Genomic DNA, 81,767 nt, shown 5'->3' with positions numbered 1-81,767 from the left:
AGCCCACTTCACTGTGAAGCTAGCTCATCAGTCCGGCGTGTTGTGCCGTGCTGGTAGGGGCGCATTATAGGGATGGCAGCCGCGCTGGCAAGGCTTTTCTCATCCAAACAGCGCGACCGCGCACTTTTTAGCCTCAAACCATCAAAAGCGCCGAATTAGCCGACATTACGCCGAATCTTTATCCGATTCATGCTGGCGTGCTTCTATATAGCTAAGCCAGCGCTCGGCGCGTACCTGCCAGGCCGTGCCACCTTCGGCTTTAAGCTCCTGAGCCAGCACCATGGCTTTCGAATATTGCTCTTGATTCAGCAGGGCTTGTACCAGCTGGGCCTTGACCCTGCGTCCCTGCTCGCTCCGGTTTTGCCCGCTAGCCGCCAACTGACTCATGGCGGCCTCGGTTTTGCCTCGCAACAGCAGAAGTTCCGCTGCCCGTAAACCCGCATCGCTCTGGGAGGGCTGTCGGGCCAGGGTCTGCCAGCTCTCGATGGCCTTGGGCCACTCTCTCGCGCCTTCCCAAAGCTGGGCAAGCAGGCGCTGATTTTCCGGGCTCTGCTTGAGCTGTCCTTTTTTCATGGCGTTTTCCAACAAACGGGCGCCGCGATAGGGTAATCCTTGCCAGGCATACAAGCGGATCAGTTGGCTCCGGGTATCCACATCATCCATCAGCTTGCGGTCTATGGCTGTTTGCAGCAACGCCAGGGCCTGCTCGCCCCGTTTGGCGGAAAGATTGAGGGCCACGGCCTGTTGCCACCAGCGTTGCTCGGTCGGTTCACGGCGGATCAGCTCGCTGGCCTGGTCGGCCGCCTGGGAATAACGCTGCAAGGCAGTCAGGGCCGATAGCCGGATCAGGGCCACCGGTTTTTGCCACCCCTTCTTGAGCAGCTGATCGCTCTGGCTAATAGCCTCTGCGTACTGTTTGTTGTGGTAGTAGAGACCCGCCAGGCGCAACCTGAGCTCGTCACTTGGCTGCTTGGCAAGCACGGCCTGGTAGCTGGCAATGGCGCCACGCCAGTTGGATTGCTGAGCTTGAATATCGCCATGCAGGCGCAGCAGTTGGAGCCGTTGTTGCTCCGGCCACTCTTTATAGGTCAGAGCCTGCTCCACATAACGGCTCGCCTGGGCCGTCTGTTGCAAGTTGGCAGCCAGGGAGGCATTGAGCTGAGCCAACCAGGCCTGCTCAGCCTCGGAGCCAGGCTTGAGTTCCCGTGCCCGGCTCTGGGCCTGCTGGAACTGGCCGGACTGATAGAGCTTGAGTACGGGGGCCAGCTGGCGGGAGAAGAGCGGGCTCACCTCCATGGCCCAACTGCCGGCGCTCACCAGGGCCAACAGGCAGATCCAGATCCGCAACATAGTCATGACTCCAACTTGAACTTGAGGGTGATCACCTGGGGCAACTTGTCACTCGCCCCGGGTCTTGGCTGATAACGCCACTTGCTCACCGCCTGGATGGCGGCTCGCTCGAACTGACGCCTGGGTTTGGCCTCGACCACGGTCACATCCTGTACCCGTCCCTGGGCATCGACCGCGAAACTCAGGGTCACGAAACCCTCTATACCAGCCTGTTGCGCCCGGTAGGGGTAGGCAGGCTCGATGCGCTGCAGCGGGGTCAAAATGTCACTACTGCCAACACCGCCCAGCTGACCATGGGGATTCCCCGCTGCCACGGCAGCCGGTGCTGGCGCGGCCAGTACACCGGGGGCGGCAACCTGCACAGGACTCAGATCAGCCACCAGATCCAGGCTGGGTTGTACCGAAGGCAGAGGGGGCGTTACCGGGGTGGGCATGGGGCTCAGGGAGAGGGCGGCCGGGGGTTCGGGCAGGGGCTCGGGTTTAGGCGGGACAGGGCGCTCTCGCTGCGCGACCTCGCTCTGCTCCGTCTGCATCCGGATGACGATAGGATCCTGTTCATCGCGCTGGCTGCGCTCCTTGGGTGGCTCGACCAGGGCGGCCATGAACAGCAATATCCCCAGGCTGAGCAGCAGACCCAGCCCCAGGCTCATCAGCTTGAACTTCATGGGGCAGACACCGCTACCGCTATGCTGGTGATCCCGGCGGCCTTGGCCTCATCCATCACCCTCACCACCTTGCCATGGGGCACACGCTCGTCAGCCTGGATCACCAGGCTGGCCTCGGGCTGTTCGGCCAACATGCGCGCCAGGCTGGCTTGCACCCGCTCTATGTCTACCGGCTTGCGATCCAGGTAGATCTGACCCTGTTCACCGATGGCCAACATGATGCTGGAGGACTTCTGGGCCTTGGCATTGCTCGCTTGGGGACGATTGACCTCGAGCCCGGCTTCACGCACGAAAGAGGTGGTCACTATAAAGAAGATCAACATGATGAAGACGATGTCGAGCATGGGGGTCATGTCTATCTGCACTTCATCACGCACGCGCTTGGATTGGCGTCTCATGGTAATACCTTCTCTTCGCGCAGTCCGTCCCGGGTTTGTGCCAAGGCCCGTTTGGCCTTGCTGTCGAGACGACTGAGTAACAATACGCCGAGCAAGGCAACGACCATGCCCGCCATGGTGGGTATGGTGGCGCGGGAGATGCCGCCGGCCATGCTCTCTGGATTAAAACGGTTGGCTGCCGCCAGGGTGTCGAACACCCCTATCATGCCGGTCACTGTGCCAAGCAGCCCCAACATGGGGCAGAGCACGACCAGGGTGCGGATGATGATCAGATGGCGACCGAGCTCCAGCTCGGCCTGAGCCAGCCAGCGACCACGGATGGCGCGGGCATGCCAGCTGCTTTGTTCCGCTCTGGCCTGCCAGTCGGCTTGCAGACGGCGCTGCAATGCGCCATAGCCCAGATTGAGATACAGCAACCGCTCAATGATCAGGATCCACATCAGCGCCAGCATGGCCAGTATGACCCAGAGCACAGGGCCACCTCGGCCCATGAAGCTCTGCAACTGATGCCAGATGTCGAGCATCATGCCGCGCGCCCTTCCCGTATTTCGCCTTCGGCACGCTCGGCCAATATGCCGGCCACTTGCTGCTCCAACACATTGGAGAGCTCGACGAAACGCGACTGCAGCAAGCTATGGGAGAGGATGAGCGGTATGGCTGCCACCAGCCCCATGACGGTGGTGATCAGCGCCATCGAGATGCCACCGGCCATGATCTTGGGATCGCCGGTACCGAACTGGGTGATGGCCTGGAAGGTGCCAATCATGCCGGTCACCGTGCCGAGCAGACCCAGCATGGGCGCCAGGGCGGCGATCACCTTGACCATGCCCAGCCCCCGCTCGAGGCGCGGCGTCTCCTGCAAGATGGCCTCATCCAGCCTCAGCTCCAGGGTCTCCATGGCGATCTCCGGGTGCTTGTCCGCGACCAGCAGTACCCGGCCGAGGGCGTTGTCCGCATGATAGTCACCGCTAGCCAGCTGACGACGCACCCGGCCCAGCTCGCGAGAGAGGCTCCACAGCCGCACCGCGGCGATGCCCAGGCCGATCAGGGCCAGCAGTATGATGATGGCGCCCACTTTTCCTCCCTGCTGCAGCTGCTGCCAGAAACCAGGGGCCTGGGCCTGCATGGCAAGCAGGACGCCATGGGAGGGATCGAGCGGTACGGCCTCGCCCTCCTGACCCTGGTATGCATGGGCGGCACGATTGAGACTGGCGGGCAGACCGAGCACAGGAGTCAGGCCATCTGCTTCCACCTGGAGCAGACCCTCTTTCCCCAGCAACATGAAGCTGCCGATGCGGGTCACCGGCTGGCGGCTGGCGGCGCCCTGGCCATCCAGCACATTGGCGTCGAAGCGGGTAACCTGGCCCGATCCGGTGATCTCTTGCATCAGTAGACTTGGCAGTTGAGCCAGGGCGGTGCGGTCCGGCACATCCTGCTCCTTGCTCATCTGCTGCAAGGGTTGCAAGCGATCGCCATATTGACCCTGAAGCGCCGAGCCACCGAGCAACCTGGTCGCGTCGTTTGCTCCCTGGCGGGCCACGGCAAAGACCTCGTCCATGTCGCTGGCCGCTTGCTGCCACTGGGATTTCAATTCACCCAGCTTTTTCTCATTGTCGGCAAATTCACTCGCCAGCTGCTTGCTCTGCTGCTGGGCGGCACCCAGCCGGGCACGGGCGCTCGCCAGGGTCTTGCTGACCTCACCAAGATCCTGACTCGCTTGTTGTTCGCGGGCCTGCTCCTGTGCCTGCCAGTCTTCATTGGCCAACGCTGGCTGCATCATGCCCAGTGTCAGAGCGACAAGAAGGGGAAGTTGTCTCATGACTGGGTCTCCTGCAGAGCCACGGAGAGCGGCAGTTGCAACAACTGGGGGACGCCCTTCTCTTTTGCCATGGCGAATGCCTCGCCGAGCGGGCTCAGCCACTGTTCATCCAGCGCCAGCCATGCTTTCTGTTGTGCCGACCAGCGCCAGGCCAGGCTGTGATCCGCCGTCATGGCGAGCAGGGCCACCCGGCCCACGGCCAACACCTCGACCCGGCGCGGCGTGCCATCCAGGGTCAACTCGGCCGAATAGGCATCGAGCCGGTTACCGTATTCGGCCTCGATCTGATAGGCCTGCAACAGTTGACGAAATTTCTCCGCCTCGCTCACGTCGCTGCGCGCCAGGGTCGCTTTCAACCCCTGCACCCGTGATAACCGCTCCTCCTTGCGCAGGGGAATATCATCTTGCACCAGCGACGCCAGGTCGCTCTGCATCTTCAGCATCAGGGGAATAAGGCCCTGACGGGTCTCTTCCACCGCGCCGAGCTGGGTATTGAGGCGAGTCAGCTCCTTGCGCTGATCGGCGACCAGAGACTGCATATAGCTGTTGTAAGCCTCGAGGTCGCGCAGTTGCAATTCGGCATTCTGCAACTCCTGGCGAGCGGCGAGGGCGGCATCGGCCGCTTTCTCCACCCGCAGCTGGGATGCTTGCCCGGCGGCAATACTCGCCTTGAGAGCAGGCTTGACCAGTTCATCGGCAGAAACTGACAAGGAGATCGATAATGGCAACAGGGCCAGACACCATAACTTGTTCATGAAATAGATCTTATCAATGATAACTATTCTCATTATTTCAAATCATGGGACCAGTAGCAATCGACATCAGTCCTTGGCCTAGGGGGAAAAAAACAGGATAATTTTTAGACAAACACGGGATGTACTGGCGTTGGTAGAAGCAACACCACATTTATAACTAAAAAATATCTTTTCGATCAGCAAGATAGGGATCGAAAAAGGAGAGAAAGATGTTTAACGACGCCATATGGGAACACATAGACAGGTTTACCAGGGCCAAGAAAACAAGCGACATCCAGCAGCTTCTGGAACGTTTTAGCCACCAGATGGGCTTCGATTATTTTCGTTTGCTGATTATTTTTCCCATCAGCATGCAAAAATCCCACGTCGCCCTGTTCAATAATTGCCCAACCAGCTGGTTCAATGCCTATACGGAAAAACAGTTCCTGACTCAGGATCCTGTGGTGCATCTTGGCCTCAAACAGACTCAGCCCATCTTCTGGAATCAGCTTGATTGCACCTCTCCCTGGCTACCCAGCGCCAGTCAGGAAGTGATGAACCTGGCCGCCGACTTCGGCGTTCGTAACGGTGTCTCCTTTCCGCTGCACACCCCCCAGGGTGAACACGGCATCCTCTCCTTTATTACCAAGGAAAAATCCGATTCCGAGCTGATGTTCGACAACGTGCCCATGCTCTCCTTCTGTGCCAGCTACATCTTCAACTCGGCCCTGACCCTCATCAAGGCCAGACCGGATCTGATGAAGTATCTGACCGAGCTGTCGGACCGGGAGAAGGAGTGCCTGTTCTGGGCCAGCGAGGGCAAGACCTCCTGGGAGATAGCCACCATACTCGGCATCAGCGAACGGACCGTCAATTTCCACCTCAATCAGGTGACCAACAAGACGGACTCCAAGAACCGCAGTCAGGCCATCGCCAAGGGGATCTCCAGCGGCATCATTGTGCCCTCCCTGACCGATGTGACCATCACCAACCTGCGGCTGTCGTAATCTGTTCAGCAGCAACAAAAAGAGCCGCATTTGCGGCTCTTTTTCATGGGATCATCTTTGGCTTATTCAACCGTAACCGACTTGGCCAGGTTGCGCGGCTGATCCACGTCCGTGCCCTTGATGAGGGCGACATGGTAGGAGAGCAGCTGCAAGGGCACCGTGTAGACGATGGGGGCGATCGCCTCCTCGACATGGCTGAGGTTCATCACCCGCATGGTCTGGTCGCTCTTGAAGCCGGCGGCCGCATCGGCGAACACATAGAGAATGCCGCCACGAGCGCGCACCTCTTCGACGTTGGACTTGAGCTTCTCCAGCAGATCGTTGTTCGGCGCCACCACTATGATGGGCATCTCGGCATCCACCAGCGCCAGCGGGCCATGCTTCAGCTCACCGGCCGCATAGGCTTCGGCATGGATGTAGGAGATCTCTTTGAGCTTGAGCGCCCCTTCCATGGCAATGGGGTATTGGCTGCCGCGACCCAGGAACAGGCTGTGGTGCTTGTCGGCAAACTCTTCGGCCAGGGTTTCGATCTCCTTGGCCAGCGCCAGACTCTCCTTGATGCGCTGCGGCAGGGTCTTCAGCGCCTTGACCAGCTCAGCCTCGGCGGCGGCACTCAGGTTGCCACGGCAATGACCGATGGCGGTCACCAGCATCAGCAGGCCGGCCAACTGGGTGGTGAAAGCCTTGGTGGAGGCGACGCCAATCTCGGTACCGGCCCGGGTCATGAAGGCGAGATCCGATTCCCGCACCAGGGAGGAACCCGGTACGTTGCAGATCGCCAGGGAGCTCATGTAGCCGGACTCCTTGGCCAGACGCAGGGCGGCCAGGGTATCGGCGGTCTCGCCGCTCTGGGACAGGGTCACCAGCAGGCTGTTGGGGCGCACCACCGACTTGCGATAGCGGAATTCGGAGGCGATCTCCACGTCGCACGACACCCCGGCGATCTCTTCGAACCAGTAGCGGGCCACCATGCCGGAGTTGTAGGAGGTACCGCAGGCGATGATCTGGATGTGCTCGACCTGGTCGAAGATGGCGCGGGCGCCATTGCCGAACGACTCGACCACCACATGATCGCTGCCCAGCCGCCCTTCCAGGGTGTTGGTGATGGCCTTGGGCTGCTCGTAGATCTCTTTGAGCATGTAGTGGCGGTACTCGCCCTTGTCACCGGCGTCGTGGGAGAGCTCGGATTCCAGCTCCTCGCGCACCACGGCGTTGCCCTGGGTATCGAAGATGTGCACGTCACGGCGGGTCACCTCGGCCACGTCACCCTCTTCCAGGAAGATGAAACGACGGGTCACCGGCAGCAGCGCCATCTGATCGGAGGCGATGAAGTTCTCGCCGATGCCGCGACCGATCACCAGAGGGGAGCCGGAGCGGGCCACCACCACCCGGCTGTCGTCACGGCTGTCCATCACCACTGTGCCGTAGGCGCCGCGCAGCTGCTTCACCGCGACTTGCATAGCCACCAGCAGGCTGGGGGCGGATTTCAGTTCGTGGTGCACCAGGTGAGCGATCACCTCGGTGTCGGTGTCTGAGCTGAACTCATAGCCCAGCCCCTGCAACTCGGCCCGCAGCTCTTCGTGGTTTTCGATGATGCCATTGTGCACCACGACGATATGCTCGGAGACATGGGGGTGGGCATTGCGCTCGGAGGGCTCGCCGTGGGTCGCCCAGCGAGTGTGGGCGATGCCGGTACCGCCATGGACGGACTGTTCGTCCAGCGCCTTGGCCAGCTCGGCCACCTTGCCCAGACGGCGCACCCGTTGCAACGGGTGCTCGCTGCTGAACACGGCCACACCGGCGGAGTCATAACCGCGATACTCGAGACGGCGCAGGCCTTCCACCAGAATTTCAGCCACATCACGTTGGGCGACTGCCCCGACGATGCCACACATAGACTTCTCCTTAAAATTGAATTGTTAACAATGGGATGAGCTGGCGAGCGTCAGCCTGCGAGGGGGGCGCAGATCAGCGTCACCCCTTTGGATTCGAGTAGTTGCCGGGTCTCGTCGGCCAAGTCTTCGTCCGTCACCAGGGTATGGATTTGCGCCCAGGGCAACTCCAGGTTGGGGATCTTGCGGCCTATTTTTTCTGACTCGACCATGACGATCACCTCCCGCGACACCTCGGCCATCACCCGGGACAGGCCCACCAGCTCGTTGAAGGTGGTGGTGCCCCGCTCGGGATCTATGCCATCGGCGCCGATGAACAGCTGGTCGAAGTCATAGGAGCGCAACACCTGCTCCGCCACCTGGCCCTGAAAGGACTCGGAGTGGGGATCCCAGGTGCCGCCGGTCATCAGCAGGGTGGGTTCGTTCTCCAGCTCGCGCAGGGCACCCGCCACATTGAGGGAGTTGGTCATGACGATGAGGCCACGCTTGTTGCCCAGCATGGGGATCATGGCGCTGGTGGTACTGCCGCTGTCGATGATGATGCGATTGTGATCGCGGATCCGGTCGGCAGCTGCACGGGCGATGGCCAGCTTTCGCTTCGAAACTTGTTCCGGGTTATCCGTCACGACCATCTCGCTCGGTAGCGGCACGGCGCCCCCATAACGACGCAGCAGCAGACCGCCAGTTTCCAGCACCGCCAGATCCTTGCGGATGGTCACTTCCGAGGTGGAGAAGTGCTTGGCCAGGGTATCGACGCTCACTTCGCCCTGCTCTTGCACCAGGGTCACTATGGTGTGGCGGCGCTGTTGAGTGTTTCGTTTTGTCATCTCTAAGTTTCGATTCGAAAGAATGGCGGGATATTAGCAAGCTTTGCGGGAAAAACAAGCGGACAAAATAGGATCCCCATCACTTAGCTGCCAAAATAGACCGGCAGAGAGTGAGAGGATCCCATGCACAAGAGATTGATATGGTTGGTAGAAGACGAAGCCAACATCGCCGACACCCTGATCTATGCCCTGCAGACCGAGGGGTTCGAGGTGATCTGGTTCAACCTGGGCGAGACCATGTTGGCGCGACTGGAACAGACGCAACCTGACTTCCTGATCCTGGATGTGGGTCTGCCCGACATCAATGGCTTCGAGCTGTGCAAGCGGGTGCGGGCGCACAGCGACACCCCGCTGATGTTCCTCACCGCCCGCAGCGAGGAGATAGACCGCTTGATCGGGCTGGAGATTGGCGCCGATGACTATGTGGCCAAGCCGTTCTCGCCCCGGGAGGTCTGTGCCAGGGTACGCACCATCTTGCGCCGCAGCGAGCGGCAGCCCCCCTCACAGGCCAATGGTTTGCTGCTGGATGAGGAGCGGGCCCGCATCTGTTTCCACGGTCAGCCCCTGAGCCTCACCCGCTACGAATACCTGCTGCTCAAGACGCTGATGCAGGCGCCGGGTCGGGTCTACTCCCGCCAGCAGTTGATGGATCGGGTGTGGAGCGGGGCCGAAGAGAGCCTGGATCGCACCGTCGATACCCATATCAAGACCCTGAGGGCCAAGCTGCGGGAGCGGGATCCCGATGCCAATCTGATCCTGACCCACAGGGGGCTGGGTTACAGCCTGGAGCTGGCATGACCGATGTGCATGGGACTGCAACTGCCGCGCAGCCTGGGCTGGCATTAAATATGAGACACGAAATATGACCATTGAACGGCAACAGCCCGATCACCGGGATCTGCCATGAGAACAATAGAACGGCAACTAGCTTGCTGTCAGGGACGGGTATGAGGATTGGACTGCAACTGCTGGCCGGGCTGCTGCTCATCTTCGCCCTGGCCGCCTGGTTTGTACTGGAGATCTTCGTCGAGGAGATCAAGCCCGGGGTGCGCAGCGCCGCCGAAGATACCCTGGTCGACATGGCCCAGATACTGGCCCCCCTGGCCCTGGACGATTTGCAGGATGGCAAGATGGCCAATGGGCGACTGGCCCATGCCTTCACTCGCCTCAACCAGAGCCCCATCAATGCCCTGATCGACGGCCACCTCAAGCAGCAGGCCGAGTATCGCATCTATGTTGTTGATGCTAATGGCAGCGTTATCTACGACTCCTCTGGCCAGGATCTGGGCAAAGACTACTCCCGCTGGAACGACGTCCACCTGACCCTGCGCGGTCAATATGGCGCCCGCAGCACCCGCAGCGACCCGGACGATCCCACCAGCTCGGTGATGCACGTGGCGGCGCCGCTGCGCGAAGGGAATAAGATACTGGGCTCCCTCACCGTCGCCAAACCCAATCACACCCTGCTGCCGATGATAGAGCGTGGTGAGCGCCAGCTATTGCAGGCTGCCGCCCTCATGCTATTCATCGCCCTGCTCATCGGCGCTCTGCTGGTGTGGTGGCTCAACCGTTCCATCCGCAAGCTGGAAAGCTACGCCCAGGCGGTCAGCCAGGGGGAGCCGGCCCAGTTGCCCCATCTATACAGTCTGGAGCTGGACAGGTTGGGGCGTTCCCTCGAGACGATGCGCCGCCAGCTCGATGGCAAGCGTTACATAGAGCAGTACGTTCACAGCCTGACCCATGAACTCAAGAGCCCCCTGGCCGCCATTCGCGGGGCGGGAGAGCTGCTGGCGGAGGCGCCCCCTGCCGAGGTCGCGACTCGATTCATCAACAATATCAATCAGGAGTCGACCCGGATGCAGCAGCTGATCGAGCGCATGTTGCAGCTCGCTCGCCTCGAGTCGGGCCAGGAGCATGAACGTCAGGCGGTGGATCCGATGCAGCTGGGGGAAGGGGCGGTGGCGGCGCGCCAGATAGTGGCCGACAGGCGCGGCATCACCCTCAGCCACCGCCTCAAACCAGCCCAGCCACAACGCTGGGATCGACTGCTGGTGGGGCAGGCGCTGGGCAATCTGATCGACAATGCCCTCGACTTCAGTCCAAGCGGAGGCCTGTTAGTGATAGAGGGCGAACCGGTGCAGGAGGGTTACCGCTTCCGGGTCAAGGATCAGGGGCCTGGCATCCCGGATTTCGCCCTGCCGCGCATCTTCGAGCGCTTCTACTCCCTGCCCAGGCCAAACGGCGCCAAGAGCAGCGGCATAGGGCTCAGCTTCGCCGCCGAGGTGGCCCGCCAACATGGAGGCAGCCTGACGTTGCACAACGGCCAGCAAGGCGGGGTACTGGCCGAACTCTGGCTGCCCAGCCATGGTTAACCCCTGAGCCAAGCCTCGGGCAGGCAACCGGCGAACACACCTATCAGGCTCCCATCCCCCACCTCAGCGGAGGTCGGTTTTTTCTCTCTCCTTCACCCTCACTTCACAGGGGCTCATCTCCCCTTCATCCAGCCCGGGGAGACTGGCTTGCGATAACAAGGAGCCCGTCATGGTCAAACAGATTGTCACCCACAAGATCTTCCTGCTACTGCTGCTCGGCCTGCTGCTGATGCTGCCGGTACAATCCATTCTGGATCTCAATCACGAGCGCCAGAGCTATCAGCGTCAGGCCATCGGCAGCATGATGGCCAGCAGCAGCGGCCCGCAGCGGCTGCTGGGGCCAGTGCTGGTGCAACCCTATAGCCGCGCCGTTACCGTGGAGCAGGATGGCAAGCGCTTCGTGCGTCAGGAGCGGCTCTATCGCTACCTGCTGCCGGAACAGCTGGATATGCGCGCCAACATGGTGGTCACCCCCCGCAAGCTCGGCATCTATCAGGCGCAGATCTACCACTCCACCATCACCCTGTCCGGTCGCCTGCCCGATACCCTGACGGACAAGGCACTGCTGGCCAGCAACCCGGAGCTGAGCTTCGACGCCGCGGATCCCGCCCTGGTCCCGGGCAAACCCTACCTCAGCCTGGTGCTGTCTGACGCCCGTGGCATCAACAGCGTCCCGGTGCTGCAACTGGGAGATCGCCACATCCCCTTCGTCCCCGGTGCCCTGCTGGGAGAGGATCAGGCGGGTATTCACGCGCCGCTCGACGCCTTGCCGGGCGAACAGGGTGAGTTTCATATCGAGCTGAACTTGCAGGGTATGAACAGCCTGGAGCTGGTGCCCCTCGGTCGGGAGAGCAGGCTGCAACTGACCGGCAACTGGCCTCATCCCAACTTCATCGGCGATTTCCTGCCGGGCAGTCGCAAACTGGATGAGGCGGGTTTCAATGCCAACTGGCAGACCAGCTGGTTCGCCACCGACATGGAGACCCGCTTCTTGCGCAGCATGAGTGGCAAGGAGCAAGCACTGCCCGCCTTCAGCGTCAGTCTGGTGCAGTCTGTGGATCAATACCGACTCAACGAGCGAGCGGCCAAGTACGCCCTGCTGTTCATCGGCCTCACCTTCATCAGCTTCTTCATGTTCGAGCTGCTCAAAGGGCTAAGGGTCCACCCCATCCAGTACGCCCTGGTCGGTATGGGGCTGGTCATCTTCTATCTGCTACTGCTGGCGCTGACCGAGCATCTGGGCTTCGCCCTCGCCTACCTGCTGGCGGCGCTGGCCAGCGTGGCGCTCAATGGTTTCTACCTGAGCCATGTGCTGGGGGGCCTGAAGCAAGGGCTCGGCTTCGCGGCCCTGCTGGGGGTTGTCTATGCCACCCTCTATGGCTTGCTGCAAGCAGAGCAGAGCGCGTTACTGCTCGGCGCCCTGCTGCTGTTTGCCATACTGGCGCTGATCATGATGCTGACCCGCAAGCTGGACTGGTACAGGGTCATGGAGAGCACGGAGTCCAGGCCATAAAAAAACCGGCGCCACAAGGCGCCGGTTTCCTTTATTTCATGGGTAGGGATTGATCGGGCATCACTTCTTCTTGACCGGACGCGCCCAATTCTGGATATGGCGCTGGGGCACCCGGGTGATAACCAGTTCGTGCTCGGCCACGTCCTTGGTGATGGTCGAGCCCGCCCCCAGGGTCGCGCCCTTGCCGATGCGCACCGGCGCCACCAGCTGGGTGTCGGAGCCGACGAAGACGTCATCCTCTATGATGGTCTGGAACTTGTTCACCCCATCATAATTACAAGTGATGGTGCCGGCACCTATGTTCACCCTGGCACCCACCTCGGTGTCTCCCAGATAGGTCAGGTGACCACACTTGGAGCCAACCCCGAGCCGGGATTTCTTCATCTCGACGAAGTTGCCCACATGAGCATCCTGTTCCAGCACGGCACCGGGCCGCAGGCGGGCAAAGGGGCCGACCGAGCACTGGTCAGCAACCTGCGCCCCCTCGATGACGGAGTAGGGTTTCACTTCACTGTGATCGCCGATTTCGCAATCTTTCAGCACGCAACCCGCACCGATGCGCACATGGTTGCCGAGTTTGACCTTGCCCTCGATGATGACGTTGACGTCGATCACCACCTCTTCACCCACCTCCAGTTCGCCGCGCAAGTCGAAGCGGGCCGGATCGATCAGGGTCACACCGGCGATCATCAACCGTTCGGCCTGCATCTGCTGGTAGCTGCGCTCCAATGCCGCAAGCTGCACCCGGTTGTTGGCCCCTTCCACCTCCATGGCGCTGTCCGGATGAACGGCGGCGATGGCGCAACCATCCCCGTGGGCCATGGCAATGACGTCGGTGAGATAGAACTCGCCCTGGGCATTCTTGTTGTCCAGACGGGACAACCAGCTACGCAACTGCGCCCCCTTGGCCACCAGCACGCCGGTATTCACTTCGCGGATGGCGAGCTGCTCGGCGTTGGCATCCTTCTGCTCGATGATGCCGACCACCTGGCCGTTCTCACGGACGATACGGCCATAGCCGGTCGGGTTGTCCAGCACCACGGTCAGCAGCGCCATGCCGCCATCGGCCTTGGCGGCCAGCAGTCGTTGCAGGGTCTCGGGCTGGATCAGCGGGGTATCGCCGTACAGCACCAGTACGTCGTCTTCGTCTTGCCAGAACGGGATCGCCTGGGCCACCGCATGGCCGGTGCCCAGCTGCTGGGCCTGCAGCACCCAGTTCAGATCCGGCGCGGCGATCCGCTCCTTGAGCAACTCGGCGCCGTGGCCATAGACCAGGTGCAGTTGTTCGGCACCTATCTGGCGAGCGGTGTCGATGACATGGGAGACCATGGGCTTGTTGGCGACAGGGTGCAGTACTTTTGGCAAGGAGGAGCGCATGCGAGTACCTTTACCCGCAGCCAGGATCACGACGTTGAGAGACATAGCCAGCCTTTGAAACTTGAGGAAATGCTCGGCGGAGTCTATCCAACGGATAAAAAAAAAGCGACCCGAAGGTCGCTTTTTGCATCACCGCTATTAACGGTAATTCTTTTTGACGATATCGATAACCCGCAGTTGGGCCATCGCCTTGGCCAGCTCGGTAGCGGCCTGGGCGTAATCGATGTCACCATGGGAGCTGTTGATCCGCTCCTCGGCACGACGCTTGGCTTCCTGGGCTTTCGCCTCATCCAGATCGTCGGCACGAATTGCGGTATCGGCCAGCACAGTCACGGCTTCGGGTTGTACTTCCAGCATGCCGCCGGAAACGTACATCACCTCTTCGCCACCATTCTGCTTGATCAAGCGGACCAGGCCCGGCTTGATGGCAGTCAGCAGCGGCGCGTGACCGTGGTGGATACCCAGCTCACCTTCGGAGCCTGAAACCTGTACGGTCTGAACACGGCCGGCAAACAGTTTGCCCTCTGCGCTCACCACATCCAGGTGAAAGGATATCTCAGCCATGGGTCCTCCTATCGAGGCTTACAGTTTCTTGGCTTTCTCGACGACTTCGTCGATACCGCCAACCATGTAGAACGCCTGCTCAGGCAGATCGTCATACTCGCCTTTCAGGATGCCCTGGAAACCACGAATGGTCTCTTTCAGCGGCACGTATTTGCCCGGTGAACCGGTAAATACTTCTGCCACGAAGAACGGCTGGGACAAGTAACGCTCGATCTTACGGGCACGGGATACGGTCAGTTTGTCTTCTTCTGACAGTTCATCCATACCCAGGATGGCGATGATGTCCTTCAGCTCTTTGTAGCGCTGCAGTACGGTCTGAACGCCACGAGCGGTGTCGTAGTGCTCCTTGCCAACCACCAGCGGATCCAGCTGACGGGAGGTGGAGTCCAGCGGGTCAACGGCCGGGTAGATACCCAGTGCCGCGATCTGACGGGACAGAACGACGGTCGCATCCAGGTGGGCGAAGGTGGTCGCCGGGGACGGGTCGGTCAAGTCATCCGCAGGGACGTAAACGGCCTGTACGGAGGTGATGGAACCGGTCCGGGTGGAGGTGATACGTTCTTGCAGAACACCCATCTCCTCGGCCAGGGTCGGCTGGTAGCCTACTGCGGAGGGCATACGGCCCAGCAGTGCGGATACTTCGGTACCGGCCAAGGTGTAACGGTAGATGTTATCCACGAAGAACAACACGTCACGACCTTCGTCACGGAACTTCTCGGCCATGGTCAGACCGGTCAGCGCCACGCGCAGACGGTTTCCGGGCGGCTCGTTCATCTGACCGTAAACCAGGGATACTTTGTCCAGTACGTTGGACTCCATCATCTCGTGGTAGAAGTCGTTACCCTCACGGGTACGCTCGCCCACACCGGCAAACACTGAGTAGCCGCTGTGTTCGATCGCGATGTTACGGATCAGCTCCATCATGTTGACGGTCTTGCCAACACCGGCGCCGCCGAACAGACCGACTTTACCACCCTTGGCGAACGGGCAAACCAGGTCGATAACCTTGATGCCGGTCTCCAGCAGATCGTTGCTGTTGGACTGATCTTCGTAGCTGGGAGCTTCGCGGTGGATGGACCAACGCTCTTCTTCGCCGATCGGACCCTTCTCATCGATGGGTTCGCCCAGTACGTTCATGATCCGACCCAGGGTCGAGGTACCAACCGGTACCTGGATTGCCTTGCCGGTATTAACTACTTCCAACCCACGACGCAGACCGTCGGAGGAACCCATGGTGATGCAGCGCACGACACCGCCACCGATCTGCTGCTGAACTTCCAGCACCAGACCCTGGCCTTGACCTTCACTGACGACGCACAGCGCATCGTACACCTTGGGTACGGCATTCTGCGGGAACTCGATGTCCACTACAGCGCCGATGATTTGGACGATGAAACCATTACTCATGTCAAATCCTCTAAATCTTTGATAACCCTTGCCTTACACCGCAGCAGCGCCCGATACGATCTCTGTCAGTTCCTGGGTAATACTGGCCTGACGGGCCTTGTTGTACACCAGTTGCAGATCGTTAATCAGGTTGCCGGCGTTGTCAGTCGCGGCTTGCATGGCAACCATTCGGGCTGCCTGTTCGCTGGCCAAGTTTTCCACCACGCCCTGGTACACCTGGGACTCGACGTAGCGAATCAGCAGGGTGTTCAGCAGCTGTTTGGGATCCGGCTCATAGAGGTAATCCCAATGGTGTTTCTTGGCGAGCTTGCTGTCTTCTGTTACGGGCAAAGGCAGCAATTGATCGACTCGGGGTTGTTGCACCATGGTGTTTACAAACTTGTTGTACACCAGGTACAGACGGTCAATCTCACCATTGTCGTAAGCCTTCAGCATGACCTTGACTGAACCAATCAGGTCACTGATGCTCGGGTTGTCACCCAGTCCGGAGACATGGGCTTGCACCTTGGCACCGTGCCGCTGGAAGAAGCCGGAAGCCTTGTTACCGATCAGTGCCAGGTCAACCTTGGCACCTTTCGCGCTCCAGTCCTTCATCTCATTGAGGGCAGCCTTGAACAGGTTGATGTTCAGACCCCCACACAGGCCACGGTCGGTGGAGACGACGATGTAACCCACTCGCTTGACCTCACGTTCCATGAGGTAGGGGTGCTTGTATTCCAAGTTCCCCTGGGCGATATGGCCGATCACCTTGCGCATGGTTTCAGCGTACGGACGGCTGGCAGACATGCGTTCCTGCGCACGGCGCATCTTGCTTGCTGCCACCATTTCCATAGCGCCGGTGATCTTCTGAGTGTTCTTCACACTCCCGATCTTGGTACGTATCTCTTTTGCGCCGGCCATCTCTTACTCTCCTTCAGGTGGCAGCTTGCGCTGCCACACTCGCTTACCAGGTCTGGGTTGCTTTGAAGTCATCCAGCAACGCAGTCAGCTTGCCAACGATCGCGTCGTTGTAGTCGGCTGTGGCGTTGATGTCTGCCATCAGCTCAGCGTGCTGGGTATTGGCGTAGGAGAGCAGAGCGGCTTCGAAATCGACAACCTTGGCGATTTCGACGTCGGAGAGATAGCCCTTCTCGGCGGCGAACAGCACCAGAGCCTGGGCAGCCACACTCATCGGGGAGTATTGCTGCTGCTTCATCAGCTCGGTTACCTTCTGGCCGTGATCCAGCTGCTTGCGGGTCGCCTCATCCAGATCGGAAGAGAACTGGGCGAAGGCCGCCAGCTCGCGGTACTGGGCCAGAGCGGTACGGATACCACCGGACAATTTCTTGACGATCTTGGTCTGAGCCGCGCCGCCCACTCGGGATACGGAGATACCCGGGTCAACCGCCGGACGAATACCGGAGTTGAACAGCTGAGTGGTCAGGAAGATCTGACCATCGGTGATGGAGATCACGTTGGTCGGAACGAACGCAGACACGTCACCGGCCTGGGTTTCGATGATCGGCAGCGCGGTCAAAGAACCGGTCCGGCCAGTCACGGCACCCTTGGTGAACTTCTCGACGTACTCGACGTTGACGCGGGAAGCGCGCTCGAGCAGACGGGAGTGCAGATAGAAGACGTCGCCTGGGTAAGCTTCGCGTCCTGGCGGACGGCGCAGCAGCAGGGAGATCTGACGGTAGGCCACCGCTTGCTTGGACAGGTCATCATAAATGATGAGCGCGTCTTCACCGCGGTCACGGAAGTACTCACCCATGGAGCAGCCGGCATAAGGCGCCAGGTACTGTAGGGCAGCGGCTTCGGAGGCAGAGGCTACGACCACAATGGTGTTGGCCAGAGCACCGTGCTCTTCCAGCTTGCGCACCACGTTGGCGATGGTGGAGGCCTTCTGACCGATCGCGACGTACACACACTTAATACCAGAGTCTTTCTGGTTGATGATGGTGTCGATGGCGATGGCGGTCTTACCTACCTGGCGGTCACCGATGATCAGCTCACGCTGGCCACGACCGATAGGGATCATGGCATCGATGGCTTTCAGGCCGGTCTGGACAGGCTGGTCAACAGACTTACGCTCGATAACGCCCGGTGCGATAACTTCGATCGGCGAGAAGCCGTCGTTGTCGATGGGACCTTTACCGTCGATAGGCTGACCCAGGGTGTTGACCACCCGGCCCAACAGACCACGACCAACCGGCACTTCCAGAATGCGGCCAGTCCCTTTTACTTTCATCCCTTCGGCCAGATCGGCGTAGGGACCCATGACCACGGCACCAACGGAGTCACGCTCCAGGTTCAATGCCAGAGCGAAGCGGTTACCCGGCAGCTCGATCATTTCACCCTGCATGGCATCGGCCAGACCGTGGATACGAATGATACCGTCGCTCACAGAGACGATGGTGCCTTCGTTGCGCGCTTCGCTCTTAACATCAAACTGCGCGATGCGCTGCTTGATAAGCTCGGCGATTTCAGTGGAATTCAGTTGCATGCTCTAATACCCCAATCAAGATTGCAGCGCGTCGGCCATGCGATCCAGCTTACCGCGGACAGTGCCGTCGATAACCAGATCTCCGGCCTTGATGAGCACTCCGGCCATCAAGGACGCATCCATGCTGCAATTCAGCTTCACTTTGCGTGCGAGACGTTGCTCCAGAGAAGCCTGAATAGCGGCCTTCTGCTGGTCGGTCAGTACATGGGCCGAAATGACCTCAGCCTGAATCTCTTTGTCGAGTTCAGCCTTGAGCAGTACATATTCGGTCACGACCGCCGGCAGCACACCCAAGCGACCATTCTCAGCCATCACCCGCATCAGGTTCTGGCCATGCTCGTCGAGTTGCTCACCGCAGACACTCACAAACAGGTTTGCGAGTTCTTCGGCAGCCACAGAGCCGTTTACCAGGGTGTGGATTGTCTCGTTTTCCACGACTTGCGCCGCGAAACCGAGCATCTCCAGCCACTGGTCAACCGCCTTGTGCTCAACGGCAAACTCGAAAGCAGCCTTGGCGTAGGGGCGAGCGATTGTAGTCAGTTCAGACATAGCCCCGTTCCCGTTACAGTTCTGCTACCAGTTTGTCGACGATGTCGCTGTTGGCAGCCTGGTCGATGTGGCGTGCCAGGATCTTCTCTGCGCCGGCGACGGCAAGAGCAGCAACCTGCTTGCGCAGTTCTTCTTTGGCACGATGACGTTCAGCTTCAAGCTCGGCACGGCCTTGAGCCAGGATTTTTTCCCGCTCTGCCTGGGCACCAACTGCGGCTTCATCGATGATCTGGGCTTTACGTTTGTTAGCCTGTTCGACGATTTCAGCAGCCTGGCGCTTGGCTTCTTTCAGCTGATCGGTGGCATTGGCCTTGGCCAAATCCAGATCTTTCTTGGCGCGTTCTGCGGAAGACAAGCCGTCAGCAATTTCTTTCTGGCGGGCTTCAATGGCAGCGATCAGCGGCGGCCATACGTACTTCATGCAAAATACTACGAAGAAGAAAAAAGCGATTGCTTGGCCGAGGAGGGTGGCGTTGATATTCACAGCCGATTTCCTCTTAAGTTAGTTAATGGGTTCTGCGTGAGTCGTAACGACTTAGGCAACCGCAAACATCACATACAGACCCAGACCAACGGCGATCATCGGGATCGCATCAACCAGACCCATCACGATGAAGAACTGGGTACGCAGCACAGGGATCAGATCCGGCTGACGAGCAGCACCTTCCAAGAATTTACCACCCAGGATACCGATACCGATGGAGGCGCCGATCGCGGCCAGGCCCATCATCAAAGCAGCAGCCATGTACAGCAGGTCCATGTTCAAGTTTTCCATGAGGATCTCCATTTATTTTTTGGTAATTGGTTGTTTGAAAAAGTTTTATTTGAGTTGCTTCATCAATGGTCTTCTTGCGCCATCGACAGATAGACGATGGTGAGAACCATGAAGATAAATGCCTGCAAGGTGATGATCAGGATGTGGAATATTGCCCAAGGCACGGACAGGATCCACTGTGACCACCAGGGTAACAAACCCGCAATCAGGATAAAGATCAGTTCGCCAGCATACATGTTGCCGAACAGTCGCAGACCCAGAGAGACTGGCTTGGAAATCAACGTGACGGTTTCAAGGATGAAGTTAACAGGGATGGCCGCAGGGTGATTGAAAGGCTGAAGCGTCAGCTCCTTCACAAACCCTTTGATACCCTTGACCTTGATGCTGTAGTACAGGATCAAGAAGAACACGCCCAAAGCCATGGACATGGTGATGTTAACGTCAGCAGAGGGAACCACACGCAGATAGGGAACACCCATCAATTGTGCAGCATGAGGGATAAAGTCAACGGGGATCAGATCCATGAAGTTCATCAGGAAGATCCACACAAACACGGTCAGCCCCAAAGGTGCGATGACCTTGTTGCGACCGTGAAAGATGTCCTTGACGTTACCATTCACAAACTCGACCAGCATCTCCACGAAGCACTGAAGTTTACCCGGCACACCGCTGGTGGCCTTGACGGCAACACGACGGAACGACCAGATAAACAGGGTGCCCAACAGAACAGAAAATATCATAGAGTCGATATTCACTGTCCAGAACCCAGACCCTACTTGCAGATGGGTCAGATGGTGGGAGATATATTCCTGAGGAGTCAGGACTTCTCCGGTTGCAGCCATGAGTTTTCCTAATAGTGGTTGTTAAGCGTGAATGAGACTATCCACTGTACAACGAGGGCGAGGATATAAGTGGCGAAGAAGGAGATGGTGTTTATCTCGATCCCTGCACCAAACATCAGGGCGAAGAGTCCTGTTGTAGTAATGAGCTTAATCCCTGCCCCACCATAAAAGTCCCGCAACACCAGCCCCACACTCTCTTTCGTCACCTTGCGGCGCAGAACCCAGAGTGTGAACAAGGCCTGAGGAACCCAATACATCCCCCCTCCGTAGAGGGAGGAATATCCGGCGTGAGCCCCGGCCTGATAAAACCAGACTGAAGCTATCGCCAGGATCAGGACGAGCTGACAAACGAGCATCGCCAAGGCCAGTGTTAAACCTTCCAAGGCTATTTTCTGTTTCACCAACTCACCTCTGAACATTACAGAACTGTAAAAAATCGGGTTCCAGAGACCCCGAATTCACAGCCCTAAAAGCCGGTCAAATTATACCCGTGAAGACGGCTATTGCAACATGGCAAAAACCCTTAATTTTTGCGGCTTTCCGCACAAAATTAAGGTTATGTTCATATCGAAAGGAATGGATGTTTTATTACTACAAAAAGCGTAAAAATCACTGTTCTGATAGGCCAAAATAGCCCAATACCCGGTCCAATTCCGCCAAGTTCTCGTAACTTATTACTAACTTGCCGCTATTCTGTTTGCCTTGTTGAAGTTGTACCTTGTTGCCAATTTTTTCTGCAATCTGGCGTTCAATGTAAGCAAATTGTGGATCGCGAACGGGGTCGGCTTTGGTTTTTACCGGTTCCAGCGATTTTTGCACCAAGCGCTCGGTATCACGCACGGTCAGGCCTTTCTGGGCCACCTGCTTGGCCAGTTCTGACTGGGCCGGGCCACTGAGTGCCAGCAGGGCGCGGGCATGGCCCATGTCGAGGTCGCCATGCTCCACGAAACGCTTCACATCGTCGTTGAGCTGGTTGAGGCGCAGCAAGTTGGTGACTGTGGTGCGTGACTTGCCCACCGCCTCGGCCACCTGCTGGTGGGTGAGTTCGAATTCGGTCAGCAGACGCTGCAGCGCCACGGCCTCCTCGATGGCGTTGAGGTCTTCGCGCTGGATATTCTCAATCAGCGCGATGGCGACCGCAGCCTCGTCGGGCACGTCCTTGACGATGCAGGGCACCACCTCGAGACGGGCCAGCTGGGAGGCGCGCCAGCGCCGCTCACCGGCGATGATTTCGAAGGATTGCTCGCCGAGGGGGCGCACCACGATCGGCTGGATCACCCCCTGGGCACGAATGGAATTGGCCAGGTCTTCCAGTGCGTCCTGCGACATATCCTTGCGCGGCTGGTATTTGCCAGAGCGCAGCCACTCCAGCGGCAGCTTGCGCAGCTCGCCCTGGGGGGCCGGAGCCATGGCCTGTTCGGTGCGCTGATCGCTCATCACCTGCTTCTGGCGCGCAGCCGTGCTGGTACTGAGCAGGGCATCCAGCCCCTTGCCCAGTCCACGTTTTTTCAGGGTCATATGCTCTCTCGATCTGCGGTGGTCGGCTGGAACTCCTGCTCCTGGCGGCGCAGTATTTCGCCAGCCAGAGCCAGATAGGCCTTGGCGCCCACCGATGATTTGTCATAGTGCATGGCCGGGGCACCAAAGCTGGGCGCCTCGGCCAATCTCACGTTACGGGGGATGATGGTGCGATAGACCTTGTCCCCGAAGTGCTGTTTCAGCTGATCGGACACATCATTGGCCAGCCGATTGCGGTGATCGAACATGGTGCGCAGCACCCCTTCAATCTTGAGATCCGGATTGACCACGGCCGCCAGCTTGCTGATGGTATCGACCAGGGCCGTCAGCCCCTCCAGGGCGTAATACTCGCACTGCATGGGCACCAGTACCGAATCGGCGGCGGCCATGGCATTGACGGTCAGCATGTTGAGGGAGGGGGGGCAGTCGATGAAGATGTAATCGTATTTGTCGCGCACGGAGGCGATGGCGTTGCGCAACCGGATCTCCCGGGCGAAGAACTCCATCAGCCGGATCTCCGCCGCCGTCACATCGGCATTGGCGGCGATGAGGTGATAGCCCCCCGAGGTCTCGGTGACGATCACGTCCCGCACCGGGATATCTTCGATCAGCAGCTCATAGGCGGTGCGCTCTACGTCGTATTTGTCGACGCCGCTGCCCATGGTGGCATTACCCTGGGGATCCAGATCGATCACCAGCACCTTGCGGCGAGTGGCTGCCATGGAAGCCGCCAGGTTCACACAGGTGGTGGTTTTTCCGACCCCCCCCTTCTGGTTGGCGATGGCAATGACTTTTCCCACAAGATCCCCTCAATGAAACGGCAGCCCAAGCGGGCCTAGATAGTTTTAAACTCCAGCAGGTGACGCTCGCCTTCCAGCTCAGGCACCACCAGTTGATGGGATGCCACCAGGCGGATATTGGCCGGCAACTGGGCCAGCTCCTGTGCGGGATACTGTCCCTTGAGTGCCAGGAAGCTGCCCTCCTCGGACGGCAGATGATGACACCAGCGCAGCATGTCCTCCAGGGAGGAAAACGCCCGACTCAGCACCGCATCAAAGCCCTGTTCGGGTCTGTACTCTTCCACCCGGCTCAGCACAGGGGTCACATTGGTGAGACCGAGCTCCTGGATCACCTGGCGGATGAAGTTGATCCGCTTGCCGAGGCTGTCGAGCAACACGAACTGCTTGTCCGGATTGATGATGGCCAGCGGTAAGCCTGGCAGGCCCGGGCCGGTACCGACATCGATGAACCGTTCGCCGTGCAAGTGCCGGCTCACCACCAGGCTATCGAGGATGTGCTTGACCAGCATGGCATCGGGATCACGCACCGAGGTGAGATTGTAAGCCTTGTTCCACTTGTGCAGCAACTCAACCAGCTTGATAAGCTGGGTCTTTTGAGTCTCTGTTATAACGATATCGGCCTGCGCGAGCAGGCCGTTCAATCTTTCCAGCATGGGGATCCTCTAGGCAGTTTTACGCAGCAGGCCGTTTTTCTTGAGATGGACCAGCAGGATGGAGATGGCCGCCGGTGTGATGCCGGAGATGCGGGAGGCCTGACCTATGGTCTGCGGCTTGGCATCGCTCAGCTTGGCAATCACCTCGTTGGAGAGGCCGTTCACGTCGCGGTAATTCATCTCCAGCGGCAACAGGGTGTTCTCGTTGCGAAGCTGTTTCTCCACCTCGTCGTGCTGACGCTCGATGTAACCGGCGTACTTGATCTGGATCTCGACTTGATCCGCGGCGGCCGGATCCTCGAGAGCAGGCCCCACCCCCTCGATCGCCATCAGCGCATCGTAGGTCACCTCGGGGCGACGCATCAGCTCTTCCAGACTGTGTTCACGGCTGAGCGGGGTATTTACCAGGGCATTGATACCGGGTACGGCGACATGCTGGGGGTGGATCCAGGTCGAACGCAGCCGTTGACGCTCCTGCTCCACCAATTCCAGCTTGGTATTGAATTTGGCCCAACGGTCGTCATCGACCAGACCCAGTTCACGGCCAGCAGCCGTCAGACGCAGATCCGCATTGTCTTCACGCAGCAGCAGGCGATATTCGGCACGGCTGGTGAACATGCGGTAGGGTTCGCGGGTCCCCAGGGTGGAGAGATCATCCATCATGACCCCCAGGTAGGCCTGATCACGACGGGGATGCCAGGCATCCTTGTCCTGCGCCCGCAGTGCGGCGTTCAGACCGGCCAGCAGCCCTTGGGCACCGGCCTCTTCGTAGCCCGTGGTGCCGTTGATCTGTCCGGCGAAGAACAGATTGGGGATGCACTTGCTCTCCATGTTCGCCTTGAGATCCCGGGGATCGAAGAAGTCATATTCGATGGCGTAGCCGGGTCGAGTGATATGGGCATTCTCGAAGCCCCGGATCGAACGCACAATCTGGATCTGTACATCGAATGGCAGGCTGGTGGAGATGCCGTTCGGATAGAGTTCGTGGGTGGTCAAGCCTTCCGGCTCGACGAAGATCTGGTGCGCCGTCTTGTCGGCGAAGCGGGTGATCTTGTCTTCGATCGATGGGCAGTAACGCGGCCCTATGCCCTCGATCACCCCGGCGTACATGGGGCTGCGATCCAGATTATTGCGGATCACCTCATGAGTGCGCTCGTTGGTATGCGTCATGTAGCAGGAGATCTGGCGCGGATGCTGGCTCGCCTCGCCGATGAAGGAGAACACCGGGGTCGGGGTGTCGCCGGCCTGTTCCTGCATCACGGAGAGATCGACACTGCGAGCATCGATGCGTGGCGGCGTCCCGGTCTTGAGTCTGTCGATGCGCAGCGGCAGTTCACGCAGACGCTGCGCCAGAGCGATCGAGGGAGGATCTCCAGCCCGTCCGCCCTTGTAATTATCCATACCGATGTGGATCAAACCGTTCAGGAAGGTACCCACTGTGAGCACCACCGTCTTGCCACTGAAACGGATCCCGCTCTGAGTCACGACACCGGCGACACGATCCCCGTCCATGATCAGATCATCGCAAGCCTGCTGGAAGATCTTCAGATTCGGCTGGTTCTCCAACATCTCTCGCACGGCCGCTTTGTAGAGCAGACGATCCGCCTGAGCGCGGGTGGCTCGCACGGCTGGGCCCTTGGAGGAGTTGAGCGTGCGAAACTGGATCCCGCCAAGATCGATGGCTCGCGCCATGATCCCACCGAGGGCGTCAATTTCCTTGACCAGGTGTCCCTTACCGATCCCACCGATTGCCGGGTTGCACGACATGTGGCCCAGGGTATCGATGTTGTGAGTCAGCAACAGCGTATTCATGCCCATACGGGCAGATGCTGCTGCGGCCTCGGTTCCTGCATGACCGCCACCGACGACGATCACATCAAATTGTTCATGGTATTGCATTGGGATCACCTTGATCTGCACGCCTGAGATCGTTTGTTTGCCGTCTTCATCCCCGCGTTAAGGGGGCAAACATTCTATCTGTTTCCCGTGATCAGTGAAACGTCTAGTTAGCGCCCTTTCTGGGATCAGGATCCGTTAGTAGATCTTAAGGATCTTTAGATCGATCTCTTATTAGATCTTTTATTAGGATCCAGCGTTTCTGTTGATAAGCACTTTTTGATCATAAAGATCATTATCTTAAAGGCGATCCCAGCCTGTGGAAAAGCTTGGATCCTGGCCCCGTGAACCGGGGGACAACCAGTGCTTTTATACACAGGCCCTCAACCGCCCGGATCTGGTACATAGGATAACTATAGGTTTTACATAGGTTTCAAGCATAGTTATCCACATTACCCCCAGTTGTTGTGGGTAACCTTGTAGAACAAGTCAGTGGGATCGGATTGTGAATAACCTGGTGGATAGTAAATCGAGGCGGGGCAGGGGAGATCCGGCTTTGAAAAGGGATCTCCCGGGTTGATCAGGAGATCGAAGCCATCCAGGGCTGGATCCAGGCTTCGGCGGCATCTTCCGGTATCTCGTACTGGGTCACGTCTATCTCAAGCCGTTCACCGATCCGGCTGGCACCGCATTCGGCCAGCCGTTGATCCAGGGTCTTGCCGCCCGCACAAAAGGTGTCGTAACTGCGGTCACCCAGTGCGATCACACCATAGCGAAATGCGCCAAGATCCGGTTTTTGTTCATAAAGATCTTTAAGGAAGGGCTGGAGATTGTCCGGCACCTCCCCGGCACCATGGGTGGACGTGACCACCAGCAGTATGGCGTCCGGTTCGGCGGTTATGGCGGCGAGCCGGGCGGGATTATGGATCTCGCTCTGATGACCGGCTTGATTGAGCAGATCGGCGACATGGTCGGCGACGTACTCGGCAGCACCTAACATAGAGCCGACGATGAGGTTGAATTTGGCCATGGGGGTATGCCTTTTGAATGCGTTGAGGATCCGGATTCTACCGCCAATGCATGTGGATAAAAATGGATAAGAATCGGGGAAATTCGCGCGATTTATTTTTTGGCGGCATCCGGATCCGGATCATCGAAGGGGGCCCATCATGGCCCCCTCCTTTATATAGAGGAATTCTACCTAGACCCTTATGTGTCCTGTTTATCAATAATCGACAGGATCTCTTTGTTTAATGTCAATGCGGATGCAAATGATTGGCAATTATTGAATCGATTCGAAAACCCTCCTGTAGTAGCATGACGCTGCATTATTGGCCGCTTTGACGGCAGAGCGAGCCCAGACTCGACCCATAAAAACTAAGCCTGACTCATAGAAAACTTGAGACTTAAACATGACACTACTAGCCAATCATTTTACTCCTCAACGATCCATTCTCGGTCGCTTGATCCCCCTGGCCTGCCTGTTTGGGGCGCTGCCAGCCATTGCTGAAGACGCCCTGCCCAAGGCGAGCGAAACCATGGTGGTAACGGGTACCGCCATGAAGGTCGAGGTGCCGATGGCCGAGACCCCTCGCGCCGTTTCCGTGGTGGATCGCGAGGAGCTGGATCAGCACGCCGTGCTGCAACTCGACGAATCCCTGCGTTATCGTTCCGGCGTGCTCTCCGGCCTCTATGGCTCGGATAACAACACCAACTGGTTCAAGGTGCGTGGCTTCGATGCAGCCTCTTATCTGGACGGTAACCGCCTGTTCAGCACCGGCTACTATGTGTGGACCCCGGAGCCTTTCGGCCTGGAAAGTGTGGAGTTATTGAAGGGACCCGCCTCCATTCTGTATGGCGAGGCGCCTCCCGGTGGCGTGGTCAATGCCATGAGCAAGCGTCCTACCGCCACGCCGCAAGGGCTGGTAAATCTGCAACTGGGCGACCGGGATCATCGTCAGGTGGGGGTGGATGTCTCCGACCAGCTGACCGACGACAGCCGCTATCGTTTTGTTGCGCTCTACAACGAGCGTGATGGCGTGCTGGACGGTACCTACAATGAGCGTGCCTATGTGGCGCCAAGCGTGACCCTGGATATCTCCGATAGCACCAGTCTCACCCTGCTGGCCAGCTTCCAGCATGACGAAGGGGTGCCCACCAACGGCTTCTTCCCGGTCTATGGCACCCTCAATACCGAAGAGGGCCAGATAGATCCCAGCACCAACCTGAGCCAGCCGGACTACGATCGCAACCGCAACACCCAGATTTCCGCCGGTTATGAGCTCTCCCACCAGATCAACCAGACCTGGGAGTTCAAGCAGAACGTCCGCTTCAATTACAACGACCTGCTGCTGCGTCAGACCTATATTTTCCCAACCTACGACAGCACCACCGCTTACCGTGGTCTGATCTACCGTGATGGCGATACCAAGAGTATCAACATGGACAACCAGATGGTGGGCTACTGGAGTACGGATCGCACCGAGCAGACCCTGCTGCTGGGGGTCGATCTGCAGCGCCACGTCAATGAAGGGGATGAGGCCGACAACTACGGCATGGGATCCATCGATACCATGCACCCGGATCATGGCAACTTCCCAGGCTTTGATGAGTCAACGGCCACCTATCAGAAGAGCACCAAGGGTCAGAGCGGCCTCTATGCCCAGCATCAGATCCGTTGGGATGATCGCTGGTTGCTGACCGCCGGTGGCCGCTTCGACTATGTGGAGACCCACAACATCAGCGAAGCGACCAGCAAGAACGAGAGACAGTATGATGACAACCTCTCCCTCTCCGGCAGCCTGATGTACCTGGCCGACAATGGTCTCTCCCCTTACTTCACTTATGCCGAGTCATTTGAAGTGCTGCCGGGCATCGATCCCAATACCAAGAACTCCTACAAGCCGCTGGAAGGCAAGTTGTACGAGACCGGTATCAAGTACGCCCCCAGCTTCCTCGATGGCTACATCAATCTGGCGCTGTTCGATCTGGAGCAGACCAACTCGCTGGTCTCCACCGGTTCCGGCCAGCAGACCCAGGCGGGTGAAGTGACCTCCCAGGGCATAGAGCTGGAAGGCAGCGTGCAGGCGACCGCGGCGCTGCGCCTGACCGGGGCTTACACCTATACCGATGCCAAGACCAATGACACCGGGGATGGCGATCGTCGCGCCAGCCTGATCCCGCGTCACCAGGCCTCTTTCTGGGGTAACTACAAGGTGCAGCAAGGCCCTGTTTCCGGGCTGGAAGTGGGTACCGGGGTGCGCTATATCGGCTCCAGCGTCGGCATAGGCGCCGTGGATGCCAACTACAACCCCATCTACGGTTCGGCCGAGGTGCCGGCCCAGACGGTATGGGATGCGATGATCGGGTATGACTTTGCCAAGAACTGGCGTGCCCAGATCAACGTCAACAACCTGCTCGATGACACCTATGTCGCCAGCTGTGACTACTACTGCTACTACGGTGAGCCCCGCAGTGTGGTAGGTAGCGTCAACTACCGCTGGTAATCTGACTCGGGTTGCCCTCAGGGCAACCCGTTTCCCTTTCATACCCGACAGAGAATTTCATGGAGCTGCTCTACCTCGTCTATCGCCACTATCGCTGGCCATTCATCGCCATTACCCTGCTCAGCCTGGGCTCTGCCCTGCTCGGGATCGGGGTCATCGCCTTTATCAATAGCTATCTGATTGAATCAGTTGGCGATCCTGTTTCCGTTATCTTCCAGCTGCTCGGCCTTATCCTGGCGCTCATGATTGTCACGCTCAGTTCGCAGTTGGCACTGACCACCCTCGGTCACCATTTTGTTTATCACCTGCGTGGCAAGTTGCTCAAGCAACTGCTCGATACCGATGTCGCCCAGGTAAAACGCATCGGCCAGGGGCCGCTGCTCGCCTCCCTCTCCAGTGATATTGGCAGTATCACCATCGCCTTCGTGCGCCTGCCCGAGCTTATCCAGGGCACCATTTTGACCCTGGGATCGGCCATTTACCTCGGCTGGCTCTCGCTCGGTATGCTGTTGTGGACCGCGCTCTGGGTCGGCGCCACCATGCTGATCGGCTGGCTGCTGGTCAAACGGGTTTATAGTCATCTGGGGCTGATGCGTGCCGCAGAGGATCGCCTCTATCGCGACTATCAGGCCATGATAGAGGGTAACAAGGAGCTGGCCCTGAACCGGGACCGAGCCCGTCATCTCTATCAGCAGCAATATGAACCCAACGCCCTCGACTATCGCCACCACATCATCAGGGCCGATACCTTCCATCTCAGCGCCATCAACTGGTCGAATATCATGATGCTGGGGGCCATCGGCCTCTCCTTCTTCCTGGCGAACGGGCTGGGCTGGGCCAATACCAATGTGGCGGCCACCTATGCCCTGACCCTGCTATTCCTGCGTACCCCCTTGTTGCAGGCGATCGGCGCCTTGCCCACCTTGCTGGCGGCTCAGGTTGCCTTCAACAAGCTCAGATCCCTGGAACTGGCCGACCATGAACCCGAGTTCGCGGTGCGTGCCGTCTCGCCTCAGGATGGGCAGGCACAGTGGCAGACCCTCAGCCTGAAGCAGGTCGTGTTCCATCATGATGGCCAGGGCGGTCGGGCCGGTTTCAGCGTCGGTCCTATCGACCTTGAGATCCACCGTGGCGAGCAGCTGTTCGTCATCGGCGGCAATGGCTCGGGCAAGTCGACCCTGGCGATGCTGCTGACCGGGCTCTATCGACCGGTCAGCGGTGAGATCTTGCTCGATGGCGAGCCCGTCACCGACAGGGAGGCCTATCTTGGTCTCTTCTCCGCCATCTTCACCGATTATCACCTGTTCGATCGCCTGATGGGGCCTGACGGTGAAGAGCCGGATCCCGAGCGGGTCCAGCAATGGCTGCATCTGTTGCAGATGGAGAGCAAGCTGGTGCTCGATGGGGCTCATGTCACCAATATCCAGCTCTCCCAGGGGCAGCGTAAGCGGGTCGCCCTGTTGCTGGCGGTTGCCGAGCAGCGCGACATCATGCTGTTCGATGAGTGGGCGGCGGATCAGGATCCGGAATTCAGACGCATCTTCTACCGCGAGTTGCTGCCGCGTCTCAACGCCATGGGCAAGACGGTGATCGCCATCAGCCATGACGATCACTACTTCCCGCTGGCCGACCGCCTGCTGGAGATGCGCCAGGGCCAGCTCAGCGAACTGGTCGGTGCCGAGCGCGACAGAGTCAGCCTTGACGTAGTGGGCCGTCTGGCCGAGCCGCAAGAGAGCTAAAGGGGAGGGCACCAGATCCGCTCTGCGTCCGGGTATGCCGGGCTTGTGTCGAGCGGAGCCCATCCCACGAGATGTCAAGGGCGCCTCTGCCATGGGGCGCCATCACCAACGGGACTGCTGATGTTTGAGATGAAATCCGCCGGTTTTGCCATTCAGGGCAAGACGCTGCTGCAACCCACCAGCCTGAGCTTCGAGCAGGGCAAGGTCTATGGCCTCATCGGCCATAATGGCTCCGGCAAATCGACCCTGATCAAGTTGCTGGCTCGCCAGCAGAATTACCATGGCGGCGAGATCTGCTTTGACGGCCGCCCCCTGGCCGACTGGGGCCATCAGGAGTTTGCACGCCAGGTTGCCTATCTGCCCCAGCACCTGCCGAGTACCGATAACTTGCTGGGCCGCGAGCTGGTCGAGTTTGGCCGTTATCCCTGGCGTGGCCTCTTTGGCCGTCATCGCCAGCAGGACAAGGAGAAGGTCGAGCAAGCCATCAATCTGACCCACACCCAGGCCTTTGCCGATCGGCTGGTGGATACCCTCTCAGGCGGAGAGCGGGGACGAGTCTGGCTCGCCATGTTGCTGGCCCAGGAGAGCCGTTTCATCCTGCTGGATGAACCTTTGGCCGCACTGGATGTGGCCCATCAGGTGGAGGTGCTGACCCTGATCCGCACCCTCTGCCAGCAGCTGGATCTGGGGGTCATCATCGTCATCCACGACATCAACATGGCGGCCCGTTTCTGCGATCATCTGGTGGCGCTGCACTCGGGGTCGGTGCTGGTACAAGGGGAGCCGGAATCCATCATGACCAGCGAGACCCTGGAGTCTGTCTACGGCATTCCCATGGCTGTGATGCGTCACCCGGCGCAGAGCCACTCCATCGCCATATTGTGAGGTCGTTGTGAACAGATTCAAATCGCTGGGCATCGCCTTGCTGGGGCTCATCTGCCTGCCGACCTCTCTTGTCTCTTCCGTGCAGGCTGAACCCCGTATCGCGACCGTTGACTGGACCATCGCCGAGACCCTGCTTGCCCTGGGTATTACCCCGGCGGGCATGGGGGATATGGGCTCTTATGGCGCCTGGGTGACGGAGCCCGTGATGCCGTCATCCGTGGTGGATCTCGGTCTGCGGGCCCAACCGAATCGTGAGCTGCTGGCCGAACTCGAACCTGATCTCATCCTCATCTCGCCCCTGGCCGCCCCCTTGGCCCCCACCCTGAGCCAGATAGCGCCGGTCAAATCCATTACCCTCTACTCCCCGGAGGGGGATTATTGGGCTCAGCTCGCTGGCGCGACCCGGGACATTGCCGCCCTGGTCGACAAGTCAGCGGAGGCGGACAGCTTGCTGACCGGGCTGGATGAGGAGCTGGCTGAACTCAAGGCCGGGTTGCCCAAACACCTGCCCCCGCTATTGCTGGTGCAGTTTATCGATGAGCGCCACGTGCGGGTGTTCGGGCAGCACAGCATGTATGACTCCGTGATGGGCAAGCTGGGGCTGCGCAATGCCTGGCAGGCGCCAACCAATTACTGGGGATTCGCCTCGGTCAGCATAGAGAGCTTAGCCACCATGGATGAAGCCCGACTGGTCATCGTCGACCCCTTGCCAAGTGGCGTGGCCGCCAAGCTGGCGGCCCCCGGACTCTGGCAACATCTGCCCCTGGTACAGCGCGCCAAGCCGCTGCATCTTCCTCCCGTGTGGAGTTTCGGTGGCGTGTTGTCGGCTCGCCGTTTCGCCCAGCAATTGAGCCTGGCTCTGACCACCGATGCCGGAGTACCCCATGAATAGCCTGTCACAACGCCCCCTGAACCGGGGCGTACTACCGGGCCCCGCGGCCTTGCTCTGCCTGGTATTGTTGCTGCTGACCAGCGCGGTCGCCGGGTGGGTATTGAGCCACTGGTTACCTTTTTCCCTCTGGCCCCAGGCCATGCTGAACCCGGATTATGGGGATGCCCGTCAGGCGGTGATGCACTTTAGCCTGCTGCCGCGACTCGCCGTCACGCTGCTGGCGGGAGCCGGGCTGGCGCTGGCTGGCGTCCTGATGCAACAAGTGTTGCGCAATCCACTCGCCTCGCCCACCACCCTCGGGGTCGCCTCGGGGGCCCAGCTTGCGCTCCTGCTGGCAACCTTGCTAGCCCCTGGTCTGCTGGTGGCGCGGGAGTGGATCGCCATGGCGGGAGGGGCAGGGGCCATGGCCCTGGTCTTCATGCTCACCTGGCGACGGGATCTCAATCCCCTGGTCATCGTCTTCGCGGGTCTGGTGATCAACCTCTATCTGGGGGCCATCAGTCTGGCGCTGCTGCTGTTTCATCAGGAAGAGCTCAAGGGCATGCTGGTGTGGGGCAGTGGTGCCCTGGCTCAGGATAGCTGGGAGGGGGTGAGCTATCTGCTGCCCCGCCTGCTGCTGGGGCTGGGCCTGGCCGCCGTCTTGCTTCGCCCCCTGGCTGTGCTGGAGCTGGACGATGCCAGTGCTCGCAGCCTGGGGGTCTCCCTCAAGAAGCTGCGTTTTGCCGGATTGGGCGTCGCGGTATTTGTCACCGCCTGTGTGGTGAGCGTGGTCGGCATCATAGGTTTCATCGGTCTGGCTGCCCCCATCATGGTCAGATTGCTAGGGGCTCGCTCCCTCGGCCAACGTCTGTTGTGGGCCCCGCTGTTGGGCGCCCTGTTGCTCAGTCTCACGGATCTGTTGTTGCAGGGGGCGAGTCGCTTCTGGCCACTGATGATACCGACGGGGGCCATGACGGCACTGCTGGGTGCGCCCCTGTTGCTCTGGCTCATCCCCCGGCTCGCTCTGTACAAGCAGCAACCCAAGGTGACTGCCGCCCTGACCATACCGCGCCATCCTCACCCATCCCGGCTGTTGTGGGGGCTGGGGTTGGCGCTGCTGCTGGCCCTGATAGGCTCACTGGCGCTGGGGCAGGGCGTCAATGGCTGGAGCTGGCCATCGCTGGCACGCTGGCAGGCGCAATGGGAGTGGCGATTGCCCCGCACCCTGGCGGCGGCCGCTGCCGGTATCTTGTTGGCGCTGGCGGGAACCTTGCTGCAAAGGGTCAGCCGCAATCCCATGGCGAGTCCCGAGCTGCTGGGGGTGAGTGGTGGCACTGTCATGGGGTTACTGCTGGCGGCCTTCCTGCTACCCGCCTTGCCACTGCCGCTGATGTTGCTGGCGGGGGTTGCCGGGGCTGTGCTGGTACTCGTGCTGTTGCTGGCGTTGAACAGGCGCAGTGGCTTTCAGCCCGAGCGGATCCTGCTATGTGGCATCGCCATCACCGCCATGTTGGAGCCAGTGCAGAGCATCGCCCTGGCCAACGGCGATCCCAGGGTGCAACTGCTGCTGGCCTGGGTCTCGGGGTCTACCTATTACGTGACAAGCCCCATGGCGCTGGGACTCGCCCTGTTGGCAGGCATCATGCTGACAGGAGCCCTGGCCCTGGGACGCTGGCTCGATATTCTGCCTTTGGGGGGGGCGGCAGCCGGATCGCTGGGGGTCAACACCCAGCGCGCTCAGCTGATTATGTTGCTGCTGGTGGCCCTGCTCACCGCCAGTGCCACCCTGGTGATAGGGCCACTCTCATTCGTCGGCTTGCTCGCCCCCCACATGGCCAAGCTGATGGGATTGGTGCGGGCACGTGCTCATCTGCTCGGCGCCAGCCTGTGCGGCGCCCTGTTGATGGTGCTGGCGGACTGGGCGGGTCAGCAACTGCTCTTCCCAATGGAGATCCCTGCCGGGCTGGTCTCTACCTTGTTAGGGGGCGCTTACTTTATGTGGTGTCTGCGCCGGCTCTAAGGTTGCGAATGACAGTTTTTTACCATGAAAAAGCCCAAGGCAGTGCCTTGGGCTTTTTGTTGGCTGGGGCAGGGACTTACTTGCCGATGCAGAAACTGGAGAAGATGCGGCCCAGCAGATCGTCCGAGCTGAACTCGCCGGTGATTTCGGACAGGGACTCTTGTGCCAGGCGCAGCTCCTCGGCCACCAGCTCACCGGCGACATAGACCTCGAGTTGCTCCTTGGCCACCAGCAGCCGCTCGGCGGCGCGCTCCAGGGCATCCAGGTGGCGACGGCGAGCCATGAAGCCCCCTTCGGTGTTGCCCTGGAAGCCCATGCAGGCCTTGAGGTGATCCCGCAGGGCAGGCAGCCCCAGCTCTGTCTTGGCGGAGATGCGGTAGACCGCGTGACCCAGCTCCTGGCTCGGGGCCAAGTCTTCGCCGGTCAGATCGGCCTTGTTGCGCACCACGGTGAGGCCGATGTTTTTTGGCAGGCGATCGACGAAGTCCGGCCAGATCTCCCGCGGGTCTATCGCATTGGTCGTTGTGCCATCCACCATGAACAGCACCCGGTCTGCCTGGGCTATCTCGGCCCAGGCCCGCTCTATGCCGATCTTTTCCACCTGATCCTGGGTGTCGCGCAGGCCAGCGGTGTCGATGATGTGCAGTGGCATGCCATCCAGGTGAATGTGCTCGCGCAGCACGTCGCGGGTGGTGCCGGCTATCTCGGTGACGATGGCTGACTCGCGACCGGCCAGGGCGTTGAGCAGGCTGGACTTGCCCGCGTTGGGACGACCGGCGATCACCACCTTCATCCCTTCGCGCAGCAGGGCACCCTGTTTGGCTTCTGCGCGCACCCCGTCCAGCTCGGTCATGATGGCGTGCAAGTCCCCCGACACCTTGCCGTCGGAGAGGAAGTCTATCTCCTCGTCCGGGAAGTCGATGGCGGCTTCCACATAGATGCGCAGGTGGATCAGGCTCTCGACCAGATGCTGTATCTTGCTGGAGAACTGACCCTGCAGGGAGTGCATGGCGCTGCGGGCGGCCTGCTCGCTGGAGGCTTCAATCAGATCGGCGATGGCCTCGGCCTGGGCCAGATCCAGCTTGTCGTTCATGAAGGCGCGTTCGCTGAACTCGCCGGGGCGGGCGGGGCGCAGCCCTTTGATCTGCAAGATACGGCGCACCAGCATGTCCATGATGACGGGGCCGCCGTGGCCCTGCAGCTCCAGCACATCTTCGCCGGTGAAACTGTTTGGGGCCTTGAACAGCAGGGCAATGCCCTGATCCAGCGGCTGATCCTGCTCATCCTTGAACGGCAGGTATTCGGCATAGCGTACCCGGGGTCGCTTGCCGAGTACTATCTCGGCCACCTGTTCGGCAGCGGGGCCTGAGACCCGCACTATGCCGACGCCGCCACGGCCAGGGGCGGTGGCCTGGGCCACTATGGTATCTGTTGTCATCTTGCTTGGGCTCACTCATCCGGGAACGGGTTCTGTCATTGCGGACATTGTAATAAAAAAGGCGGCCCTAAGGCCGCCTCTTTCGTCATGGCTGTGAAGATCAGGTGCGAGTGTGCAGCCCTTTCTTCTCCAGTTGACGGTAGATGATGGTCTGCTGGGTAATGGAGATGACGTTACTCACCAACCAGTACAGGGTCAGGCCAGCCGGGAACCAGAGGAACATGAAGGTAAAGATGATGGGCATGAACTGCATCACCTTCTGCTGCATGGGGTCCGTGATGGTGGTCGGGCTCATCTTCTGCAGATACCACATGGAGGCGCCCATGAGGATTGGCAGTACGAAGAAGGGGTCCTTGACCGACAGGTCAGTGATCCAGAGGGCAAACGGCGCGTGGCGCAGCTCGACCGATTCCATCAGTGCCCAGTACAGGGAGATGAAGATCGGCATCTGGACCAGGATAGGCAGACAGCCGCCCAGCGGGTTGACCTTCTCCTTCTTGTACAGCTCCATCATGCCCTGGGACATCTTCTGGCGATCGTCACCGAAGCGTTCCTTGAGCGCGGCCAGCTTGGGCTGAAGCATGCGCATCTTGGCCATGGAGGTGTACTGGGCCTTGGTCAGCGGGAACATGATGCCGCGAACCAGCAGGGTCAGCATGATGATGGCCACACCCCAGTTACCCACGAAACCGTGGAACACGGTCAGCAACCAGTGCAGCGGCTGAGCGATGAACCAGAGCCAGCCGTAATCGACGGACAGATCCAGGTGCTCGGCAACCGTGGCCATCTTGTCCTGCAATTTCGGACCGACCCACAGTTTGCTGGTCACTTCGCTCTGCTGGCCGGCAGCCACGTCAACCATGGGCGCCTTGTAGCCGATGATCGCCTGGTCTTTGCCAGGGATGGTGCGGCTATAGAAGCTGTTGGTGTCGCTGGCGTTCGGTGCCCAGGCGGAGACGAAGTAGTGCTGCAGCATGGCGACCCAACCACCCTTGGTGGTCTTGTTCAGGTCGGCATCCTTCATCTCATCGAAGGTGTACTTCTTGTAGCGGCTCTCTTCGCTGGAGAAGGCACCACCGCGGTAGGCACTCGCCACCAGGGCATGACCTTCCTGATCCTTGGGCGTGGTCACGGTCTGCTTGAGCTGACCGTAGAACTGCACCTGTACCGGTTCGGTGGATTTGTTGTCGATCTGGTAATCGACGCCAACGGCATAGTCACCACGCTTGAGCACGAAGCGCTTGGTGAAGACCACACCCTTGCTGTCGGTCCAGGTCATCGGCACCACGATTTGATCCTGACCCTCGGCCAGCTGGAAGCTGGTCTGGGCGGCTTCGTAGGTGGGGCGGCCTTCGGGTCGGCTATCCGGACCATCACGACCGACCAGACCACTCTGGGCGACATAGATGAACTGGGGCTGGCTGGTCAGCAGAGTGAACGGCTCATCCATGCCTTCTTGCAGCTTGTGGGCCAGCAGTTGGGCAGAAACGATATCGCCACCCTGGGTATCCAGGGTCAGTTTGAGCACGTCAGAGGAGACGGTGATCAGCTTGCGGACGGCATTGGCATCGGCTGCTTGCTCGGAAACCTGAGGAATATCACCGGTCTGACCGGCTTCAGGCACGAAATGTTCAGTTTGGGCCACAGGGGCCGGCTTCGGAGCCTTGTCGGACTCCCACTGTTGCCAGAGCAGAAAGCTCACGAACAGCAAACCGATCAGGAGTAGATTGCGTTGTGATTGCATAGTCTTCAGTTTCTTCGCTTTGGTTGCGGAACCGGGTCATAACCACCCTCGGATAAGGGATGGCATTTTAATAGACGTTTGCTGGCTAACCAAACGCCTTTTATGAAACCGTGAAGTCGGAGAGCTTCTATCGCAAATTGGGAACAAGTTGGAGTAAAACGGCAGCGCGGCCCCAGCAGGGGACTAATGATTAGCTGATACAGGCGTATCAGTTTGATAGCTACCCATTGCAACGGCGTGACAGGGTGCGCCATAGCTTTTCCAGTAACTTGAAGAGTTCCTCGTTATCCATCTCTTTCACACCGGCCTTGGCGATCACGACGATGTCGATAGCGGGCAGGTTGGTTTGATTGAGACGAAAGCTTTCCCGTACCACTCGTTTGACACGATTACGCCACACGGCGCGCTTGAGTGCTTTTTTGGGCACAGCGAGACCAAGACGGGGATGTTCGAGAGTATTAGGACAGGCGAGAAGCGTTATTTGCGGGGAAGCGGCCCGGACAGGCTCTGCGAAAACGCGTTTGAAGTGTTCGGGAGTTAACAGACGTAACTCCCGAGCGAAGGTGTGCGGCGTGGGCATTAAGCTGCCAGACGGGCACGACCCTTGGCACGACGAGCGGCCAAAACTTTACGACCGTTGGCAGTAGCCATGCGGGCGCGGAAACCGTGAGAGCGCTTGCGCTTCAGGTTGGACGGCTGAAAAGTACGTTTACTCATGATTAGATTCCGTATTTCTGTACAGTTTTGATTGTCACACTGAGCCGACGCGCCAGCTATAGCGTGTGACGACTAGCAAAAGAGGCCGAATTCTAAACAGAGTTCGGCTTTTAGTCAATCCGCCTAAGCCGGTATCGGTCACCAACTGCAAAATAAGTAGAGGGCCGACACAAGATCCGGAGGATCGCGGGCTCAGGATTATACTGGCATGCCCTGGTTAAACAAGGATCCTTCATTAAAAAAGGCGGCCAGGCCGCCTGTGGTGTGCTACTTCAGCACTTTGCGCAAGAATTCCCGGGTGCGGGGATCCTTGGGATCGACCAGTATCTGATCCGGTGGACCCTGCTCGACGATCCGTCCTCCCTCCATGAAGATCACCCGATCCGCCACGTCCCGGGCAAACTCTATCTCATGGGTGACCACCACCATGGTCTGGTGTCGGCGGGCGAGTTGCTTCATCAGACCCAGCACTTCATCAACCCATTCGGGATCGAGGGCCGAGGTGGGCTCGTCGAACAGTATGACCTTGGAGTGGGCGGCCATGGCGCGGGCGATGCCGACCCGCTGCTGCTGGCCGCCGGACAGCGATGCCGGGTAGGCATCCTGCTTATCGGTGAGGCCTATCTCCTTGAGGATGGCCAGCGCCGTGGCACGAGCCTCCGCCTTGGGCTGTTTCCAGACGGTCACCAACCCCTCGGCGATGTTGTCCAGCGCCGTCTTGTTGGCAAACAGGGCATAGTTCTGGAACACAAAGGAGGCGCGCTTGCGCAGCTCTATCGCCTCTTTCTCGCTCGCCTTGGCCAGATCGAGTTGGATATCGTCGATGGCCAGGGTGCCGGCATCCGGGGTTTCCAGCAGATTGAGGCAGCGCAGCAGGGTCGACTTGCCGGTGCCTGACGGCCCTATGACGACCACGATTTCGCCCTTCTTTATCTCCAGATCAATGTTGTTGAGCACAACATTGCCATCGAATGCCTTGGTGAGGCCGCTCAGTTTGATCATGAGTTGTCTCTCCTTAATAGGCGCGGTTGAGGCGCACTTCCAGCAGGTGCTGGATGCGGGTGAAGAAGATGACCACTACCCAGTAGACCAGGGCCACCGCCATGAAGCTCTCGAAGAACTTGAACGACGAAGCGGCTTCCATCTGCGCTTTGCCCATGATCTCGGCCACGCCCAGGGTGAAGGCGAGGGAGGTACTCTTGATCATGTCGATGAAGTAGTTCATCAGCGAGGGTGTGGCGATGCGGGCAGCCTGGGGCAAGATGATGCGCTGCATGGCCTGCAGCTTGCTCATGCCGATGCTGAGGGCGGCTTCCATCTGGCTCTTGTGGATACCCAGAATGGCGGCACGGATCGACTCGGCCATGTAAGCGGCAAAGTGGAGGGTCAGGCCGACGATGGATGCGGTAAAAGCGTCCATTCCCACGAAGATGGGAAAGAGTTGCGGCAGACCGTAATAGAGCAGGAACAGCTGGACCAGCAGCGGGGTACCTCGGAAGAACGAGATATAGAGCATGGCCAACCAGTGAATGACGGGAACGCGAAACACCCGCACTATCGCCAACATCAGCGACAGGACGAGTGCCAGTACGAATCCCCACAGGGCCATTTCCATGGTCGTGCCCAGGTATTTGAGCAGGATCGGAAACAGCCCCAGCGTGTAATCGAGATCGAATTCCATCATTTATTTATTGGTGATGTCCGCCGCGAACCACTTCTCGGAGATCTGCTTGAGAGCGCCGTCTTTGCGCATGGCAGTCAAGGCTTCATCGACCTTGGCCAGCAGGGCTTGCTGCTTGGGCGTCTTCAGGAAGGGCAGGGCGTTTTCGATGGTCTCGAACGGCTTGCCAGCCTGTTGCAGCGGCAGCTTGGACTCTTTGATCAGCTGAGCGGTGGAGACGCGGTCCATCACGAAGGCATCGATACGGCCCAGGGCGACATCCTGCTCGAAGGCGGAGTCATAGGTGCGGATGTCCATCTTGTGGTCAGGATCGTTCTTGCGCAGCAGCTCTTCGAAGTTGGAGCCCAGGTTGACGGCAACCTTCTTGCCTTCCAGGTCTTTGATACCATTGATGGTGCTGTTGCCCTTGCGAACCACGATCTGGGCACCGTCATAGACATAAGGCTGGGAGAAGTCGTACTTGGCCTTGCGCTCGTCTGTGATGGTGATCTGGTTGGAGATGGTATCGACCCGACCGGTTTCCAGCATGCCAAACAGGCCGGAGAAGCTGGCGGTCACGAATTCAACCTTGTAGCCGGTGCGCTCACCGATCTGGTTCCACATGTCGACCTCAAAGCCCTGCAGTTTGTCCTGCTTGACGAAGGTGAACGGGAAATATTTGCCAGACATGCCGACCTTGATGGTCTCCTGGGCGACGGCTTGACCGGAGAGCATGGCCAACAATATGGCGGCGCCGGACACCAGCTTGATAGATGAAGACATGGGTATACCTCTCTCTGTTGTTCTGTGTTTCTAGTTTTAATGACTGAAAGTGAGTGAATGTTATTGGAATAAGTTCTGAAAAATAAATCATATTTGGTTATATCAAATAACCCTGAATCACCCCGGATCCTGCCTCGTTCATGCTGTGGGTAAGTTTGGGGATGAAATGGGATCCTGAGCCGTCGGATCCTTGAAAGTCAAGGATCTTATTTGCTGGATCCGCGAGCTGGCGGCTAGAGATCCACCGGCTAAAAACGTAGAATAGCCGGTCTTTAGCTAATCAATAAACGGGAGTCCAGAGTGACTGCTTCGCTATGGCAGCAGTGCCTTCACCGGCTGCAAGATGAATTGCCCTCGGCAGAATTCAGCATGTGGATCCGGCCGCTTCAAGCGGAGTTGAGTGACAATACTCTGACCCTGTATGCACCGAATCGCTTCGTCCTGGACTGGGTACGTGACAAGTACCTGCTCCGGGTCAATGGCATCATCACCGAGATCTGTGGTGTTGATGGCCCCACCCTGCGTTTTGATATAGGCAATCGTCCCCACCCCGTCGCCGTTGCGAGAGCCCCGGTGCGCGGCGCCGCGCCTGTGAATAACTTGCAGAAGAGCTGGGAAAGCAAGGACGCCGCCAAGCCGGAACCGAACCACAAGAGCAACACCAACGTAAACTACACCTTCGAGAATTTCGTCGAGGGTAAGTCGAACCAGTTGGCCCGTGCGGCGGCCCGTCAGGTGGCCGATAATCCGGGCGGGGCCTATAACCCCCTGTTCCTCTATGGCGGCACCGGTTTGGGCAAGACCCACCTGTTGCACGCCGTTGGCAATGCCATCAAGGAGCGCAAGAAGGATGCCAAAGTCATCTATATGCACTCCGAGCGCTTCGTCCAGGACATGGTGAAGGCGCTGCAGAATAACGCCATTGAAGAGTTCAAGCGTTATTACCGTAGCGTCGATGCCCTGCTCATCGATGACATCCAGTTCTTCGCCAACAAGGAGCGCTCCCAGGAGGAGTTCTTCCACACCTTCAATGCCTTGCTGGAAGGTAACCAGCAGATCATCCTGACCTCGGATCGCTATCCCAAGGAGATCAACGGGGTCGAAGATCGCCTCAAGTCCCGCTTCGGTTGGGGGCTGACGGTGGCGATCGAGCCGCCGGAGCTGGAGACCCGGGTGGCCATTCTGATGCGCAAGGCGGACGAGAACCAGGTCCATCTGCCGGACGAGGTCGCCTTCTTTATCGCCAAGCGACTGAGATCCAACGTCCGTGAACTGGAAGGCGCCCTTAATCGGGTCATCGCCAACGCCAACTTCACCGGCCGGGCCATCAACATCGACTTCGTGCGTGAGGCATTGCGCGACTTGCTGGCGCTGCAAGAGAAGCTGGTGACCATCGACAACATCCAGAAGACGGTGGCCGAGTACTACAAGATCAAGCTGGCTGACCTGCTCTCCAAGCGGCGTTCCCGCTCGGTGGCCCGCCCTCGTCAGCTCGCCATGGCCCTGGCCAAGGAGCTGACCAACCACAGTTTGCCGGAAATAGGGGATGCCTTCGGTGGCCGTGACCACACCACAGTCCTTCATGCCTGCCGCAAGATAGAGCAGCTGAAGGAGGAGAGTCACGACATCAAGGAAGACTATTCCAACCTGATCCGTACCCTTTCGTCCTGATCACGGAACGGAGTGCACAGATGCAGCGCGAATATTCCAACCTGATCCGAATCTTTTCCTCCTAATCACAACGGAGAGCACAGATGCAGCTCGAAATTAGCCGCGAGGCCCTGTTACGTCCCCTGCAACTGGTGTCCGGCGCCCTGGGTGGCCGACCGACACTGCCCATCCTCGGCAATGTCCTGCTCGAGGTGAGCCATGGCTTGCTGTCGCTGACCGGCACCGATCTCGAAGTCGAGATGATAGGCCAGGTCCATCTAGAAGGCGCAAGCCAGGATGGCCGCACGACAGTGCCGGCTCGCAAGCTGCTCGATATCTGCCGCGGCCTGCCGGAAGGGGCTGAGATACGCTTCAATACCGAAGGCGAGCGACTCATCATTCGTTCCGGTCGCTCCCGCTTCAACCTGTCGACCCTGCCGGCGACCGAATACCCCAATATCGAAGATTGGGAATCCGTGCTCGAATTCGACATCAGTCAGCTGGAGCTGAAGCGACTGATCGAGGCGACCCAGTTCTCCATGGCCAGCCAGGATGTGCGTTACTACCTCAATGGCATGCTGTTCGAGAGCGAGGGCCACGGCCTGCGCACCGTCGCGACCGATGGTCACCGTCTCGCCACCTGCCGCCGGGAGGTCGTGGAAGATTCGCTGCCCGATCATCAGGTTATCCTGCCCCGTAAAGGGGTGCTGGAGCTGGTGCGGCTGCTGGAGGCGGAAGACAAACCGGTACGCTTGCAGATTGGTCGCAGCAACCTGCGCGCCGCCCTCGATGGTTTTATCTTTACCTCCAAGCTGGTGGATGGCCGCTTCCCCGATTGGCGCCGTGTCATCCCCCGTGGCAGCGACAAGGCCCTGATCGCCGGACGAGAAGATCTGCGCCAGGCATTTTCCCGGGCCGCCATTCTCTCCAACGAGAAATTCCGTGGGGTGCGTCTTAATTTGCAGCAGCATTTGCTGCGGATCACCGCCAATAACCCGGAACAGGAAGAAGCCGAGGAGCTGCTTGACGTACAATATGACGCCAGCGAGCTGGAGATCGGCTTCAACGTCTCCTATGTGCTCGACGTGCTGAATACGTTAAAATGTGACCAGATCCGGGTCAGCCTGAGTGACTCCATCAGCAGTGCCATTATTGAGGATTTTGATAGTCAGGACGCTCAATACGTGGTCATGCCGATGCGGATCTAGTCGTGTCCCTGGTCAAGCTCCAGCTCAACGACTTTCGCAATATCCAGCAAGCCAGTCTCAAGCTGTCCCCCGGACTCAATATCCTGGTGGGGTGTAACGGCAGCGGCAAGACCAGCGTGCTGGAGGCTATTCACTACCTTGGTCTGGGCCGCTCCTTTCGCACTCATCTCACTGGGCGAGTTGTCCGTCAGGGCGAGAAGGGATTTGTCTTGTTCGCCCAGTGCGAGCTCGACGGGCGCACCGTTCCTATCGGTCTGGCCAAGGAAAAAAACGGCGACACCCAGCTCAAAATCGCCGGGGCCCAGGCCCAGCGGTTGGCTGACCTGGCCGAGCTGCTGCCGGTGCAGTTGATCCATCCCGATGGCTTCGACCTGCTGACCGGCGGTCCCCAGCCACGTCGTGCCTGGCTCGACTGGGGCGTGTTTCACCAGCAGCCGGGATTCTTCTCCTTGTGGGGGCGAGTACGGCGGCTGCTCAAGCAGCGCAATGCCCTGCTGCGCACTGCGACCCAGTATCGCCAGCTGGCATTCTGGGATCAGGAACTGGCTCGGCTAGGTGATGAATTAGCAGGCTTTCGCGCCAGCTATTGTCAGGCTATTACGCCGCTCATCCAGGAGATGACGGCGGATTTTCTGCCGGAGTTCGATATCAGCCTCGGCTTTTATCGCGGCTGGGAGAAGGATACCCCCCTCGGCGATCTGCTGGCGGCGGGATTCGAGCGGGATCAAAACCTGGGTTATACCGGCGTTGGCCCCCAGAAGGCCGATGTGCGCCTCAAGGCGAATGGAGTACCCGCTCAGGATATTTTGTCCCGGGGTCAGCTGAAGTTGTTGGTCTGTGCCATGCGACTGGCCCAAGGGCTCTATTTGAATCAACATAGCAGCCGTGGCTGTATTTTTTTAATTGACGATTTTGCCTCTGAACTGGATATCGACAAACGCCGTCTGTTGGCCGCAAGGCTGAAGCAGTGTGCGACTCAGGTGTTTATCACCGCCATCGATACCGGCCAGCTCGCAGACATGATGGATGCGAATGACTGCAAGTTGTTCCACGTGGAACAAGGCAAGATCTCCGAAACGCTAGAGAAGGCAGAGAGTAAGCTATGAGTGAAAATACTTACGACTCCTCGAATATCAAGGTGCTTAAGGGGCTGGATGCAGTCCGTAAGCGCCCGGGGATGTATATCGGCGATACGGACGATGGCTCGGGTCTGCACCACATGGTGTTCGAGGTCGTCGATAACTCCATTGACGAAGCTCTGGCTGGCTACTGTTCCGATATCCAGGTCAAGATCCATTCCGATGGCTCCGTCTCCGTGCGTGACAATGGTCGGGGCATCCCGGTCGACATGCACGAAGAAGAGGGTCGATCCGCTGCCGAAGTCATCATGACGGTACTGCACGCCGGCGGTAAGTTCGATGACAACTCCTACAAGGTATCCGGCGGCCTCCATGGCGTGGGTGTCTCCGTAGTGAACGCCCTGTCTGACAAGCTGCTGCTGACCATTCGTCGCAACGGCCATGTCTATGAGCAGACCTACCACCTGGGTGAGCCGCAGGCGCCGCTCAAGCAGATCGGCGACAGCTCGTCCGGCACCGGTACCGAAGTGCGTTTCTGGCCGAGCTCGACCATCTTCAGCGACACCCTGTATCACTACGATATTCTGGCCAAGCGTCTGCGGGAACTCTCCTTCCTCAACTCCGGGGTCTCTATCCGCCTCGAAGATGAGCGTGATGGCCGTGAGGTGCACTTCTGCTACGAGGGGGGCATCAAGGCCTTCGTCGAATACCTGAACCAGAACAAGACGCCGATCCACCAGAAGGTGTTCCACTTCACCACCGAGCAGGACGGTATCGGTGTCGAAGTCGCCATGCAGTGGAACGACGCCTATCAGGAAGGGGTGTACTGCTTCACCAACAACATTCCCCAGCGCGATGGCGGCACCCACCTAGTGGGCTTCCGTACCGCACTGACCCGTACCCTCAACACCTATATGGACAAAGAGGACTACAGCAAGAAGGCCAAGTCGGCCGCCAGTGGCGACGACGTGCGTGAGGGTCTGATTGCGGTCATCTCGGTCAAGGTGCCTGATCCCAAGTTCTCCTCCCAGACCAAGGACAAGCTGGTCTCTTCCGAAGTGAAGACCGCCGTTGAACAGGCGATGGGTGAGAAGCTGAGCGAATTCCTGCTGGAAAACCCGGGCGATGCCAAGATCGTGGTCAACAAGATCATCGATGCGGCCCGTGCCCGTGAGGCCGCCCGCAAGGCCCGTGAACTGACCCGTCGCAAGGGCGCGCTGGACATCGCCGGCCTGCCCGGCAAGCTGGCAGACTGCCAGGAGAAAGACCCGGCCCTCTCCGAACTCTACATAGTGGAAGGGGACTCTGCTGGCGGCTCCGCCAAGCAGGGTCGCAACCGTAAAAACCAGGCCATCTTGCCGCTCAAGGGCAAGATCCTGAACGTGGAGCGGGCCCGTTTCGATCGCATGATCTCCTCCCAAGAGGTGGGCACCCTGATCACGGCCCTGGGCTGTGGCATCGGTCGTGACGAGTACAACCCGGACAAGCTGCGCTATCACAACATCATCATCATGACGGATGCGGACGTCGATGGTGCGCACATCCGCACCCTGCTGCTGACTTTCTTCTATCGCCAGATGCCGGAAATCATCGAGCGTGGCTATGTCTATATCGCCCAGCCGCCGCTCTACAAGGTCAAGAAGGGCAAGCAGGAGCAGTATCTGAAAGACGAGAGCGCCCTGCTGCAGTACCAGACTGCCATGGCGCTGGACGGTGCGACCCTGCACGTCAACGAGTCTGCACCGGCCATCGGTGGCGAGGCGCTGGAGCGACTGGTCAACCAGCACCGTGCCGTGTCTCACCTGATCACGCGCATGTCCCGCCGCGCCCCGGATGCCGTGCTGACCCAGCTGATCTATCAGCCTGAGTTGAACGAAGCCCTGCTGGCCAGCGAGAGCGATCTGCTGGCCTGGTGCCAAGCCATGGAACTCGTGCTCAACGAGAGCAACCATGGCATCCAGTACCAGATCCAGGTGCGCCGTGACGAAGAGCGTCGTCTGTTCGTACCCCACGCCGTGGTACGTCAGCACGGTGTCGATCGCGAATACCCGATCAGCTATGACTTCCTGCAGTCCAATGAGTACCGCCAGCTGGTCTCCCTGGGCAAGGAGATCGCCAACCTCATCGAGGAGGGTGGTTTCATCAAGCGGGGCGAGAAGGTGAAGCCGGTCGACAACTTCGTGGAAGCCGTCGAGTGGCTGATGGGCGAAGGCAAGCGTGGCATCTACATCCAGCGCTATAAAGGGTTGGGTGAGATGAACCCGGAGCAGTTGTGGGAGACCACCATGGATCCGGAAGCGCGTCGCATGTTGCGCGTCACCATAGAAGATGCCGTCGGTGCCGACCAGCTCTTCTCCACCCTGATGGGGGATGCGGTCGAGCCGCGTCGTGAATTCATCGAGACCAACGCCCTGCGCGTCGCCAACCTCGACGTCTAAGCAACGCCCGTTGCATCAACGCAACCCTGAAAAAGCCGGTCCCTGTGACCGGCTTTTTGTTTGCGTGGCGTTTGCCAAAGGGCAGCGAAATGGCTGAACAATGCGGTGAGAAAGTGCCTAGACCCTGTCGAGCAAGGGCGCCGGATCCCGGCCTCGGAAGGTTCGGCGCCACTCACTTGGCGAGACCCCGAAGCGGACACGAAAGTGCTGGCGAAGGGAGGTTGCGGTACTGAAGCCCACCAGCTCGGCGATGCGCTCTACTGCGTGGGTGCTGGCTTCCAGCAGCTCCTGACTGCGTCTGAGGCGCTCGGCAAGCAACCACTCCCCGACGGATAGACCGGTGGCCTGCTGGAAACGACGGGTAAAGGTGCGTCGGCTCATCAGGCAGTGGTCGGCCAGGCTGTCGAGGGTATGGGGCTGCGCCAGATGGGTACGCAAGTGATCGAGCAGCTGGTTGATGCGGGCATCCTGGGTCGATGCTGGTACGGGTCGCTCGATGAACTGGGCCTGACCGCCTTCTCTGTGGGGCGGGATCACCAGCCGCCGTGCCAGCTTGTTGGCAAGGCGGCTGCCATAGTGCTGGCGCACCAGATGCAGGCAGCAGTCCAGACCGGCCGCCGTGCCTGCCGAGGAGATCAGCCGATCATCATCCACGTAGAGTGCATTGCTATCGAGCTGAACACGGGGAAAGCGCTGGACAAAATCCTGTTCAAACTCCCAGTGAGTGGCAGCCCTGTGGCCATCGAGGATCCCTGCATAGGCGAGCACATAGGTGCCAAGGCAGAGTCCGACTATCTGAGCGCCCCTCGCTCGGGCGGCGACCAAGGCTTCAAGCAGCGCGGGCTCTGGACGCTCGGCCGGGTTGCGCCAGAAAGGGATGATGATGATATCGGCATCCGCCACAGCCGCCAGCGGCAGCAGGCTGTCGATGAGGAAGCCTTGGGGAGATCGCAGTTGACCAGATTCACCGGCGCAGAGCCTGAGCTCGAATAACGGCGGGCCCGGCAACATGCTGTCACCGAAGATGAGGCAGGGTACCGAGAAGTGGAAGGGGCTGAAGTGGTTGAAGGCCAGGATGGCGACGACCGGCACTGTGGTGGAAGTAGAGGTGGGCATGAGGCGGATCCCTGGCGGCTCTTTGCGCCATCATAGGCGGATTGACGGAAAAGTCGAAGGGCCATGGCATGCCATGGCCCTCCTGTTTAGAGGTGGATCACTGCACCGTCTGCCGGTATCAGCACCCGGTCCGTCATTGCCTGCTCTGTCAGAAAGTCGCTCAGCTCGGCACGGGATAGCATGGCGTGATTGACCGCCTCCATGTGGCTGGCAATCAGGGTGGCCTGCGGCGCCGCCTGGTAGACAGCATGGAGATCTTCCTTGTTCATGATGATGGAGCCCAGGCCGGGGATCTGGGCATCGCCGCTGTTGAGGATGATGACCTCGGGTTGGTGGCGCTGCAGGCTCATGGCCACATCATGATTCCAGACGGTGTCTCCTGCCAGATAGAGTGATTTCTCCTGGGGATGGTTGAAGATGATGCCACACACCTCACCCAGTCTGTCTCCCAGTGCACCCATGATCTCATCGCTGCCATGCTGGCCCGCCGTCTTGAGCAAGCTGATGCCTGAGAATGTCAGCTCCTCTTCCAGGATGCGCACATCCTCGAAGCCGGCCGCTTGAATGGTTTCGGCATCTTTCTGGTGCTGCACGAACAGAGGCAGTCTCTTGGGGATCAGCCGCTGGGCTGTCTCATCCCAGTGATCGAGGTGATCGTGGGTGACGATGACGGCATCGACATCGAGCAGCTGGGCCATGGGCAGGGGCAGCTCGACCAAGGGGTTGCGCAGATGGCTGTTGGCCGTTCCTTCGAAGGCGGGATAGCTGCCCTTGGGGGCCAACATGGGATCCACGAGGAAGCGTGTACCGGCATAGTCGATGAGCAGGGTGGCATTACGAACCTGAGTAATCTTCATGGCTGACTCCGTGATATGGGTAAATGTGCGACCAGTATGGGGGAGTCTATGGATCGGCAGCAGTGGCCCATGGGTCGATATTCGATACAATCGGGCCAATATTGCTGAACGGGAAAAGTGATATTTCTTTTATGACCGACTCTTGAAAGCCGATTTGATGACCTTATATAGAGGATAAGGCTGAAACGCTCGCTAGAGGTTTCGACCAGGTGCCCGTCCACTGGGAGGGCAAACAGCAAGCTATCGCTCAAAAGAGGATACTTTTATGCGTTCTATCGATTTTTCTCCGCTCTATCGTTCTGCTATCGGTTTCGATCGTCTGGCCAATCTCATTGAGTCGGCGGCCAGCAACGGCAATGCCGGTTATCCCCCCTACAACATCGAACAGTTGGGCGAGAATGACTACCGCATCAGCATGGCGGTGGCGGGCTTTACCCAGGATGAGCTGGAGTTGAGCTTCCAGGAGAACCTCCTGACCGTGAAGGGGAGCAAGCAGGCCGACACCGATCGCAACTATCTCTACCAGGGCATCGCCGAGCGTGGTTTCGAGCGTCGCTTCCAGCTTGCCGACTATGTGCGAGTCAAGGGGGCAGATCTCAAGAACGGCTTGCTCCATATCGAGTTGATGCGTGAAGTGCCTGAGGCGATGAAGCCGCGCAAGATTGCCATCAACGGTTGAGACCCTGTGAATTGTTCGGGTGCCGTCACCGGGCTCGTTGAAAACTGACCTGTTGCTTATTAGAAGGATAGGATTATGCGCAACCTCGATTTATCTCATCTCAATTCCAATGCCGTCGGCTTCGATCGCATGGCTCATGAACTGAAAGCACTGCATGAGCAGAAGAATGCGTATCCCCCTTACAACATCGAGAAGCGGGAGCAAGACAGCTATCGCATCACCATAGCCGTCGCTGGTTTTGAGCAAGACGAACTGGAGCTTGAAACCGAACTGGGCACCCTCAAGGTGAAGGGCCGCAAGGCGGCCATTAAAGAGGATCGCCACTTCCTCCATCAGGGGATTGCCGAACGTGACTTCGAGCTGGCCTTCAAGCTGAGCCAGCATGTCGAGGTGCAGGGGGCCAGACTCGAGCATGGTCTGCTCACCATCGACCTGGCCCGTGAGCTGCCTGAAGCGCTCAAGCCACGCGCCATCCCCATCGGCAAACCTGACGCAATGACATTGCCGAGTTAAGCCAACCAGTCATGAAAAGGCCTGCATATTTGCAGGCCTTTTTTGTGTCTGTCCGTTGCGGGGTCAACCAGCCCTGGCCCGAGTCTCGGCCCCATAGAGTGCATTGATCTCCTCGGCCAGAATGGCGACACCACGGCGCACCAGCTCTTCATTCTGGGCATAGTTGAGGCGGATGCACTCCTGGCTGTGACGCCAGCTCGGATCCTCTATGCCCGGGAAGAAGTAGTGGCCAGGCACGATCAGCAGGTTCTTCTGCTTGAGGCGCTCGTAGAGCTCCTGACAGTGGATCGGCAAGTCTTCGAACCAGAGCCAGAGGAAGAGGGCACCCTCCGGCTTGTGGATATGGAAGCGTGAGTCCGGGATCGCATCGCGCAGCAAGCTGACGGCCAGGTCGGCTCGCTGGCGATAGAAGGGCTTCACCACCTCTTCACTCAACTTGATGATCTCGCCACTCTCGATCAGCGGTATGGTCAACGCCGGTCCCAGGCTGCCCGGCGCCAGATTGATGATGCCGCTCAGGTTGGTGATGGCCTGGATGATGGGTTCATCGGCGATGACGATGCCGCAACGGGTGCCCGGCAGGCCCAGTTTGGAGAGGCTCATGCAGAGGATGGTGTTGAGGTTCCAGAATGGTTTGGCCTGGCTGAAGATAATCCCGGGGAAGGGCACCCCATAGGCATTGTCGAGGATCAGCGGAATGCCCTTGTCGCGGGCGATCTGGTCCAGATGCTCTATCTCTTCATCGGTCAATACATTACCGGTCGGATTGGTGGGGCGTGAGACACAGATAGCACCGATGTCATCCCCTACACGCAGACTCTCGAAGTCGACATGGTACTTGAACTGGCCATCCGGCAGCTTCTCTATGGTTGGCTTGTAGGCAACGAAGTGATCCTCCCCAAGGGCGGAGTCACCGTAGCCGATATATTCGGGGGCCAGGGGGAAGAGGATCTTCTTCTTGCGGCCATCGGCGAAATCACCGGCCAGCAAATTGAACAGATAGAAGAAGGCGGTCTGGCTGCCGTTGGTGAGGGCTATGTTGCGAGCCGAGATATCCCAGCCCAGCTCGGCCTTGAGCAGCTTGGCCAATGCGTGGGTAAACCTGTCTTTGCCCTGGGGGCCATCATAGTTGGCCATGGCCTTGATCAGTTCACCACTGTCGAGCAAGGTCTGTGCCTCCTGCTGGAAGCGCTCCAGCATGGCCGGTATGGGGGCCGGGTTTCCGCCCCCCAGCATGATGGCGTCCGGATTGGTCAGCCCCTGATTGAGATCATCCATGAGTTGGGTGATACCGGCGTGGCGAGTGAACTTCTCGCCGAATACAGAAAATTCCATTCGGTAACGCTTCCAAAAATCGGCTACGGGGATGTAGCACCTTAGCTCAGTTTAAAAGCGGGTGTCGATGAAAAAATCCCTTGTTCCACGTGGAACAAGTTGGCCTATTTCCCTGGTGGTGAGATTCGCCAATATCTGGCTTAAATTTGTACAGTGATTGAGTTCCGCTTGGCTATAAACATGAGGTTTTTAAGTAAAATATATAAATATCAATACGTTGTGATTATGGCATGAGAATTGGAATAGTCAGGCTGTCATAGCGACTCACACCGGAGAAACGAATATGAAGAGCCTGATCACTACCTTGATATTGAGCACCCTGAGCCTGTCTGTCATGGCCGATGATGCCGCCAGACCCGAACTGGATCTGGCGAGTTTGCAGCAAGAGATCCACGAGCAGCAACAGCAGGCCTCCCGGTCCGTGGTGGCCGATGCCATGGCCAATCTGAGACAGCTCCCCCTTGATACCCTGGTGACAGAGATCAGCCCGGCCGTGTCGACCGCTCCCCGCAGCTGAGTTGTTGCATCGGAGTCGGTCCCCTGTGCTGGCGGAAGAGAGCGATGAAGGCGCTGCTGCTGGAGAACTCCCGCGCTGTGGCCACCCGGCTGATGGGCATGGCTTTGGCCAGCAGCGCCAGGGCGCGTAGCAGGCGCCATTGCTGACGCCAGGCCTGATACGTCGGTATCGCTCATGAAGATGCGACCTGTGTTCTTGTCACTGGCACCTGCCCGTTCGGCCAGCCGGTTGAGCCGATCGGGCTGTGGCGTGCAAGAGAAGGAGCGATAGGCGAGCACGCCACGCATCAGCACTGGGGAGTGCCCGCGGGGATCCAGGCTGCCTGACTGGGAGAGAGCAGACAGATTCGGTTATCCAGCTCGATGCTCATCGAACTGGCCTACTCTATGCTGCTCAGCCGGGGCTGGCAGTGGCTGCGATTGTGCAGGACCTCGGGTTTTTGCTTGGGGGTTGTGGTTTGCTTACTTGACTGTGTCGCGGACGACGTTCCACGTGAAACGTCAGCTGCCGATAAAACGGTAGCCGATCCCGGGCTCCGTCTCGATCAGGCTGGGTTGCTGGGGGTTATCCCCCAGCTTCTTGCGCAGGCTGGCGATGACGATTCGCAGGTAGTGGGTATCTTCCTTGTGGCTGGGGCCCCAGATCTCATTGAGTAGCTGGGTCTGCAAGACCAGTTTTCCCGGGTGGCAGACCAGGGTCTGCAACAGGGCAAACTCCTTGCGCGAGAGGGTGATCTCCTCGCCGCGCAGGCTTACCCTGTGATTGCCTATCTCCAGAGTTAGATCGCACTGGGGGAAGTGGCGGCAGTCGCCACTGCTGGCACCTGCCCGCTGCCTGAGCAGTACCCTGATCCGGGCCATCATCTCCCCAATGCCGAAGGGTTTACTCATGTAGTCGTTGGCGCCCGCATCCAGCAGCCTGACTTTCTCCTGCTCCGAATCCCGCGCCGACAGGATCAAGACAGGGTGGGGGTGATGGGCCCGAATGGCTTGCAACACCGTCAGACCATCGCCGTCTGGCAGACCCAGATCCAGAATGACCAGATCAGGATTGAGGTGACGATACTGGGCTAACCCCTCCTGCACACTGGCCGCTTCGCTCACCTGATGGCCCTCGGCGATCAGGCTGATGCGCAAAAAGCGCCGGATCGGGACCTCGTCATCTATGACCAAGATATGGGCCATCTGCTCTCCTGAAGTTCATTTTCACTCCCTGTTGTTGCTGTCCCATCATGGTCTGGCCATCTCCATCTCAGCCTGCCCATCGGGTGTATTGAGGGCCAAAGGCAGAGAGATACGCATGCAGGTGCCGTTGCCATTGGGGCCGGCGAAGGCCCAGATACGACCGCCATGGGCCTCTATCATAGCGCGAGAGATGGCCAGGCCAAGCCCGGTGCCACGACTGCCACTGTCTCCCACGGGTTGGGTGTAGAAGAGATTGAAGATCTTGTCTCTGTCTGCGGCGGCGATGCCGACCCCGATGTCGATGATATCCATGATGAGATCGGGCTCGGCCAGCATGACTCGAAACTCGATAGGCGTGCCAGCCGGGGAGTAGCGGGAGGCGTTATCCAGGATGTTGACCAGCACTTGCTCGAGCAGGGCACCGTGGACATAGAGGAGGGGCGGGGTCTGATCGAAATGGATCAACAAGGCATGCTGGCGCCAGGACGTATCGAGTCGGCGACGGGCACTCTCCACCAGATCGGCCAGACTCACCCAGTCGCGCTTGAGCTGGAAGTCCGGGGAGCCAATGCGGGTCATATCCAGCAGGTTCTGCACATAGCTGTGCAGACGTTGCGCCTCTTCCTGCACCGAATGGAGCAGCTCATCCCTGTCCTGTTGACCAATTCTGTCGCCGTACTCCAGGAGCGTGCTGCCAGCCCCCATGATGGCGGCCAGTGGTGTCTTCAGGTCATGGGAGACGGAGGAGAGCAGGGCGGCTCGCATCCTGTCCGTTTCCGCCTGCAACTGGCTCTGGGCCAGCCGCTCATTCAGTTCGATACGGGCAAGGGCGGCACGGATATCGGTCAGCAGGGCCTGCAACTGGTGTTCGGCAGAGGCAGAGAGGGGTTGGGCCAGACGGATACCAAGGGCCAGTTCGGGGGTGAGGGGGTGATACTGAGCCTCGGCGGCGTTGAGGGTGGCGGTGTAGGCCCCGGCGCTCTGTTGTTGGGAGAGGCTCCAGTCGATGGCTGCCTTGTCGGTCTGGCCAGGCAGGTAGGGGATGGTACCTGCGCGATCCTGATAGAGGTTATCGATGGCGAAGGCGGGTTGGGCCAGGGCCAGGGAGATGGCTTGCGCACCTTGGCGCAACACCTCCTCCGGACCGTTGGCACTGGCCAGCTCCTGGCTGAGGGAGAGCAGGGCGGTGCCGAGCTGCTGTGTCTCACGCAACCCGATCAGTTGCTGACGTTGGCGAGAGGCGAGTCGCCCTGCCGCTATGCCGACGATGAACAGCACGAACAGGGTCAGCAGGTCGCTGTGACTGTGTACCGTCAGGGAGAAATAGGGGGCGGTGAACAGCAGGTTATGGGCGAGAAAGCCCAGTATGGCGGCCAGAATGGCGGGCAGCTGACTGGTGGTGAGCGCCGTGGCCAGCACCCCCAGCACAAACAGCAGTGGCAGGGAGGCGGCGGGTAACCAATGAGACAGACCCCAGGCAATGGCCGAGGTGATGGCCATGATGGCAACCGCCAGCAGGCACTGACCGATCTGTCCCGGGGGGGCTTCACGCAGCACGGGGCCCCCGTGATGGGGGCCCGTATCAACCAGGGTAATCTCCAGTCCCCTGGCACGCTGCAACAGGTGCTGCACCAGGGATCTGCGCCAGGGGGCCTTGTGGGGCTTGCCAAGCAGCAGCTGCGAGGCCTGCTGCTGGGCCGCCGTCTCCATCAGGGTATCGGCTACCGCCGGGCTGGAGAGGGTCAGCACCTTGGCACCCAGTTGGGCGGCCAGGGCCAGGGCCTGCTCCAGTTCGGCCGACCGCTGCCCGCGACTATCCACATGCACCACCAACCAGGGCAGCTGGCGGCGCTGGGCGAGGCGATGGCCGTGTCGCACCAGGGCCGGGCCATGTTGTTCACCGAGACAGACCATCAGCTTGCCGCGCAGGGGCTGGGTACTCTTGCCGGCCGCCTGCCACTGCAACTGCAGATCTCCCTCCACATGACTGGCCGCGGTCTGCATCGCAAGTTCGCGCAGGGCGGTGAGGTTGTTGAGAGAGAAGAAGGAGTGCAGGGCCGCCATGGCCTGCTGGGGCACATAGACCTTGCCCTCGCGCAGGCGATCGAGCAGCTCGCGCGGAGGCAGATCGATCAGCACCAGGCTGTCGGCTTCCAGCAAGACGCTGTCTGGCAGCGTCTCCCTGACCCTGACCCCCGTCAGTTGCCATACCAGATCGTTGAGGCTCTCCAGATGCTGCACATTGAGGGTGGTATAGACGTCGATACCGGCATCGAGCAGCTCCTGCACATCCTGCCAGCGCTTCTCATGGCGGCTCCCCGGGGCGTTGCTGTGTGCCAGTTCATCGACCACGGCGATGGCGGGTTTGCGGGTCAGCAGGCCATCGAGGTCCATCTCATCGAGCCGTTGCTGACGATGCAGATGGGTCTTGCGCGGCAAGATAGCCAGCTGATCGAGCAGGGCCAGGGTCTCCTGGCGGCCATGGGTCTCCACCACACCTATCAGTATGTCCGTCCCTTCCCTGGCCTGTTCCCGTGCCGCCTGCAACATGGCGTAGGTCTTGCCTACGCCAGGGGCCGCGCCCAGAAAGACCTTCAGCCTGCCTTTGCTCTCCTCTGCCAGGCTGGCCAGCAGGGCATCGGCCCTCTGCTCATCACGCATCCTTTTCCTTATCGAGCACCAGATTCAGCTCGAGAATATTGACGATTTGCGGGCCTAGGATACCAGCTTGTGCCCGGGACTTGACCAGATCCGTCAGCTGTTCTGGATCCAGTTGCCTGGCCTGGGCGACGCGGGCCACCTGAGCCAGCACGGCATCGAGGGGCAGCTGCGGGTCCAGCCCTGAACCTGAACGGGTCAGCATGGCGGGGGAGTTATCCTGTCCGGCGGCGGCTTGCTGATGGGCAAACTCGGCGCGCAGCGGGGAGCTCATCCCCAGATTGCTGCCGCCACCCCCCACGCTGGCATAGGCGCTGGCGGAGGGGCGGGAGTGGAAGTACCCCTCCTTGCTGAACGACTGGGCCAGCAGGGCGCTGCCGACAAGCTTGTTCTCCTTGCTGATAATCTGGCTGCCATTGGCCTGCCAGGGAAAGATGATCTGGGACACCAGGGTGACGGTCAGCGGGTAGGCGGCGCCGAGCAACAGGGTCAGGGTGAGCAGTGTTCTGATGGCTATCATGATTTGTCCTTCTTCCTGGCGTTCGGCCGGTGACGGCGAACGCGATGAATCGGGGGCCTGCATCAGTGGCCCCCATGGGGTTTTGCTACACCAGGCCAAAGCCGGTGACGACGAGATCGATGAGCTTGATGCCGACAAAGGGAACCAGCAGCCCGCCGAGGCCATAGACCAGCAGGTTGCGGCGCAGCAGGCTGGCGGCACTGCCACTCAGACTGACGCCACGCAGGGCTAGAGGCACCAGCGCTACAATGATCAGGGCGTTGAAGATGATGGCCGACAAGATGGCGCTCTGGGGGCTGCCAAGCTGCATCAGGTTCAACGCATCAAGCTGCGGGTAGGCGGCAATGAACAGGGCGGGCAGTATGGCGAAATATTTGGCCACATCGTTGGCGATGGAGAAGGTCGTCAGGGCTCCCCGGGTCACCAGCAACTGCTTGCCGACCTGCACCACGTCCAGCAACTTGGTGGGGTTGGAGTCCAGGTCAATCAGGTTGCCCGCCTCCTTGGCGGCCTGGGTGCCCTCGTTCATGGCCAGACCCACATCGGCCTGGGCCAGGGCCGGGGCGTCATTGGCGCCATCGCCGCACATGGCCACCAAGCGTCCACCCGCCTGCTCCTGACGGATATAGGCCAGCTTCTTCTCCGGCGTTGCTTCGGCGATGAAGTCATCCACTCCGGCCTCGGCGGCGATGGCGGCGGCGGTGAGCGGGTTGTCCCCGGTGATCATCACGGTGCGGATGCCAAGATGGCGCAACATCTGGAAGCGCGCCTTGATACCGGGCTTGATGATGTCCTTGAGAGTGACGGCCCCGAGCAGTTTCTCCTGATTGCAGACCAGCAGCGGGGTGCCACCCTGACGCGCAATCTTCTCCACCGCCAGGCGGATTGGCTCGACCAGCTGTTTGGGGGTCATTCCCAGATAGGCGAGGACGGCATCGACGGCCCCTTTGCGATACTGAAGATGACCCCGATCCAGCCCGCTCAACCGGGTCTCGGCACTGAAGGGGATCAGGCGATCATCCGGGTCCAGGCTAGGCCTGGTCTGGCTCTTGGCCGCCAGGGTCAGGATGGATTTCCCCTCTGGGGTGTTATCGCCAAGGGAGGCCAGCATGGCCGCCTGAGCCAGCATGGCGGGTTCTATGCCGGGCGCCGGAATGAACTCGTCCGCCATGCGGTTGCCGAAGGTGATGGTCCCCGTCTTGTCGAGCAAGAGCGTGCGAACGTCCCCGGCCGCTTCGACCGCCCGACCCGATTTGGCAATGACATTGAGCTTTACCAGCCGGTCCATGCCGGCGATACCGATGGCGGAGAGCAGGCCGCCGATGGTGGTCGGGATCAGGGTGATAAAGAGCGCGATCAGATAGAGTCTGGGCACCTGGCTGCCGTTGTAGCCGAGGAACCAGGGCAGGGTTGCGACCACCAACAAGAAGATCAGGGTCAGTCCGACCAGCAGGGCATCGAGGGCCATCTCATTCGGGGTCTTCTGGCGTTTTGCTCCTTCGACCAATGCAATCATTCTGTCGAGGGTGCTCTCGCCTGGATTCTGGGTGACGCGCACCCAGATCCTGTCCGACACAACCTGGGTGTTGCCGGTGACACCACTGCGATCCGTACCGGACTCGCGAATGACGGGGGCAGATTCCCCGGTGATGGCGGCCTCGTTGACCGAGGCGATCCCGGCGATGACCTCACCATCCGCCGGTATGGTCTCGCCACTGCAGACCAGCACCATGTCCCCCTTCACCAATTGACTGGCGGGGATCCAGCTGCCGAGACTGTCCTCCGGGGAGCTGACCCAGCGTGCCTGAAGCTGGCTCATGCCCGCCTTCAGACTGTCGGCCCTGGCTTTGCCTCTCCCCTCGGCCAGCGCCTCGGCAAAGTTGGCAAACCAGAGGGTCAGCCACAACCAGGCCGTGAGCTGCCAGGCCAGGCTGGCAGTTACCCCGGAGAAGGGCTGGCCAAGCAGGGACTCTATGGTAGCCATCAGCGCCGCCAGCCAGAGCGTAAAGAGGATGGGGCTGGCCAGCAGCGCCTTGGGGTGGAAGCGCCGCAGCGCCGTGATGGCGGCCTGGGCCAGCAAGGAGTGACTCTTGCCGCTGGTGGCGTCCCCAGTCAGCGAATTGGCATTGGATAGGCTCATGGTTGAACTCCTAGCAGCAGATGTTCGGCGACGGGTCCCAGTGCCAGCACGGGCAGGAAGGAGAGGCCGCCCATCAGCAGGACAGTGATGATAAGCAAGGTAATAAACAGCGGGCCGCGTACCGGGAAGTCCCCGTCGCCCCGCTCCTGGGTGGGTGCCTTGGCGAGTTGGCCGGCGATGGCGAGTACCGGGATGATGTAGCCAAAGCGACCAAGCAGCATGGCCAGGGCGATGGCTACACATTGCCAGCTGTCGGCGGCGCCGAAACCGGCGAAGGCGGAGCCGTTGTTGCCCGCCGCCGAGGCGTAGGCATAGAGCAGCCGAGACAGGCCGTGGGGGCCATCGTGACCGATGATGGCTTGCGAGCCGGGCATCAGCAGGGTGAGGCCACCGATCACCAATACCCCGACCGGCATGACCAGCATGCTGGCAACGACCCACTTCATCTCAGTGATGCCGAGTCGCTTGCCGAGGTAGCTGGGGGTGCGCCCCACCATGAGTCCGCACAGGAAGACGGTCAGCAACACGAACAGCATCATGCCGTAGATACCGGCACCGACGCCGCCAAACACCACCTCGCCCAGCAACATGTTGATCATGCCGACCATGCCACCCAGGGGGGTGAAGCTGTCATGCATGGCATTGACCGAACCGTTGGAGGCGGCAGTGGTCGCCACTTCCCAGATGCTGGACAGCACAGGGCCGAAGCGGCTCTCCTTGCCCTCCCAGTTACCCGCCTGACTGCTCAGTTGCGCCAGATTGGGATCTGCCTTGAGCTCCTGGCTGATGGCGAGGCTGAGCCCCAGTACCAGCAGCAGGGTCATGGCCACCAGGATGGCGCGGCTGTGGCCCGCATCCTTCACGTAGCGGCCCAGGGTGCAGACCATGGCGGCGGGCAGGGTCAGCAGGGTGACCATCTCCAGCCAGTTGGCGAGGGCGGTCGGGTTCTCGAACGGATGAGCCGAGTTGACCCCGAAGAAGCCGCCCCCGTTGGAACCGAGCTGCTTGATGGCAATCTGCGAGGCGGCAGGACCCAGCGGCATTAGCTGCTCCTGTCCTTCCACACCATGGAATGGCAGGTAGGCAGACAGACTCTGGGGAACCCCTTGCCAGACCAGCAGCAGGGCCATGATCAGCGCCATGGGCAGCAAGACATAGAGGCAGAAGCGCACCAGATCGCGCCAGAAGTTGCCCAGATGATGGGTCTGTTGGCGGGACAAGCCACGGAACAGGGCGATGGCCACAGTGGCCCCGGTACCGGCCGAGACGAAGTTCTGGGTCGTGAGCCCGACCATCTGGCTGAAATAGGAGAGGCTGGCTTCACCGGAATAGGCTTGCCAGTTGGTGTTGGTCATGAAGCTGACCGCGGTATTGAGGGCCAGGGACCAGCTCAACCCTGGCAGCTCTTGTGGGTTGAGGGGCAGCAGTCCCTGGGCCATCAGGATCAGGAACAGCAGACCGGCACCTGCGCCGTTGAAGGCGATCAGACTCAGGCCATAGGACTTCCAGTCCTGCTCCCGGCCATCGGTGCCACAGCAACCCAGGGTGAGGCGCTCGAGGGGGGCCAACCAGCTGACCCGTCCCTCGAAGACCCGGTGAATATAAGCACCCAGCCAGGGGGCGGGGAGCAGTACCAGCAGCACGAAGGCGGCCGGGTAGAGATAGGCTTGCCACATGATGGTTTCCTCACTCATGGCTGCGCGTCAGAGCGCGAGCCAAGTAACAGACGAGGGCGAGGACAAGCAGTAGATACAGCCAGTTCATAGCGACTCCATAGCGAAATTTCCAAGGTCGGATTTGACCCTGAAAGCATATGGAACAAGGGCGTAAAGGCGCCATAAAGTGGCCGGTGGTTGGCGTAAAATTACCGTAAAAAGATAGGGTTAACGTAATTTCATCGCAGCGTGCATCGCTGGTGCGGCAGAAAGAAAAACCCGGCACTTGGCCGGGTTTGAGACTCAGAAGTGGACCTTGTCGAATGGTCACGAACTCTTCGGCATTGGTGGGATGGGAAGGGGAACGCTGTTCCCCGTTACTCAGCCTCAACGCATCGTTACGAACTCTTCGGCGCTGGTCGGATGAATGGCCACGCAGTTGTCGAAGTCCGCCTTGGTGGCGCCCATCTTCATGGCCACGCCGAAGCCTTGCAGGATCTCGTCCATGGCGAAACCTATGCCGTGCAGGCCAACCACCTTCTCCTCTGGCCCGACACAGACCAGCTTCATGCGGGTGGGCTGGCGATGCTGGGTCAGCGCCGAATACATGGCGGTGAACTGGCTGCGATAGACCTTGATCTGATCTTCACCATATTGGGCGATGGCCTCGGGTTCGGTCAGGCCTATGGTGCCGATGGGGGGGTGGCTGAACACCACGGTCGGCACCAGATCGTAGTTGAGGTGCTCGTCTGGCTTGTTGTTGAACAGCCGCTCGGAGAGGCGACGGCCGGCGGCGACGGCTACCGGGGTGAGCTGGATGCGGCCGGTGTTGTCACCCACTGCATAGATGCCGGGGACCTGGGTGTTCTGGAACTTGTCGGTCTGGATATAACCCTTGGCATCCAGGGTGACCCCGGCAACGGCCAGGTTGAGCCGGTCGGTGGCAGGCGCGCGACCTATGGCCCAGATCAGACAGTCGACGGTCAGATGGCGGCCATCTTCCAGTTGCAGGGTCAGGCTGTCATCGGCGTTCTTGATGATGGCTTTGGGCACGGCATGGGTGTGCAGCTTGGGGCCTTCGGCGGCCATGATCTCGACCAGGGTCTCCTGGACCATGGGATCGAAACTGCGCAGCGGGCCCTGCTTGCGCACCACCAGGTGGGTCTCCGAGCCCAGGGCCTGCATGACACCGGCGATCTCGACGGCGATATAACCTGCGCCGACCACGGCGACGCGTTTGGGCTGACTGCTCAAGGCGAAGAAGCCATCGGAATCTATGCCATGTTCGGCACCGGGAATAGTGGGGACTTCCGGATGACCGCCGGTGGCGATCAGTATGTGATCGGCGCTGTACTGCTCGCCATTGACCTCGATCGTCTTGCCATCGATGAAGCGGGCGAAGCCCTTGATGACGGTGATCTTGTTCTTGCCGAGCACATTCTCATAGGAGTGGTGAATGCGGCTGATGTAAGCCTGGCGTGACTCGACCAGTTTGGCCCAGCTGAAGTGGTTGAGTGTGGTATCGAAGCCGTAGTCGGCGCCATATCTGAGCGCATCGGCGATCTGGCCGGCATACCACATGGCTTTCTTGGGCACACAACCGACGTTGACACAGGTACCCCCCAGCTCTTTTGCTTCGATCAGGGCTACTTTTTTGCCATGCATGGCGGCGCGATTGGCCGAGGCGATACCGCCACTGCCGCCGCCGATGGCGATATAGTCAAAATGCTGTGCCATGGGTGTGGCTCTCCACTTGTTTAGGGTGCAATACCCGATGATGGGGACAAAAGCACCGGCTCACAAGAGCCGGCGTCCAGTTATCTGTCGATGGGTGCCATCGAACGCCAGCATCAAACGGGCAGCCAGGTCGGGCTCAGCTGACCTGCATGGGGACGCTGATGTGGAATTGGGCACCGTGGCCGGGGTCGCTGCTGCAGTGAATGCGGCCGCGCAACAGCTGCACCACCAGGTTGTAAATGATGTGACAACCGAGCCCGCTTCCCCCTTGGCCACGCTTGGAGGTGACGAAGGGATCGAAGATGCGCGGCAATATGGCGGCCGGGATGCCACGGCCGTTGTCCGAGTAGTCGATCACCAGCCTCTCATCCCGGCGCTCTACCCTGATGGTGATCTTCTTGGGTCTGTCCCAATCGTCGAAACCGTGATGGATGGAGTTGAGGATCAGGTTGGAGTAGATCTGGGTGAAGCTGCCGGGGAAGGAGTAGAGGCTGAGCTTGGGATCGCACTGTATATCCAGCTCGCACTGGGCCTTCTTGAGCTTGTGACCGAGGGAGACCACCACCTGATGCAGGTTGTCGGAGACATTGAAGCTGTATCGCGCCTCCGAGGATTGATCGACCGCCACCTGTTTGAAGCTGGCAATCAGCTCGGAGGCCCGACGCAGATTGCTCTGCAACAGCTGCATGGACTCATCCAGATTGAGGGTGAATTCGTTGAGATAGCTGCGTGACAGCTGTTTGGCATCAAGGTGCTGTTTGAAGGCGGTCACCTGCTCCTGCAGATAGGAGGAGGCGGTCACACTGATGCCGATTGGCGTGTTGATCTCATGGGCAACCCCGGCCACAAGGGATCCCAGAGAGGCCATTTTTTCCGACTCCACCAGGGTCTGCTGGGCCTGCTTCAGGTCATCATAGGCCTGACCCAGCTGCTCGTTGGCGTCGCTCAGGCTGCGGGTACGCTCCTGCACTTTTCCTTCAAGCTGCTCGTTGAATTCGGTGATCTCCCGCTCGATCAGCTTGAGTCGGGTGATGTCATAACCAAAGCCTATCAAGTACTTGAGCGCTTCTCCCTCATAGAAAGGGGCGAAGGTCCACTGCAAGGTGAGCTCGCAGCCGTCTTGATCGCGCATCAGCAACTCTTCATCCTCAATCTTCTCCTGCGCCGCTATGCGGGCCCGGATGGGGTCGCGCTGGGCCTCATCCACGAACAGCTCCAGCCAGTTGTGACCCTGGATCTCCTGCTGGTGGTAGCCGGTGAGCAGTATGGCTGCCGGGTTGACGCTGGCGATGGTGAGATCGGGATCCAGGCAGCAGATGACCATGTTGGCCGAGTTGATCAGGGTGGCGGAGAAGTCGCGCTCTTGCTGCAACTGCTCGGCGGATTGATGGCGGGCCATGAGTTCGTCCTGCAAGCGGCTGCCCATCTCGTTGAGGGTGGCAACCAGGGTATCGAGCTCATCGGGCTTCTTGCGGGGCAGGGGGCGCCCCTCCAGGGCGAGGGAGATCGCGAGGCGATCCAGATTGAACTGCTCCGTGTACTGGGCGATGCGGTGCAGGTGCCTGATCACCAGATAGTAAATGATGAACAGTATGCAAAACGAGACCACCAGGGTCTTGATGGTCTGGCTGACCAGTATTAGCACGGACTTTTCTATAAGCCGTTGATAAACCTGGTCAAGAGAGGCGGCGACGAAGAGCTTGCCGACCAGCTCACCCTGATAGGTCAGGGGAAACTCGCGGGAGATGTCATAGCTGTCCCGCTCTGCCCCCTGGGTCAGCAGCGGTACTTCCGAGCTGCCCAGCATCTCCTTGACCATGACGAACTGCATGTTAGGCAGGTTCATGATGCCCTCTATCTGCACCTTGACCTGCTCTTCATCCAGGTTCCACAGGCTGGCGGAGATGGGTTGGAGAAAGGAGGCGTGGATCTGGTCAATGCTGCCCTCGATGAGCGCCACATCCTTGCGGTAGTCCCAGACGAGCTGCAGCGCCGTGATGATGAAGGCCAGGACGGTGCTGCAGATGAGGATGTAAGAGAGCAGCCGATAGGAGAGTCCGTTAAAGCCAAAGGCTTTTGCGGTCTGAGGGAAGAGTCCTGACATGGCGTCCTTGCGGTCTGGATAGTGAGGGGCTCAGTCTAACCGCTTCGTTTCCGGCTGTCGTGGGGGTTTGCCACAAGCTGTGCGCGAGCCGAGGGTTTGCAGGCAAAGGCTTGATTATTGCTGTCGGAGCCTACATCTTAGATGGTCCAAGCAAAATAATAAGGCTTCTGGACAGCAGGGGCTTAGAGATGAGGTACGACAGGATGAATAACCCTTTGCTGACAATGGACTCCTTGCCGCTTTTCAGCCGCATTCAGCCTGAGCATGTCCAGCCTGCCGTGGCGCAGGCGATATCTGATAGCAAACAGAAGATCCAGGATGTACTGACCCAGACGGAATCCCACACCTGGGACAGCCTGATCGCCCCTCTGGAGGAGGTCAACGATCGCCTGGCCCGCATCTGGTCACCCGTCAGCCACCTGAACGCCGTCATGAACAGCGAGGCGCTGCGTGCCGCCCACGATGCCTGCCTGCCGCTGTTATCCGAATTCCAGACCTATGTCGGCCAACACGAGGGGCTCTACCAGGCCTATCGCGAGCTGGCCCAGAGCGATGATTTTCCCCGGCTCGGCGCCGCCCAGCGCAAAGAGATAGAGAACACCCTGCGCGATTTTCGTCTGTCCGGCATCGGCCTGCCCGCCGAGCAGCAACTGCGCTACGGCGAGATCCAGGCGCGCCTCTCCGAGCTGGCCTCCCGCTTTAGCAACAATGTGCTGGATGCGACCATGAGCTGGAGCAAGCTGGTGAGCGACGAGGCCGAACTGGCTGGTTTGCCCGCGAGCGTGCTGGCCGCCGCCAAACAGTTGGCTACGGCGCGGCAGCAGCAGGGCTGGCTGTTTACCCTGGATATTCCCTCCTACCTGCCGGTGATGATGTATGCCGACAGCCGGGCGCTGCGTGAAGAGCTGTATGCGGCTTACTGCACCCGCGCCTCGGATCAGGGCCCGAATGCGGGCAAGTGGGACAACAGCGCCATCATGACCGAGCTGCTCTCCTTGCGCCGCGAGCTGGCTCAGTTGCTCGGCTTTGCCAATTACGCCGAGTTGTCCCTGGCCACCAAGATGGCGGACAAACCGGAACAGGTGGTGGGCTTCCTCACCGACTTGGCCGAGAAATCCCTGCCCCAGGGGCGGGTCGAACTCGACGAAATCCGCGCCTTCGCCGCCGAGCATCATGGCCAGAGTGAGCTCTCAGCCTGGGATCTCGCTTATTACGCCGAGAAGCTCAAGCAGCACAAGTTCTCCATCTCGGATGAACAATTGCGCCCCTATTTCCCGGCGGGCAAGGTCGTCCATGGCCTGTTCGAGGTGGTACGCCGGGTCTTTGGCATGAAGGTACGCGAGCGTTACGGCATCGAGACCTGGCATCCGGATGTGCGCTTCTTCGATATTTTCGACAGTGAAGACGAGCTGCGTGGCAGCTTCTATCTGGATCTCTATGCTCGGGAACACAAGCAGGGCGGGGCCTGGATGGATGTCTGCCTGGGTCGTCGTTATCGTCAGGATGGCTCACTGCAAAACCCGGTGGCCTACCTGACCTGCAACTTCAATGGCCCGGTCGACGGCAAGCCGGCACTCTTCACCCACAACGAAGTGGTGACCCTGTTCCACGAGTTTGGCCACGGCATACACCATATGCTGACCCAGATAGATGTGGCCGGGGTGGCGGGCATCAACGGTGTGGCCTGGGATGCGGTCGAGCTGCCCAGCCAGTTCCTCGAAAACTGGTGCTGGGAGTCCGAGGCGCTCTCCTTCATCTCCAGCCACCATGAGACGGGGGACCCTCTGCCCGAGGATCTGCTGGTCAAGATGCTGACGGCCCGCAACTTCCAGGCGGCGATGCAGATGCTGCGCCAGCTGGAATTTGCCCTGTTCGACTTCCGTCTGCACCAGGAGTTTGATCCGGCCAAGCCGGATCAGATCCCGGCGTTGCTGGCCGAGGTGCGCAGCCAGGTCGCCGTGCTGACGCCTCCCGCCTTCAACCGCTTCCAGCACAGCTTCTCCCACATCTTCGCCGGTGGTTACGGGGCTGGCTATTACAGCTACAAGTGGGCCGAGGTGCTGTCGGCGGATGCCTTCTCCCGTTTCGAGGAGGAGGGGATCTTCAACCCCCAGACGGGCCAGGCGTTCCTGACTCATATTCTGGAGAAGGGAGGGTCCAAGGAGCCGATGGAATTGTTCCGTGCCTTCCGGGGGAGAGAGCCTCAAGTGGATGCACTTTTACGCCATAGCGGGATCGCAGCCTGATTTTCGTAATAAAAAGGGACCTTTGGTCCCTTTTTTAACGTAATTTGAATGCCTTGCGATGACCCGATTTGCACTGACCTGCGCTCTTGAGTAGAGTCGCCCTTCATACTTAAAGGAGAGAATGCATCTTGCCATGAGGCGAGCACTCACATCTGTCTACCGGATCATGTCAAACCTGTCTCACACCAGTGGGCTGGGGTATTTTGACAGCTTCGTGACTGAACTCGCGGCGGCGGTACAGGCAGACGTTGTATTGATCGCGGGGCGAGATAGCAGCGGTCTGGGGTTCGAGATCCATGCCGCCTATCCGGCCACCCTGGGCATGAGGGGGGAAGTGTTCCCCATCGCCGCTACGCCCGGAGAGATAGTGCTGCAACAAGGTGAAGCCTGGTTCAGCGATCGCTTGCCCCAGCTGTTTCCCCTCGCCACCATCTTCATGACCCATGATGAGGTGCGCGGCTATGCGGGCATCGCCCTCAAGAATGCCCATGGCGAGACCATAGGCCTCTGCAGCCTCTGGTTCCATCAGGGCCAGGAGTGCATGGACAGGGTGATGAGTGTGCTGCGCCTGCTGGCCCCCCTGGCTGGCCGCGAGCTGGCTCTCGGCCTGCCTCAGACCCCGAGCCCCTCTCTCCTTCCTTCCCCCGCCATGGATGCCATGCTGGCACATGCCCCGGTCGGTATCGGCAAGCTGGATCTGCAGGGGCGGCTCCTGTGGGCGAATCCGGCCATCGCCAACATCTTGGGTTATCGCGAGGAGGAGTTGCTGCACAGAACGGCCGCCGAGCTCCACCACCCGGAGGATTGGCTGCGCAGCCTGGCGAGCTATGGGGAGCTGGTGCGTGGGGAGCGCAGTGCCGTCACCCTGGAGAAGCGCTACCGCCACAAGGAGGGCCATGACCTCTGGGGCCGGGTCACCCTGACCCTGGTACGCAATGATCGCCAGGAGCCGGAACACCTGATGCTGCTGCTGGAGAACATAGATGACGCCCGCCGTCATGCCGAGCAGCTCAAGCTCTCCCACCGGGTCTATGACAATCTCTCCGAAGCCATACTGGTGTGCGATGCCGAGAGTCGCATCATCTCGGTCAACCCGGCCTTCGAGCGGATCACCGGCTATTGCAGTGAGGAGGCTTGTGGTCAGCGCCCCAGCCTGCTCAAGTCAGGGCTCCATGATGAGGCTTTCTATGCCGACATGTACCATACCCTGTCCCGGGTCGGTATCTGGCGTGGCGAGGTGTGGAACAAGCGCAAGAATGGCAAGCTCTACCCCCAGCAGCTGATGATCAGCGCCCTGCGCGAAGGGGGCAAGATCACCCAATATATCGCCATCTCCAGCGATATTTCCCAAACCAAGCTCGCCGAACAGAAGATTGCGACCCAGGCCAACTACGACAACCTCACCGGCCTGCCGAACCGCTGGCTGTTTGGCCGCAGCCTGACCCGCTTCTGTGAGCGGGGCGAGCGCTTCGCGCTCATGGTGCTGGATCTCAACAACTTCAAGGCGGTCAACAACAGCATGGATCACCATGTGGGGGACGCCCTGCTGCGGGAGGTCTCCGATCGACTGGTGAGTCGGGTACGCACCGAGGATCTGGTGGCCCGCATCGGCGGTGACGAGTTCGCCTTCCTGGTGCCAGGCATCGTCAGTCGCCGCCAGGCCGAGGTGTTTGCCAAACAGGTGCAGGGCAGCTTCGCCCGTCCGTTCATGCTGGCCAATCAGCAGCTCTATGTGACGGCAACCATAGGTGTCACCCTCTGCCCGGGCGATGGCAGCGAGAGCGATGAGTTGCTGCGCAATGCCGAGCAGGCGCTGTTTGCTGCCAAACGTAAGGGGCGGCCCCTCGACAGCTACTGCGCCGCCATGCGTGAAGAGGTGCGCCAGCGCCACCAGATGCAGCAGGATCTGGCGGAGGCCATCAAGCAAGAGCAGCTGACCATGGCGTATCAGCCGATCTGGGACAATCGCAGCGGGCGGGTGGCCAAGCTGGAGGCGCTGGTGCGCTGGTATCACCCGCAGTGGGGGCAGGTATCACCGGCTGACTTCATTCCCCTGGCAGAGGAAGCTGGCCTGATCCAGAGCCTGGGAGCCCTGGTATTGTGGCAATCCTGCCGCGATCTGGCTCGCCTGCAGGGCTCGAGTTTCCCCGAGCTGCAGATGTCCATCAATCGCTCCACCCTGGAGTTCCAGACCATAGATCCCCAGGCCTCCGAATGGTTGAGGGTGATTGAGCACTTCCAGCTGAGCCCGAGCGACATCATCATCGAGATCACCGAATCGCTGTTGATGGAGAGCAGCGATCAGCACAGGATCCGCATCGAGGCCCTGCGCCAGGCTGGCTGCAAGCTGGCCATCGACGACTTCGGCACCGGTTATTCGGCACTCACCTATCTGCGCACTTTCCCGGTGGATCTGGTCAAGATAGACCGCAGCTTCGTGCGCCACATCCCCTTCAACGAACAGGACAGCATGCTGCTCGATGGCATCATCAACATAGTGCACAACCTCGGCATGCAGGTGGTGATCGAGGGGGTGGAGACCCGGGAGCAGCTCAACTTCCTCTGCCACAAAGGCTGTGCCTTTACCCAGGGCTATCTGCTCAGCAGGCCGCTGGCCTTCGATGATCTGGTCAATTATCTGGAACTGAATCGGAACGGCATGAGCCTGCCCATCGTGAGCTGAGTTGCCGCTTCTGCTATCATGGCCGCCATGTCCGCTGCCATGAGTGCCCCCATGTATCCTATCCTGGTTTCCTGTGAAGCCCCTGCCCGCGCTGGCGAGCTCCATGACCTGCATCAACGGCTGGCCGGGGTCAGCTTCGCCGCTCCCTTCGCCCTGGTCCTCACCGAGACCAGACTGGAGCTGCGCAAGCTGGATGAAGAGAAGCTGGGGGCCGTCTTTGTCGATTTCGTAGAGGGCGCCGTGGCCCACAGACGCAAGTTTGGTGGCGGCCGGGGTCAATCCATCGCCAAGGCAGTTGGCCTCAAGGCCGGGGCCAATCCGACCGTGGTCGATGCGACCGCTGGCCTGGGACGCGATGCCTTCGTGCTCGCCTCACTCGGCTGCAAGGTGACCATGATAGAGCGCAGCCCTGTGGTGGCGGCCTTGCTGGCAGATGGTCTGGTGCGGGCGGCGCAAGATCCCTATATCGGTGCCTGGGTGAGCGAGCGGATGCAGCTGATCCAGGGGCCCGCTGCCGAGCAGTTGCTGGCCCTGTCCGAGCGACCCGAGGTGGTCTACCTCGATCCCATGTTCCCCCACAAGCAAAAGTCGGCGCTGGTGAAGAAGGAGATGCGGGTATTCCAGTCCCTGGTGGGGGCGGATCTCGATGCGGATGCCCTGTTGCCGGCGGCGCTCAAGATGGCGCAGCGACGGGTGGTGGTGAAACGGCCATCTTATGCGGGCTGGCTCGATGAGAACAAACCCAGCATGGCGATCGAGACCAAGAACAACCGCTTCGATGTCTATGTGATGGCGGCGCTGACCCAGGTCGTCGCCGACTGAGCGGGTCCATCCCGACTACCCCAGTGACAAAGAGAGAGGGCCAGCAATCGCTGGCCCTCTCTTCGTTCGCCGCAGGCTTGTCCCGCATCAGTCGGCCTGGGCCTTGAAATGGATATGGCGCGGCTCTCCCTGCCACGTCAGATCGAGGCTGATCAGCTCAGCCAGGCTGAGCCATTCGCCACTTGCCAGCAACAGAAACTCAACCCCATCCCGAGCCTGAATGGTTTCAATCTTGTCCTGCCAGCAGCGGTTATCCCGGGTGGTGAGGGTCAGTGGCAGTTGCCAGCGTGCGGCAATTTCGAGCCAGTCGTAGAGGTCACAGCTGATGGGCTGATAGTCTGCCATGGCGCTCTCCTTGGGGTTGCCTTCAGGCTTCCAGTTCCAGTAGCTGGGTCGGCCAGCCGAGTTTCTGCTGGCGCTCGACCTCGAGCCGCAGCTCGCTGGCACGCAGGTAGTGTTCGTCCAGCCAGCCCTTGGGCAGACTGAGGGTGAGGGCATCTTCGTCCGCGGTCAGGGTGAACTGGGGCACAGTGCCTTGAGTGCGGCGCATGCAGAGGATCAGCGAGATGCGCAGTATGCGGGCAAGGCGGGTGGCCTGGCGGGCAGTGACGGCACCCTGGCGGTCCAGAGGTTCCTGCTTGAACTCATCCCGCTGGTTGAGCAGCAGGGCGGACAGCAGTTTTTTCTGGGCAGGGGTGAAGCCCGGCATGTCGATGTTGTCGATGATGTAGGCCGCATGCTGAGGGGCCTTCTTGTACTCGATGCACAGGCCTATTTCGTGCAGCAGGGCGGCGTAGCGCAAGATGGGGCGACCGTAGCGTTTGGAGAGACGCCAGGCAGGTTGCAGCTGGTTGAATGCCTCGACCGCCGTATCCCTGACGCGCTCGGCGTGTTCCCTGTCGAGTTGGTAGCGGCTGATCAGGCTGTCTGCGGTGCGATCCCTGGCATCACAGTCATGATTATTGCCGAGCAGACCGTAGATGAGTCCCTCGCGCAGGGCGCCCCCCGCCAGGGTCATGCTCTCGATGCCGAGCACCTCGAAGATGGCGATCAGGATGGCGAGACCCGAGGGGAACACGGTCAGCCGTTCGGCCGCCAGCCCCTCAAGCCGCAACTTGTCGAGGCGACCACAACCGATGGCTTGCTCCATGAGCTCTTGCAGCTTGGGCAGAGTAACCCGCTCGCTCTTGCCTTGGGCCAGCATGATCTCTTGCAGCGCCTGGACGGTGCCCGAGGCGCCGACACAGGTGCGCCAACCCAGGGCGCGGTAATCCTCAGCGACCGGTGTCAGCACGGCCTTGGCGGCGGCGATGGCCTGGTTGAAGCGGGCTTCGCTCAGCTCGCCATCACCGAAATGATTGTTGAGCCAGGTGACACAGCCCATGTGCAGGCTGTTGAGCAGCTTGGCTTCGCTGTGTTCGCCGATCACCAGCTCCGTGCTGGCGCCGCCGATGTCGATCACCAGGCGATTGCCTTCCCCGGCGGAGGTCCAGGAGACCCCTTCGTAGATGGTTTTCGCCTCTTCCTCGCCGGAGATGACCTCGATGTTGTGATTGAGGACACGTTCGGCCTCGCTCAGGAACTCATCGACGTTGGTTGCCAGACGCAGGGTCGCCGTGCCTACCACCCGAATGTTATCGGCGGGAATGTCCTGCAACTGTTCGGCAAACAGGCGCAGGCAGTCCCAACCTCGGGCCATGGCAGCCTGGCTTAAGCGAAATTCCTGATCGAGACCGGCGGCGAGGCGCACCTTGCGCTTGACCTTGGTGACGGTACGCAAAGCGCCAGCGACCTCGCGCACCACCAGCATATGGAAGCTGTTGGAGCCGAGGTCGATGGCAGCATAGAGCGGCGAGTTGTGCAACTTGGCTGCCCTTAGTTCTTGCGAGGCGGGCGACGGCGGTTGTTGCTGTTGCCACCACCCTGGCGATCCCGCGAGTTGCGGTTCACCGGTTGGCGGTTGCGGTGGATCCGTTTCGGTGCGGTTGCATCATCCAGCAGCGCATCGCGGTCGTATTTGCTGACCGGGATGGCATGATGGATGTACTCCTCGATGGCCGGCAGGTTGAAGGCATAGTCTTCACAGGCCAGGCTGATGGAGTGACCGCTCTTGCCGGCGCGGCCGGTACGACCGATGCGGTGCACGTAATCTTCGGCATCGTCGGGCAGGTCGTAGTTGAAGACGTGGGTCACGTCCGGGATGTGCAGACCACGGGCGGCCACGTCGGTGGCGACCAGGATGTCGAGCTTGCCCTGAGTGAAATCTTCCAGGATCTTCATCCGCTTCTTCTGCGGCACGTCGCCTGTCAGCAGGCCGGCGCGATGGCCGTCGTTTTCCAGCCAGGCTTGCACGTCTTCACAGACATGTTTGGTGTTGGCGAAGACGATGGCTTTATCCGGCCACTCCTCTTCCATCAGGGAGAGCAGCAACAGCATCTTGTCTTCGTTGGAGGGGTAGAACAGCTCCTCCTTGATGCGCACGCCCGTCATCTGCTCCGGCTCGACTTGCACATGTTCCGGGTGGTTCATGTGTTCGTAGGCCAGCTCCTGCACCCGCAGGGAGAGGGTCGCGGAGAACAGCATGTTCAGACGCTCGGTGGCCTCTGGCATGCGGCGGAACAGGAAGCGGATGTCCTTGATGAAGCCCAGATCGAACATGCGATCCGCTTCGTCCAGCACCACAACCTGGATGCAGCCCAGATCGATCACCTTGGACTTGAAGTAGTCGATGATACGGCCGGTGGTGCCGATCAGGATGTCGACCCCCTGTTCCAGCACGGCCAGCTGCTTGTCATAACCCTCGCCACCATAGGCGAGGCCGAGCTTGAGCCCGGTCGAGGCGGACATGCTCTCGGCATCGTTGTAGATCTGCACCGCCAGCTCACGGGTCGGTGCCATTATAATGGCGCGAGGCTGGTTGACCAGGCGCGGCTTGGTCAGCGGATGGGTCAACAAATAGTTGAAGGTTGCAGCCAGGAAGGCAAGGGTCTTGCCTGTACCCGTCTGGGCCTGTCCGGCGAGGTCATGACCTTCGACCAGCAAGGGCAGGGACAGTGCCTGGATGGGGGTGCAATAGTGAAATCCCTTTGATTCCAGACCAGCCAGAACTTCGGGTTCGAGGCCCATTTGGGCGAATTTATCGGTCGTTAAGTGTGTTTTGCTCATGGCGGTAGGTTATCAGGTTAGGCTTGCAATAATAAACAGGATCATTTCAAATAGGGCAACTATTGCCTTCGTTGACGTCTCAATTAAGGCCTTATTTACTGACTGGAGTTGGAGATGAGTGACAAGATTGTTCAGCTGAGCGATGCCAGCTTCGAGGCAGATGTAATCAAAGCCGCTGGCCCTGTTCTGGTCGATTTCTGGGCAGAATGGTGTGGTCCTTGCAAAATGATTGCTCCCATTCTGGACGAAATCTCCCAAGAGTATGAAGGTCGTGTGACCGTGGCCAAACTGAACATCGACCACAACGCCGAGACCGCCCCCAAGTACGGCATCCGTGGTATTCCCACCCTGCTGCTGTTTAAAGACGGCGCAGTGGCCGCCACCAAGGTCGGCGCCCTGTCCAAGACCCAACTCAAAGAGTTCCTGGACGGCAACCTGTAATTATCAAGAAGGAGCGCATTGCAATAATGCGCTCCTTGTGTTTTATGACCTAGACGCTCACCCCGATTGGTGCTAATTTAACGCTCGTTTGCTAACCGTTTTGTCTGACGCTTTGCTTAACAACAGTCTGGCGAATCCAATCCTATCGGCATCAATCCAGCAGACTGTCTCGTCCCCATTCAATCCTTGCTTACAGACTTTCACCACTATGAATCTGACTGAATTAAAGAACACTCCTGTGTCTGAGCTGGTCAAGCTCGGCGAAACCATGGGGTTGGAAAATCTGGCTCGGGCCCACAAAAAAGATATTATTTTCGCGATCCTCAAGGCACACGCCAAGGGTGGTGAGGATATCTTTGGTGACGGTGTGCTGGAAATCCTGACCGATGGCTTTGGCTTCCTGCGCAGCGCAGATGGCTCCTATCTGGCTGGCCCGGATGATATCTATGTCTCCCCAAGCCAGATCCGCCGCTTCAACCTGCGCACCGGCGATACCATCTCCGGCAAGATCCGGCCACCGAAAGAGGGCGAACGCTACTTCGCGCTGCTCAAGGTCAACGAGGTCAACTACGACCGTCCGGAAAACGCCCGCAACAAGATCCTGTTTGAAAACCTGACGCCGCTGCACGCCAACGAGCGTCTGCGCATGGAACGTGGTAACGGTTCGACCGAAGACATCACCGCCCGTGTACTGGATCTGGCGTCCCCCATTGGTCGTGGCCAGCGTGGCCTGATCGTGGCGCCCCCCAAGGCCGGTAAGACCATGCTGCTGCAGAACATCGCCCAGAGCATCGCTTACAACCACCCTGACTGCGAACTCATCGTGCTGCTGATCGACGAGCGTCCGGAAGAAGTGACCGAGATGCAGCGCATGGTGAGAGGGGAAGTGATCGCCTCTACCTTCGACGAGCCCGCCTCCCGCCACGTTCAGGTTGCCGAGATGGTGATCGAGAAGGCCAAGCGTCTGGTCGAGCACAAGAAGGATGTGGTGATCCTGCTGGACTCCATTACCCGTCTGGCGCGTGCCTACAACACCGTCATCCCCTCATCCGGCAAGGTACTGACCGGTGGTGTGGATGCCAACGCCCTGCACAGGCCCAAGCGCTTCTTCGGTGCCGCCCGTAACGTTGAGGAAGGCGGCAGCCTGACCATCATCGCGACCGCACTGGTCGACACCGGCTCCAAGATGGATGAAGTCATCTACGAAGAGTTCAAGGGTACCGGCAACATGGAACTGCACCTCTCGCGCAAAATTGCCGAGAAGCGTGTCTATCCTGCCATCGATATCACCCGCTCCGGCACTCGCAAGGAGGAGCTGCTCACCGCTCCCGACGAGCTGCAGAAGATGTGGATCCTGCGCAAAATCATCCACCCCATGGGTGAGATCGACAGCATCGAGTTCCTGATCGACAAATTGGCAGCGACCAAGACCAACGACGAGTTCTTCGACTCCATGCGTCGTCAGCAGAAGTAAGTGCTCGCCGAGTGCTGTGCAAACCGCGACCTTTTGGTCGCGGTTTTTGTTTATCCGCGCCCTGGCTCCTTGTTGCGCAGGGGGCTGGCAGGTTAAACGTGGCCAGCGAGTCCTGAGTTGTCGGCAGATGGCGGATGGATTGGCCAATTTGGCCGCAAGATGCCGCAATCCGCGTGGGATCGCGGTTTTGGGTAAAGGATTTGCCGTACTATGAAGCCTGGATGTCACATGGATAGAGACGTCATGAAAGGATTGGTTTTTTTATTGCTGGCCAGCCTGCTGGCGGGAACGGCCATGGCCACCCCCGTCAGCAAGCCACCCCCGATCAAGAGTGCCCTGGTCGCCGATGAGGGACTGCGCGAGAGCCAGCGTTATCTGCTGGAGCAGCTCCAGGCCGGTCGGTTTGATGCGGTGGATACCTTGCTCGCCTCCCTGAGCCTGGGCCAGCGTGAGTTTCTGCTCTACCAGCTGCTCAGCGACCTGCAGCACATACCCGCCACGGCGCCATTGCAATACTGGGTGCAGACCCAGTCAACCAAGGCACCTCAATGGCTAGTCGAAGGGGAGGTCGATGGCTTCCTGATGCAGCTGCCCGCCTATGACTTTCCCGCCGAGGCCCGTCTGTTGCTCACCCACTGGCAACAGCAGAACTGGCAGGCGCAGTATCGCCAGGCACTGAGCAATGGCAGCTTCGAATGGAAGAGCGTCTACAACAGCCGTAACCCCCTCCTGGCCCAGCAACAGCAGGCCTTGCTCCAGGCGATAGCCCAGTTGCCCGCCGGCTTGCTGTACAAGCAGGCGCAAGCGCTGGGCAAGCTGAACATATTCCTGCCCGATAACCGGCTGCTGAGCCAGCTGCTGCTGCGTACTGGCGAGCCATCCCTGTTTCTCATGCTGTGGCGCCAGCCAGTGGACGATGACAGTCTGGTGGCCCTCAAGGCATTGTCTTCCCTGCAGCAAGGGGACACGGCGAGCGATCTGCTCATCGCCGCGACCAGGAATCCCAAGCTGAAACGGCCAGCCCTGAAGGCGCTGAGTCAGCTCTCGCCTCTGCCCATCAAGGCCCAGGACTTCCTGCTGGCCGAACTCGGCAACAGCCAATATGGTGGTTTGGTCGCCAGCCTGCTGCTCGAGGTCGATGAACCCAGACTGCTGGTACGATTGGCCGATGAATTGACGCGCATGGAGCGGCGGCCGAACATCTCCCTGCTGTTGGCACCCGATACGGGTACAACAGGGACTCCGCCGGGGTTATAATGCCCCACCTCCTGAATCCAGCCGGTACCCGCATGAAATACAAGGACTTGCGTGATTTTATCGCGCAGCTCGAGAAGAAAGGCCAGCTCAAGCGCATCAGCCAGGAGATAGATCCCTACCTGGAGATGACCGAGATCAGTGACCGAACTCTGCGGGCCGGTGGCCCGGCGCTGCTGTTCGAAAATCCCAAGGGGTATGCGATGCCCGTGCTGACCAACCTGTTTGGCACCCCGGATCGCGTCGCCATGGGCATGGGCCAGCAGGACGTGAGCGCCCTGCGTCAGGTCGGCACCTGGCTCTCTTATCTGAAAGAGCCCGAGCCGCCTCGTGGTCTCAAGGAGCTGATGGAGAAGCTGCCCATCTTCAAGCAGGTGCTCAACATGCCGACCAAGCGGGTCTCATCGCCCCCTTGCCAGCAGCTGGTGCTGGCAGGGGATGAGGTGGATCTGGACAAGTTGCCCATCCAGCACTGCTGGCCAGGGGACGTAGCCCCGCTGGTCACCTGGGGGCTCACCATCACCCGTGGCCCTTACAAGCAGCGTCAGAACCTCGGTATCTATCGTCAGCAGAAGATCGCCAGGAACAAGCTGATCATGCGCTGGCTGGATCATCGCGGCGGCGCCATCGATTTTCGCGAATGGCAGGAGGCCCATCCAGGCAAGCGCTTCCCGGTGGTGGTGGCCCTCGGCGCGGATCCCGCCACCATACTGGGCGCCGTGACCCCGGTGCCTGATTCGCTCTCCGAGTATGCCTTCGCTGGCTTGCTGCGGGGCAGCCGCACCGAGGTGGCCAAGGCCCTGAGCTGCGACCTTGAGGTGCCCGCCAGCGCCGAAATCGTGCTGGAAGGCTACCTTGAGCCCGGTGAGATGGCGCCGGAAGGCCCCTATGGTGACCACACCGGTTACTACAACGAGGTGGATGAGTTCCCGGTGTTCACCGTCACCCATATCAGCATGCGTCGGGATGCCATCTACCACAGTACCTATACCGGCCGCCCACCCGATGAGCCGGCGGTGCTCGGCGTGGCCCTCAACGAAGTATTCGTCCCCATACTGCAAAAGCAGTTCCCGGAGATAGTGGATTTCTATCTGCCGCCTGAGGGGTGTTCCTACCGGATGGCGGTGGTGACCATCAAGAAGCGCTACCCGGGCCATGCCAAGCGGGTGATGCTGGGGGTCTGGTCCTTCCTGCGCCAGTTCATGTACACCAAGTTCGTGATCGTCTGCGACGATGACATCGATGCCCGTAACTGGCAGGATGTGATCTGGGCCATCACCACCCGCATGGATCCTGCGCGGGACACCACCCTCATCGAGCATACTCCCATCGACTATCTCGACTTCGCCTCGCCCGTCTCGGGCCTGGGCTCAAAGATGGGGCTGGATGCCACCAACAAGTGGCCGGGGGAGAGCAATCGCGAGTGGGGTCAGCCGATAGTTCAGGATGAAGCCGTCAAGCAGAAGATTGATGCCATCTGGTCTGAACTGAATATTTTCGACGACGCGACCCCAGGGTCATGAGTCTGAATCAATAAAAGGAGCGGGCCGGCCGGCCCGTCGCAAGGAATAGAATGCAACGTATCAAGTGCCGCGTAGCGGAGCTGCGTGAATATGTCGATACCATCTGGCACGTGGCCCTGACGCCACAGCAAGAGGTGAATTTCAAGCCGGGCCAATATCTACTGGTGGTGATGAGCGATTCGGACAAGCGACCCTTCTCCATCGCCAATTCGCCGACCCGGGAGGGGGTGCTGGAATTGCAAATCGGGGCGACTCCTGAAAACGCCTACGCAGGTCAGGTGCTGGCCCGCATGCGCGAGCAGGGCGAAATCGAGGTGGAGCTGGCGGCTGGCAAGGCCTTCTTGCGTGACAGCTCGCCCCGTCCGCTGATCCTGATGGCGGGAGGCACCGGCTTCTCCTATGCCCGCTCCATACTGGAGTCCCTGATTGCCAACGGCAGCAAGCGTCCCGTCTTCCTCTACTGGGGCGTGCGTCAGGCCCATTGGCTCTACGAGCAGGCGGAGATGGAGCGCTGGGCCGCCAGCTACGAACCGCTCACCTTCATCCCCGTGGTGCAGGAGCCCGAGGCTGACTGGGGCGGTCGTATCGGTCTGGTACACAAGGCGATCATGGATGATTTCGTGAGTCTGCATGACTACGACATCTATGTGGCGGGCCGCTTCGAGATGGCGGGCGCGGCGCGGGAAGAGTTCAAACTGCTGGGTGCCGAGCCTGAGCGTATCTTCGGCGATGCCTACGAATTTATCTAAATGAAGCGTTCTTACCGATAAGTTCGCGGATATAACAAACCCCAGCCTGGCTGGGGTTTGTTATTTTCTGGCGCGAGAGACCAGGGCTTATTCGCTCTTGCCGCCCAGCTTCTGCTCGAGTTGCTCCAGCTTGGCTTCCAGGGCGGTCAGCTTCTCACGGGTGCGCAGCAGCACCTTGGTCTGCACATCGAACTCTTCACGGCTGACCAGATCCAGTTTGCCGAGCTGCGCTTGCAGCACCTGGCGGATCTTCTTCTCCACTTCTTCGCCCATGGTACGAATGCCGGGGGGCAGGGCGTTCTGAACCTGCTTGGCAATATCTTCCAGTTTCTTCGGGTCGATCATCACATCTTCTCCTCATCTGATGGCGCCATTCTACCGACTATTTGCCCGCTTTGCCGAACCCTGGGGGATTTTTGCGACACTGTCCGATCCGGCTGGCTGGTCGGGGCAGGGTCAGTCGTGGCCGCTGATAACCTATTGAGTCTGTCTAAAATGCAATTCCTTGACCTTGTACACAAAAAAATCAGATCAGATGACTGACCAGATGGGTGATAATTGTTGCTTGCCTGTTAATATGTTGGTGGTGGCGACAAAGCGTCGACTCGTATGGATAACAACTAAAGAGACATGGATATGAAAAAGAAGCTTGTTTATGTAGCCGTGCTCAGTGCCCTGCTGGCGGGTTGCGGTGGCAGTGACAGTAAGGATGACGACACCTCCAGCTACCTGGACTATCTGCTAACCGGCTCCAATGCGGTGCGGCCGAGCGCCCTGGCTGCGCGGGCCAGCGATGGTACCCTCAAGTTTTCCACCGAGACGGCGGATCGCTCCAACCCGGTGTCAGCCCTGTCGACCCTGGATGGCTGGTCCACCACCCAGGCGATCCAGATTGTGCCTGTCACCGGTTCGGGTACCCAGGTGCCTGCGCCCGCCGCGGCTGAATTCGGTGCCTCGGTCGCTCCCCTCTATCTCTTGGAGCTGGAGTTCGACAGCGCCACCTTGCGCCCGAGCGGCGTCAAGAAGCTGCTCAGCTACGGCAGCGACTACGTGGTCGCCAGCGCGGGGGGCAAGCTCAACCTGGTGCCGCTCAAGCCGCTCAATCCCTCTTCCTATTACATGATTGTCGCCACCGACAGTCTGAAAGACAGCGATGGCAAGGCACTGCAGGCCGGTAGCGATTACAGCAACTTCAAGGGCAGTGCAGGCAGCACGGTTCAGGAGCAGACCATCAATGGCCTGATCACCCTGCAAGAGGCGTTGTTCAAGGGCGCTACCGGGGTGAGCAGCGACCATGTCATCTTCTCCGACTGGTTCGGTACCCAGTCCGGCGCCGATGTGTTGCTGGCGGTGAAAGGGGCCGCGGCCTCCATTCTCAAGAGCCCGACCCTGGATGCGGCCGCCCTGTGGAAACAGGATGCCGAGGGCAATGACAGCCTGCCGCTCACTTACACCATGACGGGCCTCAATGCCGGGGTCGATTTCCTGACCCAGCTGGCGGGTGAGCCCTTCCTGCCGGACGAGCAGAAGTCCCTGCTGGAGAGCGTCATTGGCGCCAACCCTCAGTTGAGCGGTATCGCGGCTGCGACCAAGGTGTACACGGGGGCGGTCAAGCTGCCTTACTTCCTGGCAACACCAACCAGCGCCGGCTCCTGGGACAAGGCGAAGACTCAGTCCTGGCACGGTGCCATCCCCAGCCTCTATGCCATCGCCAATGCGCTCAAGGCCAATGACAGCGAGGTGATCGGTGGTCTGGTGGGGGCGGGCGTGGATCCGGCTTTGCTGGGCGAATTGATTGCCGATCCGACCCGTCAGGCCGAGTTGCTGGCCGAGGCGAGCAAGCTGATCGGCGCGACCATCACCTCGGGTGGCAAGCCGCTGGATGCCGAGCAGAACATAGGCCGCTTCAACCCGCTGCCGGCCCTGACCGAGGTGCAGGACGTGCCGATGCGCATCTTCTCCGCCGCGCCGCTCAGTGCCGTCACCGACGTCATCATCTATCAGCACGGCGTCACCTCGGTGAAGGAGAACGCCTACGCCATCGCCCTGAGCCAGATTGGCGCCGGCCTGCAGGCCAGCAAGAACGTGGCCATAGTGGTCATCGATCATCCACTGCACGGGGAGCGCGGCTACGCCCTGACCGGCAGCCTGGATTCGGTTACCACCGAGAGCAATCCAACCCCCTATCTGAATCTGAGCTACCTGACGGTGGCACGGGACAACCTGAAACAGAGCGTGGCCGACTTGCTCGGGCTGCGTCTGGCGGTGGGGCTGGCCAATGCCAAAGGCCTGGGCACCCAGCTCGGCGGCGCCGGGCTCAAGGTACACTTCCTTGGCCACTCCCTGGGGGCCATCTCGGGAGCCGATCTGCTCTCCGTCTCCAACCAGGACATCGGCAACCCCTTGGCAAATGCCCTGTTCAAGTTCGACACCGGCGGCCTGGGCATGCCCGGTGGCGGCATAGCGCCCCTGCTGCTCAACTCGCCGACCTTCGGCCCGACCATCAAGATGGGCGTGCTGACCGCAGGCAGCCCGGCGCTCAAGGCTGGCTTTACCGCCTATGCGCCTAGCTGCCAGACGGCGGTGCCAAGCTGCTTCGTCAACGAGTTCCTGCCGAGCCTGGACGCCGCCACTCAGGCGAGCGCGGCCAGCACGTTGCAGACTTACAGCTTCGCCGCCCAGTCGGTGCTGGATTCGGCTGATCCCATCAACCTGGTGTCAGGCATCAAGACGGACTTCCCGCTGTTTGCCTCCGAGATCGTGGGGGATGGCGCCAGCAGCCTGCCGGATCAGGTGATCCCGAACAGCATTGCGACTGCGCCGCTGGGTGGCACAGAGCCGCTGCTCAAGCTGCTCGGCTTGCAGCCGCTGACGGCAACCGGCGCGGCCAACCACCATGCGGTGCGTATCCTGGCCGGTGGTCACAGCTCGCTGTTGGCACCAGACGAGCACTTCGATCCGACCGGCAAGGTGACCACCGAGCTGCAGACCCAGTTCGCCAGCTTCTTCATGAGTGGCGGTACCGCGGTCAAGGTCACGGATCCTACGCTGATCAAGCAGTAACTGTGCAGGCTCGAGTGAGCCAGCCAGCAAAACGCCGCCCTCGGGGGCGGCGTTTTTTATGGCGCTCTTTTGATGACGCTATGTTGCTGAAGCCCGACTAGGCCAGCTTGTGATGGCGGTCCAGCCAGCCTTGCAGCAGACCGACCAGCAGACCCACCAGATGGGCGATGTTGGCGGCGGTATGGCTGCCGAGCAGGTCGAGAAAAACCTT

At 59.9% G+C, this 81,767-nt stretch carries 70 protein-coding genes and 1 pseudogene; 25 read left to right on the top strand and 46 right to left on the bottom strand.

Features of this window, described 5'->3' with window-relative positions; all coding sequences use genetic code 11:
- Nucleotides 1–165: 165 nt before the first annotated feature.
- From M2366_RS15675 to M2366_RS15650, 6 genes are read right to left on the bottom strand one after another with little or no spacing between them, the layout of a single operon-like run.
- Complete coding sequence (locus tag M2366_RS15675; protein WP_259270131.1) at nt 166–1,350, bottom strand: tetratricopeptide repeat protein; 1,185 nt, start codon at nt 1,348–1,350, stop codon at nt 166–168.
- A gap of 2 nt (nt 1,351–1,352) precedes the next feature.
- Nucleotides 1,353–2,015, bottom strand: a complete 663-nt coding sequence (locus M2366_RS15670; RefSeq protein ID WP_259270130.1) for an energy transducer TonB — start codon at nt 2,013–2,015, stop codon at nt 1,353–1,355.
- Nucleotides 2,012–2,413 (bottom strand): biopolymer transporter ExbD, encoded by a 402-nt coding sequence (locus M2366_RS15665; RefSeq protein WP_042044032.1) that lies wholly within the window; start codon nt 2,411–2,413, stop codon nt 2,012–2,014. The genes M2366_RS15670 and M2366_RS15665 overlap by 4 nt, the downstream gene beginning before the upstream one ends.
- Nucleotides 2,410–2,940 (bottom strand): MotA/TolQ/ExbB proton channel family protein, encoded by a 531-nt coding sequence (locus M2366_RS15660; protein ID WP_042044031.1) that lies wholly within the window; start codon nt 2,938–2,940, stop codon nt 2,410–2,412. Before M2366_RS15660 ends, M2366_RS15665 begins: the two co-directional genes overlap by 4 nt.
- On the bottom strand, nt 2,937–4,232 hold the full coding sequence (locus M2366_RS15655) for a MotA/TolQ/ExbB proton channel family protein (RefSeq protein WP_259270129.1): 1,296 nt from the start codon (nt 4,230–4,232) through the stop codon (nt 2,937–2,939). The genes M2366_RS15660 and M2366_RS15655 overlap by 4 nt, the downstream gene beginning before the upstream one ends.
- Nucleotides 4,229–4,987: a DUF3450 domain-containing protein gene (locus M2366_RS15650; protein WP_042044046.1), complete on the bottom strand. Its 759-nt coding sequence runs from the start codon at nt 4,985–4,987 to the stop codon at nt 4,229–4,231. The genes M2366_RS15655 and M2366_RS15650 overlap by 4 nt, the downstream gene beginning before the upstream one ends.
- A gap of 209 nt (nt 4,988–5,196) precedes the next feature.
- On the opposite strand from M2366_RS15650, the gene M2366_RS15645 reads away from it, so the two are divergent.
- Nucleotides 5,197–5,973 (top strand): LuxR family transcriptional regulator, encoded by a 777-nt coding sequence (locus M2366_RS15645; protein ID WP_224431630.1) that lies wholly within the window; start codon nt 5,197–5,199, stop codon nt 5,971–5,973.
- A 62-nt stretch (nt 5,974–6,035) separates the two neighbouring features.
- Here M2366_RS15645 and glmS read toward each other — a convergent pair whose 3' ends face one another.
- Both glmS and M2366_RS15635 read right to left on the bottom strand, forming a co-directional pair.
- On the bottom strand, nt 6,036–7,868 hold the full coding sequence (gene glmS / locus M2366_RS15640) for a glutamine--fructose-6-phosphate transaminase (isomerizing) (protein ID WP_042044027.1): 1,833 nt from the start codon (nt 7,866–7,868) through the stop codon (nt 6,036–6,038).
- A gap of 50 nt (nt 7,869–7,918) precedes the next feature.
- A complete protein-coding gene (locus M2366_RS15635; protein ID WP_224431631.1) occupies nt 7,919–8,692 on the bottom strand; it encodes a DeoR/GlpR family DNA-binding transcription regulator in 774 nt (257 codons plus the stop codon).
- Nucleotides 8,693–8,815: 123 nt separating this feature from the next.
- Here M2366_RS15635 and blrA point away from each other — a divergent pair, with 123 nt between their 5' ends.
- The 3 genes from blrA to creD all read left to right on the top strand — a co-directional run bounded on the left by blrA (nt 8,816) and on the right by creD (nt 12,577).
- Complete coding sequence (gene blrA, locus M2366_RS15630) at nt 8,816–9,490, top strand: beta-lactam response regulator transcription factor BlrA (protein WP_259270128.1); 675 nt, start codon at nt 8,816–8,818, stop codon at nt 9,488–9,490.
- Between the two features lie 149 nt (nt 9,491–9,639).
- On the top strand, nt 9,640–11,064 hold the full coding sequence (blrB, locus tag M2366_RS15625) for a beta-lactam sensor histidine kinase BlrB (protein ID WP_259270127.1): 1,425 nt from the start codon (nt 9,640–9,642) through the stop codon (nt 11,062–11,064).
- 169 nt (nt 11,065–11,233) lie between these two features.
- Nucleotides 11,234–12,577, top strand: a complete 1,344-nt coding sequence (gene creD, locus M2366_RS15620) for a cell envelope integrity protein CreD (RefSeq protein ID WP_259270126.1) — start codon at nt 11,234–11,236, stop codon at nt 12,575–12,577.
- Between the two features lie 60 nt (nt 12,578–12,637).
- Here the strand turns inward: creD and glmU are convergent, their stop codons facing one another.
- From glmU to mioC, 15 genes are all read right to left on the bottom strand, one after another.
- On the bottom strand, nt 12,638–13,999 hold the full coding sequence (gene glmU, locus M2366_RS15615) for a bifunctional UDP-N-acetylglucosamine diphosphorylase/glucosamine-1-phosphate N-acetyltransferase GlmU (RefSeq protein ID WP_259270125.1): 1,362 nt from the start codon (nt 13,997–13,999) through the stop codon (nt 12,638–12,640).
- Between the two features lie 93 nt (nt 14,000–14,092).
- Nucleotides 14,093–14,518, bottom strand: a complete 426-nt coding sequence (locus M2366_RS15610; protein ID WP_005893194.1) for a F0F1 ATP synthase subunit epsilon — start codon at nt 14,516–14,518, stop codon at nt 14,093–14,095.
- An 18-nt stretch (nt 14,519–14,536) separates the two neighbouring features.
- On the bottom strand, nt 14,537–15,925 hold the full coding sequence (gene atpD, locus M2366_RS15605; RefSeq protein WP_042044021.1) for a F0F1 ATP synthase subunit beta: 1,389 nt from the start codon (nt 15,923–15,925) through the stop codon (nt 14,537–14,539).
- A gap of 33 nt (nt 15,926–15,958) precedes the next feature.
- On the bottom strand, nt 15,959–16,825 hold the full coding sequence (atpG, locus tag M2366_RS15600) for a F0F1 ATP synthase subunit gamma (RefSeq protein WP_224431636.1): 867 nt from the start codon (nt 16,823–16,825) through the stop codon (nt 15,959–15,961).
- 43 nt (nt 16,826–16,868) lie between these two features.
- Entirely contained in the window at nt 16,869–18,410 is a 1,542-nt protein-coding gene (gene atpA, locus M2366_RS15595) for a F0F1 ATP synthase subunit alpha (RefSeq protein WP_042044019.1), read from the bottom strand.
- Nucleotides 18,411–18,425: 15 nt separating this feature from the next.
- Entirely contained in the window at nt 18,426–18,959 is a 534-nt protein-coding gene (gene atpH / locus M2366_RS15590; protein ID WP_042044018.1) for a F0F1 ATP synthase subunit delta, read from the bottom strand.
- Nucleotides 18,960–18,972: 13 nt separating this feature from the next.
- The gene (gene atpF, locus M2366_RS15585; RefSeq protein ID WP_042044017.1) at nt 18,973–19,443 is read right to left on the bottom strand and encodes a F0F1 ATP synthase subunit B; all 471 of its coding nucleotides are present in this window, start codon (nt 19,441–19,443) and stop codon (nt 18,973–18,975) included.
- A gap of 51 nt (nt 19,444–19,494) precedes the next feature.
- Nucleotides 19,495–19,734: a F0F1 ATP synthase subunit C gene (atpE, locus tag M2366_RS15580; protein WP_005893179.1), complete on the bottom strand. Its 240-nt coding sequence runs from the start codon at nt 19,732–19,734 to the stop codon at nt 19,495–19,497.
- 62 nt (nt 19,735–19,796) lie between these two features.
- Nucleotides 19,797–20,576, bottom strand: coding sequence for a F0F1 ATP synthase subunit A (gene atpB / locus M2366_RS15575; protein ID WP_042044015.1), 780 nt, complete (start codon nt 20,574–20,576; stop codon nt 19,797–19,799).
- Nucleotides 20,577–20,584: 8 nt separating this feature from the next.
- A complete protein-coding gene (locus M2366_RS15570; protein ID WP_042044014.1) occupies nt 20,585–20,995 on the bottom strand; it encodes an ATP synthase subunit I in 411 nt (136 codons plus the stop codon).
- Nucleotides 20,996–21,185: 190 nt separating this feature from the next.
- Complete coding sequence (locus M2366_RS15565; protein WP_042044012.1) at nt 21,186–22,094, bottom strand: ParB/RepB/Spo0J family partition protein; 909 nt, start codon at nt 22,092–22,094, stop codon at nt 21,186–21,188.
- Nucleotides 22,091–22,894 (bottom strand): ParA family protein, encoded by an 804-nt coding sequence (locus tag M2366_RS15560; protein WP_042044011.1) that lies wholly within the window; start codon nt 22,892–22,894, stop codon nt 22,091–22,093. The genes M2366_RS15565 and M2366_RS15560 overlap by 4 nt, the downstream gene beginning before the upstream one ends.
- Before the next feature lie 35 nt (nt 22,895–22,929).
- Nucleotides 22,930–23,547 (bottom strand): 16S rRNA (guanine(527)-N(7))-methyltransferase RsmG, encoded by a 618-nt coding sequence (gene rsmG / locus M2366_RS15555; RefSeq protein WP_259270124.1) that lies wholly within the window; start codon nt 23,545–23,547, stop codon nt 22,930–22,932.
- 9 nt (nt 23,548–23,556) lie between these two features.
- The gene (gene mnmG / locus M2366_RS15550; RefSeq protein ID WP_042044009.1) at nt 23,557–25,446 is read right to left on the bottom strand and encodes a tRNA uridine-5-carboxymethylaminomethyl(34) synthesis enzyme MnmG; all 1,890 of its coding nucleotides are present in this window, start codon (nt 25,444–25,446) and stop codon (nt 23,557–23,559) included.
- Between the two features lie 517 nt (nt 25,447–25,963).
- Nucleotides 25,964–26,413, bottom strand: coding sequence for an FMN-binding protein MioC (gene mioC / locus M2366_RS15545; protein ID WP_259270123.1), 450 nt, complete (start codon nt 26,411–26,413; stop codon nt 25,964–25,966).
- A gap of 382 nt (nt 26,414–26,795) precedes the next feature.
- Between mioC and M2366_RS15540 the strand changes: the two genes are divergently transcribed.
- From M2366_RS15540 to fhuB, 5 genes are all read left to right on the top strand, one after another.
- Complete coding sequence (locus tag M2366_RS15540; RefSeq protein WP_259270122.1) at nt 26,796–28,889, top strand: TonB-dependent siderophore receptor; 2,094 nt, start codon at nt 26,796–26,798, stop codon at nt 28,887–28,889.
- Nucleotides 28,890–28,948: 59 nt separating this feature from the next.
- Entirely contained in the window at nt 28,949–30,628 is a 1,680-nt protein-coding gene (locus M2366_RS15535; RefSeq protein ID WP_259270121.1) for a multidrug ABC transporter permease/ATP-binding protein, read from the top strand.
- Nucleotides 30,629–30,748: 120 nt separating this feature from the next.
- The gene (locus M2366_RS15530; RefSeq protein ID WP_042044003.1) at nt 30,749–31,513 is read left to right on the top strand and encodes an ATP-binding cassette domain-containing protein; all 765 of its coding nucleotides are present in this window, start codon (nt 30,749–30,751) and stop codon (nt 31,511–31,513) included.
- A gap of 37 nt (nt 31,514–31,550) precedes the next feature.
- On the top strand, nt 31,551–32,405 hold the full coding sequence (locus M2366_RS15525) for an iron-siderophore ABC transporter substrate-binding protein (protein ID WP_259270135.1): 855 nt from the start codon (nt 31,551–31,553) through the stop codon (nt 32,403–32,405).
- Nucleotides 32,398–34,404, top strand: coding sequence for a Fe(3+)-hydroxamate ABC transporter permease FhuB (gene fhuB, locus M2366_RS15520; RefSeq protein WP_259270120.1), 2,007 nt, complete (start codon nt 32,398–32,400; stop codon nt 34,402–34,404). Before M2366_RS15525 ends, fhuB begins: the two co-directional genes overlap by 8 nt.
- Before the next feature lie 76 nt (nt 34,405–34,480).
- On the opposite strand, the gene mnmE is transcribed toward fhuB, so the two are convergent.
- From mnmE to M2366_RS15480, 8 genes are all read right to left on the bottom strand, one after another.
- Nucleotides 34,481–35,842: a tRNA uridine-5-carboxymethylaminomethyl(34) synthesis GTPase MnmE gene (gene mnmE / locus M2366_RS15515; RefSeq protein WP_224431642.1), complete on the bottom strand. Its 1,362-nt coding sequence runs from the start codon at nt 35,840–35,842 to the stop codon at nt 34,481–34,483.
- Nucleotides 35,843–35,942: 100 nt separating this feature from the next.
- The gene (gene yidC, locus M2366_RS15510) at nt 35,943–37,586 is read right to left on the bottom strand and encodes a membrane protein insertase YidC (RefSeq protein WP_259237292.1); all 1,644 of its coding nucleotides are present in this window, start codon (nt 37,584–37,586) and stop codon (nt 35,943–35,945) included.
- A 5-nt stretch (nt 37,587–37,591) separates the two neighbouring features.
- Nucleotides 37,592–37,840, bottom strand: coding sequence for a membrane protein insertion efficiency factor YidD (gene yidD / locus M2366_RS15505; protein WP_005893148.1), 249 nt, complete (start codon nt 37,838–37,840; stop codon nt 37,592–37,594).
- Entirely contained in the window at nt 37,807–38,166 is a 360-nt protein-coding gene (rnpA, locus tag M2366_RS15500) for a ribonuclease P protein component (protein WP_005893145.1), read from the bottom strand. The genes yidD and rnpA overlap by 34 nt, the downstream gene beginning before the upstream one ends.
- Nucleotides 38,166–38,303: a 50S ribosomal protein L34 gene (rpmH, locus tag M2366_RS15495; RefSeq protein WP_005893143.1), complete on the bottom strand. Its 138-nt coding sequence runs from the start codon at nt 38,301–38,303 to the stop codon at nt 38,166–38,168. Before rpmH ends, rnpA begins: the two co-directional genes overlap by 1 nt.
- A 267-nt stretch (nt 38,304–38,570) precedes the next feature.
- On the bottom strand, nt 38,571–39,305 hold the full coding sequence (locus tag M2366_RS15490) for an amino acid ABC transporter ATP-binding protein (protein ID WP_042043998.1): 735 nt from the start codon (nt 39,303–39,305) through the stop codon (nt 38,571–38,573).
- A gap of 13 nt (nt 39,306–39,318) precedes the next feature.
- Nucleotides 39,319–39,987 (bottom strand): amino acid ABC transporter permease, encoded by a 669-nt coding sequence (locus M2366_RS15485; protein WP_224431644.1) that lies wholly within the window; start codon nt 39,985–39,987, stop codon nt 39,319–39,321.
- The gene (locus M2366_RS15480; protein ID WP_042043995.1) at nt 39,988–40,746 is read right to left on the bottom strand and encodes an amino acid ABC transporter substrate-binding protein; all 759 of its coding nucleotides are present in this window, start codon (nt 40,744–40,746) and stop codon (nt 39,988–39,990) included.
- A 300-nt stretch (nt 40,747–41,046) separates the two neighbouring features.
- On the opposite strand from M2366_RS15480, the gene dnaA reads away from it, so the two are divergent.
- From dnaA to gyrB, 4 genes are all read left to right on the top strand, one after another.
- On the top strand, nt 41,047–42,417 hold the full coding sequence (gene dnaA / locus M2366_RS15475) for a chromosomal replication initiator protein DnaA (protein ID WP_005893135.1): 1,371 nt from the start codon (nt 41,047–41,049) through the stop codon (nt 42,415–42,417).
- Between the two features lie 83 nt (nt 42,418–42,500).
- The gene (gene dnaN, locus M2366_RS15470; RefSeq protein ID WP_042043994.1) at nt 42,501–43,604 is read left to right on the top strand and encodes a DNA polymerase III subunit beta; all 1,104 of its coding nucleotides are present in this window, start codon (nt 42,501–42,503) and stop codon (nt 43,602–43,604) included.
- A gap of 2 nt (nt 43,605–43,606) precedes the next feature.
- Nucleotides 43,607–44,710 carry a DNA replication/repair protein RecF gene (gene recF, locus M2366_RS15465; protein WP_259237293.1) on the top strand — a complete coding sequence of 368 codons (1,104 nt, stop codon included), beginning with the start codon at nt 43,607–43,609 and terminating at the stop codon, nt 44,708–44,710.
- Nucleotides 44,707–47,121 carry a DNA topoisomerase (ATP-hydrolyzing) subunit B gene (gene gyrB / locus M2366_RS15460; RefSeq protein ID WP_042043991.1) on the top strand — a complete coding sequence of 805 codons (2,415 nt, stop codon included), beginning with the start codon at nt 44,707–44,709 and terminating at the stop codon, nt 47,119–47,121. Before recF ends, gyrB begins: the two co-directional genes overlap by 4 nt.
- A 117-nt stretch (nt 47,122–47,238) precedes the next feature.
- Here the strand turns inward: gyrB and M2366_RS15455 are convergent, their stop codons facing one another.
- Together M2366_RS15455 and M2366_RS15450 are read right to left on the bottom strand one after the other, a co-directional pair.
- Entirely contained in the window at nt 47,239–48,237 is a 999-nt protein-coding gene (locus M2366_RS15455) for a GlxA family transcriptional regulator (RefSeq protein ID WP_259270119.1), read from the bottom strand.
- Between the two features lie 86 nt (nt 48,238–48,323).
- Entirely contained in the window at nt 48,324–49,094 is a 771-nt protein-coding gene (locus M2366_RS15450) for an MBL fold metallo-hydrolase (protein WP_042043986.1), read from the bottom strand.
- A gap of 265 nt (nt 49,095–49,359) precedes the next feature.
- Between M2366_RS15450 and M2366_RS15445 the strand changes: the two genes are divergently transcribed.
- Both M2366_RS15445 and M2366_RS15440 read left to right on the top strand, forming a co-directional pair.
- The gene (locus tag M2366_RS15445; RefSeq protein ID WP_042043983.1) at nt 49,360–49,773 is read left to right on the top strand and encodes an Hsp20 family protein; all 414 of its coding nucleotides are present in this window, start codon (nt 49,360–49,362) and stop codon (nt 49,771–49,773) included.
- A gap of 75 nt (nt 49,774–49,848) precedes the next feature.
- On the top strand, nt 49,849–50,286 hold the full coding sequence (locus M2366_RS15440; RefSeq protein WP_042043982.1) for an Hsp20 family protein: 438 nt from the start codon (nt 49,849–49,851) through the stop codon (nt 50,284–50,286).
- A gap of 63 nt (nt 50,287–50,349) precedes the next feature.
- On the opposite strand, the gene M2366_RS15435 is transcribed toward M2366_RS15440, so the two are convergent.
- Complete coding sequence (locus tag M2366_RS15435) at nt 50,350–51,621, bottom strand: valine--pyruvate transaminase (protein WP_224431648.1); 1,272 nt, start codon at nt 51,619–51,621, stop codon at nt 50,350–50,352.
- Nucleotides 51,622–51,904: 283 nt separating this feature from the next.
- On the opposite strand from M2366_RS15435, the gene M2366_RS15430 reads away from it, so the two are divergent.
- On the top strand, nt 51,905–52,138 hold the full coding sequence (locus M2366_RS15430) for a hypothetical protein (RefSeq protein WP_259237296.1): 234 nt from the start codon (nt 51,905–51,907) through the stop codon (nt 52,136–52,138).
- On the opposite strand, the pseudogene M2366_RS19860 reads toward M2366_RS15430, so the two are convergent.
- The 8 genes and pseudogenes from M2366_RS19860 to M2366_RS15390 form a co-directional block, all read right to left on the bottom strand.
- A pseudogene (locus M2366_RS19860) lies at nt 52,104–52,517 on the bottom strand (helix-turn-helix domain-containing protein); the annotation flags it as partial. The gene M2366_RS15430 and the pseudogene M2366_RS19860 sit on opposite strands and share 35 nt — an antisense overlap.
- 121 nt (nt 52,518–52,638) lie before the next feature.
- The gene (locus M2366_RS15420) at nt 52,639–53,322 is read right to left on the bottom strand and encodes a response regulator (RefSeq protein WP_042043976.1); all 684 of its coding nucleotides are present in this window, start codon (nt 53,320–53,322) and stop codon (nt 52,639–52,641) included.
- Nucleotides 53,323–53,367: 45 nt separating this feature from the next.
- Entirely contained in the window at nt 53,368–55,983 is a 2,616-nt protein-coding gene (locus M2366_RS15415; RefSeq protein ID WP_259270118.1) for a sensor histidine kinase KdpD, read from the bottom strand.
- Complete coding sequence (locus M2366_RS15410) at nt 55,976–56,500, bottom strand: potassium-transporting ATPase subunit C (protein ID WP_259270117.1); 525 nt, start codon at nt 56,498–56,500, stop codon at nt 55,976–55,978. Before M2366_RS15410 ends, M2366_RS15415 begins: the two co-directional genes overlap by 8 nt.
- Nucleotides 56,501–56,585: 85 nt before the next feature.
- Complete coding sequence (gene kdpB / locus M2366_RS15405; protein ID WP_259270116.1) at nt 56,586–58,640, bottom strand: potassium-transporting ATPase subunit KdpB; 2,055 nt, start codon at nt 58,638–58,640, stop codon at nt 56,586–56,588.
- Nucleotides 58,637–60,316, bottom strand: coding sequence for a potassium-transporting ATPase subunit KdpA (gene kdpA, locus M2366_RS15400; RefSeq protein WP_259270115.1), 1,680 nt, complete (start codon nt 60,314–60,316; stop codon nt 58,637–58,639). Before kdpA ends, kdpB begins: the two co-directional genes overlap by 4 nt.
- Nucleotides 60,317–60,682: 366 nt before the next feature.
- Nucleotides 60,683–62,032, bottom strand: a complete 1,350-nt coding sequence (gene gorA / locus M2366_RS15395; RefSeq protein ID WP_259270114.1) for a glutathione-disulfide reductase — start codon at nt 62,030–62,032, stop codon at nt 60,683–60,685.
- Between the two features lie 136 nt (nt 62,033–62,168).
- Nucleotides 62,169–64,136: an ATP-binding protein gene (locus tag M2366_RS15390; RefSeq protein WP_259270113.1), complete on the bottom strand. Its 1,968-nt coding sequence runs from the start codon at nt 64,134–64,136 to the stop codon at nt 62,169–62,171.
- A gap of 203 nt (nt 64,137–64,339) precedes the next feature.
- Here M2366_RS15390 and prlC point away from each other — a divergent pair, with 203 nt between their 5' ends.
- The 3 genes from prlC to M2366_RS15375 all read left to right on the top strand — a co-directional run bounded on the left by prlC (nt 64,340) and on the right by M2366_RS15375 (nt 69,887).
- Nucleotides 64,340–66,382 (top strand): oligopeptidase A, encoded by a 2,043-nt coding sequence (gene prlC, locus M2366_RS15385; RefSeq protein ID WP_259270112.1) that lies wholly within the window; start codon nt 64,340–64,342, stop codon nt 66,380–66,382.
- 133 nt (nt 66,383–66,515) lie between these two features.
- Nucleotides 66,516–69,065, top strand: a complete 2,550-nt coding sequence (locus tag M2366_RS15380; protein ID WP_259270111.1) for a bifunctional diguanylate cyclase/phosphodiesterase — start codon at nt 66,516–66,518, stop codon at nt 69,063–69,065.
- A gap of 51 nt (nt 69,066–69,116) precedes the next feature.
- A complete protein-coding gene (locus M2366_RS15375; RefSeq protein ID WP_157014104.1) occupies nt 69,117–69,887 on the top strand; it encodes a class I SAM-dependent methyltransferase in 771 nt (256 codons plus the stop codon).
- 87 nt (nt 69,888–69,974) lie between these two features.
- Here the strand turns inward: M2366_RS15375 and M2366_RS15370 are convergent, their stop codons facing one another.
- From M2366_RS15370 to rhlB, 3 genes are read right to left on the bottom strand one after another with little or no spacing between them, the layout of a single operon-like run.
- Nucleotides 69,975–70,232, bottom strand: a complete 258-nt coding sequence (locus tag M2366_RS15370; protein ID WP_224431657.1) for a Rho-binding antiterminator — start codon at nt 70,230–70,232, stop codon at nt 69,975–69,977.
- A 22-nt stretch (nt 70,233–70,254) separates the two neighbouring features.
- A complete protein-coding gene (gene gppA, locus M2366_RS15365; protein ID WP_224431658.1) occupies nt 70,255–71,751 on the bottom strand; it encodes a guanosine-5'-triphosphate,3'-diphosphate diphosphatase in 1,497 nt (498 codons plus the stop codon).
- A gap of 11 nt (nt 71,752–71,762) precedes the next feature.
- Nucleotides 71,763–73,052, bottom strand: a complete 1,290-nt coding sequence (rhlB, locus tag M2366_RS15360; protein ID WP_042043964.1) for an ATP-dependent RNA helicase RhlB — start codon at nt 73,050–73,052, stop codon at nt 71,763–71,765.
- 114 nt (nt 73,053–73,166) lie between these two features.
- On the opposite strand from rhlB, the gene trxA reads away from it, so the two are divergent.
- From trxA to fre, 5 genes are all read left to right on the top strand, one after another.
- On the top strand, nt 73,167–73,493 hold the full coding sequence (gene trxA / locus M2366_RS15355) for a thioredoxin TrxA (RefSeq protein WP_042043962.1): 327 nt from the start codon (nt 73,167–73,169) through the stop codon (nt 73,491–73,493).
- 208 nt (nt 73,494–73,701) lie between these two features.
- Nucleotides 73,702–74,967 (top strand): transcription termination factor Rho, encoded by a 1,266-nt coding sequence (gene rho, locus M2366_RS15350; RefSeq protein WP_042043959.1) that lies wholly within the window; start codon nt 73,702–73,704, stop codon nt 74,965–74,967.
- A 243-nt stretch (nt 74,968–75,210) separates the two neighbouring features.
- The gene (locus M2366_RS15345) at nt 75,211–76,224 is read left to right on the top strand and encodes a hypothetical protein (RefSeq protein ID WP_224431659.1); all 1,014 of its coding nucleotides are present in this window, start codon (nt 75,211–75,213) and stop codon (nt 76,222–76,224) included.
- Nucleotides 76,225–76,256: 32 nt separating this feature from the next.
- Nucleotides 76,257–77,744 carry a 4-hydroxy-3-polyprenylbenzoate decarboxylase gene (gene ubiD, locus M2366_RS15340; protein WP_224433065.1) on the top strand — a complete coding sequence of 496 codons (1,488 nt, stop codon included), beginning with the start codon at nt 76,257–76,259 and terminating at the stop codon, nt 77,742–77,744.
- Nucleotides 77,745–77,794: 50 nt separating this feature from the next.
- Nucleotides 77,795–78,493 carry an NAD(P)H-flavin reductase gene (gene fre / locus M2366_RS15335; protein ID WP_259237307.1) on the top strand — a complete coding sequence of 233 codons (699 nt, stop codon included), beginning with the start codon at nt 77,795–77,797 and terminating at the stop codon, nt 78,491–78,493.
- A gap of 87 nt (nt 78,494–78,580) precedes the next feature.
- Here the strand turns inward: fre and M2366_RS15330 are convergent, their stop codons facing one another.
- Nucleotides 78,581–78,838 carry a ubiquinone biosynthesis accessory factor UbiK gene (locus M2366_RS15330; protein ID WP_042043955.1) on the bottom strand — a complete coding sequence of 86 codons (258 nt, stop codon included), beginning with the start codon at nt 78,836–78,838 and terminating at the stop codon, nt 78,581–78,583.
- Nucleotides 78,839–79,129: 291 nt separating this feature from the next.
- Between M2366_RS15330 and M2366_RS15325 the strand changes: the two genes are divergently transcribed.
- Nucleotides 79,130–81,556, top strand: coding sequence for a VolA/Pla-1 family phospholipase (locus M2366_RS15325; protein WP_259270110.1), 2,427 nt, complete (start codon nt 79,130–79,132; stop codon nt 81,554–81,556).
- Nucleotides 81,557–81,767 lie beyond the last annotated feature (211 nt).

This window comes from Aeromonas sp. BIGb0405 (assembly GCF_024807335.1).
Classification (GTDB): Bacteria; Pseudomonadota; Gammaproteobacteria; order Enterobacterales; family Aeromonadaceae; genus Aeromonas; species Aeromonas rivuli.
The sequence above is the reverse complement of the archived record's forward strand: the minus strand, read 5'-3'. Positions and strand labels throughout refer to the sequence as shown.

Excerpts from the sequence above, each read along its gene's own strand:
- M2366_RS15675 (WP_259270131.1), bottom strand. The coding sequence starts at position 1,350 with ATGTTGCGGATCTGGATCTGCCTGTTGGCCCTGGTGAGCGCCGGCAGT.
- M2366_RS15670 (WP_259270130.1), bottom strand. The coding sequence starts at position 2,015 with ATGAAGTTCAAGCTGATGAGCCTGGGGCTGGGTCTGCTGCTCAGCCTG.
- M2366_RS15665 (WP_042044032.1), bottom strand. The coding sequence starts at position 2,413 with ATGAGACGCCAATCCAAGCGCGTGCGTGATGAAGTGCAGATAGACATG.
- M2366_RS15660 (WP_042044031.1), bottom strand. The coding sequence starts at position 2,940 with ATGATGCTCGACATCTGGCATCAGTTGCAGAGCTTCATGGGCCGAGGT.
- M2366_RS15655 (WP_259270129.1), bottom strand. The coding sequence starts at position 4,232 with ATGAGACAACTTCCCCTTCTTGTCGCTCTGACACTGGGCATGATGCAG.
- M2366_RS15650 (WP_042044046.1), bottom strand. The coding sequence starts at position 4,987 with ATGAACAAGTTATGGTGTCTGGCCCTGTTGCCATTATCGATCTCCTTG.
- M2366_RS15645 (WP_224431630.1), top strand. The coding sequence starts at position 5,197 with ATGTTTAACGACGCCATATGGGAACACATAGACAGGTTTACCAGGGCC.
- glmS (WP_042044027.1), bottom strand. The coding sequence starts at position 7,868 with ATGTGTGGCATCGTCGGGGCAGTCGCCCAACGTGATGTGGCTGAAATT.
- M2366_RS15635 (WP_224431631.1), bottom strand. The coding sequence starts at position 8,692 with ATGACAAAACGAAACACTCAACAGCGCCGCCACACCATAGTGACCCTG.
- blrA (WP_259270128.1), top strand. The coding sequence starts at position 8,816 with ATGCACAAGAGATTGATATGGTTGGTAGAAGACGAAGCCAACATCGCC.
- blrB (WP_259270127.1), top strand. The coding sequence starts at position 9,640 with ATGAGGATTGGACTGCAACTGCTGGCCGGGCTGCTGCTCATCTTCGCC.
- creD (WP_259270126.1), top strand. The coding sequence starts at position 11,234 with ATGGTCAAACAGATTGTCACCCACAAGATCTTCCTGCTACTGCTGCTC.
- glmU (WP_259270125.1), bottom strand. The coding sequence starts at position 13,999 with ATGTCTCTCAACGTCGTGATCCTGGCTGCGGGTAAAGGTACTCGCATG.
- M2366_RS15610 (WP_005893194.1), bottom strand. The coding sequence starts at position 14,518 with ATGGCTGAGATATCCTTTCACCTGGATGTGGTGAGCGCAGAGGGCAAA.
- atpD (WP_042044021.1), bottom strand. The coding sequence starts at position 15,925 with ATGAGTAATGGTTTCATCGTCCAAATCATCGGCGCTGTAGTGGACATC.
- atpG (WP_224431636.1), bottom strand. The coding sequence starts at position 16,825 with ATGGCCGGCGCAAAAGAGATACGTACCAAGATCGGGAGTGTGAAGAAC.
- atpA (WP_042044019.1), bottom strand. The coding sequence starts at position 18,410 with ATGCAACTGAATTCCACTGAAATCGCCGAGCTTATCAAGCAGCGCATC.
- atpH (WP_042044018.1), bottom strand. The coding sequence starts at position 18,959 with ATGTCTGAACTGACTACAATCGCTCGCCCCTACGCCAAGGCTGCTTTC.
- atpE (WP_005893179.1), bottom strand. The coding sequence starts at position 19,734 with ATGGAAAACTTGAACATGGACCTGCTGTACATGGCTGCTGCTTTGATG.
- atpB (WP_042044015.1), bottom strand. The coding sequence starts at position 20,576 with ATGGCTGCAACCGGAGAAGTCCTGACTCCTCAGGAATATATCTCCCAC.
- M2366_RS15570 (WP_042044014.1), bottom strand. The coding sequence starts at position 20,995 with ATGTTCAGAGGTGAGTTGGTGAAACAGAAAATAGCCTTGGAAGGTTTA.
- M2366_RS15565 (WP_042044012.1), bottom strand. The coding sequence starts at position 22,094 with ATGACCCTGAAAAAACGTGGACTGGGCAAGGGGCTGGATGCCCTGCTC.
- rsmG (WP_259270124.1), bottom strand. The coding sequence starts at position 23,547 with ATGCTGGAAAGATTGAACGGCCTGCTCGCGCAGGCCGATATCGTTATA.
- mnmG (WP_042044009.1), bottom strand. The coding sequence starts at position 25,446 with ATGCAATACCATGAACAATTTGATGTGATCGTCGTCGGTGGCGGTCAT.
- mioC (WP_259270123.1), bottom strand. The coding sequence starts at position 26,413 with ATGGCCAAATTCAACCTCATCGTCGGCTCTATGTTAGGTGCTGCCGAG.
- M2366_RS15540 (WP_259270122.1), top strand. The coding sequence starts at position 26,796 with ATGACACTACTAGCCAATCATTTTACTCCTCAACGATCCATTCTCGGT.
- M2366_RS15535 (WP_259270121.1), top strand. The coding sequence starts at position 28,949 with ATGGAGCTGCTCTACCTCGTCTATCGCCACTATCGCTGGCCATTCATC.
- M2366_RS15530 (WP_042044003.1), top strand. The coding sequence starts at position 30,749 with ATGTTTGAGATGAAATCCGCCGGTTTTGCCATTCAGGGCAAGACGCTG.
- fhuB (WP_259270120.1), top strand. The coding sequence starts at position 32,398 with ATGAATAGCCTGTCACAACGCCCCCTGAACCGGGGCGTACTACCGGGC.
- mnmE (WP_224431642.1), bottom strand. The coding sequence starts at position 35,842 with ATGACAACAGATACCATAGTGGCCCAGGCCACCGCCCCTGGCCGTGGC.
- yidC (WP_259237292.1), bottom strand. The coding sequence starts at position 37,586 with ATGCAATCACAACGCAATCTACTCCTGATCGGTTTGCTGTTCGTGAGC.
- yidD (WP_005893148.1), bottom strand. The coding sequence starts at position 37,840 with ATGGCGCACCCTGTCACGCCGTTGCAATGGGTAGCTATCAAACTGATA.
- rnpA (WP_005893145.1), bottom strand. The coding sequence starts at position 38,166 with ATGCCCACGCCGCACACCTTCGCTCGGGAGTTACGTCTGTTAACTCCC.
- rpmH (WP_005893143.1), bottom strand. The coding sequence starts at position 38,303 with ATGAGTAAACGTACTTTTCAGCCGTCCAACCTGAAGCGCAAGCGCTCT.
- M2366_RS15490 (WP_042043998.1), bottom strand. The coding sequence starts at position 39,305 with ATGATCAAACTGAGCGGCCTCACCAAGGCATTCGATGGCAATGTTGTG.
- M2366_RS15485 (WP_224431644.1), bottom strand. The coding sequence starts at position 39,987 with ATGATGGAATTCGATCTCGATTACACGCTGGGGCTGTTTCCGATCCTG.
- M2366_RS15480 (WP_042043995.1), bottom strand. The coding sequence starts at position 40,746 with ATGTCTTCATCTATCAAGCTGGTGTCCGGCGCCGCCATATTGTTGGCC.
- dnaN (WP_042043994.1), top strand. The coding sequence starts at position 42,501 with ATGCAGCTCGAAATTAGCCGCGAGGCCCTGTTACGTCCCCTGCAACTG.
- gyrB (WP_042043991.1), top strand. The coding sequence starts at position 44,707 with ATGAGTGAAAATACTTACGACTCCTCGAATATCAAGGTGCTTAAGGGG.
- M2366_RS15455 (WP_259270119.1), bottom strand. The coding sequence starts at position 48,237 with ATGCCCACCTCTACTTCCACCACAGTGCCGGTCGTCGCCATCCTGGCC.
- M2366_RS15450 (WP_042043986.1), bottom strand. The coding sequence starts at position 49,094 with ATGAAGATTACTCAGGTTCGTAATGCCACCCTGCTCATCGACTATGCC.
- M2366_RS15445 (WP_042043983.1), top strand. The coding sequence starts at position 49,360 with ATGCGTTCTATCGATTTTTCTCCGCTCTATCGTTCTGCTATCGGTTTC.
- M2366_RS15440 (WP_042043982.1), top strand. The coding sequence starts at position 49,849 with ATGCGCAACCTCGATTTATCTCATCTCAATTCCAATGCCGTCGGCTTC.
- M2366_RS15435 (WP_224431648.1), bottom strand. The coding sequence starts at position 51,621 with ATGGAATTTTCTGTATTCGGCGAGAAGTTCACTCGCCACGCCGGTATC.
- M2366_RS15430 (WP_259237296.1), top strand. The coding sequence starts at position 51,905 with ATGAAGAGCCTGATCACTACCTTGATATTGAGCACCCTGAGCCTGTCT.
- M2366_RS15420 (WP_042043976.1), bottom strand. The coding sequence starts at position 53,322 with ATGGCCCATATCTTGGTCATAGATGACGAGGTCCCGATCCGGCGCTTT.
- M2366_RS15415 (WP_259270118.1), bottom strand. The coding sequence starts at position 55,983 with ATGCGTGATGAGCAGAGGGCCGATGCCCTGCTGGCCAGCCTGGCAGAG.
- M2366_RS15410 (WP_259270117.1), bottom strand. The coding sequence starts at position 56,500 with ATGATAGCCATCAGAACACTGCTCACCCTGACCCTGTTGCTCGGCGCC.
- kdpB (WP_259270116.1), bottom strand. The coding sequence starts at position 58,640 with ATGAGCCTATCCAATGCCAATTCGCTGACTGGGGACGCCACCAGCGGC.
- kdpA (WP_259270115.1), bottom strand. The coding sequence starts at position 60,316 with ATGTGGCAAGCCTATCTCTACCCGGCCGCCTTCGTGCTGCTGGTACTG.
- gorA (WP_259270114.1), bottom strand. The coding sequence starts at position 62,032 with ATGGCACAGCATTTTGACTATATCGCCATCGGCGGCGGCAGTGGCGGT.
- M2366_RS15390 (WP_259270113.1), bottom strand. The coding sequence starts at position 64,136 with ATGTCAGGACTCTTCCCTCAGACCGCAAAAGCCTTTGGCTTTAACGGA.
- prlC (WP_259270112.1), top strand. The coding sequence starts at position 64,340 with ATGAATAACCCTTTGCTGACAATGGACTCCTTGCCGCTTTTCAGCCGC.
- M2366_RS15380 (WP_259270111.1), top strand. The coding sequence starts at position 66,516 with ATGAGGCGAGCACTCACATCTGTCTACCGGATCATGTCAAACCTGTCT.
- M2366_RS15375 (WP_157014104.1), top strand. The coding sequence starts at position 69,117 with ATGTATCCTATCCTGGTTTCCTGTGAAGCCCCTGCCCGCGCTGGCGAG.
- M2366_RS15370 (WP_224431657.1), bottom strand. The coding sequence starts at position 70,232 with ATGGCAGACTATCAGCCCATCAGCTGTGACCTCTACGACTGGCTCGAA.
- rhlB (WP_042043964.1), bottom strand. The coding sequence starts at position 73,052 with ATGAGCAAAACACACTTAACGACCGATAAATTCGCCCAAATGGGCCTC.
- trxA (WP_042043962.1), top strand. The coding sequence starts at position 73,167 with ATGAGTGACAAGATTGTTCAGCTGAGCGATGCCAGCTTCGAGGCAGAT.
- rho (WP_042043959.1), top strand. The coding sequence starts at position 73,702 with ATGAATCTGACTGAATTAAAGAACACTCCTGTGTCTGAGCTGGTCAAG.
- M2366_RS15345 (WP_224431659.1), top strand. The coding sequence starts at position 75,211 with ATGAAAGGATTGGTTTTTTTATTGCTGGCCAGCCTGCTGGCGGGAACG.
- ubiD (WP_224433065.1), top strand. The coding sequence starts at position 76,257 with ATGAAATACAAGGACTTGCGTGATTTTATCGCGCAGCTCGAGAAGAAA.
- fre (WP_259237307.1), top strand. The coding sequence starts at position 77,795 with ATGCAACGTATCAAGTGCCGCGTAGCGGAGCTGCGTGAATATGTCGAT.
- M2366_RS15330 (WP_042043955.1), bottom strand. The coding sequence starts at position 78,838 with ATGATCGACCCGAAGAAACTGGAAGATATTGCCAAGCAGGTTCAGAAC.
- M2366_RS15325 (WP_259270110.1), top strand. The coding sequence starts at position 79,130 with ATGAAAAAGAAGCTTGTTTATGTAGCCGTGCTCAGTGCCCTGCTGGCG.